Raw genomic sequence first — 102,663 nt, forward strand, 5'->3', positions numbered from 1 at the left:
TGATCGAGCACGTCGCCGACCGCAAGGCGCACGACCGGCGCTACGCCCTCGACCAGACCAGGATCGAGGAGGAGCTCGGCCACCGGCCGCTCACCTCCTTCGACGAGGGCCTGGCGGCGACCGTCGACTGGTACCGGAACAACCCGCAGTGGTGGAAGCCGGTCAAGGAGAGCGGTGGTCGGCCGTGACCGTCGAGACCCGTCTCGTGCCGCGCCACCGGGCCGGCACGACCGAGCGCCTGGCGCTCTCCGCGGCGACGCCCGAGGGCGCCCACATCGCGACCGCCGACGTCCCGGGCTGGCTGGACTTCCACCGGCTGACCTGCGGCACGGCGATCCGCCGCATCCCGTTCGCCGAGCTCGACCACTGGTCCTTCGCGCCCGACACCGGCGACCTGCGGCACAGCAGCGGCAAGTTCTTCACCGTCGAGGGCCTGCACGCCGTCCGGCCCGAGGGCGCGTGGCAGCAGCCGATCATCGTCCAGCCGGAGATCGGCATCCTGGGCATCCTGGCCAAGGAGTTCGACGGCGTACTCCACTTCCTCATGCAGGCCAAGATGGAGCCGGGCAACCCGAACCTGGTGCAGCTCTCCCCCACCGTGCAGGCCACCCGCAGCAACTACACGAAGGCCCACGGCGGGGCGGCGGTGAAGTACCTGGAGCACTTCCTCGACCCGGACCGCGAGCGGGTGCTCACGGACGTCCTGCAGTCCGAGCACGGCGCCTGGTTCTACCGGAAGCGCAACCGGAACATGATCGTCGAGGTGGACGGCGACGTCCCCGCCGACGAGGACTTCCGCTGGCTCACCCTCGGCCAGATCACCGCCATGCTCCGCATCGACAACGCGGTGAACATGGACGCGCGCACCGTCCTGGCGAGCGCCCCCATGGCCGCCGCCGAGGCCGGGGCGCTGGCCTCCGACGCCGACCTCCTCGCCTGGTTCACCGGCGAGCGGGCCCGCCAGGACATCCACGTCCGCCGCATGCCGCTGCGGGAGATCTCCGGCTGGCGCCGCGACGAGCACTCCGTCCGCCGCGAGGACGACCGCTTCTTCCGGGTGGTGGCCGTCTCCGTCGAGGGCGCGGGCCGCGAGGTCGCCGGCTGGACCCAGCCGATCATCGAGCCGGTGGGCCAGGGCGTCGTCGCCTTCGCCCGGCGCGTCTTCGACGGCGTCCCGCACGTCCTCGCGCACGCCCGCGTCGAGGGCGGCTTCCTCGACACGGCGGAGCTCGCCCCGACCGTGCAGTACGTCCCCGAGAACTACGCGCACCTGCCGGCGGACCGGCGGCCGCCGTTCCTGGACGCGATCCTCTCGGCGTCGCCCGACCGGGTGCGCTACTCGACGGTCCTGTCCGAGGAGGGCGGCCGGTTCCTCAACGCCGACAGCCGCTACCTGATCGTCGACACCGACGAGGACACCACGCCGGCCGAGGCGCCCCCGGGGTACCACTGGGTCACACCCGGCCAGCTGAACTGGCTCGCCGGACACAGCCGTTACGTCAACGTGCAGGCCCGCACCCTGCTGGCCGTGCTCACCACGCACGCGGCCGGCCGCGCCCCGCTCGCCCGCTGACCGCCCCACGCATCAGGCCCTGTTCGGTGGATTTCCCACCGGACAGGGCCTGATTGCGAATGCCTGGAAAACGAGTCGGATCAGCGGGAAGAGGAAGCGGCGGCCTGGGACTGCGCCTGCGCGAGCCGGGACGTCATCGGGGTCCACTTCTTGGGGTTGATGCGCCAGTCGACCGGCTCCTGCTTGGTGGCGACGTTGACGCGGTTCCACAGGTTGACCAGTCCGATGTGGAGGACGATCGCGCCGAGCTCGACCTCGTTCCAGTGCTTGGCGGCCTCCTCCCACACCTCGTCCGACACCGGGTCCTCCCGGTCGTTGATGCGGGTGGCGGCCTCGGCCAGGGCCAGGCAGGAACGCTCCGCGTCGGTGAAGCAGTCCTGCTCGCGCCAGGTCTCCACCACCGGCAGGCGGTGGTCCTCCTCCCCCGCGGCCTCGAACTCGGCCTGCTTCTTCGGGATCTGCACCGGCCGGCCGTTGATCTGGCTCACCCGGAGGTGGATGAGCACGAGCGTCTTCAACGGCACACCGACGCTGTTGACGGCCTTGACCAGTGCGCGCATGGGCGGCAGAACATCGGGAACGACCAGCGACGGGTTAGGCATCCGCGGCGACATCTGTAATTCTCCTTCGGATCGGGATCGGTAACAGCTTGCCCACCGGGCAGCCTTTTCTCAAGTATTCCGAATTTCGACGGATCAGTTGCTTTTCCGGCTTACAGCGGCTTGTACGAGTGCTTCGTGAAGTCGGGTGTCGGGGGTGTGCCCGGCCTCCCATTGCACGCCTATCGCAAAGGGGTGGCCTTCGATTTCGACGGCCTCGACGGTGCCGTCCTGGGCCCAGCCGGTGACGGTGAGGCCGGCGCCGAGCCGGTTCACCGCCTGGTGGTGGTGGCAGGCCGACCGCGGCTCGGCCTCGTCGAGGACGCCGGCGACCCTGCTGCCGGGCGCGAGCTTCAGCGGGTGGCGGCCCAGCGTGAACGAGGGCGTCCGGGGCTGGTGCTCGTCGTGGCCCGTGATCTCCGGCAGGTGCTGGTGCAGGCTGCCGCCGTGCAGCACGTTGAGCAGCTGCATCCCCCGGCAGATGGCGAGCACCGGGAGCTCGGCCTCGAGTGCCGCACGCACCAAGGCGAGTTCGACGCGGTCGGCGTCCGGGCTCATGGGCCGTGTGACCGGGTGCGCGGCCTCGCCGTACAGCCCCGGATCGAGGTCGGGGCCGCCCGGGACGAGCAGGCCGTCGAGCCGGTCGACGAGGCCCTCGACGCCGGGCAGCAGCGGAAGCAGCAGGGGCGTGGCGCCCGCCGCGGACAGGAAGGCCACGTGCGCCTGGAGGGCGAGGCTGACGAGCATGTCGCTGCCCTGGAGCGTGACCGGCGCGGTCCGTGCGCAGATCCCGATGACCGGCCGGCCGGTGCCCGCCGGGCCGTTCGCGTCTGAATTCATGACCACCCTCATGGGTTCCGTGGGGTTCGCGTTCAACTGAGGAAATCGAGCAGATGGAACAACCGCCGATACGGGCGGTCGGCACCGTAAAAATAGCCACGGACCTGAAACGGAGGCCATCGTTCAAGGGCGCCCCGTAGGGGACTACTGAACAGAATGCAAGCCTGGTACCAAGGTGGGTGGGGGGTTTTGCATCCCCGATTGATCTCTCGCACCCCATTCAACGAGGTAACCCATGATCGAAGCCAAGAACCTCACGAAACGCTACGGCGACAAGACCGCCGTGAACGGTCTCTCCTTCACGGTCGAGCCCGGTCGCGTCACCGGCTTCCTGGGCCCCAACGGCGCGGGCAAGTCCACGACCATGAGACTCCTGCTCGGCCTCGACCGGCCCGACGGCGGCGAGGCCACCGTCAACGGCGTGCGCTACAGCGACCTTCCGCAGCCCATGCGGGTGGTCGGAGCGCTCCTTGAGGCCCGCGCCGTCCACACCGGCCGCAGCGCCTTCGACCACCTGCTCTGCCTCGCCCAGACCCAGGGATTCGGCAGGCGCCGGGTCGAGGAGGTCATCGACCAGGTCGGCCTGACGTCGGTGGCCCGCAAGCGGGCCGGCGGTTTCTCGCTCGGCATGGGGCAGCGGCTCGGCATCGCGGCCGCGCTGCTCGGCGACCCCGCCGCCCTCGTCCTGGACGAGCCGGTCAACGGCCTGGACCCGGAGGGCATCCTCTGGATCCGGAACCTGATGAAGTCGCTCGCGGCCGAGGGCCGTGCCGTCTTCGTCTCCAGCCATCTGATGAACGAGATGGCCGTCACCGCCGACCACCTCATCGTCATCGGGCGCGGCCGGCTCGTCGCCGACTGCTCCACCCAGGAGTTCATCGAGCGCAGCACCGAACAGTCCGTCCTCATCAAGACCCCGGACCGGGAACGACTCGCCGCGCTCCTCAGGAACCACGGCGGCACCGTCACCGACACCGACGAGGGCGACCTGGACGTCGTCGGCATCGAGGCCCCGCGCATCGCCGAACTGGCCTCCGGCGGCGGCCTGGTGCTGCACGAGCTCTCCACCCGGCGCGGCTCGCTCGAGGAAGCCTTCATGGAACTGACCAAGGACGCCGTCGAGTACGACGCCGGCGTGCCCACCGCCGGAGGTGTGAAGTGACCGCCGCGACCGCATCCGCGACCGCGACCGTCCCCGTCGCGGACGCCCACAAGCCGACCTTCGGGCGGCTGATGCTGTCGGAGTGGACGAAGATCCGCTCCGTCCGCTCCACGGTCTGGTCGCTCGCGATCCTGGTCGTGGCGACCCTGATCTTCACCGCGCTCTTCATCCAGATGGGCGTGGCGAACTGGGACAAGACCGACCCGTCGCAGCAGGCCGCCATGCGGCTCGACCCGACCGGCACCATCCTCGGCAGCGGCATCCTGATCGGCCAGCTCGCGGTCCTGGTGCTGGGCGCGATGGTCATCGCGTCCGAGTACTCCACGGGCATGATCCGGGCCAGTCTGCTGGCGGTGCCCAAGCGGGTGCCGGTGCTCCTGGCGAAGGCCGCCGTCTTCGGACTGCTCGTCCTGGCGGTCGGCGAGATCACCGCGTTCGGCTCGTTCCTCATCGGCGCGCCGATGCTGAACGGCAAGGCTCCCGTCGCGCTCGGCGATCCGGGCGTCCTGCGGGCCGTCGTCGGATGCGGGTTCTACCTGTCGCTCCTCGGCCTGTTCGCGCTCGCCGTCGGCGCGATCATCCGCCACACGGCGGCGAGCATCACCGGCGTCATCGCCTTCGTCCTGGTGCTCGCCCCGATGGCCAGGCTGCTGCCCGGCACCGTCGGCGAGCACGTCCACGCCTACCTCCCCACCGAGGCGGGGTTCCTGATCACCCAGCAGCACTCCCGCGTGGACGACCTGCTGGGGCCGTGGCAGGGCCTGGGGGTGCTGGCGCTGTGGACCGCCGCCCTGCTGGCGGTCGCGGCGGTGCTGCTGAAGCGCAGGGACGCCTGATCCCACTCGAACACCGCGGGCGCCCGCCGATCCGGCGGGCGCCCGCGGTGTCGTGCTTCCAGGCGGCGTCCAGCTTTCCTCGACCGCTCCTGAAGACCCTGCTGCGACGCTCGACGGGAGCGGCAGCAGAAAGGGAGTGAAGGGAATGGCTCAGAGCAGTGGGCAAGCCGTCTTGATCACGAGTGCGTTCAGCCCCGTCAGAACGGAGAGCACCGAAGCAGCGACCCGCAGCGAATTCGATCTCAAGAACTTCGAGAAACTGCCGGCACGCGACGTACCCGTCAGCGCGCTGTCGCCCGGCGTCTCCCTGCGCCAGAGCGGTACGGACGCCGCTCACATCCAGCTTCTCGTCGACGCGGCGGGGTCGGCGGAACTGCCGCCCATTCTGGTCCAGATGGACGGCTACCGCATCATCGACGGTCTGCACCGCCTGGAGGCCGCGCGGCTCCGTGGTGATGTCAGCATCAAGGCGCGTTTCCTCGACTGTTCGAATTCCGAGGCGCTCGTCATCGCCATGAAGGCGAACGGCTCGCACGGTCTTCCGCTGTCGAAGGCCGACCGGGTGTCCGGCGCGCAGCGCGTGCTGAGTTCGCACCCGGACTGGTCCGACCGGGCCATCGCCGGCATCACCGGGCTGAGCGCCAAGACGATCGCGTCGCTGCGCGACCGGACGGGCGAGGGGGCGCCGCTCGACGGCAAGCGCATTGGGCGGGACGGCAGGCGCCGTCCGGTGGACGCGGGCGAGGGCAGGCGGCGCGCCGCCGAGTACATCACGGCCCATCCGAACGCCCCGCTGCGTCAGGTCGCCCGGGAGACGGACGTGTCGCTGGGCACGGTCCACGACGTGAGCGCCCGGCTGCGCCGCGGCGACAGCCCCGAGCGGGACGGGCGCCAGACGCAGGCCGCCCGGCCGGAGCCGGTACAGCCCGTGCGGTCGGTGCAGTCCGTACGGCCCGTGCAGGCCGTCCCCGCCGTGCAGTCGGCGCCGGCCGTACGGCAGCAGGTGCGGCTCCCCGGCGAGGCGGCGCGGCCCGCGGGCACGGCGGCGTGCGGCACCGCCCGCGGACCTCTGCGGGTGGCGTCGCACCCCGACGCGGCCCCGGCGCCGCGCAGGAACCACACGGAGGCGCCGCCCGCGTGGGCGACGGTGGCGGCCAAGATGGCCACCGACCCCGCCATCCGGTACAACGCGGGCGGCCGGGAGTTCCTGCGCTGGATGCAGCTGCACGCCACCGACCCCGACGAGGACTGGCGCGAGCTGGTCGACGCGGTCCCGCCGCACTGGCTCGGTGTCATCGCGCCGATCGCCGAGCGCATCAGCAGGGAGTGGAGCCTCCTCGCCGAGCAGCTCAAGACCAAGCAGGACATGGTGCCTTGAGTTCCCGTCCTCACGAGGCCGTCGGCGCCGGAGCCGCGGAAGCCACCCTGAGGTGGCCCGCGGCCTGGCGCCGTCCGCCGTTGTCCTGGGGAGGGTTGACGGAGGCGCACCCCGGGTGCGGGACGACGTCGGCCGGGGGCCGGAGTTCCGGCAGCGCGAGCAGGACCGGCGGGTCGGCCGGCCGGGCGGGGCGCAGTCGTACCGCCGCGCTCGTGACGGTGTCGGCGGTGACGGTCACGGCCTTCGGGCCGTCGCCGACGAGCGGGGTGCGCCCGGCGGCCGGGTCGGGCCCGAGGCCGTCGGCGACGGCCACCGCGAGCAGGTACCAGCTGCCCTCGGGCACGTTCTTGAGCGAGTAGCAGGAGGGCCGCCCGCTCGGCACGTCGATGACGCCGGAGGCGACCGACGGGTGCTGGACGATCGGCGTGCCGAAGGCACCCAGGAACACCCGCGCGTTGCCGTGCCCGGTGGGCAGGCTGATGGTGCCCGCGACCGTCCCGAAACCCGTCCACGCCGCCGGTTCGGGGCCCGGCAGCGCGTCACCGCCGTCCCGCGTCAGCCTGCGGAACCGGCTGGGCGAGACGCCGACACTGGCCGTGAAGGAATTGGTGAAGGAACCCAGGCTGTTGTACCCGACCGCGTAGGAGATGTCGGTGATGCTCATCGAGGTGGTCTCGATGAGTTTCTTCGCCTGGTGAATACGGATCGCGGCCAGGAATCGTCCCGGCGTGAGCCCGGTCTCCTCTTTGAACAGCCGCGTGAAATAGAAACGGCTGAGCAGAGCGCTTTCGGCGATCTCCGTGAGGGTCAGCGGTTCGCCGTAACGCTCCCGGATGCACTCGATCGCCCTTTCTACTGCTGTATCCATATGCACCTCACTACGTGTCGACCCACGCAGCAGTGTGACCCGCGGATATCGCGCTCGGCTCGCGTATCTCTGGAGGACCGGTCGAGATTTGTTCACCGGATTTGCGGCGGACCCTCCGCTTCCTGTTGGCTGGCGAGGGGGCGTCTTTCCCGTTCCGGAAAACACCCGTGCCCCGGCCTTCGCGGCCGGGGCACGGATGCTCGGGGAATGCCGGTGATCAGCGCACGGGACGGCCCAGCCGCACCCGTACGAGCGTGGTCTCCACGCCGCTGTCGACGAGACGCCCGGCCGCGTCGAACGCCTCCGGGCCGTCGGTCATGCCGAAGTCGTTGTCGTTGAGCAGGACCAGGGTCGACGAGCCTTCGAGGGCGATGCCCTCGATCTTGCCGGGCACGCCCGGGACCGTGTTCAGGTCCACCACCAGCCGCTTGCCGAGGACCACGCCGGCCGCGCCCCGGTCGTCGAGCTGCTCCAGGACCGGGGCGGTGGCGGTGTCCCAGTGCGAGCCGAGGATGTCGGAGCTCCGGCGCAGGCGCACCTCGTACACGCGGGCGGCCTTGTCGGTGCGCTCCTGGACGAGGAGGCGGTCGCCGCCGAGCGCGACGAGCGCGGAGATCTTCAGCTCGGAGGTCTTGGTCTGGCCGGGCTCGACGTCGCCGACGGCGTCGAAGCGGTAGGCGTACTCGGCCGTCACCCGGTTCTTCCGGGGCGAGAAGCGCAGCAGCCGCGTCGTGCGGGAGTTCTCGCCGGTCGCCTTGTCCGGGTTGAGCAGCGGGCTCTGCAGGGCCATCACCAGGTCGCCGTCGGGCAGCAGCGCCAGGCCCTCGAAGCCGCGGTTGGTCTTCCGCTGGAGGAAGACCGACGGCAGCGACTCGACGACCGGGTAGTCGGCGCCCTTCAGGCCCAGGCCCTCGGGCACGTGCCGGGCGAGCACCCGCCCCCGGGCGGAGACGTGCACCAGCGACGGCCCGTACTCGTCCACCAGCCAGAAGCTGCCGTCCCGGTCCCGCACGAGCCCCTCGGTGTCCAGGCCGTTCGGGTCGTACGCGAGCGGGGTCGAGGCGTCGTACGTGTACGGCGCCTCGTCGCGGCCGGCCTGGTTCGGCAGCCCGGTCACGGGCGCGCCCGAGGCCGTGGTGAGCGGGATCGCCCTCAGGACCTGGATCCGGTCGCCCACCGCCCGCACCTTCACGAGGGCCGGGTCGAAGCCGGGCACCGGGAACGTCCGCCGCTTGTCCTTCCCCACGGCCATCTGCCCGTTCGGGCCCCGGTCGGTCACCGTCCAGTACTCGCCGCGCCGCTCGGCCGGGTACAGGTCGCTGCCGATGCCCCCGAGGTCGACGCCCCGGTCGTCCGCGACGCTGCCGGGCACCAGCGCGTTGCCGAACGCGGCCAGCGGGATGTCGGGCAGCGTCGCCGTGGAGACCACCCGGGCGCCGGAGCCGTGGTGGTGCTCGGGCGTCGCGTCGGCCGTCCCCACGACGACCGAGAGCGCGAGCGCGGCGGACAGCGGCAGGACCACGGCGGCGGGCCGGCGCAGGAGGCGTGGATTCATCAGAACTCCCTGGAACACATGAGAAGTCGCCGGTGACGGCGACCCCATGGTCCGGTCCCGCGCACAACTCCCGGCCACGCGCCGCCGACACCGGGGCGATCCCTGGGTGAACGCGCGTGTCCGGCCCTAGTAGCGGTCGAGGATCAGCTGCGTCTTCAGGACGTCTCCGTGGTACAGCCAGCCGTGGGCCTCGGCCACGGCTATGGCGTCCGCGTGGAGGTCGGCGGCGTCGGCGTACGAGTCGGTCTTGAAGGACAGCTCGATGACGTACTCCGTCCCGGTCCCGCCGGCTCCGACGACCGGCAGCACCTCGATGCTCGCGTCGTCGGAGGGTCCCCAGGCGCCGCCGTACACCTTCGAGGTGACCGGCCCGTGGGCGCGGGACGCCTGGAGGGCGGTCCTGCCCCGGTCGGCGCCGCCCCAGTCCTCCAGCTTGCCGGGGATGTCGTCGACGAGCCAGGTGCGGCCGGTCGTGCTCGTCGGCATCGCGGTGCCGGAGTAGCCGCTCGCGCTGTGGCTCTCCTCGTGGGAGAAGCTGAGGGTCTGCTTGGCGTAGCCCCAGTCCACCTCGGCCTCGTAGTCGGTGTCGCCGCTGTCGAAGCCGGCCGCGTCGGCGGTGTTCAGGGCCCCGGTGATGTCGCCGTTCGTGACGGGGAACCGCTTCTTGTACGTCTCCTCGAACGACGACCCGCTCTTGTGCCGCAGCCGCACGCTCCACCCCTCGGCGTCCAGCGCCCCGCCGTCGGTGTCGTAGTAGCTGTACGAACGCGCCTTGGCCGACCCGGTGATCCCGAACGCCGACTTCGCCGCGGCGCTCGGCGCGTACGCCGAGTCCAGGGCCGCCGCCGTGAGGTTGATCTTCACCTCGTACGTCGGCACGGCGTCGGCGGCGGCGTACGCCGGCGAGGCGGGGGAGAGGAGCGCGACGGCGGCGGCGAGGGCGACCGCGGAAGCGGCGGCGGGGCGCGGGGCCCTGGAGGCGAAGGTCATGCGCCCGATCCTCGTCACCGGGGGTGAGGACCGCGTGTCCCCGGAACGTGCCGCCGGTGAACCGGCGATGACCGGCACCGGTCACGCCCGCCCGCCACCGGGCCCCTCCCCGGGCGGGCTGTCGGACCCGCCGGGCAGAATCGGCGCATGGTGATCACCTCGCGTGCCCTCAACCGTTCGACGCTGGCCCGGCAGTTGCTCCTGGACCGGGAGCCGGTGGGCGTCGGGGAGGCCGTGCGGCGGGTGGTGGCGATCCAGGCGCAGCAACCGGGTTCGCCGTACGTGGCGTTGTGGAACCGGGTGGCGGGCTTCGACCCGGCGGCGCTCGACGCCGCGGTGGGTGGCTTCGAGCTGGTGAGGTCGACGCTGATGCGGCTCACGCTGCACCTGGTGCACGCCGACGACTACCGGGCCTTCCGGGAGGGCATGGAGCCGACCGTACGGGGCTCACGGCTGCACGATCCGCGGTTCAGGGCGGCGGGGTTCACGGCCGCCGACGCCGACGCGCTCCTCCCCGACCTCCTCGCGTACGCCGCCGAGGCCCGGGCCGGGGCCGAGATGCGGGCGCGCCTGGAGGCGGGCCGCGGCGGGCCCGTGGAGGCGGTGGTCTGGCGGATGATCCGGCAGTACGCGCCGCTGTGGCACGCGCCGACCGGCCTCCCGTGGTCGTTCGGCGCCGCCCAGTCCTTCGTCACGGCGACCCACCGCCCGGCGCTCGCCGACCCGGAGGCCTCCGCCGCCGGCCTGGCCGTCCTGATCCGCCGCTACCTGGAGGGTTTCGGCCCGGCCTCGGTGGCCGACATGGCGCAGTTCTCGCTGGCGCCGAAGGGCCTGGTCCGGGAGGCCGTACGGTCCCTCGACGGCGCACTCGACCGCTTGGAGGGCGAGGACGGCACGGTCCTGTACGACGTGCCCGGGGCCCCGCTGCCCGGCGAGGACGTCCCCGCGCCGCCCCGCCTCATGGCGATGTGGGACAGCGTCCTCCTCGCCTACGCGGACCGCAGCCGCGTCATCCCGCCCGCCTACCGCAAGCACGTCATCCGCGTGAACGGCGACTGTCTCCCGACCCTCCTCGTCGACGGCCGTGTCGCGGGCGTCTGGCGCCCCGTCCCCGACGGCGTCGAGGCCTCCGCCTTCCATCCCCTCCCCGCCCCCGTCTGGGCCTCCCTCGCCACCGAGGCCGCCTCCCTCGGCACCCTCCTCGCCGCCCGCGACCCCCACGTCTACCGCCGCTACGACCACTGGTGGGCGAAGGGGCTGCCGACGGTCGAGACGCGGATCCTGCCGGGGGCGTGAGGGAGGGGGTCCGGCGGCGGAGCTCAGCCGTCGAGCAGGGCCGCCGCGACTCACAGCAGCCCGGCCGTCCGGACTCCCAGCCACACGGCTCCGAGCCCGGCGGCCAGGCTGCCGGCCACGTTCAGCAGCGCGTACCCCTTCGCCCCGTCCTCGTACAGCTTCAGCGTCTCGTACGAGAAGGTCGAGTACGTGGTGAGCGCCCCGCACAGGCCCGTGCCGAGCAGCAGGTGCAGCCGGGCGGACGCGACGCCGGTGAGCAGTCCGAGGACGAACGAACCGACGACGTTCACGACGAAGGTGCCCCACGGGAAGGCGGAGTCGTACCGGGCCCTGACCGCCCGGTCCGTCAGGTACCGCAGCGGCGCGCCGACCGCGGCGCCGGCGACGACGAGCAGCCAGTTCACCCCTGCCGCCCCCGGCCGGTGCGGCGGGTCGCCGTCATCCCCGCGCCCCCGCCCGGCCCCTCGTCCGCACCGCCCGGGCCGCGGTGACCCCGGCCCACACGGCGGCGAGCGCGGTGAGCGCGGTGGCGGCGAGGTAGAGCAGTCCGCGCGTCGGGTCGCCCGCGGCGAGCAGCCGCTGGGTGTCGAGCGTGTACGTCGAGAAGGTGGTGAAGCCGCCGCAGAAGCCGGTGCCGAGGAAGGGGCGCAGCAGGGGGTGCGGGGCGGTGGCGGTCTCGGTGGCGAGGACCATGAGGACGCCGAGCGCGGCGCAGCCGGCCGTGTTGACGGTGAACGTCGTCCACGGGAAGGCGTGGGCCGGGGTCGGCCAGAGGAGCGCCGCCCCGTAGCGGGCGGATGCCCCGAGGGCGCCGCCGGCGGCGACCGCCCCGACGACGGGCAGCTGACCGCGCGGTTCCATGCGCTCAGACTACGTGCCGAGGCGAGGCGCACAGGCGCGGATCCCGGCCTGGGGCATTAACCGGGTCCCGGCCCGTGCAGCCTCGCTCTGCGATGGTCCGGCCACGGACTGCTACGGGTCAAAGCCGCGCCGGTGAGTCTGTCAGATCCCCCGAGAGGTGCTCGCGCCACACCCGAGGGGCCCCGCGAACCGTTCCGGATCACCCCGGGGTGGCCTCCGAACGACGCTTCGGAGGCGGCTCCGACCTGCGACGACGCCGGGGGAGGTGGTCCGGCCACCATCCGGCGGCCGATTCGGGTGCCGGGTACACCTCGTGCCCGGGGGCGGTGACGCGCGACGGTGGTGGGGCAGCGGGAGGGAGCTGCGCAACCTTCGGGCAGGAGTGTCGTGAGTACATCCGTCGCAATCAAGCGCAGGGCCACCACCGGGGCCGCCGTTCCGCCGGCGTCCCTCGGCCTCGTCCGGCCCGTGGGGGCGGCCGGCTCGAACGGGGACGTCCACGCCGAGCTGTGCAGCGCGCTCTTCGCCGGCTTCGCCCGCCGCGACCAGCGCCTGAAGGCCGAGCAGTACCTGCACGGCCTGCTCACCGCGCAGGGCCGCAAGTCGATCCGCAACATCGCCGCGCAGATCGGCGGCCCGGCGGCCGAGCAGAGCCTGCACCACTTCGTCTCCAGCTCCACCTGGGACTGGCAGCCCATGCGGGCCGCGCTCGCCCGGTACCTGGAGCGGAACAGCTGCCCGCAGGCCTGGGTGGTGCGGCCGATGCCGATACCGAAGGCCGGGGAGCACTCGGTGGGCGTGGACCGGCGCTTCGACCCGGAGCGCGGGCAGGTCTTCCACGGCCAGCAGGCGTTCGGGGTGTGGTTCGCCAGCGACGAGCTGAGCGTCCCGGTCAACTGGCGGCTCTTCCTGCCGGACCCCTGGGTGAACGACCGCACGCGGCGCGACCGCGCGGAGGTCCCCCAGGAGGCCGGCGAGGAGACCCTGGAGGAGTGCGCGGTGGCCGCGGCGCTCGACACGGCCCGCTGGGCCGACGTCACCCGCAAGCCGGTGCTCCTCGACATCCGCGGCGGCGCGGGGCGGCCGGCCCTGACCCGGCTCGCGGCGGCCGGTGTGCCGGTCGTCGCCCGCATCGGCCCGGGGGCGCGGCTCGCGATCGCCGACCGGTCGCTGCCGGGCTTCGGGGCGGGTCCGCTGTCCGCCCTGCAGATCCTGGAGTCCCTCAAGGGGCTGCGCAGGCCGGTGAGCTGGGTGGACACCGTGGCCGGTGCGCGGACCTCGCGGACCTCGCTCGCCACGGCGGTCCGGGTGGCGCTGCCCGCGCCGGGCGGGGAGCGGATGCGTCCGCTGGTGCTGCTCGGCGAGTGGGACGACCCGAGGCGGCCCGCGACCCGGGTGTGGATCAGCGACCTGACCAACTCGCCGGTCGGCTCGCTGCTGCGGCTGACGAAGCTCGCGCGCCGGGTGGAGCGGGACTTCGTCGAGGTCGGGGAGGGGGCGGGGCTGCGGGACTTCGTGGGCCGTTCGTTCCGCGGCTGGCACCGGCACATCACGCTGGCCTCCGCGGCCCACGCGGCGACGGTCCTGTCCACCGGCTGGGAGGCGGCGTACGACGCCGGCTACGCCTCGGGACGCACGGCCAGCTGACCGACGGCGGCCGGTCCCGCTCCCCCGGTACCGGCCGCGCTCCTCCGCCCCGGCCGAGTCGCTCCGGCCCCACCGCTCCGCCCCGGCCGAGTCGCTCCGGCACCGGCCGGGCTCCCCGCACCGGCCGTCGCGCCCTGCCCGACCGCCCCGGCCCGCCCCAACGGGCCGGGCGGCGGTCACCCGGCACGTCGTCAGGCAGTGAGGTTCGCCAGGCCGTCAGGTTCGCCAGGCCGTCAGGCCGTCAGGTCGTCAGGGGGTGCGGTCCTGCGGGGGCTGCGGGCGGGACGGGTCGGCGGCGGCGCGGCCCTGGGCGAGGACCTCGCGGGTGCGCTGGAGGCGCAGCGCCAGCTGGACCTCCAGGACCTGGCCCGGCTTCTGCCATTCGGGGCCGAGGAGTTCGCCGATCCGCTCCAGCCGGCGGGAGACGGTGTTGGGGTGGACGTGGAGCGCCTCGGCCGCGTTCGTGGGGCTGCCGCCGGAGGCGAAGTACGCCTCCAGGGTGCGGGTGAGGTCGGTGAACCGCTCGGCGTCGTAGTCGAGCACGGGCCCGATCGCCGACTCGACGAAACCCTCCACGTCGTGGTCGTCGGAGAGCAGCAGCCCCAGGAAGCCCAGGTCCTGCACGGAGGCCGCCGAACCGGTCCCGCCGAGCGCGCTCATGGCGTCCAGGCAGCGCCCGGCCTCCTGGTACATGCGCCCGACGCCGTCCGGGCTCCAGCCGGGTCCGGCGGCGGCGACGGAGACGGGATGGCCGAGCAGCGGGGAGAGTTCGGCGGCGACGGCCTTGGCGGCGGCCGAGGCGTCGATGCCGGGGAGCAGCAGCACGATGCAGCCGCCCTGCACGGTCTTGAGGCCGGAGAGGCGGTACGCGTACGAGGACGCCCACACCACCGCCCGGCCCTGCTCGCCGCCCTCGGGCCTCGCGACCACGAGGACGTGCGGTTTGCGCAGGTCGACGCCGAGGCGGCGGGCCCGCTGGGCGATCTGCTGCGGCGCGTGCGGCGGGTCGGCGATGAGGTCGTCGAGGAGTTCGTCGCGGACGGGTCCTTCGGCGACGGCCGTGGAGCGCCGCATGAGGAGGAGGAAGGCGACGGCCTGGGCGGCGAGTTCGAGGAGCCGCTCGTCCTCGCCGGTCAGTCCGCTCGCGGCGCGGACGACGAGCCCGCCGAGGTCCTCCGATCCGGCGATGACCGGGGCGACCCAGGTGTCGTCGTCGGCGAGGACGGGGCGGCGGCGGGCGTGCGCGTCGAGGGAGGCCTTCGCGACGGCCTCCTCGTCGAGGTCGGGGATGTCGCCCGCGGTGGCGAGGCAGCGGCCGCCCGGGTCGCGGATCGTCACGGTCGCGTCGAGCGCGTCGGCGGCCGCCTTGGCCACGTTGCACAGGTCGCCACCGGACAGGACGAGGTTCATGATGCGGCCGTGGGTCTCGCTGACGTGCCGCATGCGGGTGAGGCTGGTGCGCACCCGGGAGCTGTCCCGTTCGAGTTCGGAGACCTCGGCGCGGGTCCGGTCGAGGAGCCCGGCCTTGTCGACGGCGAGCGCGGCGAGGTCGGCGAGCGCCGCGAGGAGCCCGACCTCCTCGGGGGTGTGGTCGCGGACGCGCCGGTCCGCGCCGTGCAGGGCGCCGATCACGGTGTCGCCGCTGCGCAGCGGCGCGGCCATCATCGCGTGCACCCCCTCGGCCCGCAGGGCCGCTTCGGCCGCCTCGTCGAAGGCGGGGGCGTGGACACCGGCGTCGAGGGAGCCGGAGGGCGCGAAGCGTTCGTCGGCGAGGTAGTCGGGGGTCCAGACGGGCTCGCCGTGGAGCTGGACGGCGCCGCCGAGCCCGTACCCCTCGACGATCCTGAGGCCGGGGGCGAGACGCGGTCCGCCTGCGCGGTCGGCACCGGCGCGGGAGCCCTCGGTGGTGTGGACGTAGCAGGCGCCGTGCGGGGCGCGCAGCGTCACGTACACGAGGTCGAGGCCGAGCAGCCGCCGGGCGCGGCGGGTGATGACGCGCAGCAGGCTGTCGAGGTCGTAGGAGAAGGTCAGGTCGCGGGCGGTGTCGGTGAGCGTGGCGAGGGCGGCCTCGCGGCGGGCGTCCTGTGCGCGTCCGGCGTGGACGCGGTCGGCGAGTTCGACGGCCCGCTCCAGGCGGGCGAGGCCGTCGCCGTCGAGACCGGCGAGGCGGGCGTCGTCGAGGAGGGCCTCGAAGTGTGCGGGCGGGGCCTGTCGGGCGATCAGTTCGAGGACCGTGAGCAGCGCGTCGGCACCACCGGCTCCGTCCGCGCCGTGCAAGGTCATGGCCCCTACCCCCGTAGTCGAGCGAAATCGGGCACCTCGGAGGAAACCCGCACTGCTCGCCGAAAATAATTCGGCTTCGGGAGTCGGTCAACGGTGACCTGCCGCACTTCATTCCCCCGGTGCGTCCCCCGGCGCCGATCGGCCGGACGCCCCCGGCTGCCAGGCCGCTCTGTCGTGTCGTCAGCCGACCGATCCGGCCGGGACGAGTCGGGCGCGTCCCGGGGTGTACTGGGCGGGGACGCGGGCGCCGTAGACGGGCCGGCCCGTGGTGTGCCGGACGGCGAGGACCGAGCGGTGGAGGCGGCGCAGCCGCGCCGAGGGTTCCATGCCGCTCTCCCCCATGAGTGCCCCGCGCAGCCGTTCGTAGGTGGCGAGGGCCTCGTCGTGGTGGCCGCAGCGCAGCAGGGCCACCATGAGGTGGGCGTGCAGCGGTTCGTTGGTGCGGTAGCGGGCGACGAGTCCGGAGAGCTCGGAGAGGAGTTCGGCGTGCCGGCCGAGGCCGAGCTGGGCTTCGATCCACTGGTCGAGGACGCTCAGCCGGGAGGTTTCGAGGCGCTCGATCTCCCGGCGGATGCGGGGTCCCGCGGCCACCCCCGCGTAGGGGTCGCCGCGCCAGAGGGCGAGCGCCTCGCCGAGGCGGAGGGCGGCGCGCGGGAGGTCGCCGGCCTCCATGGCGCGGTAGCCGGCGCCGGCCGCCCGCTCGAACTGCCAGACGTCGTGGACGCCGCCGCCGGTGTCGAGCCGGTAGCCGCCGGGCTGGGCGACGAGGATCGCGTCGGCGGTGCGCCGGTCCGACCAGCCGGGGCGCGGCTCGGCCGGCTCGGCGCCGCGCAGGGCGCTCGCGATGAGGGAGCGCAATTCCGCTATGTGTCCCTGGAGTTCGGCGCGTGCGGCGCGGGGCGCGCCGGACGGCCAGAGTTCCTCGGTGAGGACCGTGACGGGCACGACCTGGTCGGCGCTGGCCGTGAGCAGGGCGAGCAGCTGCCGGGGCGCGGCCGCCGTCGGGGTGATCGACACCCCGTTCTCACGTACCGACAGTCCCCCCAGGATCCGGACGTCCACCTTGCCCCCTCAGTGTCTGTGCGGTGTCTACGCGCGCCACGGCCTCTGGATGATTAGAAAAGACCCCCGTAGGCATGTCAATAAGAAACCGGATGGTACGGAATACTGAACTCGGATATCGGGGTGATTCACCCCTTTTACGGGGGTATAGAAGCGTCAAGTTTTCGTCATTGGCGCAGACCTGCACCCCCCGACAGACTGTTTCCGGACTCGGAGGTACGCTTTACCAGGGTCCGCACAGGGGGTGACGGCACCCTGAACCGCGAGTTCCGGCCAGAAACCGACACGGGGGTTCGGTTTCTGGGCGGAGCTCGTGTCCAGTGCCCGGCCGGCTCCGGACACGACGAAGCCCGGCCGGCGTCGCGGTCCGTTTCCCGGTCGGGGTCCCCTAGAGCACGGCGGCCGCGGTGAGCAGGCCGAACGACACGGTGATCAGCACCGTGCGGACGCGGTGGAAGCCGTTCCACCGCTTCTCGAAGGCGGTCCGCGCCGCCGCCGGGTCGTCGCCGGGGGTGCCCTCCGCCGCGGCCAGCGCCACGTTGAGCGGGACGTTGCCCGTCACGGTGACCGCGTGGTTGAGGACCGCGGCCACGAGTCCCGCCAGGACCAGCCACTTCTGGGTGTCCGTACGCCCGTCGACGGGCACGAGGAACGCGGCGAGGGGGAAGGCGACCACCCCGAGGAAGACCGCGAGGAACACCGGCTTCGGCACCCACTCGTTGATCCGGCGCATCGCCGGGACGAACTCCGCGTCCGTCAGGCGGGCGAGCGCGGGCATGATCCCGGTCAGGAAGATCAGCAGGAATCCCGCGTAGAGACCGGTGCATCCGACGGCGAGGGCGAGCAGCAGCGTGGCCATACGGCCATTCTCGCCCGCCGCCCGCCCCGGACGCGAGACCGGTACGCCCCGGCCGTACGGATCAGCTGTACGGGTCGCCCGACCGCAACTCGCCCTCCTTGGAAGGACCTTCGCCCCCGCCCTCGCCCGGAGGGAGCAACCCGCCGGCCTGCCGGAGGGCGTCCGTCAGCTCGCCGACCACCGCCGAACCCGACCGGTCGGCGATCGCCCCGGCACGGTTCGCGAGCGCGGTGAGACCCGGCGCGCCCGGCAGGTCGCCGCCGCGCAGCGCGTCCGCGAAGTAGGCGGCGATCGCCGTCAGTTGCAGGCTGTCGTGCCCCTCCCCCCAGATGTCGGCGGTCAGCGCGCCCGTGCCGACCGAACCGGACCGCTCGCGCGGCGCCCGGGTCTCCGGGTCGAGCCAGCGGACGGTGGCGGTGGCGACCTGCCCCGTCACGCCGGGCCGGGTCTTGACCGCGTACAGCGCGGTGACGGTGTGCCCGGCCCCGATCTCGCCGCCGTCCACCCGGTCGTCACGGAAGTCCTCGTCGGCGACCTCCCGGTTCTCGTACCCGACGAGCCGGAACTTCTCGACCGTCCGCCGGTCGAAGGCGACCTGCGCCTTGGCGTCGCGGGCGCGGAGCTCCACGTGCGCGGGCAGCTGGTCGACGAAGACCTTGCGGGCCTGCGCCGAGTCGGCGACGTACGTCGTCTGCCCGTCGCCCTTGTCGGCGAGCTTCTCCATGAACGCGTCGCCGTACTCGCTGCCGACTCCGACGCCGAACAGGGTGATCCCGTACTCCCTGCGCTCCTCCTCGATCCGGGCGAGGATCGTCTCCGCCTCGGTGGCGCCGGTGTTGGCCAGCGCGTCGGAGAGCAGCACGACCCGGTTCGTGGCGCCCTCGCGGTGGCCGGCGACGGCCACGTCGTACCCGGTCCGGACGCCCGCCTCCACGTTGGTGGACGAGCTCGTCCCCAGCGACTTCACCACTTCCTCGATCCGGGTCCGGTCCGCCCCCACCCTGGTCATCGGCAGCAGCGTCTCGGCCTCGGCGCTGAAGGTGACGAGCGCGATCGAGTCGTCGTCGCGGAGCCGGGAGGTGAGCAGCCCGAGGGACTCCTTGACGAGGTCGAGCCGCCCCGGCTCGTCCATCGACCCGGAGATGTCGACGACGAAGGTGAGGGCGGCGGGCGGACGTTCGGCGGACCGGTCCGCGCCCCGGGTGGCGAGCCCGACCCGGACCAGGGACCAGCCGTCCCGCCCGGCGCGGGCCCCGTCGAGGGTCACGCTGAAGCCGTTGTCCGCCGGACGCGGGTAGTCGGGCCGGAAGCTGTTGACGAACTCCTCGGGGCGCACGGTCGCCGGGTCGGGCAGCCGCCCCTCGGCGAGCGCGCGGCGCGCGTAGCCGTAGGACGCGGTGTCGACGTCCAGCGCGAAGGTGGACAGGTGGTCGGGGGCGGGCACCGGCGAGCGCCGCTCGCCCTCCCCGGGCGGCGTGGTGCCGGTGCGCCCGCCGTCGGGGACCGCCGGGGCGGTCCTGCCGCCCTCCCTCACCCCCCGGTCGGCGCTCGCGCCGTCGCCGCTCGCCCCACAGCCCGTGACGGCCAGTCCGGCCGCGAGCAGCGCCGCGATCGCGGCCGGGAACCGGGCCCCGCTCCGGCGGGCCTCCGTCGCGCTCGGTCGTTCCATGACATCTCCCCCTCGTCGTACGGCACTTGTGAATGTGACGAACGAGAGGTCCGGATGGAGCAGTCGAAGGAGTTGCGGATGGATCTCGATGCGGCAACGGCGACGGGGGCGCACCGGGGTGGCATGGATTCGCCATCCTTTTCAACAGGGGTTGTCACCGTGTGCAGTCACGTGCGTACATGGAGTGGACATCGATCGGGCGGGGGTGGTCAGCGGTGGCAGAGAGCGCGGGCTCCGTGATGCTCGCCCGTTCGGCGATGAACCGGGCCGCGACCGAGGGACAGCGGCCCGCGGGGCGCCCGGTCCGGGGCGCGCGGAGCATCAGCGCCGCGCTCGCCGGGCTGGCCGCTTCCACCCGGTACGAGCTGCTGACCTTCGACGACCCCGTCGCCTCCGCGGGCTGCGCCATCCCCGGGCCGTTCCTGGAGCTGGCGGGAGCGTGCATGCGGGCCGCGGCGGAACGGGCCGGCGAGGTCAGACGGATCGTCCCGAAGCACGCCCTGCCCCGGCTCGAAGGGGGGCTCCGGATCCCCGGCCGGGCCCGCCTGGCGGACGCGATCCCGTTCAAGATGATCCTCGTCGACCGTACGGTGGCCGCGGTCCCGCTCGACCTGGAGCTGCTCTACAACGGGCTGCTGCTGATCCGGGACCCGGTGGTGGTGCAGGCCCTCGCCCGTGCCCACCACACCTTCTGGGCGGCGGCCGAGGAGCTGACCTACAGACCCCCGCCCCCGTCCCCGCCGAGCGATCTGCCGCCCCAGCTGCGGCTGGTCCTCGACGCCCTCCTGTCCGGGCTCACCGACGAGACGGCCGCGGCCCGGCTCGGCATGTCGGCGCGGACGTACAGCCGCCGCGTCGGCGAGCTGATGTCCGTCCTCGGCACGACGAGCCGCTTCCGCGCGGGCGCGGAAGCGGCTCGAAGGGGGTGGGTGTGAGCGGGCCGTAGGAGCTCTACGACACGATGTCCTTGCGGGCGAAGCCACGGAAGGCGAGCGCGAACAGGACCAGGGCGTACGTGAGCGAGATCGCCGTGCCCTTCACCATGCCGCCCCATTCCAGCTGGGGCTGGAGCGCGTCGATCCAGGCGAACTGCCAGTGCGCGGGCAGGAAGTCGCGCCAGTCGCCGAGGGCCGTGACGGCGTCGAGGACGTTGCCGACGATGGTCAGGCCGACGGCGCCGCCCACGGCGCCGAGCGGGGCGTCGGTGCGGGTGGAGAGCCAGAAGGCGAGCCCCGCCGTGACGAGTTGGGAGGCGAAGACGAACGCGACGGCGACACCGAGCCGCAGCAGCGACTCCCCGGCCGGCACCGCGCCTCCGGTCGGCAGGCTCAGCGGCCCCCAGCCGTAGGCGACCGTGCCGACGGTCAGGGCCACGAGCGGCAGCAGGAGCATCGCGGCCGCGCTGTACCCGAGGGCGACCGCCAGCTTGGAGGCGAGCAGCCGGGACCGCGGGACGGGCGCGGCGAGCAGGTACCGCAGCGAGGACCAGCTCGCCTCCGAGGCGACGGTGTCCCCGCAGAACAGGGCCACCGGAATGACGAGGAGGAAGCCGGCCGAGACGAAGAGGCAGGTCGCGGCGAAGTTCGCGCCGGACGTCGTCGCCGTGTCCATCAGGGTGATCCGGCCGTTGCCGGCGCCGTCCGCCGGCCCGCCGATGGCGAACGCGGCGACCAGGATGAACGGCAGGGCGACGAGGATGCCGCCCATCACCAGGGTGCGCCGCCGCTTCCACTGGCGCAGCGCCTCGACGCGCAGGGGCAGGGTGCGTCCCGCCCGGTAGCCGGGGGCGGACTCCGCCGCGCCCGTGAGGGTGCCGGTGGTGCTCATGCGGATCCTCCTCCGATCAGGGTCAGGAACGCGTCCTCCAGACGCCGGTGCGGTCCGACCCCCGTCAGCGGCACGTCCAGGCGGACGAGTTCGCCGATGAGGGCCGTCGCGTCGGCGCCGTCGAGGCGGACCAGGAGTCCGCCGTCGACGCGCGTGGCCGCGCCGACCCCGGGCAGGGCGGCGGTCTTCTCGACGAGGGCGTCGTCGATCTCCCCGGCGAGGGTGACGAGCAGGGTGTCGCCCGAGCCGGTGATCTCGGCGACCGGCCCGGCCTGCACGAGCTGCCCCCGGTCCATGACGACGAGGTGCGTGCAGGACTGCTCGACCTCGGCGAGGAGGTGGCTGGAGACGATGACGGTGCGGCCGCCCGCCGCGTACCGGATCATCACCTCGCGCATCTCCCGGATCTGCGGCGGGTCGAGTCCGTTGGTGGGCTCGTCCAGGATCAGCAGGTCCGGCAGGCCGAGCATGGCCTGGGCGAGGGCGAGGCGCTGCCGCATGCCCTGCGAGTAGGTCCGCACGGCGCGTTCGAGTGCGCCGCCCAGGTTCGCGATCCGCAGCGCCTCGTCGGCGTGGGCGTCCTCGGCGGGACGGCCGGTGGCCTTCCAGTACAGGTCCAGGTTCTCCCGGCCCGACAGGTGCGGCAGGAAGCCGGCGCCCTCGACGAACGCGCCGACCCGGGAGAGGACCGGGGCGCCGGGCCGGATCGCCTGCCCGAAGACCCTGATCTCCCCCTCGTCGGGGGTGATGAGGCCCATCAGCATGCGCAGGGTGGTGGTCTTGCCCGCTCCGTTCGGCCCGAGCAGACCGAGGACCTGCCCCTGCTCGACCCGGAAGGACAGGTCACGGACGCTGTACCGGTCGCCGCCCTTGTACTTCTTGGACAGGCCGGTGATCTGGAGCGGTACGGAGGTGAGTTCCGGGTCGGGCGCGGGGGCGGCCGTCCTGCGGCGGGCGGTCAGCAGCAGGGCGGCCGCGGCGGCCAGTCCCAGCAGCGGCAGGCCCCACACCCACCAGGGCAGCGCGGCGGCCTGGGTGGACAGACCGGGCGCGGTGGGCACGGTGAGCGGGCCCTCGACGGCGACGGTGTACGTGGCCGGGACCGTCGGCGAGGCGTAGCCGAGGTCGGTGGCGGCGAGGACGAGCCGCAGCCGGTGCCCGGCCTCCACCTCGTGGTCGATCGCCGGCAGGGTCAGCGACAGGGCGCGGCCGGCCCGGGCGTCGTCGACGCGGAAGGGGGCCACGAGCTGGGAGGGCAGCACCTGCTGCCGCCCGTCGGGCCCGACGTCGTACACCTTGGCGAAGAGGACGGCCGAGCCGTCGCCGGCGGTGGAGCTCACCTTGACGCGGACGGTCGGCGTTCCGGTGATCCGTACGGCCGTGGTCTGCGGCTTCGCGTCGAAGCGGGCGTACTGGCCGGGGAAGTCGAGGGAGAGCCCGACGCCCAGCGAGGACAGGCCGGAGAGTCCGCCGCCGAGGCCGGGGACCGCCGAGACGGCGGGCGGTGCGGCGCCGGCCGGGTTGGCGAAGGTCTGCGGCGGGCCCGCGAGGGGGACGGTAGTGGCGCCGGAGGCGAGACCGGGGTAGCGGTCGGCGGTCGCGGCGCGCAGCGTGGCCCGCCCGTCGGTGGAGTCGACGCCGCCGGTGCGGCTGACCCGGAAGGCGGGTCCGGTGTCGACGGAGGTGTCGCGCTTCAGCCAGCGGTCGAACCAGGCGCCGATCCGCCGTTCGACGCGGTCGGTCTCCCGGTCGCCGCCGTCGTGGCCGCCGGCGATCCAGTCGACGGCGACGGGGGCGCCGTTGGCGGTGAGCGTACGGGCCATGGCGTCGGACTGCGCCAGGGTGAAGAGGGAGTCCGACTGGCCCTGGACGAGGAGCGCGGGCACCTTGATCGCGGAGCCGACGGCGGACGGGCTGCGGGCTTCGAGGAGGGCGCGGGCGGCGGCGTCGGGCTTCCCGGAGACGGCGACGCGCTGGTAGAGGGCGCAGACCTCGGGGGTGAACCGGCCGCATCCGTCGGCGTTCGGGGCGCCCGGCCGCTCACCGGTGGAGAAGAAGATCCCGGCCCACAGCTTCTTGAAGACGCCTTCGGGGAAGAGCGCGTCGGCGAGGTTCCAGTAGGTGATCTGTGGGGCGATCGCGTCGACGCGGGCGTCGTGACCGGCGGCGAGCAGGGAGATCGCGCCGCCGTAGGAGGCGCCGGTGACGCCGACGCGGGGGTCGCCGGGCTCGTCGAGGAGGACCTCGGGGCGGTCCGCGAGCCAGTCGATCAGCTTCCGGACGTCCTGGACCTCGTGGGCGGGGTCGTTGAGGCCGATCTCGCCGGTGGAGGCGCCGAAGCCGCGGGCGGACCAGGTCAGGACGGCGTAGCCGTCGCGGGCGAGCCCTTCGGCCTGGGCGCGGACGTCGTCCTTGGAGCCCCCGAAGCCGTGCCCCAGGAGGACCGCGGGCCGTCGTCCGGTGCCGTCGCCGGTGAAGTACGAGGTGTCGAGCCGTGCCCCGTCGACGGACAGGACCCGGTCCGCACGGTGCACGGGCGGTGGATCGTCCGAGGCGGCGGCGGTCCAGGTGCCGGTGCCCGCGAGGACGGCGAGCGCGGCGGTGACCGCGGCCCACCGGGGGATTCGGAGTCGCATGGTGTCGAGCCTAGGCGGGACGGCGGCCCGGTCGCGGCGCTCCCGAGGGGGAATTCGGCGGCCTCCTGGAGTCGTACGCGTTACGGTCCGCGTACAGCAGGCGCGGTACGCGCACCGGGGTGCGCGCGGCGGGAGGTGCGGGATGGAGATCCGGCGGGCGACGACGGCGGCCGAACTGGTCGCGGCGGAGCACCTGTACGACGGGCCGGCGCGGCGGGAGTGGGCCGAGCGGTTCCTGGCGGCGGGCGGTCATCTGATGCTGGTCGCGTACGCGGAGGACGGCTTCCCGGCGGGGTTCGTCTCCGGGATCGAGATGGTCCACCCGGACAAGGGCGTCGAGATGTGCCTGTACGAGCTGGCGGTGGACGAGGGGCACCGGCGGCGCGGGGTCGGCCGGGCGCTGACGGCGGCGCTGGTGGCGGAGGCGCGGGCGCGGGGCTGCCGGGGCGCGTGGGTGCCGGTGGACACGGACAACGACGCGGCGCTCGCCACGTACCGGTCGGCGGGGGCGGCGGACGAGGGGGTCTTCGCGATGCTCGGCTGGACCTTCGACGAGGGGTGACGCGGGGCGTCCGGCACGGGGACGGCCCCCGGGGTGTGCTGTCAGCACCCCGGGGGCCGTCGTCGGGTGCCGCCCGTCAGTGGTTGCGCGGGAAGCCCAGGTCGACGCCGGTGGGGCCGTCGGCCGGGTCCGGCCAGCGGGTGGTGACGACCTTGCCGCGCGTGTAGAAGTGCACGCCGTCGTTGCCGTAGATGTGGTGGTCGCCGAAGAGCGAGTCCTTCCAGCCGCCGAAGGAGTGGTAGCCCACCGGCACCGGGATCGGCACGTTGACGCCGACCATGCCGGCCTGGACCTCCATCTGGAAGCGGCGGGCGGCGCCGCCGTCGCGGGTGAAGATCGCGGTGCCGTTGCCGAACCGCGAGGCGTTGATGAGGGCGAGGCCCTCCTCGTACGTCTCGGCGCGCAGCACGCACAGGACCGGGCCGAAGATCTCGTCCTGGTAGGCCTTGGCCGTGGTCGGCACGTGGTCCAGGAGGGAGAGGCCGATCCAGTGGCCGTTCTCGTGGCCCTCGACGGTGTAGCCGGTGCCGTCGAGGACGACCTCGCAGCCCTCGGCGGCGGCGCCGGTGACGTAGGAGGCGACCTTGTCGCGGTGGACGGCCGTGATGAGCGGGCCCATCTCGGAGGTGGGGTCGGTGCCGGGGCCGATCTTGATCTTCTCGGCGCGCTCGCGGATCTTCTGGACCAGCTCGTCGCCGACGGCGCCGACGGCCACGACGGCGGAGATCGCCATGCAGCGCTCGCCGGCGGAGCCGTAGGCCGCCGAGACGGCCGCGTCGGCGGCGGCGTCGAGGTCGGCGTCCGGGAGGACCAGCATGTGGTTCTTCGCTCCGCCGAGCGCCTGGACGCGCTTGCCGTTGGCGGAGGCGGTGGTGTGGATGTGGCGGGCGATCGGGGTCGAGCCCACGAAGGAGACCGCCGAGACGTCCGGGTGCTCCAGGAGCCGGTCCACGGAGACCTTGTCGCCGTTGAGGACGTTGAAGACGCCGTCCGGGAGGCCCGCCTCGGCGAGCAGCTCGGCGATCTTCATGGCCGGCGACGGGTCCTTCTCGCTCGGCTTGAGGACGAAGGTGTTGCCGGTCGCGATGGCGATCGGGAACATCCACATCGGCACCATGGCCGGGAAGTTGAAGGGCGTGATGCCGGCGACGACGCCGACGGGCTGGCGGATCGAGGCCACGTCCACCCGGTTGGAGACCTGGGTGGAGAGCTCGCCCTTGAGCTGGACGGTGATGCCGCAGGCCAGGTCGACGATCTCCAGGCCGCGGGCGACCTCGCCGAGCGCGTCCGAGTGGACCTTGCCGTGCTCGGCGACGATCAGCTCGGCGATCGCGTCGCGGTTGGCGTCCAGGAGCGCGCGGAACTTGAAGAGGATGGTGGTGCGCTGGGCGAGCGAGGAGGTGCCCCAGGTCGCGAAGGCGTCCTTCGCGGCGGCGACGGCGGCGTCGACCTCCTCGACGGAGGCGAGCGCGACCTGCGTGGTGACGGCGCCGGTGGCCGGGTCGGTGACCGGGCCCCAGTTCCCCGACGTGCCCTCGACGGTCTTGCCACCGATCCAGTGGTGGACGGTCTTCGTCATGACGAGTTACTCCTTCAGAGATGGCGGCGTCGGGCGGTGACGTGCCGGTCGTACTCCTCGCGGGCCTTGACCGCCGACGGGCGGGTCGACGTCTCGGCCACGGGCACATCCCACCACGCCTGGGCCGGGGGTGGGCCCGACACTGTGTCTGCCGTTTCGGTCTCGACGTAGACACATGTGGGAACGGCCGCCCGTCGTGCGTCCGCGAGGGCTTCTCGCAGGTCACGTACGGTGCGGGGGCGGAGCACCCGCATCCCGAGGGAGGCGGCGTTGGCGCCGAGGTCGACGGGGAGCGGCGCGCCGGTGAAGCCGCCGTCCGGGTCACGGTGGCGGTAGTCGGTGCCGTACCGCTCGGCGCCGACGGCCTCGGAGAGGCCGCCGATGGAGGCGTAGCCGTGGTTCTGCAGGATGACGAGCCGCAGGGGCAGCCGCTCCTGCACGGCGGTGACGATTTCGGTGGGGTTCATCAGGTACGTACCGTCGCCGACGAGGGCCCAGACGGGTCTGCCGGGTGCGGCGAGCAGCACGCCGAGGGCGGCGGGGATCTCGTAGCCCATGCAGGAGTAGCCGTACTCGACGTGGTACTGGTCCGGGGAGCGGGGCCGCCACAGCTTGTGGAGGTCGCCGGGGAGCGATCCGGCGGCGTTGATCAGGATGTCGCGGGCGTCGACCAGAGTGTCGAGTACGCCGAGGACCTGGGCCTGGGTGGGGCGGGCGTCCTCGTCGGGGGCGGCGTAGGCGGCGTCGACGCGGGTCTGCCAGCGGAGCTTCCCCTCGGCGTACTCGTGGACGTAGTGCGCGGTGACGTGGTGCGGGTCGAGGAGCGCGTGGAGCTGTTCCAGGCCTTCGCGGGCGTCCGCCACGAGCGGGAGCGCGGCCATCTTGTGGGAGTCGAAGGCGGCGATGTTGAGGTTGACGAACCGCGTGCCGGGGTGGCCGAAGAGGGTCCCGGACGCGGTGGTGAAGTCGGTCCAGCGGGTGCCGACGCCGAGGACGACGTCGGCGGTGCGGGCCAGGTGGTCGGCGACGGCGGTGCCGGTGTGGCCGATGCCGCCGACGTCCTGGGGGTGGTGGTGCGGGAGGGCTCCCTTGCCGGCCTGGGTGGAGGCGACGGGGATGCCGGTCAGCGCGGCGAAGTCGTGGAGCGCCTCCTCGGCCCCGCTGTAGCGGACGCCGCCGCCGGCCACGATCAGCGGACGGGTGGCCCGGCCGATCGCCGCGACGGCCGCGGCCAGTTCGTGCTCGTCCGGGGAGGGGCGGCGGACCCGCCAGATCCGCTCGGCGAAGAACTCGTCCGGCCAGTCGTACGCCTCCGCCTGGACGTCCTGGGGCAGCGCGAGGGTGACCGCGCCGGTGTCCACGGGGTCGGTGAGGACCCGCATCGCGGCGAGCGCGGCCGGGATGAGGGCCTCGGGCCGTCCGATCCGGTCGAAGTAGCGGGAGACGGGCCGCAGGCAGTCGTTGACCGACACGTCTCCGGCGTGGGGGAGTTGGAGCTGTTGCAGGACGGGGTCGGCGGGGCGGCCGGCGAAGGTGTCGCCGGGCAGCAGCAGGACCGGGAGGTGGTTGATCGTGGCGAGGGCGGCACCGGTGACGAGGTTGGTGGCGCCGGGGCCGATGGAGGTGGTGACGGCGTGCGCGGAGAGCCGGTTCGTCTGGCGGGCGTAGCCGACGGCGGCGTGCACCATGGCCTGTTCGTTGCGGCCCTGGTGGAAGGGCATGCGGTCGGCCTCCTCGACCAGTGCCTGGCCGATCCCGGCGACGTTGCCGTGTCCGAAGACGCCCCAGGTGGCGGCGATCAGACGGCGTCGTTCACCGTCGCGCTCGGTGTGCTGGGCGGCGAGGAAGCGGACGAGCGCCTGGGCGACGGTCAGCCGGATGCTCATGCGTATCCCTCCGTGTGGTCCGGATGGAAGCAGATCTTCCACTCCCGTTCGGGTCCGGGACCCGCCATGACGTTGAGGTAGTAGAGATCGTGACCCGGCTGGGCGATCGACGGGCCGTGCCAGCCGTCCGGGACGAGGACGGCGTCGCCGTCGCGGACCTCGGCGAGGAGGTCCGCGCCGCCGGGCCGGGAGGGCGAGATCCGCTGGTAGGCGAGGGCGCCAGGGCCGGCGATCTCGTAGTAGTAGATCTCCTCCAGGACGGACTCGGCGCCGGGCCGGTGCTCGTCGTGCTTGTGCGGCGGGTAGGAGGACCAGTGGCCGCCGGGGGTGACGACCTCGACGGCGATGAGCCGGTCGCAGGCGAAGGCGTCCGCCGAGGCGAAGTTCCGCACCCGGCGGGCGCGGGATCCGGTGCCCCGGGTCTCCACGGGAACCTCCGGCGCGGGGCCGTAGCGGGCGGGGAGTCGTCGCTCGCACTTCGCTCCTGCCAAAGCGAAGCGGCCTCCCGCGCCGGAGGCGATCTGGGCGTGGGCGTCGCGCGGTACGTAGGCGAAGTCGGTCACTCCGTCGAACACGCTCGCGCGGCCTTGGAGTTCGAGGATCTCGCCGTCGACGCGCACGCTACAGGCACCGGCGAGGGGAAGCACGACCCATTCGCCTTCTCCGCTGTCGAACGCGTGCGTCTCCCCCGGTCCGAGGGTGAGCACCCGGAGGGCGGAGTAGGTCCATCCGGCCCGCCCGGGGTCGATGTCGACCGTGTACGGGCCGTGCGCGGCGGTCCCCGCGGGCAGGTGGAGGGAGCGGGGCGGGGCGGCGCTCGGGGCGGGTCCGGGGGCGGGGCGGTCGGGGCTCATGCCGGATCCCTACCCCTTCTCGGGGATCGTTCCCGTGCCCGTCGCGAGGGCTTCGGCGATCTCGGAGGCGTACGGCATGGCGGAGGAGCAGGGGAGGCGGCCGGCGACGATCGCGCCGGCGGCGCCGGCGTGGCGCAGGACCCGTTCGAGGTCCCAGCCGGCGAGCAGGCCGTGGACGAGCGCCCCGCCGAACGCGTCGCCCGCGCCGAGGCCGTTGACCACCTCCACGGGCAGGGGCGGCACCTCGGCGCGGGCCCCGTCGGCGGAGAGCGCGAGGACGCCTTCGGGGCCCTGCTTGACGACGGCGAGCCGGACCGCGCCGGTGGCGAGGAGCGCGCGGGCGGCGGCGTCCGGGTCGCGTTCCCCGGTCGCCACCTCGCACTCGTCGAGGTTGCCGACGGCGACGGTCGCGTGGCGGAGGGCCTCGGCGTAGTACGGGCGGGCCGACGCCGGGTCCTCCCAGAACACCGGTCGCCAGTCGAGGTCGAGGACGGTCGTCCCGCGGCCCGCGCGGGCCCGCAGCGCCTCCAGGGTCGCGGTGCGGCTCGGCTCGGCGCACAGGCCGGTGCCGGTCGCCCAGAAGACCCGGGCGGCGCGGATGGCGTCGAGGTCCAGTTCGTGCGGGTGGATCTCCAGGTCGGGGGCCTGGGGCCGCCGGTAGAAGTAGAGGGGGAAGTCGTCGGGCGGGAAGAGCGCGCAGAAGGTGACGGGGGTGGGGTACGCGTCGACCTCGGTGACCCAGCGCTCGTCCACGCCGAAGTCCTGGAGCGCGCGGCGCAGGAAGGTGCCGAAGGGGTCGGCCCCGGTGCGGGAGACGAGCGCGGTGCGGCGGCCGAGCCGGGCCGCGGCGACGGCCACGTTGGCCGCGGAGCCGCCGAGGAACCGGCCGAAGCTGTCGACCCGGTCGAGGGCGACGCCGCTGGTCAGCGGGTACAGGTCCACGCCGAGGCGCCCCATGGTGATCAGCTCGTACGGCTCCGTCTCCACCCGCCACCTCTCGGCTCCGGCCCCGCCACCAGGTCTAGTCGTCGGCCGGGAGGGCTGTCAACGACATGTCCGGACATCCGGACGACCGTCTTGACGCTCTCCCCGGCCCCGGTCAGGGTGGCATTCATGACGAAACCGTCCGCACCGTCCCGTATCCGTGTCGGCTCCGCCCCGGACTCGTGGGGGGTGTGGTTCGCCGACGATTCCCGCCAGGTGCCCTGGCAGCGTTTCCTCGACGAGGTGTCGGGCGCCGGTTACACGTGGATCGAACTCGGCCCGTACGGCTATCTGCCCACCGATCCGGCCGTCCTCGCGGAGGAGACCTCGCGGCGCGGCCTGCGGGTCTCGGCGGCGACGGTCTTCACCGGGCTGCACCACGGCCCGGACGTCTGGGACCGCACCTGGGCGCACGTGGCCGAGAACGCGGCCCTGGCCCAGGCCGTGGGCGCCGCCCATCTGGTCGTCATCCCGTCGTTCTGGCGGGACGACCGGACGGGCGAGGTCCTGGAGGACCCGACGCTCACCGCCGGGCAGTGGCGGGACCTGACGCGGCTGACGGAGCGTCTGGGCCGGGAGGTGCGCGAGCGCTACGGACTGCGGATCGTGGTCCATCCGCACGCCGACACCCATCTGGACGGCGAGGAGAGCGTGACGCGCTTCCTCGACGCGACCGACCCGGAGGCCGTCGCGCTCTGCCTGGACACCGGACACTACGCGTACGCCGGCGGGGACAGCGTCAAGCTCATCGAGACCTACGGGGAGCGGATCGGCTACCTCCATCTGAAGCAGGTCGACCCGGAGGTGCTGGCGGGGGTGGTGGCCGAGGGGGTGCCGTTCGGGCCGGCGGTGGCACGGGGCGTGATGTGCGAGCCGCCGTCCGGGGTGCCCGCCCTCGAACCGGTGCTGGCCGCCGCGCGGGCCCTGGACGTGGACCTGTTCGCCATCGTCGAGCAGGACATGTACCCCTGCGAGCCCGACGCCCCCTACCCGATCGCCCTGCGCACCCGGCGCTTCCTCCGCTCCTGCGGCGTGTGAGAGGCGCGGGGCGGGCGCGCGGGGCGCAGGGCCGGGGGGCGGGTGCGGGGCGGCGGCGGGTGAAGGGGCGGCGCACGAGAAGGACGCGTGACCGGCGTACGGCTGGGTGCGACGCCCGGCGCATACTCGCCTGACCAGGGGTGACGCACGCGGACACACCGGTGGATGCGTGTGCCACTTCCGTCACACAGGTCCCTTCACCGTCACACATATCTCCGTTACGCGGGTTTTGCGTCACAGGCGGTCGACAGCCGCTCTCCTCCCGTCGGCAAGGCCGTTGCACCGGGCAACACGCTCATTGATCGCTTGATCGCAACCGCCCGCCCGCAGCGCCCCCGAACGGCACCCCATGCCACCGCTGCGCGGCGCGCAGGGAGGTACCGGGCATGACGGACAGAAGGCTCTGGTCGTACAAGGACATCGCCGCGCACATCCGGGTGCAGCCGGACACGGTCCGCTCCTACCGGAAGCACGGACTGCTGCCCCCGCCCGACCAGGTGGAGTCGGGCAAGCCCTACTGGTACGCGGACACGATCCACGCCTGGGTCGCCAACCGCCCCGGCAACCGGGCCCGCCGCGACTGAGATCCCGCCCCGCGCGGGGGCACGGCGCCGGGTCCGGAACGCTCCGGGCCCGGCGCCGTGCCGTCTCACCGCCGCGCGGTCGCGGTCTCCCGCCGCTCCCCCGTCGCCGCGGGGCCCTCCGGGGCCGGCGCGGGACCGGACGCGTCCGACTCGCTGATGCCGAAGCGGTCGTGGAAGCGGCGCAGAGGCGCAGGGGCCCACCAGGTGAGGCGGCCGGTCAGCTTCATGACGGCGGGGACGAGCAGACTGCGGACCACCATCGCGTCCATGAGGACGGCCAGGGCGACGCCCAGGCCGAGCATCTTGGTGTTGGTGACGCGGGAGGTGCCTATGGCCACCATGACGACGGCGAGGATCACGGCGGCGGCGGTGATCAGGCCGCCGGTGTGGCGCAGGCCGAAGCGGACGGAGTGCTCGTGGTCGCCGGTGACGTCGTACTCCTCCTTGATGCGGGAGAGCAGGAACACTCCGTAGTCCATGGAGAGTCCGAAGGCCACGCAGAACATGAGGACGGGCAGGGTCGTCTCGATGTCACCGGTGGAGGTGAAGCCGAGGAGTCCGGCAAGGTGGCCCTCCTGGAAGACCCAGACGACGGCGCCGAACATCGCGGTGAGGCTCAGGGCGTTGAGGACGACGGCCTGGACGGGGATGACGACGCTGCCGGTGAGCAGGAAGACGAGGAGCAGGGTGGCGAGGACGACGACCGCCGCCGCCCAGGGCAGCCGCTCGGCGAGGGCGTCCTTGGAGTCGACGAGGACGGCGGACTGGCCGGTGACGGAGGTGTCGAAGGGGGCGGCGACGGAGCGGAGCTCGCCGACGACCCGCTGGGCCTCCGCGCCGACGGTCTCGCCCTCGGGCACGACGGTGAAGTAGGCGTGTCCGCCGCCGCTGCCCGCGGTCACGGGTCCGTCGGCCCGGGCGACGCCGTCGAGGACGGATATCCGCTCGCGGAAGTCCGCGTACTGCGCGGGGGTGGCGGGCCCTTCGGCGAGGACGGTGATCCCGCCGCCGGGATTGCCGGGGAAGCCGTCCCGCAGCTGGTCCTGGACGATCCGGGAGGAGGCGGTGACGGGGAGCTGACGGTCGTCGGCGGTGCCGAACTTCACGCCGAGGAAGGGCAGTCCGAGGAGGACGAGCCCGGCGGTGGTGAGGACGGCGAAGACCGGCGCCCGGCGCATGACGAGGGCGGCGGCCCGTGCCCAGCCGGCGCCGTCCCCGGTGCTCTCCGGCCGGCCGCGGCGCAGGAGGCGCCGCAGGTCCAGGGCGTTGACCCGGTCGCCGAGCAGCACGAGGGCCGCGGGGAGCAGGGTGAGCGCGGCGGTCGCGGCGAGCAGGACGACGGCTATGCCGGCGTACGCGAAGGAGCGCAGGAAGTACTGCGGGAAGACCAGCATCGCGGAGAGCGAGACGGCGACGGTGAGGGCGGAGAAGAGCACCGTCCGGCCCGCGGTGCGCAGGGTGGTGCGGACGGCGGTGTGCGTGTCGGCGCCGGCCGCGAGCTCCTCGCGGTAGCGGCGGACGACGAACAGCGCGTAGTCGATGGCGAGTCCGAGTCCGAGCGCGGTCGTCAGGTTCTGCGCGAAGACGGAGACGTCGGTGAACTCGGTGATGCCGCGCAGCACCGCGTTGGTTCCGAGGATGGCGACGATGCCGACGCCGAGCGGCAGCAGTGCGGCGACGGCGCTGCCGAAGACCATGACGAGCAGGACGAGGGTGAGGGGCAGGGCGATGAGCTCGGCCCGGAGCAGGTCCTCCTGGATGACGGTCTGCATCTCGTGGCGGACGGCGAGGTCGCCGCCGAGGGAGACCCGGACGGGCCCGTGGGTGCCGCGGTACTCGGGGGCGATCCGGTCGAGGACGGCGGCTGCCGCCTTCTCCTCGCCGGCGATCCGGGCGGCGATGACCGCCTGGCGGCCGTCCTCGGAGCGGAGGGCGGGCGAGCCGGTGGACCAGTAGGAGCCGACGCCCTCGACGCCCGGCTCGGCGGCGAGCCGCTCGGCGAGCCTCCTGGCCTCGGCGGCGACGGCGGGCGCGTCCACGGCGGCCGCGCCGGCGGCCGGACCGGCTCCGGTCGCTTCCGCCGCGCCCGCCGCCCCGGCGTCCGCCGTGTCGACGAGGAGGAGCAGGTTCGGCTGGGAGCCGGGGAACTCCCGCTCCAGCGCCTGGGTCGCGTACGTGGACTCGGCGGTCGGGTCCTCCCAGCCGCCGCTGCCCATGCGGTCGGCGACCCCGCCGCCGGCGAGGACGGCGAGGGCGGTGAGCACGAGCGCCACGAGGAGGGTGAGGCGCGGCCTGGCGGTCACGAACCGCGTCCATCCACCGCCCGCAGATCGCCCCTGACCTGGAACTCCGGCCCCGCCGGACGCTGATTTCTTGACTTCGGCCATGCCGCGGTGTCCCCTTCACCTGACCCCTGCGCTCGCTTCCCGGCAGGTCGCATGGGTCGCCCATTGCCATAGACTGGCAAACACGAGTGATCACTCGCATTTTCCAAGAATGCGAGCGACCTCTCGTGTTTGTCAAACGTGTCGAGGAGATCTGGGGACAGTCATGTCCGAAGACATGCCCGAGGAACCGAAGCCGCGCCGCCGCCAGGCGCGTGGCGAGCGCCGCATCGCGCAGCTGCTCTCCGCCGCCGCGAGCGTCTTCTGCGCGAACGGCTACACGGCGACCAGCACCAACGCGATCGCCCGCGAGGCGCACGTGTCGCCCGGCACGCTCTACCAGTACTTCCCGAACAAGGAGGCCATCGCCATCGAGCTCGGCGGGCGCCTCCTGCACGAGATGCGGGCGGCCCACGGCCAGGCGTTCACCCCCGAGAACCTGGCCCTGCCGCTGCCCGAGCTGCTCGACGTCGTGGTCGACCCGATGATCGAGTTCAACTGCGCGAACCCCGTCTTCCTCGCCCTGATGCACGGATCCGAGGTGCCCGGCCGGATCGCCGAGGAGCACGACGCCCTCCACGCCTCGCTGCTCACCAGCGTGCAGGAGGTGCTCGCGCACTACGCCCCCGCGCTGACCGCCGCGGAGCGCTCCCGCATCGCCGACATGACGTTCGCGATCTTCAAGGGCGGCCTGGGGCTGGTGCTCGCGGCGCCCGCGGGGGCCGAACGGCAGGCGACGATCGCCGAGCTGAAGACGGTCCTGCTGCGCTACCTCGGCCCGCTGGCCGACGGGACGGCCCCCGCCGCCCTCACCGCGCCCCCGACCCACTGACGACCCCCCCGTCACCCTCACCGCGCCCCCGATCCGCTGGCAGCCCTCACCGCACCCCCGACCCACCGACGGCCCCGTGACCCTCACCACGCCTCCGACCCCCTGGCGGCGTCGGAGGGCGGCGTCTTCTCGCCCGCCCGCGCGCGCAGCCGCAGCGCGAGCAGCGGGAAGACGAGGACGGAGATCATGGCCGCCCCGACGAGCGCGGCCGCCTCGCCCGCCGTCATCGCCTTGTCGTCCACGCCGATCGTGGTGATCGCGACGACGAGCGGCAGCGCGGTGGAGCCGTAGAGCACGAGCCCCGTCCGGTCCTTGCGGTCGAGGTCGCGCGGCGCGAGGAACCGGATGGGGCCGCCGCGCACGGCGAGGAAGAGCAGCAGGAAGACCGGCAGCAGGAGCAGGGTCCTGCCCCCGGCGAGGAGCGAGTCGAGGTCGAACTCGATCCCGGTGACGACGAAGAAGACCGGGACGAGGAAGCCGAAGCCGACGCCCTCGATCTTCTCCAGGATCTCCGGCCCGGAGTCCGGCGCGGCCCCGGTCAGCACGAGCCGGGTGATGAGCCCGGCGGCGAAGGCGCCGAGGAGCATGTCGAGCCCGAGCGCCGTCGACGCCCCGAGCATCAGCGCGAGCAGCAGGAAGACGAACCGGACCGCGAACTGGCCGCTGCTGTGCAGGGTCTTGGCGATGACCTTGGAGAACCAGGGCGGGCGGGGCCGCAGCGCCCAGTAGACGGCGCCGGCCGTGAGCGCGGCGAAGACGGCGAGGAGCGCCGTCGACTCGGCGGCGCCCCGTCCGCTGAGCAGCAGCGCCATCGCGATGATGGGCCCGAACTCGCCGACGGCCCCGAAGGCCATGACGACCGAGCCGAACCGCCCGTGGAGCTCGCCGGCGTCCCGCAGCACGGGCAGGACGGTGCCGAGCGCGGTGCTGGTCAGGGCGACGCCGACGAAGACGCCCTTGGTGTAGCCGCCGCCGAGCAGGACGCCGGTGGAGAGGCCGAGGGCGAGGGCGGCCACCCAGGCCCACACCGAGCGCCTGAGGGTGTCGCCGCGGACCTTGCCGAACTCGATCTCGTACCCCGCGAGGAAGATCAGCATGGCGAGGCCGAGCTGCGAGAGGCCGTCGATCAGCGCGTCGGGGCGGGCCCAGTCGAGGACGTCGGGGCCGATGAGGATGCCGAGCAGGATCTCGAAGATGACGAGGGGCACGGGGAGCCTGCGGCCCACCCCGTAGGCGAGCAGCGGCGCCAGGACGGCGATCGTCATGATCAGGATGAGCGTGGTCCCCGAATGCGACATATCGGGTGTTTATCATGAGCCCCGGCCGGACACCCGGCCGACGGAGGGACTCGGAGGTCCAGTCGTGCACGAGCACCCGCCCACCACCCGGACGCCCCGCCGTCCGCCGCTCGCCCCGAGTGGAATTCATACCCCCTAGGGGTATAATCTCGGTATCGTAAGAGCCTGAATCCCCCAGGAGGAGCGCGCCATGTCCGCAGAGACGAAGACCGAACTCACCACCGTCTACCAGGTCAAGGGCATGACCTGCGGCCACTGCGAGGGCGCGGTCTCCGGCGAGATCTCCGCGCTCCCGGGCGTCTCCTCCGTCACCGCCGTCGCCAAGACCGGCGAGGTCACCGTCGTCTCCGACACCGCCCTCGACCGCGAGGCCGTGGCCGCCGCCGTCGACGAGGCCGGCTACGAGCTGGTCTGACACCGTCGGACAGGGCTTCGCAGGGTCGTACCGTTACCTGGTACGGCCCTGCTCCCGTTTGGAACCGCACATGCCCAGCACCACCGCCACCGAGCTGACGATCGGCGGGATGACCTGCGCCTCCTGCGCCGCCCGCATCGAGAAGAAGCTCAACCGGATGGACGGCGTCACCGCCACCGTCAACTACGCCACCGAGAAGGCGCATGTCGAACACGCGCCGGACGTCGGCGTCGACGAGCTGATCGCGACGGTCGTGAAGACCGGCTACACGGCCGAGGAGCCCGCCCCTCCGGAGCCGGACCAGGACGAGCCTGCGGAGTCGGCGGACCCCGAGCTCGCCTCCCTCCGGCAGCGGCTCACGGTCTCGGCACTGCTCTCCGCGCCCGTGGTCCTGCTCGCCATGGTCCCCTCGCTGCAGTTCGACAACTGGCAGTGGCTGTCGCTCACCCTCGCCTCCCCCGTCGTGGTCTGGGGCGGACTGCCCTTCCACCGGGCCGCCTGGACCAACCTGCGGCACGGCGCCGCCACCATGGACACGCTCGTCTCGGTCGGCACCCTCGCCGCCTACGGCTGGTCGCTCTGGGCGCTCTTCCTCGGCGACGCCGGCATGCCCGGCATGCGGCACGGCTTCGACCTCACCGCCGACCGCGCCCACGCCTCCTCCTCGATCTACCTGGAGGTCGCCGCCGGCGTCGTCACCTTCATCCTGCTCGGCCGCTACCTGGAGGCCCGCGCCAAACGCAAGGCGGGCGCGGCGCTGCGGGCCCTCATGGAACTCGGCGCCAAGGACGTGACCGTGCTGCGCGCGGGGACCGAGGCGCGGATCCCGGTCGCCGACCTGCGGACCGGCGACCTCTTCGTCGTACGTCCCGGCGAGAAGATCGCCACCGACGGCACCGTCACCGAGGGCGCGTCCGCCGTCGACGCCTCCCTGCTCACCGGCGAGTCGCTGCCGCTCGACGTCACCGAGGGCTCCCCGGTGACCGGCGGCTGCGTCAACGTCTCGGGCCGGCTCGTCGTCCTGGCCACCGAGGTCGGCGCCGGCACCCGGCTCGCCCGGATGGCACGGCTCGTCGAGGACGCCCAGAACGGCAAGGCCGAGGTGCAGCGGCTCGCCGACCGGATCTCCGCCGTGTTCGTCCCGGTGGTGCTGCTCATCGCGCTCGGCACCCTCGTCGCCTGGCTCCTCCTGACGGACGACCCGACCGCGGCCTTCACCGCCGCCGTCGCCGTCCTGATCATCGCCTGCCCCTGCGCCCTCGGCCTCGCGACCCCGACCGCCCTCATGGTCGGCACCGGCCGCGGCGCCCAGCTCGGCATCCTGATCAAGGGCCCCGAGGTCCTGGAGTCCACCCGCCGCGTCGACACGGTCGTCCTCGACAAGACCGGGACGGTCACCACCGGCCGGATGCGGCTGACCGGCGTGCACGTGCACGGCGGGCGGTACGGCACGGACTCCGCCGACGAGACCGAGCTGCTGCGGCTCGCGGGCGCCCTCGAGCACTCCTCCGAGCATCCGGTCGCCCGCGCGATCGCGGCCGGCGCCGCCGAGCGGTGCGGAGAGCTCCCCGCACCGAAGACCTTCGAGAACGTGCCCGGCCTCGGTGTCCGCGGCTCCGTCGACGGCCGGCTCGTCCTCGTCGGGCGCGCCGCCCTGCTCGCGGCCGAGGGCGTCGAGGCGCCCGCGACGACGGAGCCGGGCGCCGTGCACGTCGCCTGGGACGGGGTCGCCCGGGGCACCCTGACCGTCGCCGACACCGTCAAGGACACCAGCGCCGAGGCCGTCGCCCGGCTGCGCGGCCTGGGCCTGCGCCCGGTGCTCCTCACCGGCGACCACCAGGCGGTCGCCGACGCCGTGGCGGCCGAGGTGGGCATCGACGAGGTCGTCGCCGGAGTGCTTCCCGAGGAGAAGGCCGAGGTCGTACGGCGGCTCCAGGCGGAGGGCCGGACGGTCGCCATGGTGGGCGATGGGGTCAACGACGCCGCCGCGCTCGCCACCGCCGACCTCGGCCTGGCGATGGGGACGGGCACGGACGCGGCCATCGAGGCGAGCGACCTGACCCTGGTCCGGGGCGACCTGCGGGTCGCGGCGGACGCCATCCGGCTCGCCCGCCGGACCCTGGCGACGATCAAGGGGAACCTCGGCTGGGCCTTCGGCTACAACCTCGCGGCACTCCCCCTCGCGGCCGCCGGTCTGCTGAACCCGATGATCGCCGGCCTCGCCATGGCCTTTTCGTCCGTGTTCGTCGTATCCAACAGCCTTCGTCTCCGTCGCTTCACGTGATTTCACCTACACGTGACGCACAGGACCTTCACAAGGAGATCTAGATCACAGATATTGGGGGGTAACCATCTGGGCTGTTCGCGAGTCTAAGTGGGCGATGCCGAGAACGTCTTGGGGGACGTTCATGGAATGTCTTGGGGGACGTTCCAGGCAAGCGTTGGCCGGGGCACGTGCACCGGGGAGCTTTGAGCGGCCCTCCCGTACGTACCCCGGCAGACCGCATCGCGCCCCACCCGCGTAGCTTCTGCAGACACCCGCAGACGCCCGGCCCGGATCCCGTGGGGGGAATCCGCACCGGGAAAAGGGAAGCGCCCCGCCCGTCGACCCGTGGGGGGATCGACGGCGGGGCGCCTCTCGCTACTTCCGAGGCTCGCTCCCCCTCCGGGGCGCTGGAGCCGGTGTCGAGACGACGATCGTGCTCGACCCTCCTTCGTCGGGCCCGCGCGCGTTCGTCGTCTCGACGCCGACGCGCCCCTTCGGCTCACTCGCCGGGCGCGTCGGGTGGGGTCCGCGTCAGCGGGACTCGACCGGGACGAAGTCGCGGAGGACCTCGCCGGTGTAGATCTGGCGCGGACGGCCGATGCGGGAGCCGGGCTCCTTGATCATCTCGTGCCACTGGGCGATCCAGCCCGGAAGGCGGCCGAGGGCGAAGAGGACCGTGAACATCTCGGTCGGGAAGCCCATGGCGCGGTAGATCAGACCCGTGTAGAAGTCCACGTTCGGGTAGAGGTTGCGCGAGACGAAGTACTCGTCGGAGAGCGCGTGCTCCTCCAGCTTGAGCGCGATGTCGAGCAGCTCGTCGGACTTGCCGAGGGCCGAGAGGACATCGTGCGCCGCCGCCTTGATGATCTTGGCGCGCGGGTCGAAGGACTTGTACACCCGGTGGCCGAAGCCCATCAGGCGGACGCCGTCCTCCTTGTTCTTCACCTTGCGGATGAAGGAGTCGACGTCGCCGCCGTTGGCCTTGATGCCCTCGAGCATCTCCAGGACCGACTGGTTGGCACCACCGTGCAGCGGGCCCCACAGGGCCGAGATGCCGGCGGAGATCGAGGCGAACATGTTCGCCTGCGAGGAGCCGACCAGACGCACGGTGGAGGTCGAGCAGTTCTGCTCGTGGTCCGCGTGCAGGATCAGCAGCTTGTCGAGCGCGTTCACGACGACCGGGTCCAGGTCGTACTCCTGCGCCGGGACCGAGAAGGTCATGCGCAGGAAGTTCTCGACGTACCCGAGGTCGTTGCGCGGGTAGACGAAGGGGTGGCCGATCGACTTCTTGTACGCGTACGCCGCGATCGTCGGCAGCTTGGCGAGCAGCCGGATCGTGGAGAGGTGGCGCTGCTCCTCGTCGAACGGGTTGTGGCTGTCCTGGTAGAAGGTGGACAGCGCGGAGACCACCGAGGACAGCATCGCCATCGGGTGGGCGTCCCGCGGGAAGCCGCGGAAGAAGTTCTTGACGTCCTCGTGGACCAGCGTGTGCTGCGTGATCTCGTTCTTGAAGGTCGCCAGCTCGTCGACCTTGGGCAGCTCACCGTTGATCAGCAGGTACGCCACCTCAAGGAAGGTGGAGCGCTCCGCAAGCTGCTCGATGGGGTAGCCGCGGTACCGCAGAATGCCCTGCTCACCGTCGAGGTAGGTGATCGCGGATTTATAGGCGGCGGTGTTGCCGTATCCGCTGTCCAGGGTGACCAGTCCGGTCTGGGCTCGGAGTTTCCCGATGTCGAAGCCCTTGTCGCCGACGGTGCTCTCGACCACCGGGTAGGTGTATTCACCGTCCGCGTACCGCAGTACTACAGAGTTGTCGCTCACGTCATCCCTCACCGACGTAGTGCCTCTTCTTCGAGGTGCCCTGACTGTCTCTACCATCCCCCATTTGGCTCAGGAGAGTGCACTCGGGGTCGCTCATTGGGCCATTCGGCGGCACTCAGTGCCGCCAACCTTCATATCCTGCCCCCTTCGCCCCGGTTCCGGTAGCCCCCGTGATCTTTCACACGAGGGAGTCCCCTGTGAGCCGGTGGGCCAGTGCGGTAAAGCGTCTGCCTGCGGAGACCGTACGCACCGCCTGGGCGATCGCCCGTCGGGAGCCGACCAGCACGACCAGCTTCCTGGCGCGGGTCACGGCCGTGTAGAGCAGGTTGCGCTGGAGCATCATCCAGGCGCTCATGGTGACCGGAATCACCACCGCCGGATACTCGCTGCCTTGCGAGCGGTGGATGGTGACCGCGTACGCGTGGGCGAGTTCGTCCAACTCGTCGAAGTCGTACGGCACCTCCTCGTCCTCGTCCGTCCGCACGGTCAGCCGCTGCTCGACGGTGTCCAGCTCCGTGACGACGCCGACCGTCCCGTTGAAGACCCCGTTGGCCCCCTTCTCGTAGTTGTTGCGGATCTGGGTGACCTTGTCGCCGACCCGGAAGACCCGGCCGCCGAACCGCTTCTCCGCGAGGTCCGGGCGGGCCGGCGTGATCGCCTGCTGGAGCAGGCCGTTGAGCGAGCCCGCACCCGCCGGGCCGCGGTGCATGGGGGCGAGGACCTGGACGTCCCGGCGTGGGTCGAGGCCGAACTTCGCCGGGATCCGGCGGGCGGCGACGTCCACGGCGACCCGGGCGGCGTCCTCGGTCTCCTCCTCGACGAAGAGGAAGAAGTCCGGCAGGCCCTGGGTGAGGGGCGGGGTGCCGGCGTTGATCCGGTGCGCGTTGGTGACCACCCCGGACTGCTGGGCCTGCCGGAAGATCCGGGTCAGCCGGACGGCCGGTACGGGGCTGCCGGAGGCGAGCAGGTCGCCGAGGACCTCGCCCGCGCCGACCGAGGGGAGCTGGTCCACGTCCCCGACGAGCAGCAGGTGCGCACCCGGCGCCACCGCCTTGACCAGCTTGTTCGCCAGCAGGAGGTCGAGCATGGACGCCTCGTCGACGACGACCAGGTCGGCGTCGAGGGGCCGGTCCCGGTCGTAGGCCGCGTCGCCGCCCGGCTTCAGCTCCAGGAGCCGGTGGACGGTGGAGGCCTCGGCGCCGGTCAGCTCGGCGAGCCGCTTGGCGGCCCGGCCGGTGGGCGCCGCGAGCACCACCTTGGCCTTCTTCGCCCGCGCGAGCTCCACGATCGAGCGGACCGTGAAGGACTTGCCGCAGCCGGGGCCCCCGGTCAGCACCGCGACCTTCCGGGTCAGCGCGAGCCGCACCGCCTCCTCCTGCTCGGGCGCCAGCGAGGCCCCGGTCCGGTCGGCGAGCCACGCCAGCGCCTTGTCCCAGGCCACGTCCCGGAAGGCCGGCATCCGGTCCTCGTCCGTCCGCAGCAGCCGCCGCAGCTGCCCCGCGAGCGACAGCTCGGCCCGGTGGAACGGCACCAGGAACACGGCCGTGACCGGCGTGCCCTCGGGGCCGGGCACCACCTCGCGCACGACCCCCTCGGGGTCCTCCGCGAGCTCGGCGAGGCACTCGATGACCAGGCCCGTGTCGACCTGGAGGAGCTTCACCGCGTCGGCGATCAGCCGCTCCTCGGGCAGGAAGCAGTGCCCCTGGTCGGTCGACTGCGACAGGGCGTACTGCAGGCCGGCCTTCACCCGGTCCGGGCTGTCGTGCGGGATGCCGACGGCCTGGGCGATCCTGTCGGCGGTGAGGAAACCGATGCCCCAGACGTCGGCGGCGAGCCGGTACGGCTGGTTGCGCACCACGGAGATCGAGGCGTCCCCGTACTTCTTGTAGATGCGCACCGCGATCGAGGTGGAGACGCCCACCCCCTGGAGGAAAACCATCACCTCCTTGATCGCCTTCTGCTCCTCCCAGGCGTCCGTGATCTTCTTCGTCCGCTTCGGGCCGAGACCCGGGACCTCGATCAGCCGCGCGGGCGCCTCCTCCAGGATGTCCAGGGTGTCGAGCCCGAAGTGCTGCGTGATGCGGTCGGCGAAGACCGGGCCGATGCCCTTGACGAGTCCCGACCCCAGATACCGGCGGATGCCCTGGATCGTGGCGGGCAGCAGCGTCGTGTAGTTGTCGACGATGAACTGCTTCCCGTACTGCGGGTGGGAGCCCCAGCGCCCCTCCATCCGCAGCGACTCCCCCGGCTGGGCGCCCAGCAGCGCCCCGACCACCGTCAGCAGGTCTCCGGTCCCCCGGCCCGTGTCGACCCGGGCGACCGTGTACCCGCTCTCCTCGTTGGCGTAGGTGATCCGCTCCAGGACCCCCTCGACCACGGCCGGCCCCCGGCCTTCGTTGGACATGTAACGACCGTAGCGAACGCCTCGGACACCGCGGGGCGCCGCCGGGGACAAGGCCGGGTCCGAGGCACCGGGAAACCGGAGGAAACGTAGCGTTTCCGGCATGACCGGCTCTTCATTCCGGGACGAGGTGCCGGCCGAGCTCGGCGACGACCGGCTCCTCAAGGAGGTCGAGCAGCAGGACGTACGGCACGTGGCCGGGTGAACGCCGCTCGCCTTCGCCGCCCGGCCCCGCACGGCCGGGCGGCCCTCGCCCCGGACCCTCCGCACGGGGGCCGGGAGGTTCGGGGGGGGGCGATCAGACCGCGAGGAAGCGGTCCAGGGTCTCCTCCAGGACCTCCACGCCGTCCCTGGCCCAGAGGTTGTCGTTGAAGAGCTCCACCTCGACCGGGCCGGTGTAGCCGGCCTTCTCGACCAGGTCCGCCCAGGCGCGGAGGTCGATCGCGCCGGTGCCGAGCTGACCGCGGCCGTTGAGGACGCCGGCCGGCAGGGGGGTGGTCCAGTCGGCGAGCTGGAAGGAGTGGATGCGGCCGGCGGCGCCCGCGCGTTCCACCGCGGCCGGGGCCCGGTCGTCCCACCAGAGGTGGTAGGTGTCGACCGTGACGCCGACCTGCGAGGCCGGGAAGCGCTCGGCGATCTCGAGGGCCTGGTCCAGGGTGGAGACCGCGCACCGGTCGGAGGCGTACATCGGGTGCAGGGGCTCGATGGCGAGCCGGACGCCCCGCTCCCCGGCGTAGGGGGCGAGCGCGCCGACGGCCTCGGTGATGCGGGCCCGGGCCGAGGGCAGGTCGGGGCAGGCGGGGGTGAGGCCGCCGGAGACCAGGACGAGGGTGTCGGTGCCGAGCGTCACCGCCTCGTCGATCGCCGCGCGGTTCTCCGCCTCCCAGCCGTCCGAGGTGAAGAAGCCGCCCCGGCAGAGGGTGGTGACGGCGAGCCCCGCGTCCCGTACGAGTCCGGCCGCGGCCTCGACGCCGTACGCCTGGACGGGTTCGCGCCACAGGCCCACGCCCGGGACGCCGAGCCGGACGCACTCCGCGACCAGCTGGGGCAGGCCCAGCTGCTTGACGGTCATCTGGTTGACGCTGAGGCGGTCGAGGTTCACGCGGGGACTCCGTACACCGTGAGGAGGGCGCGCATACGGGACTCCGCGAGCGACGGGTCCGGGAACAGGCCCAGGCCGTCGGCGAGTTCGTAGGCGCGGGCGAGGTGCGGGAGCGAGCGGGCGGACTGCAGGCCGCCGACCATCGCGAAGTGGTCCTGGTGGCCGGCCAGCCAGGCGAGGAACACCACTCCCGTCTTGTAGAAGCGGGTGGGGGTCTCGAACAGGTGCCGGGAGAGGGCGACGGTGGGGTCGAGGACCTTGCGGAAGCCGTCGACGTCGCCGGTGTCCAGCGTCCTGACCGCCTCGGCCGCCAGCGGGCCCAGCGGGTCGAAGACGCCCAGCAGGGCGTGGCTGAAGCCCTGTTCGTCGCCCGCGATCAGCTCCGGGTAGTGGAAGTCGTCGCCCGTGTAGCAGCGGACGCCCTCGGGGAGGCGACGGCGCAGGGCGACCTCGCGGCCGGCGTCGAGGAGGGAGACCTTGATGCCGTCGACCTTGTCGGGGTGGGCCGCGATCACGTCGAGGAAGGTCTCGGTGGCGGCGTCGAGGTCGGCCGAGCCCCAGTAGCCCTCCAGGGCCGGGTCGAACATGGGGCCCAGCCAGTGCAGGACGACCGGTTCGCCCGCCTGGCGGAGCAGGTGGCCGTAGAGGTCGAGGTAGTCCTCGGGGCCCGTCGCGGCGGCGGCGAGGGCGCGGGAGGCCATGAGGACGGCCTGCGCGCCCGACTCCTCGACGACCGCGAGCTGTTCCTCGTAGGCGGCGCGGATCTCCGCGAGGGTGCCGCCCGTGATCTGGTCGGTGCCGACGCCACAGGCTATGCGTCCGCCCACGGCGCGGGCCTCGGCGGCCGAGCGGCGGATCAGCTCGGCCGCCCCGGCCCAGTCGAGGCCCATCCCGCGCTGCGCGGTGTCCATGGCCTCGGCGACCCCGAGGCCGTGGGACCAGAGGTGGCGGCGGAAGGCGAGGGTGGCGTCCCAGTCGACGGCGGCGGGGCCGTCGGGGGTGGCGTCGGCGTACGGGTCGGCGACGACGTGCGCGGCGGAGAAGACCGTGCGGGAGGTCAGCGGTCCGGCCGCGGCGAGCGAGAGGGGCTCCGTGCGGGGGGTGTACGCGCGCGTGGAGCCGTCGGGAAGCGGCAGGCGGATCGTCACAGGGAGACCTCCGGTACGTCGAGGCGGCGGCCCTCGGCCGCGGACCTCAGGCCCAGCTCGGCGAGCTGGACGCCGCGGGCGCCCGCGAGCAGGTCCCAGTGGTACGGCTCGTCGAGGACGAGGTGCCGCAGGAACAGCTCCCACTGGGCCTTGAAGCCGTTGTCGAACCCGGCGTTGTCGGGGACCTCCTGCCACTGGTCACGGAAGGACTCGGTGGCGGGGACGTCGGGGTTCCAGACCGGCTTGGGGGTGGCCGAGCGGTGCTGGACGCGGCAGCCGCGCAGGCCGGCGACGGCGGAGCCGTGGGTGCCGTCGACCTGGAACTCGACGAGCTCGTCGCGGTTGACGCGGACCGCCCAGGAGGAGTTGATCTGGGCGATCACCCCGCCCTCGAGACCGAAGATGCCGTACGCGGCGTCGTCGGCGGTGGCCTCGTAGGGCTTGCCGTGCTCGTCCCAGCGGCGCGGGACGTGGGTGGCCACCTGGGCGGTGACGGAGGTGACCCGGCCGAAGAGCTCGTGGAGCACGTACTCCCAGTGCGGGAACATGTCGACGACGATGCCGCCGCCGTCCTCGGCGCGGTAGTTCCAGCTGGGGCGCTGGGCGTCCTGCCAGTCGCCCTCGAAGACCCAGTAGCCGAACTCGCCGCGCACCGACAGGATCTCGCCGAAGAAGCCGCCGTCGACGAGCCGCTTGAGCTTGAGCAGGCCCGGCAGGAACAGCTTGTCCTGGACGACGCCGTGCTTGATGCCCTTCGCCTCGGCGAGCCGGGCGAGTTCGAGGGCGCCGGCGAGGTCGGCGGCGGTGGGCTTCTCGGTGTAGACGTGCTTTCCGGCGGCGATGGCCTTGGTGAGCGCGTCGACGCGGGCGGAGGTGACCTGGGCGTCGAAGTAGACGTCGACGCTGTCGTCGGCGAGGACGGCGTCGAGGTCGGTCGACCACTCGGTGAGGCCGTGGCGCTCGGCGAGGGCGCGGAGGGCGGGTTCGCGGCGGCCGACGAGGACCGGCTCGGGCCAGAGCGTCTCGCCGTTGCCGAGGTCGAGGCCGCCCTGTTCGCGCAGCGCGAGGATCGAGCGGACGAGGTGCTGGCGGTGGCCCATGCGCCCGGTGACGCCGTTCATGGCGATGCGGACTGTCCTGCGTGTCACGAGAGGTTCCTCTCCCCGATGCTCCGCACTTCCGGAAGAAAGCGCTTTCTATCGGGGATGACGCTAGCCTGCCGACATCACCGTCGACAAGGGCCCCGGAGGTACGCACACGATGACCGTCACCCTGGCGGACGTGGCCGCTCGCGCCCGGGTCTCCCCCGCGACCGTCTCCCGCGTCCTGAACGGCAACTACCCGGTCGCCGCCTCGACCCGGGAGCGGGTGCTGCGGGCGGTCGACGAGCTGGACTACGTCCTCAACGGCCCCGCCAGCTCCCTCGCGGCCGCCACGTCCGACCTGGTCGGCGTACTGGTCAACGACATCGCCGACCCCTTCTTCGGGATCATGGCGAGCGCGGCGCAGAGCGCGATCGGGGAGAGCGCGTCGGGGCGGGCCGGCGGACAGAAGCTCGCCGTCGTCTGCAACACGGGCGGCTCCCCCGAGCGCGAGCTCACCTATCTCACCCTGCTCCAGCGGCAGCGCGCCGCCGCCGTGATCCTCATGGGCGGCTCCCTGGAGGACCCGGAGCACCTCGCCGCGACCGCGGGCAAACTGGCCAAGCTGGCGGAGGCCGGGACCCGGGTCGTGCTGTGCGGACGCCCGCCGGTGCCCGGCGACGCCCACGCGGCGGCCCTCGTCTTCGACAACCGCACCGGCGCGCGGCGCCTCACCGAGCACCTGCTCGGCCTCGGACACCGGCGCATCGGCTACGTGGCCGGGCCCGCCGACCGCACGACGACCCGGCACCGCCTCGAAGGCCACCGGGAGGCGCTCGCCGCGGCGGGCGTCGCCGAGGGCCCCACCGTGCACGGTCCCTACGACCGCCGCTCCGGCCACGACGCGACGGCCGAACTCCTCGCCCGCGACCCGTCCCTCACCGCCGTCGTCGCCGCCAACGACACCGTCGCCCTCGGCGTCTGCGCCGCCCTCCGCGAGCGCGGCCTCTCCATCCCCGGTGACGTCTCCGTCGCCGGCTTCGACGACCTCCCCTTCTGCGTCGACGCCGTCCCCGCCCTCACCACCGTCCGCCTCCCCCTCCACGAGGCCGGCGCCCGCGCCGGGCGCCTCGCCGTGGGCACCGAGGAGCCCCCGGCCCGCGGCCGCGAAACGGTCCCTGCCGAACTGCTGGTACGGGGCTCGACGGCGGCGCCACGGGCGTGACCGACGCGCCCTCGGGCGCGGGCGACCGGGCGTGAACCGACGCGCTCTCGGGCGCGGGCTGGCGTGAACCGACGCGCTCTCGGGCGCGGGCTGGCGTGAACCGACGCACCCTCGGGCGCGGGCGGCCGGGAGACGTGGGGCCGAACGGACGGACGGCCTCACCGAGCGTGCGTATGTGCCGCTTGACGGCTTTTCATGTGGTTAGCCTGGCGGCATGTGTACGCGTGCCACCGTCCGGGCCACCGGGGAGCCGGTGGCCCGGACGACAGGACCTAGACGTCGGTGACGAGCGCGGTCAGGCCGGTCGCGGCGAGGACCGCGTCGACGGTCTCCTCGACGGTCCGGTCGGCGTTGTCGATCCAGACGCCCTCGCCGGAGAGTTCGGCGCGCATGACCTCGTCCAGGAAGGCCCAGTTCGTCGTCAGCTTCTTGTGGCGGGCGTTGTTGCGCTCCCAGGCCTTGTCGGGGCCGGGGGCGAGGATCACCACGTGGAGCGGGACGGCCTTGACGTGGGCGCGGTAGAAGTCCAGGTGGGAGCGGCGCACGACCACGTCGTCGAGGACGGGCAGGAAGCCCGCCGAGGCGAGACTGTCCGCGAGCAGGCAGCCGTTGCGGGCGCGCAGCAGGATCTGGCGGTCCGCCTCGGGATCGCCGTCCGGGGTCGGCCAACGGCAGCCCCGGACGATCAGCTCCTGGAGGTGGTCGACCTCGATGTGCGCGGAGCGGGCGAAGCGGGCCGCGAGGGCCGCCGCGACGGTCGACTTGCCACTGCCGGGGATGCCGGCCAGCAGGACGGCGCCGGGGGCGGGCCCGGGGGTGTCGACGGTGATGTGCTCGAAGGTCATGCGCGCCTTTCCTCGCTGGTGGGCCGCGCCGACGGTACGGCCACCGGGCCCTGGAGGCCAGCGAATTACGGGGCGTCCGGGGGGCCTTCGGCGCGGCGGACGGGCGCGGCACACCCGGTGGTGATTCCTGCGCGGGTCCTTGACCTGGCAGTTACTTTCGGGCTATCCGTGACTCCTTGGAAGTTTCCTTCATCCACGCACGGCCGGAAGGAGCAGCAGTGCACCACCGCGCCCCCGCCCCCTCCCGACGCACCCTTCTCACGGTGACCGCCGCGGCAGCGGCCGCGGCCGTCACGGGGGTCACCGCCCCCGTGGCCCACGCGGACACCGACGACCGGAGGCTCCGGCGGATCATCGACCGGATGTCCCTGGAGGAGAAGGTCGGCCAGCTCTTCGTGATGCGGGTGTACGGCCACTCGGCGACCGCGCCGGACCGGGCCGACATCGATTCCAACCTCGCGGAGATCGGCGTCCGCACGGCCGCCGAACTCGTCGAGCGCTACCACGTCGGCGGTGTCATCTACTTCGCCTGGGCCCACAACACCCGTGACCCGCACCAGATCGCCGAGCTCTCCAACGGCATCCAGCAGGCCGCGCTCGCCCAGCCCACCCCGATCCCGGTGCTCATCTCCACCGACCAGGAGCACGGCATCGTCTGCCGGGTCGGCGAGCCCGCCACCCTGGTGCCCGGGGCGATGGCCCTCGGCGCCGGCGGCTCGCACGCGGACGCCCGCAAGGCGGCGCAGATCGCGGGCGCCGAACTCGCGGCCGTCGGCATCCGGCAGAACTACGCACCGGTCGCCGACGTGAACGTGAACCCGGCCAACCCGGTCATCGGGGTCCGCTCCTTCGGCTCCGACCCGCAGGCGGTCGCCGGCCTGGTCGCCGCGCAGGTGAAGGGATACCAGCGGGCCGGGGTCGCGGCCACCTCCAAGCACTTCCCGGGGCACGGCGACACCGCCGTGGACAGCCACTACGGCCTGCCGACGATCACCCACACCCGGGAGCAGTGGGCCGAGCTCGACGCCCCGCCGTTCCGGTCCGCGATCGCCGCGGGCATCGACTCGATCATGACCGCGCACATCGTGGTGCCCGCCCTGGACCCCAGCGAGGACCCGGCCACCCTGTCCCGGCCCATCCTCACCGGCATCCTGCGCGAACGGCTCGGCTACGACGGCGTGGTGGTGACCGACTCGCTCGCCATGGAGGGGGTGCGCACCAAGTACGGCGACGAGCGCGTCCCGGTCCTCGCGCTCAAGGCGGGGGTCGACCAGCTCCTCAACCCGCCCCGGCTCGACGTGGCCTGGAACGCGGTCCTGAAGGCCGTCCGGGACGGCGAGCTGACGGAGGCCCGGCTCGACGAATCGATCCTGCGCATCCTGCGGCTCAAGTCCGGTCTCGGCCTGCTCCGGCGGCCCTACGTCACCCGGGCCGGCGTCGACCGGGTCGTCGGCACCGCCGCGCACCTCGCCGCGGCGGACCGGATCGCCGAGGCGACCACGACCCTGCTCCTCAACGAGGACGGCTTCCTGCCGCTGAGCCCGGCCGACCGTCCCTCGGTCCTCGTCGTCGGCGCCGACCCGGCCTCGCCCTCCGGCACGACCGGCCCGCCGACCACCACGCTCGCGACCGCCCTCACCGAGCTCGGCTTCACCGCGACCGCGCTGTCCACCGGGATCACCCCCACCGCCGCGAGGATCGACGAGGCGGTGGCCGCGGCGGCCGGCAAGGACGTGGTCCTCGTCGGCACCTACAACGTGTCGGCGACCAGCCCCCAGCGGACGCTCGTCGACCGGCTCGTCGCCACCGGGGTGCCCGTCGTCACCATCGCGATCCGCAACCCGTACGACATCGCGCGGATCGCCGGGCAGCGGGCGAGCCTCGCGTCCTACTCCTGGACCGATGTCGAACTCCGCGCCGCCGTCCGGGTCCTGGCCGGGCGGGCCCGGCCCCTGGGCCGCCTCCCGGTGCCGGTCCAGCGCGCGGACGATCCGGCGAAGGTCCTGTATCCGGTGGGTCACGGCCTGTCGTACCGCTGACACGACGGTGGGGTGCGTCCGACGGACGCACCCCACCCCCGGCGACGGACCGACGGACGTCGGTTACGGCCGCAGGCCGTGCTCGCGGGTCGTGTCCTCGTCGACGGCGGCGTCGAGGCGGGCGTCGAAGCGGGCGAGCGGCTGGGCCGCCTGCACCGCGGGGGCGGAGACCCCGGCCCAGGCGAGGATGCGCGCGGTGGCGTTCTCCCGCTCGGCGTCGACGAGCCCGGCGACGTTGGCCCCGTGGTTGGCACCGGGCGCGACGTAGACGTAGCTGTCGCGCGCCCCCTTGCCGAGGCGGAACTTCTCGGCGCCCCACGGGTCGTTCTCGCCGTAGACGAAGAGCATCCGGTTCGCGTTCTTGCGGACCCAGTCGTCGACGTCGCGCATGACCTGCGGCTTGAACCTCATGGGGATCTCGCGCGGCACGAAGCTGCTGGCCGGCTGGTAGCCGTAGCGGCTGAGGCCGTCGAGGTGCGGCTGCTCGATGGTGGGCGAGCCGAGCTCGGTGGCCGCCTGGTAGTAGTACGGCGTGTAGTACTCGAGGCCCTGGTCGCTGTAGGTGGACCAGCCGGAGTAGGCGTCGATCGTCTCGTAGACGGCGTCGTCGCTCGCGGTCGCCGCGACCGGGATCTGGTCGCAGACGTCCTGGCCGTAGTACTGCCAGAAGCCCCACACGAAGTCGAGGACGACGGCCTCGTACGCCTTGTCGAGCGAGCCGAGGGTGTTGAAGGTGGCGCCTTCGGACTCGGCCCAGGCCTGGTACTTCTTCTCCAGCGGCTCGCGGCGGACGAGGGCCTCGCGCTGGAGGGCGTTCAGGCGGTCGCGGCAGTCCTTCGTGCCGACGTTCTCGAAGAACCGGTCGTAGGCCGAGTCCTCCTTGTTCACCACGTCGTTCGGGGCGACGTAGGCGACGACGCCGTCCATGTCGCGCGGGTAGAAGCGCTCGTAGTACGTGGCGGTCATGCCGCCCTTGGAGCCGCCGGTGGACAGCCAGTTCTTGCCGTAGATCTTCTTCAGCGCCGTGTAGATGCGGTGCTGGTCGGTGGCCGCCTGCCAGATGTCCAGCTTGGACCAGTCGGCGGGCTGCGGACGGGACGGCGTGAAGAAGCGGTACTCCATGGAGACCTGGTTGCCGTCGACGATCCGGGTCGGCTCGGTCCGGCTCGGCGTGGTGCTGAGGCCGTACCCGCTGGTGCGGAAGACGGTGGGGCGGCTCGTGTCCTTGTGGAGGAGCGACAGCCGCTGCTTGAACGTGCCCGCCCACGGGCGGTGGTGGTCGATCGGCTGGACGTACTCCAGGACGAAGTAGCGGTAGCCGGCGTACGGCTTCTCCTCGATCAGGCTCATCCCGGGGATCGCCAGGATGCGGTCCTTGATGTCCGTGCTCTGCGAGTCGGCGACGGACGTGCTGTCGGTCTCCGTGTCCGCGGCGGTAGCCACGCCGGTAGAGCCGACGGTGCCTATGAGCACCGAAAGCGACAGCAGCCATCTGAGCGACTTGCGCATTCGTCCTCCCCTTGGTTCACAACGGTGTCGCGAACCTAGCGGGGGCAACGTGTGGACCGCCAGACCCAGTTGGTCCTTACCCTTGGACTTTCCTTCGTGTCAGCACAGGATCCAGCCCGTGGCCGTGCTCTTTCCGGCCACCGCGCCGTAGACCCGGACGCAGCGGTTGAGGGCGTGGACGGTGACGGGCCCGGCCTGCCGGTCGAACCGCCCGGACCTGACGGCGGGCCGGCCGCCGCGCGGCTGGACGGAGACCGTCATCGGGCGGCGGGCGCCGGGCCGCTTGGCCACGGTGACGGCGCAGACGTAGTGCCGGGTCCGGTACACCCGCACCTCGCCGGTGGCGAACGCGTAGGTCCTGGTGGGCCGGCCGTGGCAGACGGAGGCGGCGTCCGCCGTCCCGGCGCCGGGGCCCGGTCCCGGCAGCGCGATCAGCGCGAGGGCGGCGAGGAGCGGGGCCGACACGCGCGCGAGCACCCGGCCGCGCCCCCGTCGGCGGTCGCGCCGGCCCGTGGCCGTCGGGTCCGTGGTCATGCGTTCCCCTCCCGGGTGAATCACCGTACGGACGTACGGCCGTACGACGCACCACACACCGGAATGGTTGCCTCCGGTGATACGGGAGGGGCCGAGGAGGCCGGAAAACGCCGCCGGCCGGCCCCGAGGGGACCGGCCGGCGGCGCTCGCCTCCCCTCGGGGGTCAGACCCGCTCGGGCTCGGCCTCGCCGATGAACGTGCTCCAGAGGGCCGCGTACCGCCCGCCGAGGGCGAGCAGCTCGTCGTGGGTGCCGTCCTCGGCGACCCGGCCGCGGTCCATGACGATCACCCGGTCGGCACGGGCCGCCGTGGTGAGGCGATGGGCGACCACGAGGGTCGTGCGACGGCCGGCGAGCCGGTCGGTGGCCTGGTTGACCTGGGCCTCGGTGGCGAGGTCGAGGGCGGCCGTCGCCTCGTCCAGGAGCAGGACGTCCGGGTCGACGAGCTCCGCGCGGGCCAGGGCGACGAGCTGGCGCTGACCGGCCGACAGGTTGCGTCCGCGCTCGGCGACCTCGTGGAGGTAGCCGCCGTCGAGCGTGGCGATCATGTCGTGGGCGCCGACCGCGCGGGCCGCCGCCTCGACCTCGGCATCGGTCGCCCCCGGACGGCCGTACGCGATGGCGTCGCGGATCGTCCCGGCGAAGAGGTACGACTCCTGCGGGACGACGCCGAGCCGGTGGCGGTACGCGGTGAGGTCCAGGTCCCGCAGGTCGGTGCCGTCGACGGTGACCCGGCCGCCCGTCGGGTCGTAGAACCGGGCGACCAGCTTGACGAGGGTGGACTTGCCCGCGCCGGTCTCGCCGACGAAGGCGACGGTCTGCCCGGCGGGGATGCGCAGGTCGATGCCGGAGAGCGCCTCCTCGCCCGCGCCGGCGGGGCCGTAACCGAAGGACACGTCCTCGAAGACGATCTCGCCGCGCAGCGCGGGCACGTCCAGCGGCGCGGCCGCGACCGCCGTCGACGTCGGCTCCCGGAGCAGGTCCTGCATCCGCCTCAGCGACACGGAGGCCTGCTGGTAGCCGTCGAAGACCTGCGAGAGCTGCTGCACGGGGGCGAAGAAGAGGTCGATGTAGAGGAGGTAGGCGACGAGGGCGCCGGTGGTGAGGGTGCCGGCCTCGATGCGGTTCGCGCCGACGATCATGACGGCGGCGGCCGCCGCCGAGGACAGCAGGGTGACGAACGGGAAGTAGACCGAGATCAGCCACTGGCCCCGGACGCGCGCCGCGCGGTACTCCTCGCTGCGGGCGCCGAACCGGTCGGCGACGGACTGCTCGCGGCGGAAGGCCTGCACGATCCGGAGGCCGGAGACGGACTCCTGGAGGTCGGCGTTGACGATGCTGATCCGGTCGCGCGCCAGCTCGTACGCCCGCACGCTCGACCGGCGGAAGAAGTACGTGGCGACGGCCAGGGCCGGCAGGGTCGCGAAGACCACCAGGGCGAGCTGGAGGTCGAGCACCAGCAGCGCGACCATGATCCCGAAGAAGGTCACGACCGAGACGAAGGCGGTGACCAGACCCGTCTGGAGGAACGTGGACAGGGCGTCCACGTCCGTGGTCATCCGGGTCATGATCCGGCCGGTGAGCTCGCGCTCGTAGTAGTCCAGGCCGAGCCGCTGGAGCTGGGCGAAGATCTTGAGGCGCAGCGCGTAGAGCACCCGCTCGCCGGTGCGGCCGGTCATGCGGGTCTCGGCGGTCTGCGCGACCCACTGCACCAGCACCGTGACCAGGGCGAGCGCGGAGGCCGCCCAGACGGCGCCGATCGCGAGCCGGTTCACGCCCTCGTCGATGCCGTGCCGGATCAGGACCGGCAGCAGCAGGCCCGCCCCGGCGTCGAGGGCGACGAGGCCGAGGCTGATGATCAGCGGCAGACCGAAGCCGCGGAGCAGCCGGCGCAGCCCGTAGGCGTCCTCGGGCGACACGGCCCGGGCCTCGTCGATGCCGGGGGTGTCGGTGGCGGGCGGCAGGGCGGCGACGGCGGCGAGCAGCTCGGGGGTGGCGCCGGGCACGGCGCGCTCCCGGACGGCGGCCCCGTCCCGTACCCACAGGGTGGGGGTGATGCCCCGCTCGGCGTCGAACTCGGCGTCCAGTTCGGCGCGCAGCGTCCGGTCCTCGGGCGGTTCGGCCGGCGTCGCCGGGTGGCCGGGCGAGACGGCGCCGAGCTCGTCGGGGTCGGTGAGGAGCCGGCGGTAGAGCTCCGAGCGCTCCTGCAGCTCCTCGTGGGTGCCGATGTCGGAGAGCCGGCCGCCGTCGAGGACGGCGATCCGGTCGGCGAGGCCGAGGGTGGAGCGGCGGTGGGCGATGAGCAGGGTCGTACGGCCCGCCATCACCGACTTCAGCGCCTCGTGGATCTCGTGCTCGACCTTGGCGTCGACGGCGGAGGTGGCGTCGTCGAGGAGCAGCAGCCGGGGGTCGGTGAGGATCGCGCGGGCCAGCGCGAGGCGCTGGCGCTGGCCGCCGGAGAGGGTGAGGCCGTGCTCGCCGACCTTGGTGTCGTACCCGTCGGGCAGCCCCGCGATGAAGCGGTCCGCCTGGGCGGCGCGGGCGGCGTTCTCGATCTGTTCCCGGGTGGCGTCCGGGGCGCCGTACGCGATGTTGGCGCGGACGGTGTCGGAGAAGAGGAACGAGTCCTCGGGCACGAGTCCGATGGCGGCGCGCAGCGAGTCGAGGGTGAGCTCGCGGACGTCGTGGCCGCCGACGAGGACGGCGCCGTGGGCCACGTCGTAGAAGCGGGGCAGGAGGAGCGAGACGGTCGACTTGCCGGAGCCGGAGGCGCCGACGACGGCGACGGTCTCGCCGGGCCTGATGTCCAGGGAGAAGCCGTCGAGGACGGGGGTGCCGTCCTGGTAGGCGAAGGACACGTCGTCGAACTCGACGGTGGCGGGGGCGTCGGCCGGGAGCTCCTTGGTGCCGTCCGCGATGACGGGCTCGGTGTCGATGAGGTCGAGGACCCGTTCGGCGCCGGCGCGGGCCTGCTGGGCGACGGTGAGCACGATGGCGAGCATCCGGACCGGGCCGACGAGCGAGGCGAGGTAGGAGGAGAAGGCGACGAAGGTGCCGAGGGTGATCTGCCCGCGGTAGGCGAGCCAGCCGCCGAGGGCGAGGACGGCGACCTGGCCGAGGGCGGGGACGGCCTGGAGGGCCGGGGTGTACCTGGCGTTCAGCCGGATCGTCCGCAGGCGCCCGGCGAACAGCTTCCGTCCGGCCTCCCGGATCTTCCCGGTCTCCTGCTCCTCCTGCCCGAAGCCCTTCACGACCCGGACGCCGGTCACGGCCCCGTCGACGACTCCGGCGACGGCCGCGGCCTGCTGCTGGGCGTGCCAGGTGGACGGGTGGAGGCGGGTGCGGCTGCGCTTGGCGATGAACCACAGGGCGGGGGCGACGGCGAGCGCGACCAGGGTGAGGGGGAACGACAGCCAGGCCATCACGGCCAGCGAGATGAAGAACAGCAGGAAGTTCCCGATGGTCATCGGGAGCATGAACAGCAGGCCCTGGATGAGCTGGAGGTCGCTGGTGGCCCGCCCCACGACCTGCCCGGTGGACAGTTCGTCCTGCCGTCGCCCGTCGAGCCGGGTGATCGTGCGGTACATGTCGGTGCGCAGGTCGTGCTGGATGTCGAGGGCGAGCCGGCCCCCGTAGTAGCGCCGGACGTACGTCAGGACGTAGACGACGACCGCGGCGGCTGCCAGGAGTCCGGTCCACACCGCGAGGTCCCGGGTCTTCGTCCCGATCACGTCGTCGATGATCACCTTGGTCACGAGCGGCACCAGGGCCAGCACGGCCATGCCCGCCAGCGACGACCCGAGCGCCAGGAGCGTGTTCGTCCTGTACCGCCACGCGTACCCGGCGAGCCTCCGGGCCCACCCCCGCTGTTCCCGCCCGACCTCCGCCACCAGTGGCCTCCCGCTCGTCCTGCTCTACCGGAACACCCAACACGCCCGACGTGCGATTTCATCCCGCCGCAACAATCGGCACGCCGGAACGGGCCGCCGGTCCCGGGAGCGGGGGGCCTCGGGGATCGCCCGGGAGATCGCTCAGGGGAGGAGGGCGTCGGTTCCGTAGAACGCGAGGACGGCGACGATGGTGAAGGTGGCGACGGCGATGGTCGCCAGGCGGCTCGGGCGCCCCCGCTCCGGCCCGCGGAACGCCTCCCAGCCGCCGTAGCCGGTGAGGAGGACGAAGAGCCCGGCTCCCGTGACGGTCAGGGCGGGGCTGACGCCCCAGCCCCACCTGACGGCGAACGCCAGGCCCATCAGGGCCAGGAGGGCCACCATCGTCAGGACCGCCTCCCCCACGATCTCGACGACCCCCTCCTTCACGAACTCCCACACGCCCCGCACGGTGGACTCCCCTCGCGTCGCACGACCGGCCCCGCGCCGGCCCCCGGTCAGGAGGACCCGTGCGGGGCCGGGAGGGTTGCGAGGGGCCGGGCCGTCAGAGGTGCGTCGGTTCGAACATGCGGAGGAGGGCGGGGAGGACGACGACGGAGGGGCCGGGGGTGGTGAGGGCCCCGGCGAGGTCGGCGGCCAGGGTGTCGGGGGTGGTGAGGGTGGCGGGGACGCCGAAGGACCCGGCGAGGGCGACGAAGTCGGGGCGGGTGAGTTCGGTGCCGGTGGCCGCGCCGTAGGCGTCGGTCATGTACTCGCGGAGGATGCCGTAGCCGCCGTCGTCGACGATCAGCCAGGTGACGTCGAGGTCGTACTGCCTCGCGGTGGCCAGCTCGGCGATCGAGTACATGGCGCCGCCGTCGCCGGAGACGGCGAGGACCGGCTGCGAGGGGTCGGCGACGGCCGCGCCGAGGGCGGCGGGGAAGGCGTAGCCGAGGCCGCCGGCGCCCTGGGCGGAGTGCATGGTGTTCGGGTGCCGGGCGTCGAAGGCCGACCAGGCCCAGTACGCCAGGATCGTCATGTCCCAGAAGCTGGGGGCCCGGGCCGGGAGCGCCTTGCGGACGGCCGCGACGACCTGCTGCTCCAGGTCGAGGCCCTGGGCGGCGATCCGCTCGCGGACCTTGCCGAGGACGGTGGAGACCCGCTCGGGAGCGGTCGGGTCGACGCGCTTCCCGGCCGTCTCCAGGAGGGCCTGGAGGGCGATCCGGGCGTCCGCGTGGATGCCCAGCGCCGGGTGGTTGGACTCCAGCTTCCCGGCGTCGGCCTCGATCTGGATCACCCGGCCGCGCGGGGCGAACGTGTGGTAGTTCGAGGACAGTTCGCCGAGCCCGGAGCCGACGACGAGGAGGACGTCGGCGTCCTCGAGGAAGTCGGTGGTGTGCCGGTCCTCCAGCCAGGACTGGAGCGACAGGGGGTGGTTCCAGGGGAAGGCGCCCTTGCCGCCGAAGGTCGTGACGACGGGCGCGTCGATCAGCTCCGCGAGGGCGCGGAGCTTGCCGGAGGCGTCGGAGCGCACGACCCCGCCGCCCGCGATGATCGCCGGCCGTTCCGCCTTCGAGAGCAGGTCGGCCGCGACCGCCGTGAGTTCGGGGCGCGGCACGACGTCCTCGGGCGTGGCGTCCATCGCCGTCACCACGGGCAGCCGGGTCCCGGCGGTGAGCACGTCCTGCGGGATCTCCACCCACACCGGCCCGTGCGGGGCCGTCAGCGCCGACTCCCAGGCCGCCGCGATCGCGGACGGGATCTGGGACTGCGTACGGGCGGTGTGCACGGACTTCACGACGTCCCGGAACGACGCCTGCTGGTCGCGCAGCTCGTGCAGGTAGCCGTGGCGTCCGCCGCCGAGTCCGGCGACCGGGATCTGGCTGCCGATGGCGAGCACGGGCGCCGAGGCCGCCGCCGCCTCCTGGAGCGCGGCGAGCGACATCAGCGCGCCGGGGCCGGTGGAGAGGAGCAGCGGGGCGGCCTCGCCGGTGATCCGGCCGTACGCGTCGGCGGCGAAGCCCGCGTTGTTCTCCGTCCGGAGGCCCACGTACCGCAGCGACGAGCGGCGCAGCGCGTCGAACACTCCGAGCGCGTGCTGACCCGGCAGGCCGAAGACGGTGGTCGCGCCCAGCCCGGCGAGGGTCTCGACGACGAGGTCACCGCCCGTGCGGCCCTTCGGCGGGTTCAGCGCGGCGGCGGTCTGCGCCTCCGTGGGTCGCAGCACGAGGTCGTGGTCGTGGGTCATGGGGTCCCTCTGGGCGTGGCTCGACGATCGGGTGCGGCCCGGTGGCCGGGTCGTGCCCACCCGTTCCGCAGGGCGGAACGTATGCCCACGACCCGGCCGGCGTCACATCGAGGTGCGGCTCGCCGCGATCTGGCGGGACATGATCGTCGTCAGCTCGTACGCGGTGTGGGACGCGGCGACGGCGGTGATCTCGGCGTGGTCGTAGGCCGGGGCGACCTCGACGACGTCGGCGGAGACCAGGTTGCAGGAGGAGAGGCCGCGGAGGATCTCCAGGAGCTCGCGGGAGGTCATGCCGCCGGCCTCGGGGGTGCCGGTGCCGGGGGCGTGGGCCGGGTCGAGGCAGTCGATGTCGATGGAGATGTACAGCGGGCGGTCGCCGATGCGCTGACGCAGCTGGTCGGCGACCTCGTCGGCGCCGCGGCGGTAGATGTCCGCCGAGGTGACGATGCCGAAGCCCATCTTCTCGTCGTCGGTGAGGTCCTGCTTGCCGTAGAGCGGGCCGCGGGTGCCGACGTGGGAGAGGGCGGAGGTGTCGAGGATGCCCTCCTCGACGGCGCGGCGGAACGGGGTGCCGTGGGTGTACTCGGCGCCGAAGTAGGTGTCCCAGGTGTCGAGGTGCGCGTCGAAGTGGAGCAGGGCGACGGGGCCGTGCTTCTTGGCGACGGAGCGGAGCAGCGGCAGGGCTACGGTGTGGTCGCCGCCGAGGGTCATCATGCGGGCGCCGGTGGCGAGCAGGTCGTCGGCGGCGGCCTCGATGGTCTCCACGGCCTCGTTGATGTTGAACGGGTTGGCCGCGATGTCGCCGGCGTCGGCGACCTGGGCGAGGGCGAACGGGGAGGCGTCCTGCGCCGGGTTGTAGGGGCGCAGGAGGCGGGAGGCCTCGCGGATGGCGTTGCCGCCGAAGCGGGCGCCGGGGCGGTAGGAGACGCCGCTGTCGAAGGGGATGCCGACCACGGCGACGTCGGCGGTGCCGACCTCGTCGAGCCGCGGCAGCCGGGCGAACGTCGCGGGACCGGCGTACCGCGGGATGCGGGACGAGTCGATCGGGCCGCGCGGGGTGTTCTGGTCGCTGCTGCTCATGGTCGGGGTCCTCCTGGGGGTGTCGGTGGGTCGGCTCGACAGTAAGTGGCCCGAAAGCGACATTGAAGTGTACGTTCCCTCCACTGTACGGACCGCGGATGTACGAAGGGGCCACTCCGATGACCGCACCGACCGCCCCGGAGCCCGGGCCCGGCGCCACTCCCCCCGCGCCGCCGGTGCCGCTCGCCGCGCTCCTCTCGCACCCGGCCCTGGGCCTCCGGCTGCTCGCCGGGCCCGGCGACGTACCGCTGCACTGGGTGCACACCTCGGAGATGGCCGACCCGTACCCGTACCTCCTGGGCGGCGAGCTGCTGATGACGGCGGGCGTCCAGCTCACCGACCCGGCGCACTACGTCCGACGGGTCGTGGAGGCGGGGGCGGCGGCGCTCGCCTTCGGGGTGACGCCGGTGTACGACACGGTGCCGGCCGGGCTCGTCGAGGCCTGCGCGCGGCACGGCCTCCCGCTGGTCGAGGTGCCGCCGAGGACGCCGTTCACCGCCGTCGCGCGGGCGCTGTGGCGCCTGATGGCAGAGGCCAGGCTGTACGAGCTGCGCCGGGTGACCGAGGCCCAGCAGTCCCTCGCGACGGCCGCCGCCCGGCCGGCGCCCGTCCCGGCGGTGCTCGGCGCCCTCGCCTCCCGGCTCACGGGGCGGGCGGTCCTCTTCGCCCCGGACGGCACGGAATCCGCGGCGGCCGGCCGGGAGGTCCCGGCCGAGGCGGCCCGCGCACTGCGGGAACTGGCGGGCGTCCTCGGCCCGCGCCCGGGCGGCCCGGCCTCGGCGAGCGGGGACGGCGGCGGGCTGAGGCTCGCCGCGTACGCCCTCGGCGGCGGGGACGGCCTGACCCTCGGCGTGGCGACGGGCCACCGCGGCCCGGGCGACCACACGATCGTCGGCGTCGCCGTGGTGCTGCTGTCCCTCCTGACGGCCCCGCACCGGGGCGCCGACGCGGCGGTACGGGACGGCGCCCTGGTCCGGCTGCTGCTCGGCGAGGCCCCGTCCGAGGTCGCCGCCGCCCTCGGCCCCGGGCCCTGGACAGTGGTCCACGCCCGCGGCGGCGACGGCACCCCGTTCGCGGCGGCGGCCCTGGCGGCAGCCCTGGGAACACCCCTGGTGGACACGGGAACGGGGCGGGTGCCGGGCCCGGGTGCGGCCACGACGGGCGCGGGACAGGGCACGGCCACGGCCGGGCCGGGCTCGCGTACGGCCGCGACGGCCGGGGGTCGGGGTACGGCCACGACCGGGGCCGGGTCCGAGCCGGGCCCGGGTGCGGCCGCGACGGGACCCGGGCCGTCCGGTGCGGGTGCCGTCCCTCCCCTCGTGCGGCTGCTCCTCCCCGCCTCGGCGCCCCTCGTCGCGCAGCCCGGGTGGACGCTCGGGGCCGCCGCCCCCGCGCTCGCCCGGGACCTCGCCGCGGCCGACGCGGAGGCGGGGCGGGCCCTGCGGCGCGCGGAGGCCTCCCGCACCCCCCTGGCCCGGCACCGCCCCGCCGGTTTCACGGGGCTCGTGGACCCCGCGGAGGCCGCCGCGTACGCCCGCTCCCTGCTGGCCCCGCTCGGCGAGCCGCTGACCGAGACCCTGCGGGTCTGGCTGTCGCTGCACGGCAGCTGGGACCGGACGGCGACGGCGCTGGACGTCCACCGCAACACCGTCCGGCAGCGGATCACCCGCTGCACCGCGCTCCTGGACCGGGACCTGGACGACCCGGACGTGCGGATGGAGCTGTGGTTCGCGCTCAAGTCCCGGTGAGGGGTCAGCGGACGCCCGCCGCCTGGGCGGCGGCCAACTCCTCGACCCGGCTGCGGTAAACCCTGGCCAGGTCGCCGCCGTTCGCTTCGGGAATCCCTTCCGGGCCGGCCCCGAGCGCCTCCAGGACCGCTTCGGCACGGGCCTGACGGTCCGCCAGCGCGTCCGCGGTGTGCGGGTACAGGAGCCCGAGCCCGCGCTTGTCGCCGTCCGACAGGTTCTGCCCGTTGCCGGCCGGCGCGCAGCTGCTGGGGGTGGACTTGTAGAAGAAGGCCGGGAACCGGTACAGCATCACGGACTTCGTGTCGAACGGCCCGGCGACGAGGTCCGGGGCGTCCACCGTGCGCAGGTTGTGGTCCACCTTCGCGCGCGGCCACCGGTTCGGCGCGCCCGCGAGGTACGTGTAGATGCCGGGGCGCCGGCCCTGGGCGTCCGCCACGAAGGTGCCGGCCGGATCCTGGGTGGGGGCGTACCCGACCTCGTCCTCCCAGCGGAACTCGCCCTCGCAGGTACCGCGCATGTTCTGGTGGGAGTGGTGGAAGCCCAGCGCGTGCAGGAACTCGTGCCGCACGGTGCCCTCCCACAGGGCGGGCCTGTTCGTCGCGTACCCCCCGAGGTTGAGGCTGCGCTGGCGGGGGTTGCCACCGACCGGGCCCCCTCCGGCACCGATGGCGCCGTCGGTGCTGTCGGTGCCCACCAGGGAGAAGTAGCCCGGCAGGTCGAAGCTGACCCGGATCTCGGCGGCGAGGACCGTGTCGGCCGTGGTCCATCTCCGGTAGGTCCCGCCGTTCCGCCCGAAGTCGAGCGTCAGGTTGCAGGCGTCGGTGATCTGCTCCGCCGCGCCCGCGATGTCCGCGTGCAGCTGGTCGCTCCCGTCGAGGAACGCCACCCGCACCGTCTTGCCCAGGGGCCACTTCCCGATGTCGGTGACGAGGAACTCCAGGCCGTCGGCGGCCGCGGCGCGCCTCCAGCGGTCCCGTACCTCGATCTCGGCGGTGACCTCGTCAGGGAGGGATTCGAGTTCCATGACGCATCCTTTCGCCTCACGTGCGAGAGATCCCCCCGACCGGTACCGGTCTGATGACGGAGGGGCCGCCCGGCTGGACGCACGAGCGGGCCGACGTCGGAAACCCACCTCCCAGTGTCCCCCGAGCGGAGGTGCCGCGCGACCTGACGGTCACTCTGAGTAGTTCCCTCTCCGCCGGGGTGACGCTGTGTCAGGACCAGAGCTTGTTCACGGCGGTCTTCGTCGTCGTGCGGAAGCCGTCCAGCGGGGCGTCCTTCAGGTCGCCCATCCGGCCCCAGCGGACGAAGGTGACGGTGCGGCCGTCGCGGCCGACGGAGAAGAGGTGGATGTCGGTGATCCCGATCTGCGGGTCGGCGGTGTCCAGGCTGTAGACCCAGGCGCCCTCCTCCACGGCGAGCTTGCCGTGGTAGGCGCTGACGGCCCGCAGGCCCGGGTTCTGCTGCTCCAGAAGGGTGCCGCAGCCGGCGAGGGCCTTGCGGAGGGTGTCGACCAGCTTCACGGCGTCGGCCTCGGTGCGGGCGACGGTGGTGATCTGGACGCCGTTGGTGTCGAGCTCGGTGCTGAACTCGCGGTAGCGGGTGTTCTGCGCCGGGATCTTGTACGGGGCGCAGAGGGCGCCGCCGTTCTCCGGGACGCCGGTGAAGACCTGGGTGGCGGACCACGGCGTCGACGACGGCGGCATCTGGGAGGCGGCGAGGAAGGCGGGCTGGGCGGCGGCCTGCGCCGGGGCCGTGGCGAGGGCCGCGAGGCCCAGGGCGGCAGCGGCGGCGGTGGCGAGTGCGGTACGGAGCTTGTTCATGGTGGTGGATCCCCCGTCGGGTCGTTCGGTCGGTGCTCGACCAGCGTCGGGCCGCCGCCCTCCGCCTGCAACGGTGACGCGCCCTCCCTCCGTCCCGGAACCATCCCACCCCCGCTGACGTGCAAGGACATGAAGCATGGGACGCAGGGCCGAGGGGGATGGAATGCCGAAGGACGCCGCCGTCGGGGAGTTCGCGCGGCTCGTGCGCGCGCTGAAGGCGCGGGACGGGCGCAGTTACGAGGCGCTGGGCCGGCGCCTGAGCGTCAGCGCGTCCACCCTCCACCGCTACTGCTCGGGCGCGACCGTCCCGGAGGAGTTCGCCGTGGTCGACCGCCTCGCCCTGCTGTGCGGGGCGGACGAGGAGGAGCGGCGGGCCCTGGAGGCGGCCTGGAGCCGCGCGGACGGCGCCCGTCGCCCTCCGGTGCCGGAGCCCGACGCGGAGCCCGGGCCCGGCCCGGAACCGAAGCCGGCGCCGGAACCGAAGCCGGAGCTGGTGCCGGCGCCGGAGCCTGCGCCCGAGCCCGAGCTGGAACCCGTGCACGCGCGCGTGCCGGGCCTCCCGCCCGGGCGGCGGAGGCGCCGGTGGGGGTGGGCGGGCGTGGTCGCCGGGGCGCTGGCGGTCGTGGGGACGGTGGCGCTCGGAGCCGTACTCCTGCCCGGGAAGACCCCGGAGCGGGCCGCCGAACCGCCGGCGCCGCTGACGTGGACGGTCGCCTCGCACCTCTGGGAGAACGGGTGCGGGCAGGCCTACCTCGCGGAGCGGACGCCCCCTCCCCCGCCGGAGGCGGCCGACGCGCGGAGCTGGGCGACGGCGCAGGGGGCCGTGCACGGCGGGGAGACGCTGGTGCGGGTGTCGGTGCAGGGGAAGAGCGCGGCGGCCGTGGTGCTCCAAGCGCTGCACGTGCGGGTGGTGGAGCGGGGCGCGCCGCTGCCCTGGGCCGCGTACCGGATGGGCGGCGGGTGCGGCGGGGCGGTGACGCCGCGCCGTTTCGAGGTGGACCTGGACCGGCCGCGGCCCGTGGCGCGGGCGGTGGACGGGTACGACGCCTCCGGGCAGGAGGGCCGGACGCTCCCGGCGGTCTCCTTCCCGTACGCGGTCAGCGCCGCCGAGCCGGAGGAGCTGCTGGTCTCGGCGGCAGCGGCGGGCTGCGACTGCCGCTGGTACCTGGAGCTGGAGTGGAGCAGCGAGGGCCGTTCCGGGACGGTCCGCATCACCGACGGAGGGCGGCCTTTCCGCACCTCCTCCCTCACGGGCAGGCCCGCGTTCGCGTACGACGACACGAGCCGCCGCTGGATCCCCGCGGAGACCGACGGCTCCTGACCGCGCAGAGGAGGGACGTGAGATGGACAACCTTGGGCGCACAGATCTGGACAGCGCTATGAACCGATGGGTAACTTGACTGAGCAAGCGCTTAGGCATAGTGGGCCAAGGTGCCCAGGACTCCGAGGAGGCGGCTCGTGCGCCGTACCGTATTCAACGAGGACCACGAGGCGTTCCGGGAGACCATCCGCGCCTTCATCGAGGCCGAGGTCGCCCCTGTCTACGACGAGTGGTTCGCGGCGGGACAGGCGCCCCGCGACTTCTACTACAAGCTCGGCGAGCTGGGCATCTTCGGCATCAACGTGCCCGAGGAGTTCGGCGGCGCGGGCCTGGACACCCACAAGTTCGAGGCCGTCCTGTACGAGGAGACCTCGCGCGCGGGCGTGAACTTCGGCGGCTCCGGCGTGCATGTGCTGCTCGCCCTCCCCTACATCAAGATGCTCGCCACCGACGAGCAGAAGAAGCGCTACCTGCCGAAGTTCGTCTCCGGCGAGGAGATGTGGGCGCTGGCGATGACCGAGCCGGGCACCGGCTCCGACGTCGCGGGCATGAAGACCACCGCCAAGCTCTCCGAGGACGGCACGCACTACGTCCTCAACGGCTCCAAGACCTTCATCACCGGTGGCGTCCACGCCGACCGCGTGATCGTCTGCGCCCGCACGTCCGCCCCGACGGCCGAGGACCGCCGCCACGGCATCTCCCTCTTCGCCGTGGACACCAAGTCCGAGGGCTACTCCATCGGCCGCAAGCTGGACAAGCTCGGCCTGCGCACCTCCGACACCGCCGAGCTGGCGTTCGTCGACGTGAAGGTGCCGGTCGAGGACCTGCTCGGCGAGGAGAACAAGGGCTTCTACTACCTCGGGCACAACCTGGCCTCCGAGCGCTGGGGCATCGCCTTCGGCGCCTACGCCCAGGCCAAGGCCGCCGTCCGCTTCGCCCAGCAGTACGTCACGGACCGCACGGTCTTCGGCAAGCCGGTCGCGCACTTCCAGAACACCAAGTTCGAGCTGGCCGCCTGCCAGGCCGAGGTGGACGCGGCCGAGGCCGTCGCCGACCGCGCCCTGGAGGCCCTGGACGCGGGCGAGCTGACCCCGGCCGAGGCCGCGAGCGCCAAGCTCTTCTGCACCGAGGTCGCGCACCGCGTCATCGACCGCTGCCTCCAGCTGCACGGCGGCTACGGCTACATGAACGAGTACCCGATCGCCCGCCTGTACGCCGACAACCGCGTCAACCGCATCTACGGCGGCACCAGCGAGATCATGAAGTCGATCATCGCCAAGTCGATGGGCCTGTAAGTGCCCGACGGTCACACGGCTCTGGATGACCTGCTCGATCTGCTCGACCTCGAACAGATCGAGCGGGACATCTTCCGTGGCGAGTCCCGCTCCGCGATCGTCCCCCGCGTCTTCGGCGGCCAGGTGGCCGCCCAGGCGATGGTGGCGGCGGGGCGGACCGTCCCGGCGGACCGGCTCGCCCACTCGCTCCACGCGTACTTCCTGCGCGCCGGCGACCCGGGCGCGCCGATCGTCTACACGGTCGACCGCATCCGCGACGGCCGTTCCTTCACCACCCGGCGGGTCGTCGCCGTCCAGCACGGGCAGCCGATCTTCCACCTCTCGGCGTCCTTCCAGACGTACGAGGAGGGGCTCGACCACCAGGTCGACATGGCACCCGCCCCGGACCCGGAGTCGCTCCCCACGCCGGCCGAGATGCTCCCCCGCCACCTCCCCCGTGAGGTCGCGGACCGGCTGATCGAGGCCCGCGCCGCGGTCGACCTGCGCTATGCCGAGACGCCCCCGTGGGGGACGGTCGGCACCCCGCGCGAGCCCCGCTCCCAGGTCTGGTTCCGCACCAACGGCAAGCTGGCCGACGACCCCCTGCTGCACGTCGTCCTCGCCACGTACGTCTCCGACATGACCCTGCTCGACTCCGTCCTGCTCGCGCACGGACGCGGTGGCTGGGCCGTCGGCGACGTGGTCGGGGCCTCCCTCGACCACGCCATGTGGTTCCACCGGCCCTTCCGGGCCGACGAATGGCTCCTCTACGACCAGGAGTCGCCGACCGCGTCCGGCGGGCGCGGCCTCGGCCAGGCGCGGATATACACGCAGGACGGGCGGCTCGCGATCTCCGTCATCCAGGAGGGTGTCGTTCGCGTGCCGCGCTGATGATCGGACATACCGTCCGATCATGGCGGATGCGGACAACGGCGAAAGCACCTTCACGGTGATCGTGGCGGCGGCGGCGAACCTCGGGATCGCCGCCGCCAAAGCCGTCGCGGGGGTCGTCAGCGGGTCGAGCGCGATGCTCTCGGAGGCGGCCCACTCGCTCGCCGACACCGTCACCGAGGCCATGCTGCTCACCGCGCTCAAGCGCAGCGAGAAGCCCGCCGACGAGGACCATCCCGTCGGGTACGCGGGCGAGCGGTACGTGTGGGCGATGCTCGCGGCCGTCGCGACCTTCGTCGGCGGCGCGGTCTTCTCCGTCTACGACGGCATCCACACCCTCACCCACGGCGAGGAGCTCGGCGACCCGACGATCTCGTACGTCGTCCTCGGCGTCGCCTTCGTCCTGGAGGGGTTCTCCCTGCGGACCGGGATCAAGCAGGTCAAGGCCGAGGCGGAGCGGGTGAAGGCCCCCTTCGGCCGCTACCTCCGGCTGACCGCCGACACCACCGTCAAGGCGGTGGTCATGGAGGACTCCGCCGCCCTCGCCGGACTGATGCTGGCGGCGGGCGGTCTGCTCGGCGGCCAGATCACCGGCTCCGGCGTCTGGGACGGCGTCGCCTCGATCCTCATCGGCGTCCTGCTCGTGTACGTGGCCTGGGTCCTCGGCCGCTCCAACGCCGAACTCCTCATCGGCCGGCCGCTGCCCCGGCCCATGCGGGCGGCGGTCCGCGAGGAGCTGCTCGCCGTCCCGCACGTCGTGGACGTCCTCGACCTGACGACCCTGATCCAGGGGCCGTCCGAGGTCCTGGTCGCCGCGAAGGTCGACTTCCGGGACGTCGCCTCGGCGGAGCAGATCGAGTGGGCCTGCGAGGACGCCGAGGACCAGCTCCGCGAGCGCTTCCCGGCGATCCGCCGCGTGTACCTGGACCCGACACCGGGCCTGGGGCAGCGCCGGGCCCGGCCATGATCGGCCCGGCAGGCCCTAGGCGAGACCGGCCGCGTCCAGCGTGTACGCCGTCATCGGCTCGTAGTAGCGGGGGTCGAGCACGTGGTCGTCGAGCGGAATGGTGACCTGCATCGTGCCCTCGGCCTCACCGATGAACAGCGCGGGGTCGTTGCAGTCCGCGTAACCGACGGAGTCGATCCCGCGCTGGCCCGCCCGCCCGGCCCACCCGTGGTCCGCGATGACCAGGTCGGGCCGTCCGTCGTCGCCGAGGGCGTCCAGGACGGCGTTCATGGGCTCCGGCGAGTGCGTGTGCCAGAGGCTCGCGCCGCGTTCGAAGACGGCGACGTCGGCGAACTGGACGACGTACCCCTCGTCGGCGATCAGCCCGCCGGGGATGCGGACGATGTCGCAGCCCTGGGCGCGCAGTGCGGCGGCGACCCGGCTGTGGACGTCGATGAGCGCGCCGGGGTGGCCGGTCGCGAAGAGGACGCGTTCGCGGCCGGCGGCGGCCTTGCGGAGGCGGGCGGCCATCCGGTCGAGACCGTCGACGGTGAGTTCGGGGTCGATGGTGTCCTGGCCGACGCGGTGGGCCGGGTCGTCGATGACGCCGCAGCGCTCGGCCATCACGGCGAGCACGTCCTGCTCGTCGGTCCAGCGGTCGCCGAGCTCCAGGCCGAACCAGTAGTGCCGGTCGCCGTTGGCGAGCTTGCGGTAGTGGGAGAGGTTGTTGTCGCGCGGGGTGGCGACGTCTCCCGCGATCCGGGTGCGGACGAGGTGCTCGACGAGGGCGGGGCGACTGAGTATCGGCATGGGGCTCATTCTGTCCGAGTACGGGCCGTACGGGGCAACCGGTTCCGTCCCGTGGACCGGTGTGTCCTCCGGCCCGGAGGGAACTCCCGGCCGCCCGTCCCTGCCCCCCGTACTGCCCTTCGGTTCCTGGTTCCGCCGCCGCCTTCCGCGTTATCCAGGGGGAGCCCCTGCTTCCGCGCCGAAAGAGGCTCCCTTGCGCAGCGACGAGAACCCCGCGCCGACCAGGACCGGCCGCGGTCGCACGCCGGAGGACGCGCCCGCGGCCGGTGCGGACGCACGGCCGCCCCACGCCCTGCTCGCGCTTCAGCGCGCCGCCGGGAACGCCGCCGTCGTCGGGCTGCTCCGCGGGAGGGGGCACACATGGGCGCGCGAGCCCTCGCGGGAGGGCACCGGACACGCGCCGGCCACCGGTGACGTCCCGGTCCAGCGCCTGTGGAACGGGAGCCCGGGAAGCCTCGACACGGACGGCGACCTCTCCATGGGGACCCAGCAGTACGACTACGGCAGCCAGTCGAGCCAGGCCACCGTGAGCAGCCAGGCCTCGCAGCAGAGCGCCTCGTTCCCGTCCCTCGACCTGTACAACCTGAACTGGACCCCGCTTCAGCTGGGCAGGCCGAGTGCCGGGAGGGAGCTGCGCGAAGCCCAGGCGCGGGACATGGAGGCCCTCGACACCTTGGTGATCCCCGCCGCGTGCGAGGGCGCCCGTCCGTTCGTGCCCGAGGGCGCGGCCCATCCGGACGTCGTCCCCGCCGGCATCGAGACGATCACCGTGTACCGCGACGCGGGGTGGGCCCCGCCGCGGACGTCCTCGCGCGGCGGCGGTCTGCAGACCAACTACAACGCCGCCTACCACTCCGCGTACTTCAACTACCGGATCTCGCTCACCAACGACGCGACGTCCCCGACTCACGTCAACACGGGAGCGCTCTTCCCGGTCCTCACCCAGACCCCCCGGTCGAACGGACGCGGATCCCAGGGCAGGACGTACCTGTTCGAGCACCGGTGGACCCCCAATCCGCTGTACCCGTGGACACCCGGCACGAACGTGCCGGAGATCGCCGGGCGCCACGGACTCGACCCCGACGAGCAGCTCCGCCCGCAGGAGCAGGACGACTTCGACGCTCTTCCCACGGACCCCTCGCAGCCCTTCGTCTTCTACGTCGAGGCGGAGCGGGGCGACGACCGGTTCCTGAACGACGACCGGCGGTTCAGCACCGAGGACGCGTTCGACCGCGCGTACCTCATGGCCGGTCTGACCGGGTCGGCGCGCGAGCAGGTGCGCGTTTCGGAGCCGCCTCTCCACGATCGGCGCACGGCGGGGCGGAGCACCTCCCAGGCCATGGCGAACACCCAGGCACACCAGTGGATGGACGCGCAGGGGTCCATGGGGGGCGCTCCGGGCGTCCTCGCCAAGTACGAGTGGTGCCATCTGATCGGCGACGGCGACGGCGGGCCGAACATTCCGGAGAACCTCGTGATCGGCACCAACGCCGTGAACACCGAGCAGCTGGCCATGGAGATAGGCCTGCGCCGCTATGTGCGCCAGTTGCGCACGGAGGGCCACGCCATCGAGCTGCGGGTGCGGGCGACCATGCAGAACGCACCGGAGCAGTCGAATCCCGTCGCGCCGTCCATCCTGGGCGGCGCACCGCTGATGGCGGACTGGCTCAGTTACGAGATCAGCATCGTCAGCCCCCTGGAGCGCCACCTCGTGCACCGGCAGATCATGGACGCGCAGCGCGGAACGATCACGGAGTCCGAGTTCGCCTTCCTCCAGAACACCGTCGAGCTCGGGATCCGGGAGTTCATCGAGGAGGTGCTCGGGGCGGATGCCGAGAGCGAGCCCGAAACCGCCGTGGGCGCCGACGTCGAGCTGTGACCGGCCGCCGCGCCGGGCGGCCCGCCCGCGCCGCTACTCCCCCAGCGCCCCGAACGCCCCGTGGGCCAGTCGCCGCAGGAGGTCCTCCATGGGGCCGCGGCCGAGGGCGGCGAGGTGGGGGGTGGAGTTGAGGAGGCCGAAGACGGCGTGGACGGCGGTGCGGGCCTCGGATTCGGAGGCGTCGGGGTAGAGCTCGCGGACGGCGGCGACCCAGAGCTCCGCGTACTGGCGCTGGAGCTGGCGGACCCGCTTGCGGTCCTCGTCCCTGAGGCGGTCGAGCTCGCGGTCGTGGAGGGTGATGAGGGGGCGGTCGTCGAGGGCGAAGTCGATGTGGCCGTCGATGAGGGAGCGGAGGAGGGACCGGGGGTCTCCGCCGGCCTCGCCGACCCGGAGCCGGCCGCCGTCGAGGAGCCGCTCGCTGATGCCGACGAGGAGCTCGGCGAGCATCGCGTCCTTGCCGGGGAAGTGGCGGTAGAGGCCGGGGCCGCTGATGCCGACGGCGGCTCCTATCTCGTCCACGCCCACGCCGTGGAAGCCACGGGCCGCGAAGAGGCGGGCGGCCTCCTTGAGGATCTGCTCGCGCCGCGTCGGGGCATCGGTCCTGCCGGTGGCGATCGAGGTCGAGGCGGGGGTCGTGGTCATGGATTCGATTCTAGACAACCCCGTTAGCGGTCGTTAACCTGAGCGGCATACGTTAACGCTCATTAACCGAGCAAGGGAGCTCGAGGGATGCAGCAGGCACCTGTGCTGACGAGCGCGGCGGACCCCGCGTCCGCGGCCTGGCAGGCCAACGAGGCGGCCCATCACGAGCTGGCGGCGACCCTGCGCGCCAAGCTCGCGGCGGCCGCCCTGGGCGGCGGTGAGAAGTCCCGGGCGCGGCACACCGCGCGCGGGAAGCTGCTGCCGCGGGACCGGGTGGACACGCTCCTCGATCCGGGCTCGCCCTTCCTGGAGCTGGCCCCGCTCGCGGCCGACGGCATGTACGGCGACCAGGCCCCGGCGGCCGGCGTCATCGCGGGCATCGGGCGGGTCTCGGGCCGCGAGTGCGTGATCGTCGCCAACGACGCGACCGTCAAGGGCGGCACGTACTACCCCATGACGGTGAAGAAGCACCTCAGGGCGCAGGAGGTGGCGCTGGAGAATCGTCTCCCCTGCCTCTACCTGGTCGACTCGGGCGGCGCGTTCCTGCCGATGCAGGACGAGGTCTTCCCCGACCGGGAGCACTTCGGCCGGATCTTCTACAACCAGGCCCGGATGTCCGGTGCGGGCATCCCGCAGATCGCGGCCGTCCTCGGCTCCTGCACCGCGGGCGGCGCGTACGTCCCGGCGATGAGCGACGAGGCCGTGATCGTGCGGAACCAGGGCACGATCTTCCTCGGCGGTCCGCCGCTGGTGAAGGCGGCCACCGGCGAGGTCGTCACGGCGGAGGAGCTGGGCGGCGGCGAGGTCCACTCGCGGATCTCCGGCGTCACCGACCACCTGGCCGAGGACGACGCCCACGCGCTGCGGATCGTGCGGAACATCGTCGCCACCCTCCCCGAGCGCGGCGCGCTCCCCTGGTCGGTCGAGCCGGCCGAGGAGCCGAAGGTCGACCCGTACGGCCTGTACGGCGCGGTGCCGGTGGACTCCCGCACCCCGTACGACGTGCGCGAGGTGATCGCCCGGGTGGTCGACGGCTCCCGTTTCCAGGAGTTCAAGTCCGAGTACGGGCAGACGCTGATCACCGGCTTCGCCCGGATCCACGGTCACCCGGTCGGCATCGTCGCCAACAACGGCATCCTGTTCGCGGAGTCGGCGCAGAAGGGCGCGCACTTCATCGAGTTGTGCGACCAGCGCGGGATCCCGCTGGTGTTCCTGCAGAACATCACCGGGTTCATGGTCGGCAAGGCGTACGAGCACGGCGGCATCGCCAAGCACGGCGCCAAGATGGTCACGGCCGTCGCCACCACCCGGGTCCCGAAGCTGACGGTCGTCGTCGGCGGTTCGTACGGCGCGGGCAACTACTCGATGTGCGGCCGGGCCTACTCCCCCCGCTTCCTGTGGATGTGGCCCAACGCGAAGATCTCGGTCATGGGCGGCGAGCAGGCCGCGTCCGTCCTCGCGACCGTCAAGCGCGACCAGCTCGGCGACGAGTGGAGCGCGGAGGACGAGGAGGCCTTCAAGGCCCCGATCCGCGAGCAGTACGAGACGCAGGGCAACGCCTACTACGCGACCGCCCGGCTGTGGGACGACGGGGTGATCGACCCGCTGGAGACCCGGCAGGTCCTCGGCCTCGCCCTGACCGCCTGTGCCAACGCGCCGCTGGGTGACCCCCAGTTCGGCGTCTTCCGGATGTGAAGGGCCCCCAGAAGATGCAGAGCATGTTCGACACCGTCCTCGTGGCCAACCGGGGCGAGATCGCCGTCCGTGTCATCCGCACCCTGCGGGAGATGGGCGTGCGCTCGGTGGCCGTCTACAGCGACGCGGACGCCGACGCCCGGCACGTACGGGAGGCGGACACGGCGGTGCGGATCGGTCCGCCGCCGGCCGCCGAGTCCTACCTGTCCGTGCCGGCGCTGCTCGACGCGGCCGCCCGCACCGGCGCGCAGGCCGTCCACCCCGGCTACGGCTTCCTCGCCGAGAACGCCGCGTTCGCGCAGGCCTGCGCCGACGCCGGTCTCGTCTTCATCGGCCCCACGTCGGCCGCGATCTCCCTGATGGGCGACAAGATCCGCGCGAAGGAGACCGTGAAGGCGGCGGGCGTCCCCGTCGTCCCGGGCGCCGCCGACCCCGACCTCGAGGAGGCGGCCCGCGAGCTGGGCGCCCCCGTGCTCCTCAAGCCGAGCGCGGGCGGCGGCGGCAAGGGCATGCGGCTGGTCCGCGACCTGTCGACGCTGACGGACGAGATCGCGGCGGCCCGTCGCGAGGCCCGTTCGTCCTTCGGAGACGACACGCTCCTCGTGGAGCGCTGGATCGACCGTCCGCGCCACATCGAGATCCAGGTCCTCGCCGACACCCACGGCAACGTCGTGCACCTCGGCGAGCGCGAGTGCTCCCTCCAGCGCCGCCACCAGAAGATCATCGAGGAGGCGCCGAGCGTCCTCCTCACCCCGGAGATCCGGGCCTCGATGGGCGCGGCGGCGGTCGAGGCGGCCCGCTCCTGCGGCTATGTCGGCGCGGGCACGGTGGAGTTCATCGTGCCCGGCGGCGACCCGGCCTCGTACTACTTCATGGAGATGAACACCCGTCTCCAGGTCGAGCACCCGGTCACCGAACTGGTCACGGGCGTCGACCTGGTGGAGTGGCAGCTGCGGGTGGCGGCCGGCGAGGCGCTCCCCTTCGCCCAGGACGACATCCGCCTGGACGGCTGGGCGATCGAGGCCCGCATCTGCGCGGAGGACCCCTCCAGGGGCTTCCTCCCGTCGGGCGGCACGGTCCTGTCGCTGCACGAGCCGCAGGGCGACGGGGTCCGCACCGACTCGGGCCTGTCGGAGGGCACGGAGGTCTCGTCCCTCTACGACCCGATGCTCTCCAAGGTCATCGTCCACGCGCCGACCCGCGAGGCCGCCCTGCGCAGGCTGCGCGCGGCCCTCGCGGACACGGTCACCCTCGGCGTCCCGACGAACGCCGGCTTCTTGCGCCGTCTCCTCGCCCACCCCGACGTCGTCGCCGGCCGGCTGGACACCGGTCTGGTCGAGCGCGACGCGGACGGCCTGGTCCCGGCCGGCGTCCCGGACGAGGTGTACGCGGCGGCGGCCGCCGTGCGGGCCGCGGCGCTGGCCCCGGAGCCCCGGGAGGGCTGGACGGACCCGTTCTCGGTGCCGAACGGCTTCCGCCTCGGCGGCACGCCGAAGCCCCTCGCCTTCCCGTTCCGGGTGTCGGGACTCGAACCCGTGACGGTCGACGCCCCCGCCGCGGCCCGGGTCACGGACACCGCCGTGACCGTGACCGTGGAGGGGATCACCCACCGCTTCCGGCGCGCCGGGTCCTGGCTCGGCCGGGACGGCGACGCGTGGCACGTCCTCGACCACGACCCCGTCGAGGCCGCGCTCAGCGGGGCGCGGCACGGGGGCGCGGACACGCTCGCGGCGCCGATGCCGGGAACCGTGACCGTCGTGAAGGTGGCCGTCGGGGACGAGGTGGAGGCCGGGCAGAGCCTGCTGGTGGTCGAGGCGATGAAGATGGAGCACGTCATCTCCGCCCCGCACGCCGGAACCGTCACCGAGCTGGACGTCACGCCCGGCACCACCGTCGCCATGGACCAGATCCTGGCCGTGGTGGCACCCCGTGAGGAGGAGGACGCGTGAGCCTGCCGATGACCGTGAGGGACCCCGCGCTTCCCGCGCGGGTCCGGATCCACGAGGTCGGGGCCCGGGACGGGCTGCAGAACGAGAAGACGGCGGTCCCGACCGCCGTGAAGGCGGAGTTCGTGCGGCGGCTCGCCGCCGCGGGGCTCGGCACGATCGAGGCGACCAGCTTCGTGCACCCGAAGTGGGTGCCGCAGCTGGCCGACGCCGAGGAGTTGTTCCCGCAGATCCGCGACCTGCCCGTGCGCCTGCCCGTCCTCGTGCCGAACGAGCGCGGCCTCGACCGGGCCCTCTCGCTCGGCGCCCGCGAGGTCGCCGTGTTCGCCTCCGCGACCGAGTCCTTCGCGAAGGCCAACCTGAACCGGACCGTCGACGAGGCGCTCGCGATGTTCGCGCCGACCGTCACGCGGGCCATAGAGGCCGGGCTGAAGGTCCGCGGCTACCTCTCGATGTGCTTCGGCGACCCCTGGGAGGGGGCCGTCCCGGTCGAGCAGGTCGTCCGCGTCACCAAGGCGCTGGCCGACATGGGCTGCGACGAGCTGAGCCTCGGGGACACCATCGGCGTCGCCACCCCCGGTCACGTCCAGGCCCTGCTGACGGGGCTGAACGAGGCCGGCGTCCCCACCTCCCGTATCGCCGTGCACTTCCACGACACCTACGGGCAGGCCCTGTCCAACACCCTGGCCGCGCTGCGGCACGGGGTGACCACGGTCGACGCCTCCGCCGGCGGCCTCGGCGGCTGCCCGTACGCGAAGAGCGCGACCGGAAATCTCGCCACCGAGGACCTCGTGTGGATGCTCGACGGTCTCGGCATCGAGACCGGGGTCGATCTGGCCGCCCTCACCGCCACGAGCGGGTGGATGGCCGAACAACTGGGCCGCCCCAGCCCGTCCCGTACCGTCCGCGCCCTCTCCCACAAGGAGTGACGAAACCCATGTCCCTCGACCACCGGCTCACCGAAGAGCACGAGGAACTCCGCCGCACCGTCGAGGAGTTCGCGCACGACGTCGTCGCCCCGAAGATCGGCGACTACTACGAGCGGCACGAGTTCCCGTACGAGATCGTCCGCGAGATGGGCCGCATGGGCCTGTTCGGCCTCCCCTTCCCGGAGGAGTACGGCGGCATGGGCGGCGACTACCTCGCGCTCGGCATCGCCCTGGAGGAGCTGGCCCGGGTCGACTCCTCGGTGGCCATCACCCTGGAGGCCGGCGTCTCGCTGGGCGCGATGCCGGTGTTCCGCTTCGGCACGGAGGAGCAGAAGCGGGAGTGGCTGCCGAAGCTGTGCTCCGGCGAGGTCCTGGGCGCCTTCGGTCTCACCGAGCCCGGCGCGGGCTCGGACGCGGGCGGCACCCGCACGACCGCCGTGCGGGACGGCGACCAGTGGGTGATCAACGGCTCGAAGTGCTTCATCACCAACTCCGGTACGGACATCACGGGTCTGGTGACGGTCACCGCGGTCACCGGCCGCAAGCCCGACGGGCGCCCGCTGATCTCCTCGATCATCGTCCCCTCCGGCACCCCCGGCTTCACGGTCGCCGCCCCGTACTCCAAGGTCGGCTGGAACGCCTCGGACACCCGCGAGCTGTCCTTCGACGACGTCCGCGTCCCGGTGGAGAACCTCCTCGGCGAGGAGGGCCGCGGCTACGCGCAGTTCCTGCGGATCCTGGACGAGGGCCGGGTCGCGATCGCCGCGCTCGCGACGGGCCTCGCGCAGGGCTGCGTGGACGAGTCGGTGAAGTACGCGCACGAGCGCCACGCCTTCGGCCGGCCGATCGCCGACAACCAGGCCATCCAGTTCAAGATCGCCGACATGGAGACCAAGGCCCACATGGCCCGCATCGGCTGGCGGGACGCGGCCTCGCGCCTGGTCCTCGGCGAGTCCTTCAAGAAGGAGGCGGCCATCGCCAAGCTGTACTCCTCCACCGTCGCCGTCGACAACGCCCGTGACGCCACCCAGATCCACGGCGGCTACGGCTTCATGAACGAGTACCCGGTGGCCCGCATGTGGCGCGACTCCAAGATCCTGGAGATCGGCGAGGGCACCAGCGAGGTCCAGCGCATGCTGATCGCCCGCGAGTTGGGCCTGCCCGCCTGACCGGCGAGGAACCCCCTGGCGACCCCCGCGCCCGCCGCACCGGTTCCGGTGCGGCGGGCGCGGCGCGTTCCGGGGGCGGCGGACGCGGCGCGTTCCGGGCGTCGCTCGTCCGGCGCCTCCCGCGGGCCTCGGGCCTCGGGCGTGGGACGTGGGGCGTCACGCGTCGCGCGTCCGGAGCATCACGTCCGACGGCGAGGCCACGTCGGCCTTCCACCCGGACTTCGACGGCGACGGCAAGGCCGACGTGGGCGTCCTCTGCGACCACGGCTGGCACGAGCCGCACCGGCCTGGGGAAGTCCACGGGCACCGGCTTCACCGGCCCGGCGAAGCCGTGGGACGGCATGGGCTTCGGCAGCCGGAACCGGTTCTCCGGCGATCTCGTCCGCGCGCCGACAGCGCTCGTGGGGCCCGCCACCTCGGGGTGGCGGGCCTCACAGCCGTGTACGGCTCCCACCCTGTTGATCAGAATGAGGTTAGGCTAACCTACCTTTGATCTGCCCGGGCCGCCTCAGGCCCGCACGGAGGCGACTTCACCGTGCCCCGCAACGCCCGAGCCACCCAGAAGGTGTCCTGACCCATGACGAACGCCGAGAAGGCCCCCTTCCAGTTCTTCGCCCTCCAGGTCGACCGGACACGACGGCTCGGCCCGTCCCTGGTTCGCGTCACCTTCACCGGGGAGGACCTGAAGGACTTCGCCGCCGGTGGCCGCGACCAGTCGCTGTCGCTCTTCCTGCCGCACCCGGGGCAGGAGGCACCCGCGCTGCCGCCGCTGGACGACCCGGACATGTACGCGATCCTGGGTGCCTGGCGGGCGATGCCGGACGACGAGCGGGCGGTGATGCGCTCGTACACGGTGCGGGAGCAGCGCACCGAACCCCACGAGGTCGACATCGACTTCGCCGTCCACGAGGACGGCGGCCCGGCCTGCCGCTGGGCCGGCCGCGCGAAGGCCGGCGACCGGGTGGTCGTGCTGGGCCCGGCGGTCGCGGACAACACGGGCGTCCGGTTCCGGCTGCCCGAGGACGCCGACTCCGTACTGATCTGGGCGGACGAGACGGCCCTTCCGGCGGCCTCGGCGATCCTGGAGTGGCTGCCGGCGGAGACCCGCGCGCAGGTGTTCCTGGAGGTGCCGTACTCCGGCGACCGCATGGAGCTCGCGACGGAGGCGGACGCCACGGTCACCTGGCTCGTGCGCGAGGAGGGGGCGCCCTCCGCCGTGGACGCGGTGCGCGGGGCGGAACTGCCCGGCGAGTCCCCGTACGTCTGGCTCGCGGGCGAGTCCGGGTCGGTCAAGGCGCTGCGCCGGCACTTCGTGCGGGAGCGCGAACTGGACCGCCGGCGCGTGACGTTCGTCGGCTACTGGCGCAAGGGGCTGTCCGAGGACGCGCTGCGCGAGGTCCCGGACGAGACGCAGGAAGAGGCCTGACGCCCCTTCGGGGACCCCTCCGAGCCCTCATCGGCGATGGCCCTCCGGCCCTTCGGGACCGGGGGGCATTGCGCTGTAAAATTAGGTTAGGCTAACCTAATTACTGTTGATCGCTCAGTGATCCAGGCATTCCCGGCGTTCCCTCCCGAAAGGGCCCCCACATGCGCTCCCATCTGCTCAACGACACCACGGCGGAGAGCTACCGGCGCTCCGTCACCGAAGGAGTCGAGCGGGTGGCGAACAAACTCGCCGCGACGCGGGGCCCCTTCACCGGTGTGACGCCCGCCGAGCTCGCGCCCGTCATCGACGCCGTCGACCTCGACCGGCCCCTCGGCGACGCCTCGGCCGCCCTCGACGAGCTGGAGGACGTCTACCTCCGCGACGCCGTCTACTTCCACCACCCCCGCTACCTGGGCCACCTCAACTGCCCGGTGGTCATCCCCGCCGTCCTCGGCGAGGCCGTCCTCTCGGCCGTCAACTCCTCGCTCGACACCTGGGACCAGAGCGCCGGCGGCACCCTCATCGAGCGCAAGCTGATCGACTGGACCACCGGCCGGATCGGCCTCGGCCCGGCCGCCGACGGCGTCTTCACCAGCGGCGGCACCCAGTCCAACCTCCAGGCGCTGCTGCTGGCCCGCGAGGAGGCCAAGACGGACGACCTGTCGAAGCTCCGGATCTTCTCGTCCGAGTGCAGCCACTTCAGCGTCCAGAAGTCCGCGACCCTCCTCGGCCTGGGCCGTGACGCCGTCGTCTCCGTCCCGGTCGACGGGAACAAGCGGATGCAGTCCGTCGTCCTCGCCGCCGAGCTGGAGGCCTGCCGCGCCGAGGGCCTCGTCCCGATGGCGATCGTCGCCACCGCCGGCACCACCGACTTCGGCTCCATCGACCCGCTGCCCGAGATCGCCGCCCTCGCCGAGGAGTACGGCGCCTGGATGCACGTGGACGCGGCCTACGGCTGCGGCCTGCTCGCCTCCCGGACCCGCCGCCACCTCCTCGACGGCATCGAGCGGGCCGACTCGGTCACCGTCGACTACCACAAGTCCTTCTTCCAGCCGGTGAGTTCATCCGCCGTACTGGTCCGCGACGGCGCCACCCTGCGTCACGCGACCTACCACGCGGACTACCTCAACCCGCGGCGCACGGTCGCCGAGCAGATCCCGAACCAGGTCGACAAGTCCCTCCAGACGACCCGCCGGTTCGACGCGCTCAAGCTCTGGATGACGCTGCGCGTGATGGGCGCCGACGGCGTCGGCGAGCTCTTCGACGAGGTGTGCGACCTGGCCCGGGAGGGCCACGCGCTGCTCGCCGCCGACCCGCGCTACGACGTCGTGGTCGAGCCGCAGCTGTCCACCCTCGTCTACCGCTACGTCCCCGGGGGCGACGCCTCCCCCGAGGACGTCGACCGCGCCAACCTCCACGCCCGCAAGGCCCTCTTCGCCTCGGGCGAGGCCGTCGTCGCCGGTACGAAGGTCGACGGCCGCCAGTACCTCAAGTTCACCCTGCTCAACCCCGAGACCACCGCGGCCGACATCGCCGCCGTCCTCGATCTGATCGCCGGCCACGCCGAGCAGTACCTGGGAGAGAACCTTGTCCACGCCTGAGACGGCTGAGATCCACGACTTCATCGGCATCGGGCTCGGTCCGTTCAACCTCGGACTCGCCTGCCTGGCCGAGCCGATCGACGAGCTGAACGGCCTCTTCCTGGAGTCCAAGCCGGACTTCGAGTGGCACTCGGGGATGTTCCTCGAAGGCGCCCACCTGCAGACCCCGTTCATGTCGGACCTGGTCACGATGGCCGACCCGACCTCGCCGTACTCCTTCCTCAACTACCTGAAGGAGAAGGGCCGGCTGTACTCGTTCTACATCCGCGAGAACTTCTACCCGCTGCGGACCGAGTACAACGACTACTGCCGCTGGGCCGCCGGGAAGCTCTCCTCGGTCCGCTTCTCGACGACCGTCGAGACCGTGGCCTTCGACGAGGCCGACCAGGTGTACGTGGTCTCCACCGAGGCCGGCGAAACGTTCCGCTCGCGGCGGCTGGTCCTCGGCACCGGCACCCCCGCGTACGTCCCCGAGACCTGCGCGGACCTCGGCGGCGACCTGATCCACAACTCGCGGTACCTCCCGAACAAGGAGGCGCTGCAGAAGAAGAAGTCCATCACCCTGGTCGGCAGCGGCCAGAGCGCCGCCGAGATCTACTACGACCTCCTGAGCGAGATCGACGTCCACGGCTACCGGCTGAACTGGGTGACCCGCTCCCCGCGCTTCTTCCCGCTGGAGTACACCAAGCTCACCCTGGAGATGACCTCCCCGGAGTACGTGGACTACTTCCACGCGCTGCCCGAGCAGACCCGCTACCGCCTGGAGACCCAGCAGAAGGGCCTCTTCAAGGGCATCGACGGCGAGCTGATCGACGCCATCTTCGACCTGCTCTACCAGAAGAACCTGAACGGCCCCGTCCCCACCCGGCTCCTCACCAACTCCGCGCTGCACAGCGCCGCGTACGACTCCTCGGCGGGCACGTACACGCTCGGCTTCCGCCAGGAGGAGCAGGAGAAGGACTTCACGGTCGAGACCGAGGGCCTGATCCTCGCCACCGGGTACAAGTACGCCGTCCCGGCCTTCCTGGAGCCGGTCCGCGACCGCCTCAACTGGGACGGTCGGGGCCGCTTCGACGTGGCCCGCAACTACGCGATCGACACCACGGGCCGCGGGGTCTTCCTGCAGAACGCCGGCGTGCACACCCACTCGATCACCTCGCCCGACCTCGGCATGGGGGCGTACCGCAACGCGTACATCATCGGCGCGATGCTGGGATACGAGCACTACCCCGTCGAGAAGACCATCGCTTTCCAGGAGTTCGCCGCATGACCGTCGAGATACGCCCCTTCGACCCGTCGAAGGACGCCCGGCTGATCCACCCCTGGGTCACCCACCCCAAAGCCTCGTTCTGGATGATGCAGGGCGCGTCGCCGGAGGACGTCGAGCGCGAGTACGCGGCGATCACCGCCCACCCGCACCACGACGCCTTCATCGGCCTGGTCGACGGCGAGCCGGCGTTCCTGATGGAGCGGTACGACCCCGCTCACCTCGAACTGGTCGGCCTCTACGACCCGCTGCCCGGCGACGTCGGCATGCACTTCCTCGTCGCGCCCACCGACGCGCCCGTGCACGGCTTCACCCGCCGGGTGATCACCGCCGTGATGACCGAGCTGTTCGCCGACCCGGCGACGAAGCGGGTCGTCGTCGAGCCCGACGTCTCCAACAAGGCCGTCCACGCGCTCAACGAGGCCGTCGGCTTCGTGCCCGAGCGCGAGATCCGGAAGCCCGAGAAGAAGGCCCTGCTGAGCTTCTGCACCCGCGCGCAGTTCGAGGCGGCCGTGGCGGTGGCGGCATGACCCCCACCGACCCCGTCGCCCACCTCACCCCCGAGCGCTGGGCCGCCGCCAACCGCGCGCTGATCCGCAAGGGCCTCTCCGAGTTCACCCACGAGCGACTGCTCCACCCGCAGGAGCTGGGCGAGAGCCGCTACCGGGTCCTCAGCGACGACGGCACGACCGAGTACCGCTTCACCGCCGACCGGTTCGCCCTCGACCACTGGCAGGTCTACCCCGAGTCGATCAGCCGCCACCGCGGCGACGAGCAGCTCCCGCTCGACGCGCTCGTGTTCATCACCGAGCTCCGCGGCTCCCTCGGCCTCAGCGACGAGATCCTCCCGGTCTACCTGGAGGAGATCTCCTCCACCCTGGCCGGCACGGCCTACAAGGCGACCAAGCCGCCGGTCACCGCCGCCGAGCTCGCCCACGCCGGCTTCCAGGCCATCGAGACCGGCATGACCGAGGGCCATCCCTGTTTCGTCGCCAACAACGGCCGGCTCGGCTTCGGCGTCGACGAGTTCCGCGCGTACGCCCCCGAGGCCGCGAGCCCCCTGCACCTGATCTGGCTCGCCGCCCGCCGCGACCGTGCCACCTTCACCGCCGGCGCGGACATCGAGTACGACTCCTTCGTCCGCGCCGAGCTCGGCGACGCGGCGGTGGACGGTTTCGCCGCGGTCCTGGCCGGCCGCGGCCTCGACCCGGCCGACTACCTGCTCATGCCCTGCCACCCGTGGCAGTGGTGGAACAAACTGTCCGTCACCTTCGCCGCGGAGGTCGCCCAGCAGCGCCTGGTGTACCTGGGCGAGGGCGACGACAGCTACCTGGCCCAGCAGTCCATCCGTACCTTCTTCAACACCTCGGACCCGGCCAAGCACTACGTCAAGACGGCCCTGTCCGTCCTCAACATGGGCTTCATGCGCGGCCTCTCGGCCGCCTACATGGAGGCCACCCCGGCCATCAACGACTGGCTGCACCAGCTGATCGAGTCCGACTCCGTCTTCGCCGCGGCCCGCTTCACGATCATCCGCGAGCGCGCCGCCGTCGGCTACCGGCACCTGGAGTACGAGGCCGCCACCGACCGCTACTCCCCCTACCGCAAGATGCTCGCCGCCCTCTGGCGCGAGTCCCCGGTGCCGTCCCTCGCCGAGGGCGAGCGCCTCGCCACGATGGCCTCGCTCCTGCACGTGGACCACGCGGGAGCGTCCTTCGCGGGCGCGCTGATCAAGGAGTCGGGCCAGGAGGCGACCGTCTGGCTGCGCCGGTACCTGGACGCCTACCTCCTGCCGGTCCTGCACAGCTTCTACGCCTACGACCTGGCCTTCATGCCGCACGGCGAGAACGTCATCCTCGTCCTCGACGAGCAGGGCTCGGTCTCCCGCGCGATCTTCAAGGACATCGCCGAGGAGATCGTCGTCATGGACCCGGCGGCGGTGCTGCCGCCGGCCGTCGAGCGCGTCCGTGCCGAGATCCCGGAGGACATGAAGCTCCTCTCGGTCTTCACCGACGTCTTCGACTGCTTCTTCCGCTTCCTGGGCGCGACCCTGGCCGCGGAGGGCGTCCTCGACGAGGACGCGTTCTGGCGCACGGTCGCGGAGTGCGTGCACGGCTACCAGGCCTCCAGGCCGGAGCTGTCGGACCGCTTCGCGCAGTACGACATGTTCGCCGACACCTTCGCCCTCTCCGCGCTCAACCGCCTCCAGCTGCGCAACAACAAGCAGATGGTCGACCTCGCGGACCCGTCGGCGGCCCTCCAGCTCGTCGGCGACCTGGTGAACCCCATCGCCCGGTTCGCCTGATCCTTTCCCGGACCGACACGGGCCCCGGCGGAGTACGGTCCTCCGCCGGGGCCCGTCGTCATGCCCGGCTACTCCGCCGGCCAGGGCACCTGCGGGGACCTGTAGTAGGTGATGCCGAGGGCGTCGAAGCGGGGGGCCTGTTCGGCCAGGCGCACCTTGTAGGTCTCCCAGTCGTGGGTGGACGCCGGGGACCAGCCGAGTTCGGCGATGCCGGGGAGCCGGGGGAAGGCCATGACGTCGAGGTCGGCGGGGGTGGCGAGGGTCTCGGTCCAGAGGGGGGCCTCGACGCCGCGGACGGCGGTCTCCGGGACGCCCGGGAGGTAGGTCGCCGGGTCCCAGTCGTACGACCGCCGGACCTCGACGGTCCCGGCCCAGGTGAGGCCGAGGGGGGTGTCCTTGGTGTACTTGATGTCGAGGTAGGCGCGGTCGGCGGGCGAGAGGATCAGTCCGGTGCCGCCGCGCGCGGCCTCGGCGACGCGGTCCTTCTCGGCGGCGGGGGTGCGGTCGAGGCCCCAGTACTGGACGAGGGCGCCGGGGGCGGGGGTGGCGCCGGTGAGCTGGTGCCAGCCGATGACGGTCTTGCCGTGCCGGGCGACGACGGGCTGGACCCGGTCCATGAAGGCGACGTAGTCGTCGTGGCTGGTGGAGCGGGCCTCGTCGCCGCCGATGTGGACGTAGCGGCCGGGGGTGAGGGCGGCGATCTCGCGGATCACGTCGTCGACGAAGTCGTACGTGACGGGCTTGGTCGTGCAGAGGCTGCTGAAGCCGACCTTGATGCCGGTGTAGAGGGGCGGGGCGACGCCGTCGCAGTTGAGCTCGGCGTAGGAGGCGAGGGCGGCGTTGGTGTGGCCCGGCATGTCGATCTCGGGGACGACCTCCTGGTAGCGGGAGGCGGCGTACCGGACGATCTCCTCGTACTGGTCCTTGGTGTAGAAGCCGCCGGGGCCGCCGCCGACCTCGGTGGAGCCGCCGTGGGCGGTGAGGCGCGGCCAGGAGTCGACGGCGATGCGCCAGCCCTGGTCGTCGGAGAGGTGCAGGTGGAGGGTGTTGATCTTGTAGAGGGCGAGTTGGTCGATGTACCGCTTCACCTCGGCGACGGTGAAGAAGTGGCGCGAGACGTCGAGCATCGCGCCCCGGTAGGCGTAGCGCGGGGTGTCGGTGACGGTGCCGCCCGCGATCTTCCAGGGGCCGGCCTGGAGGGTCCCGCGTTCGACGGCCGAGGGCAGCTGCTGGCGCAGGGTCTGGACGCCGCGGAAGAGGCCGGCGGGCTCGTGGGCGGTGAGGGTGACGCCGTCGGGGCCCGAGGCGAGCCGGTAGCCCTCGTCGCCGAGCGCGGTGTCCTCGGCGCTGAGCCGGAGGCGGATGCCGCCCCGGGCGGCGGCCTCGTCGACGACGGGGAGCGGGAAGCCGGTGGCGGGGCGGAGCAGCCCGGCGAGGTAGCGGCCGACGGCCCTGGACTCGTGGGAGGTGCCGTCGACGCCGATGCGGGTGGCGGGTGTGAGGGTGTACGGCTCGCCGCCGGGGGCGACGGAGGCGGGGACGGGGACGATCCGGCCGAGCGGGCGGACCTCGGGCTCGGCGGCGGCGGTCCTGGTGTCCGCGGCGGCCTCGCCGCAGGCGACGCCCGCGGACGCGAAGAGGAGGAGGGAACCGATCAGGCGTGGAATCCTTCGGCGCTGTGTCACGGGCAAGCTCCCCTTCGGGCGATCGGCGCGTCCGTATGTATCTGTCTGTATATCCGCTCGGTCACCTTGCGTACCGCCCCCTCACCTTCGGTCAAGGTCTGGACCAACAACCCGCTTCCCGTCGATGATCATGGCACGCCTGCCCGATTTCGGGCAGGATTCTTGCGTTGGGCCGGGGTCAGCCCTCAATATCGACGGGTGCTCGAACGCCGCCCGTCGCATGACGACCTCATCGACCACCTGGTCCGCAGCACCGCGCTCCAGCGCGGTGAGGCCGCCCGGGTGGTGCTCGACGTGCTGGCGTACTTCGACGAGACGACCGAGGAGTTCGTCCGCCGCCGCCACCGCGAACTGCAGTCCGGCGGGGCGGTGAACGCCGAGATCTTCGAACGGATCTCGGGGGAGCTGCCGCACCGGGCCGTGGCGCCGCAGGAGCTGTCGCTCCGGCAGCTGCGCCGCATCGTCTACGGCTGAGCCACGGCCGGGCACACTCACCGATCTGGAGGGGTTTCACCTTTATGTGCGGAATTGTCGGTTACATCGGTAAGCGCGACGTCGCCCCGCTGCTGCTGGAAGGCCTGCAGCGCCTCGAGTACCGGGGTTACGACTCCGCCGGCATGGTCATCACCAGCCCGAAGGCCACCGGCCTGAAGATGGTGAAGGCCAAGGGCCGGGTCCGCGACCTCGAAGCCCGCGTCCCCAAGCGCTTCACCGGCACCACCGGCATCGCCCACACCCGCTGGGCCACCCACGGCGCGCCGAGCGACGTCAACTCGCACCCGCACCTGGACCCCGAGAACAAGGTCGCCGTCGTCCACAACGGCATCGTCGACAACGCCCAGGAGCTCCGCGCCAAGCTGGAGGCCGACGGCGTCGTCTTCGCCTCCGAGACGGACACCGAGGTCATCACCCACCTCATCGCCCGCTCCCAGGCCGAGACCCTCGAGGACAAGGTCCGCGAGGCGCTCAAGGTCATCGAGGGCACCTACGGCATCGCCGTGATGCACGCCGACTTCAACGACCGCATCGTGGTGGCCCGCAACGGCTCCCCGGTCATCCTCGGCATCGGCGAGAAGGAGATGCTCGTCGCCTCCGACGTCGCCGCCCTGATCGCCCACACCCGCCAGGTCGTCACCCTCGACGACGGCGAGATGGCCACCCTCAAGGCCGACGACTTCCGCACCTACACCGTCGCGGGCGCCTCCACCACCGCGACCCCCGAGACCGTCGAGTGGGAGGCCGCCTCCTACGACATGGGCGGCCACGACACGTACATGCACAAGGAGATCTCCGAGCAGCCCGACGCGGTCGACCGCGTGCTGCGCGGCCGGATCGACGACCGCTTCTCCACCGTGCACCTCGGCGGCCTGAACCTGGACGCCCGCGAGGCCCGCTCCATCCGCCGCATCAAGATCCTCGGCTGCGGCACCTCGTACCACGCCGGTCTCATCGGCGCCGGCCTCATCGAGTCGCTGGCCCGCATCCCCGCCGACGCCGAGCCGGCCTCGGAGTTCCGCTACCGCAACCCGGTCGTGGACCCCGACACCCTGTACATCGCCGTCTCCCAGTCCGGTGAGACCTACGACGTGCTCGCCGCCGTCCAGGAGCTCAAGCGGAAGGGCGCCCGCGTCCTCGGCGTCGTCAACGTCGTCGGCTCCGCCATCGCCCGCGAGGCCGACGGCGGCGTGTACGTCCACGCCGGTCCCGAGGTCTGCGTCGTCTCCACCAAGTGCTTCACGAACACGGTCACCGCGTTCGCGCTGCTCGCCCTGCACCTGGGCCGCATCCGCGACCTGTCCGTCACCGACGGCAAGCGGATCATCGAGGGCCTGCGCAAGCTGCCCGCGCAGATCAGCGAGATCCTCGAGACCGAGGACGAGATCAAGAAGATCGCCGCGGAGTACGCGGGCGCCCAGTCGATGATGTTCATCGGCCGGGTGCGCGGCTACCCCGTCGCCCTGGAGGCCTCCCTCAAGCTGAAGGAGATCTCCTACATCCACGCCGAGGCCTACCCCGCCTCCGAGCTGAAGCACGGCCCGCTCGCCCTCATCGAGCCGGCCCTGCCGACGGTCGCGATCGTCCCCGACGACGACCTGCTGGAGAAGAACCGCGCCGCGCTGGAGGAGATCAAGGCCCGCAGCGGCCGCATCCTCGCGGTCGCGCACCAGCCGCAGGCGAAGGCCGACCACACCATCGTCGTGCCGAAGAACGAGGACGAGCTGGACCCGATCCTGATGGGCATCCCGCTCCAGCTCCTCGCCTACCACACGGCGCTCGCCATGGGCCGCGACATCGACAAGCCGCGCAACCTGGCCAAGTCCGTCACGGTCGAGTAGGAGCGGTCTCGGGGCCTGTCCCCCCGAGCCGCACCGCCGGGCCTGTCCCCCGGCGGGTCGACCGGACACCGAAGCGGGCCCCTCGCACACCCAGGTGCGAGGGGCCCGCTTTTCCGTACGGCTCAGCTCGCCGCGGCCGCGCTCCGGTCGGCCCGGCGGAGCGACGTCGGCCAGCCCGCCACCGCCGCCGTGGCGCCGTACCAGGCGAGGAGGCCGGCCAGGGCGGCGACCCAGCCGCCCGCCTTCCCCAGGGCGCCGTTGTCGACGACGGCGCCGACGCCGAGCAGCAGCAGCGAGACGAACAGCAGCCCGTACGTGCCCTGTCCGAAGAGTCCGCTGCCCGATGAGGCCACGGTCAGCGTGAGCGCGAGGAGCGCCCACAGGAGGAGGAACAGGCCCGCCGCGTCGGCCGAGTCGGCGCCGCCGACCCCGGTGCCCCAGGTGAACCAGAAGGCGCCGAGCCCCGCGTACGCGGTGCCCTCGCCCTTGTCGCCCGCCCTGAGGGCGAGGAGACCGACGAGGAAGAGCGTGACCCCGCCGACCCAGGTGGCGAGGCCCGCGGCATCGGCTGCCGCGACGTTGTCGACGACCCCCGTGCCGCCCAGGCCGAAGGCCAGCAGGGTCAGTCCGAGAGCGAGGTGTCCGAGAGTGGAGGCGGTGTTTCCCGCGGCGACTTCGTTGTCCACGGCGGGCTCCCTTCAGTGTGCAGTCGTGCTGCGTGAGCTGCTGCGTTCCAGTGGTCTTTATGTACCCTTCACAAGCACACAATTCACCTGAGGAAGGCCGAATTTATGGCCGGATGACGACAGTTGGGAGGAAGGCCTGACAGACCGTCCGGAGCGAGGGGGTCGCGGACACGGGACGGCCGGCCCGCGCGAGGCCGGCACGGGGTCCGCCCGGCGGTCACGGAGGGTTCGCGCGGCGCGCGTCACCACGGGTCCCCGCACACCGCGGTGGGGTCGCGCAGGGCCGCGGAGTTCCCCCGGAAGGGTTACGGGATGACGATGACGGGACGCTGGGCACGGCGCGCGAGACGGCCGGCCACCGAGCCGAAGATCCGCCCGACGATGCCGTGCGTGGAGCCGACCACGATGGCGTCGGCCGAGTACTCGCGGCCGACCTCCTCCAGCTCGTGGCAGATGTCCCCGCCGCGCTCGACGAGGATCCACGGCACCTCGGAGAGGTGCTCGGCGCAGGCCAGCTCCAGGCCCAGGACCTCGGTGCGGTGATCGGGCACGTCGACGAAGACGGGCGGCTCGCAGCCGGCCCACACCGTGGTGGGCAACCGGTTGGCCACGTGCACGATGATCAGGCCCGATCCGGAACGCCTGGCCATGCCGATGGCGTACGCGAGGGCCCGCTCACTGGACGTGGAGCCGTCGAAGCCGACGACGACGCCGTGCCGGAAAGCCGGGTCGCAGGCGTGACGTGGCTGTTCTACCGCCAGGGGGTCGACCGTGGAATCGGCGACGCGCTTGCGGTCCGCGGGTTCGGGGAATTCGTGACCGGCCATCGGTGTCTCGGCGAAGAGGGTCCTCGTGGGAAGGGACGGGGAAAAGAGGGGACGAACGACGGGTGACGGCGGAGCTGTGTCCGGGAATCATCTTCCCAACCCCATACCCCCAAGGGTACGGCGCCACTCCTCTCCTGCCCAGAGCCCGCCGTTCCCCTCCCGGCGGGCGCTCGCCGCTCGCGCGCGGCGTCCCAGGGAGCATGCACGAGCGGCTCGGGATCTGGCAATGCCGGTTGTGCCCTACAGGCGTCCGTACGGGGGCCAAACGGACGTCGCCCAGAGTGACCGGAACGTTCCGCTCCTCGTTGCCACAGGTCCAGCCCACCGTCGCAGGGAGACCGCCCGTGCCCGCACCACCGACCGCCGCCGGCCAGACCTCCGCCGCCCCCTCCCCCACCCTCGGCGCGCCCCGCGGCCGCCGCCGGGCGCCCGCCCCCGCGCCGACCTCCGCCGCCGTCGCGGCGCCGGACCGGGGTCCGGCGGGGGGAAAGAGAGCGGGAACCGGGGGCCCGGCCGACGACGTCGTCCGCTGGGCGGTCTTCTGCTGCGTCCTGGTCCCGGTCGTGCTCCTCGTCTACGGCACCTCGCTCGGCGGGGCGGCCGTGACCGCCTTCGGGCTCGTCTCGGTGACCGCGGCCTGCCGGGTGCTGCTGCGCCGCTCGGAGCGCGCACTGCGCGCCGAGGGCCTCGGCGGCGGGCGGCGCGAGCGGGCCTGAGCGGGCCGCCGGACGCCCCCGCACCCCTTCGAGTTGACAGGTTCGCACACCCGACCCCATATGTTTTCAGCCAAGTTCCACGTGTCGGCGAGTCCTTGGCGGAACGATTGCCCAACCCCGGTACAGGGACCGCCCAGCGCCCTGGCCCCAGGCCCCGCACCCCCCATGTACGGGGTCGTTCGCCGCCGTGTCCGCCGTCGCGCGCCCACGGGAGGGGAGACATCGCGATCGATCGCTTCACGCCAAGTTGCCTTGTCGACATTCCACCGGATGGAGAACTTGTCACGCCGGTGCCACGGGACACAGTAGATTCGATCATGGGTACCGAAGACTGGGGTCTCGTGCAAAACCGAGGGGAAACGTGCAGCAGCGACACGACCAGGGAGACGCGAACACCGAGGGGGGCTTAGCGTCATGAGCCAGGACTCCGCCGCACCGGAGGCCGCACGGAAGCTGTCCGGGCGCCGCCGTCGCGAAGTCGTCGCGGTGCTGCTGTTCAGCGGCGGCCCCATCTTCGAGAGCTCCATCCCGCTCTCCGTGTTCGGCATCGACCGGCAGGACGCCGGAGTGCCCCGTTACCGGCTGCTCGTCTGCGCCGGCGAGGACGGTCCGCTCCGCACCACGGGCGGGCTCGAACTCACCGCGCCGTACGGCCTGGAGGCGATCAGCCGCGCGGGGACCGTCGTCGTCCCGGCCTGGCGGTCGATCACCTCGCCGCCGCCGCCGGAGGCACTCGAGGCGCTGCGCCGCGCGCACGAGGAGGGGGCCAGGATCGTCGGCCTGTGCACCGGTGCGTTCGTCCTCGCCGCGGCCGGCCTGCTCGACGGCCGGCCGGCGACCACGCACTGGATGTACGCGCCGACGCTCGCCAAGCGCTATCCGTCGGTCCACGTGGACCCGCGGGAGCTCTTCGTCGACGACGGGGACGTGCTGACCTCCGCCGGCACCGCGGCCGGAATCGACCTGTGTCTGCACATCGTGCGGACCGACCACGGCACCGAGGCCGCGGGCGCGCTGGCGCGCCGGCTGGTCGTCCCGCCACGGCGCAGCGGCGGTCAGGAGCGCTACCTCGACAGGTCTTTACCAGAGGAGATCGGCGCCGACCCGCTGGCCGAGGTCGTCGCCTGGGCGCTGGAGCACCTCCACGAGCAGTTCGACGTGGAGACCCTGGCGGCCCGCGCGTACATGTCGCGGCGGACCTTCGACCGCCGGTTCCGCTCGCTGACGGGCTCGGCGCCCCTCCAGTGGCTGATCACCCAGCGGGTGCTCCAGGCGCAGCGGCTGCTCGAGACCTCCGACTACTCGGTCGACGAGGTCGCGGGCAGGTGCGGCTTCCGCTCCCCGGTGGCGCTGCGCGGCCATTTCCGGCGCCAGCTCGGCTCCTCGCCGGCCGCCTACCGGGCGGCGTACCGCGCGCGGCGGCCGCAGGGCGAGGCCGGCACGGCCGTGCTCGACCCGGTCGTGCCCGTCCAGGTCCCGGTGGGCGTCCGGCGCCCGCTGGACCCGGGCAAGCCGCAGTCCGACGCCTACGCGCCGGGCCGCGCCTCCCTGCCGGGCCAGCGCAGCGCGCAGTAATCGAAGACCCGCACGGCCACAAGCCGCGCACCGCAGGACCGACGGGCGCCCGGGGACACCTCCCCCGGGCGCCCGTCGGCCTGCTCGGCGGAGGTCGGCACACCCTAAGGTGGACACATGAACGATCGCATGGTGTGGATCGACTGCGAGATGACCGGGCTCTCGCTGACGGACGACGCACTCATCGAGGTGGCCGCGCTGGTCACCGACTCGGAACTGAACGTGCTCGGCGAAGGCGTGGACATCGTGATCCGTCCGCCGGACGCCGCCCTGGAGACCATGCCCGAGATCGTGCGGCAGATGCACACGTCCTCGGGGCTGCTCGACGCGCTCGCCGGCGGGACGACGCTCGCCGACGCCGAGGCCCAGGTCCTGGCGTACATCCGCGAGCACGTGAAGGAGCCCGGCAAGGCTCCGCTGTGCGGGAACTCGGTCTCCACGGACCGAGGCTTCCTCGCGCGGGACATGCCGGCCCTGGAGAACCACCTGCACTACCGGATCGTCGATGTGTCCTCGGTCAAGGAGCTGGCACGCCGCTGGTACCCGAGGGCGTACTTCAACAGTCCGGAGAAGAACGGCAACCACCGGGCGCTCGCCGACATCCGCGAGTCCATCGCCGAGCTGCGCTACTACCGCGAGGCGGTCTTCGTCCCGCAGCCCGGCCCCGACTCGGAGACCGCGAAGCAGATCGCGGCCCGCCACGTCCTGCCCGCCGAATAGCCGCCCGCTCGCGCCCTCGGAACCCGCTCGGGAAACGCGGGCGCGAGCACCCTCCAGGACCCTGTAGACTTCTTCTCGGCCGGTCAGGGAAACCTTCGGGAAAACCGCCGGTCATGGTGGGTATAGCTCAGTTGGTAGAGCACCTGGTTGTGGTCCAGGATGTCGCGGGTTCGAGTCCCGTTACTCACCCTGAAGGCCGAGGCCCCGGTTCGCAAGAACCGGGGCCTCGGTCGTTTTCGTGTGCCTCACGCGCAGGTGAAGGCGGTCGGGGGCGGGTTGGTGCCCGTCCAGGCGCCGTTGAAGCCGAAGGCGGTCGAGGCGCCCGGGGCGAGCGTCGCGTTGTAGGAGAGGTGGATGGCCGTCACCTCCGCGCCGGTCTGGGTGACCGTGGCGTTCCAGGCCTGGGTGACCCGCTGACCGGCGGGCTGGGTCCAGCGGGCGGTCCAGCCGTTCAGCGGGGTGGTGCCCGTGTTGCGGACGGTGACCTGGGCCGTGAAGCCACCCGTCCACTGGCTGGTGACGGCGTATGTGACGGAGCACACACCGGGGGCGGGCGGGGTGACCGGGGCGAGGGCCCCGGCGATTCCGGCGTACGCGGGCTTCGGGGCGAGGTCCTCGTCGTACGGGGTCGCCGCGCCCTGGCCGGGGAAGAAGTCCGGGATCCAGGAGTCGGAGTCCGTGAAGCCCCAGACGGTGACGCCGGCGCAGCGGGTGACGGCGAGGCAGGAGCGGACGACGGTGGCGTAGTCGCTCCTCTGCTGGGCGAGCTTCGCCTCGGTCGCGGGCAGGGTCATGCGGATGTCCAGCTCCGTGACGGCCACGTCGACGCCCAGGTCGGAGAAGCGGCGCAGGTTGGTCTCCAGGGAGGCCGGGACCTGGCCGAGGACGAGGTGCGCCTGGAAGCCGACGCCGTCGACCGGGACGCCCTGGGCGAGGAGCCGCTTGACCAGCGCGTACATGCCGTCGCTCTTGGGGCCGACGGCGTCGGTGGAGTAGTCGTTGAGGTACAGCTTCGCGGCGGGGTCGGCGGCGCGGGCGGCGCGGAAGGCGTCGGCGATGTACGACTCGCCGAGGGTGGCGCCGAAGACGGACCGGCGCAGGGTGCCGTCGTCGTTCAGGGGTTCGTTGACGACGTCCCAGTGGTCGACGCGGCCCTTGTAGCGGCCCGCCTCGGCGGCGATGTGGTCGGTCATGAGGGTGCGGAGCGCGTCGGCGGTCCAGGTGCCGGACGTGACCCAGGACGGCAGCTGGCTGTGCCAGACGAGGGTGTGGCCGCGCACCCGCTGGCCGTGGGCCTCGGCGAAGGCGACGACGCGGTCGGCGCCGGCCCAGTCGTAGGTGCCGCGGGTGGGTTCGACGGAGCCCCACTTCATCTCGTTGCCGGGGGTGACCGAGCCGAACTGGGCCCCGGCGACGTCCGCGTACCCGCCGGTGAGCCTTCCGGAGGTGACGGCGGTGCCGAGGTAGACGCCGCGGGCGGCGGCGAGGTCCCGCAGCGGGGTGTCGGCGGCCGAGGCGGCGCCGGCGGGCAGGGTGGTGAGGGCGGCGGCCAGGAGCGCCGCCGCGGCGATCAGGCGACGGAGCACGTCGCACCTCCGAGGGTGAAGGCCGCGGGTGCGGGGTTGGTGCCGGTCCAGCTGCCGGTGAAGCCGAAGGAGGCGGAGGCGCCGGCGGCGACGGAGCCGTTCCAGCCGGCGTTCCGGGCGGTGACGGCGGTGCCGGTCCGGTCCGGGACGGCGTTCCACATCTGGCCGATCCGCTGGCCGGCGGGGTAGTCCCAGCCGAGCTGCCAGCCGGTCCAGGGGGTGGTGGAGGTGTTGGTGAGGGTGACGTCGGCCTGGAAGCCGCCCTGCCACTGGTGGGTGACCTTGTAGGCGACCTTGCAGCCGCCGGTGGGCGGGGTGCCGGGGTCGGTGCCGCCGCCGTCCCCGCCGCCGGTCTCGGTGGTGTCGCCGTAGACGATGCCGCGTCCGTTGGTGGAGACGTACACGCGGCCGTAGACGCGGGGGTCGCCGGTGATCGCGGCGCCGGTCCAGCCCCACTGGTGGGCGTCGTCGTTGACGCGGACCCAGCTCGCGCCCGCGTCGGTGGAGCGGAAGACGCCGCGGACGCCGCCGATCCTCGCACTGCTGTAGAGGGCGGGGTACGAGGCTCCCGGGGCGGCCTTGCCGAAGCCGACGGTGTCGGCCTGGTCGACACCGGTGACGCGGGTGAAGGCGGCGCCGCCGTCGGTGGAGTGCCAGAGGCCGTAGGTGGAGTCGGTGGAGCCGCCGGCGAGCCAGATGTCGCCCTTCCGGCCCGGGACGGCCTTGAAGCGGGCCGGGCCGGTGGCGGGGAGGCCGGCGGCCTTCGCGGTGAAGCTCGCGCCGCCGTCCGTGCTGACGTAGAAGGTGCCGGCCTTGAAGCCGTAGAAGGTCAGCGGGTCGACGCGGTCGGACTCGACGGTCGCTCCGGCCGGGATGCCGGTGGAGGGCGTCCAGGCGCCTCCGGTGCCGGTGTGGACGCCGGCGCCGTCCGGGCTCCAGACGAAGCGGGTGCCGTCGGCGGACGCGGCGACGGTGCCGCCGCCGGTGACGCCCGAAGGCTCCTGTCCGGCACGCCAGTTGGCGCCGTTGTCGGTGGAGAAGGCGACGCGGGGACCGCCGTCGAGGTGGCCGGCCCGTACGACGGTGTCGGGCTTGGTCTCGGCGAAGTCGACACTGGTCGTGGAGGTGAAGTCGGGTCCGGTGAACATCATCGGCGGGACCTTGGTGAGGTCCGTGTGGCGGAAGCCGCCGATGTCGCCGAGGGCGCTGATCAGCGGGGCCCCGGTGGGCGGGGAGGCCAGGTCGAGGACGGCGGTCTCCTCCAGGCCCTGGACCATCGGCCTGATCGTGAACTTTCCGCCCGTGTCCCACGCGGCGAGTTCGGTGGTGCCGTAGAGCGTGGCCCCGGTGCCGTACATCATGCGGTTCGAGTCGAAGGGGTCGATCTCCAGGGCCTCGGTCATCCAGCCGAGCTTCGGCGACTTCTCGGGCGGGGCGGGGCTGGCGCCCCAGGTCAGCCAGGGAGAAGAGGAGACGTCCATCGTGTAGCGCTCGGTCCGGTCGGGGTACGAGGTGTAGTCCCAGGCCCTGGTCCAGGTGGCGCCGCTGTCGGTGGAGCGGAAGATCTGGGTGTCGGGGTACCAGGAGCTGTAGCCGGAGACCATGACGGTGCCGGGGCGCTGCCGGTCGACGGTGAGGCCGCTGAAGCCGTAGTAGGTGTCGGCCTCGGCGACGGGGCTGACGTCCTGCCACGCGCCGGTGGCGGTGGCGTACCGCCAGACCTGGCCCTTGCCGCCGTCGTAGGGGCCGGCCTTGTCGCTGTAGGCGAGGTAGAGGTAGCCGTTCGCCGCTTCGAGGACGCCCTTGTGGGCGAGGTACCCGGTGGGCTGGCCGGGGAGGCGGGACCAGGTGGCGCCGGCGTCGGTGGAGCGGTAGACGGCGTTGTCCTTGTCTCCGACGCCGGCGTAGATCGTGCGGGTGGCGGTGCCGGGGGTGCCGGTGGACTCGTCGAAGGTGACCCAGACGACGCCCTGTTCGTCGGAGTTGTAGCCGCTGGTGTCGGTGGGGTCCTGCTGGTGGTTCCCGGGGTTGGTGAAGGAGGTGACCTTCGCCCAGGTGGCGCCGGAGTCGGTGGAGCGCCAGAGGCCGTTGCCGCTGGGCGCGCCGAGGTAGAGGACGCTGTTCCTGTGCGGGTCGATCGCGAGGCGTTCGCCCATGCCGCGGCCCGGCATGTTGCCGCCTAGCTTGAAGGGGAGGTCGGCGCGCTGCCAGGTGGCGCCCCGGTCGGCGGAGCGCAGGACGGCGCCGTTGCCGGGGTCCCAGTCGTTGGTGTACGTGCCGACGGCCGCGTACACCCGGTTCGGGTCGACGCTGTCGGAGGCGAGGGCGACGACCCCGGTGTGGCCCCAGTGGTCCCAGTCGACGGAGTCGAGGAGCGGGGTCCAGGTGGCGGTGGGCTGGTTCCAGCGGTAGGCGCCGCCGATGTCGGTGCGGGCGTAGACGAGGTTCTTCTCGGCCCGGTTGAAGACGATGCCGGGGACGAAGCCGCCGCCGTCGATCCGGACGTTCTTCCAGCTGTACGAGGCGCTGGTGGTGGCCGTGTCGAGGGGTGCCGGTGCCGCCAGGACGTCGGGTGCGGCTCCGGCGAGGAGGCCGGCGGTGAGGGCCAGCCCCGCCAGGAGGTGACGTGTTCTGCGCATGGGTGTCCTGTCGAAGATTGAATGGGAGCGCTCCCACTATTGAGTCGTCGTCAGAACACGGTCAAGGTCCCTACGTCGTCGAAGACGTTCGACGATCCTCGGCCGAACGGGTGAGCGCGCGCGGCGAGTCGCGTCCTCCCGGCGAGCTGCCCCCGGCCCCGCGGAAGGCGCCGCACTACGGTCGGGCGCCATGGGGTGGAGACGGAACCGGAGACGGACGGGCAGTGGGGCGCACGCGCTCGCCCTCGCGCTCGCGCTCCTGCTCGGCCTGGGGCCCTCCGCCGGCTGCGCGACCGACCCGGCCGAACCGCGCCCGGCCGCCGCGGGGGACCCGGTCGACGGCCGCGGGCGGCCCGTCACCCTCACCGTCGGCGTGTTCGGCACCTTCGGCTACCAGGAGGCCGGCCTCTACGACGCGTACATGCGGCTCCACCCGGACGTCGCCGTCCGGCAGACCTCCCTCACCCGCAACGACGTCTACTACCCGCAGCTGCTCACCCACCTCACCGCCGGCTCCGGCCTCGCCGACGTCCAGGCCGTCGAGGTCGGCAACATCGCCGAGGTGCTCGACACCCAGGCGGGCCGGCTCGACGAGCTCGGCACGACCCCCGGCGTCGACCGGCGGGCGTTCCTGCCGTGGAAGTGGGCGCAGGGCACCACCCGCGACGGCCGCACCCTCGCGCTCGGCACCGACATCGGGCCGCAGGCCGTCTGCTACCGCAAGGACCTCTTCGCCCGGGCCGGACTGCCCACCGAGCGGGACGCCGTCGGGCGACTGTGGGCCGGGGACTGGCGCAAGTACCTGGCGGCGGGGCTCCGTTACCGCGAGCGGGCGCCGGAGGGCACGGCCTTCACCGACTCCGCGTCCGGGGTCCTCGCGGCGGTCACCGGCGGGGTGTCCCCCCGCTTCTACGACGAGCGGGGCGAACTGATCGTGGCGGAGAACCCCGCCGTACGCGCGGCCTGGGACCTCGCCGCCGCGTTCGCCCGGCAGGGACTGACCGCCCGGCTCCAGCAGTTCACCCCCGGCTGGGACCAGGCCTTCGCGAACGGCGCGTTCGCCACCATCGCCTGCCCCGCCTGGATGCTCGGCTACATCGAGGACAAGGCGGGCCCGGCCGGGCGCGGCCGGTGGGACGTCGCCCCGGCGCCCCGGCCGGGCAGCTGGGGCGGCTCCTTCCTCGTCGTGCCGTCCGCCGGGCGGCAGCGCGCCGAGGCTGCCCGGCTCGCCGCCTGGCTGACCGCGCCCGCCCAGCAGGCGACGCTCTTCGCACGGCGCGGCAGCTTCCCGAGCGCCTCGGCCGCGTACGCCCTCCCGGCCGTCGCCGACGCCCGCCACCCCTACTTCGGCGACGCCCCGGTCGGCGCGATCTTCGCCAGGGCGGCGCTCGGCGTCCCCCGGGCCCCCATCGGCCCGAAGGACGCCCTGGTCTGGCAGGCCCTGGCCGACGTCGGGATGCTCCAGGTCGACCAGACGGGCCGGTCGCCCGATTCCGCGTGGCGGGCGGCGATGAAGGCGATCGACAACGCGCTGGACCGGTGACCGCGATGACGGACGACACGCCGGCCGGAGCGGCCGGGACCACACGGACGACGACCACACCGGGACCGGCGGGCGGGCCGGACCCGCGCGGCCGGGCCCGCGGCGCCCGGCGTCCGGGCCGTCGCGCCGCGCCCCGGCGCGTCCGTACGGGCTCGCGCTGGACCCCGTACGTGCTCGTCGCGCCGTTCTTCGTGTTCTTCGGCGCCTTCGGGGTGTTCCCGCTGGCCGCCACCGCCTGGGCGTCGCTGTACCGGATGGAGCTGACCGCCCCGGACGAGCGGCAGTGGGTGGGGGCGCACAACTACGCGCGCCTCGTCGACGACGAGTTCTTCTGGAACGCCCTGGGGAACACGGTCGCCATCGGGGTCCTCGCCACCGTCCCGCAGCTGCTGCTGGCGCTCGGCGTGGCGCACCTGCTCGACGTGCGGCTGCGGGCCCGGGGGGTGTTCCGGGTCGTGGCGCTCGCTCCGTACGCCACGTCGGTGGCGGCGGCGACCCTGGTGTTCGCGCTGTTCTTCGGCCGGGACCACGGGATGGCCAACTGGGCGCTCGGTCTGGCCGGCCTCGATCCGGTGGACTGGCAGAACGGCCCGTGGGCGTCGAAGCTGGCGGTGGCGTCGATCGTGATCTGGCGCTGGACCGGCTACAACGCGCTGATCTACCTGGCGGCGATGCAGACCGTCCCGCCCGAGCTGTACGAGGCGGCCTCGCTGGACGGGGCCTCGCGGTGGCGCCAGTTCCTGCACGTGACGCTGCCGGGGCTGCGGCCGGCGATCGCCTTCACGGTGCTCGTCTCGACGATCGGCGCGATGCAGCTCTTCGGCGAGCCGCTGCTGTTCGGCAGCGGGGCGGGGGCGACGGGCGGCGCGGACCACCAGTTCCAGACGCTGGGCCTCTACCTGTACGAGCAGGGCTGGGTGAACCTCCATCTGGGGCGGGCCGCGGCGATCGCCTGGACCATGCTCCTGATCCTGGTCGTCGTGTTCGGCGCGGCCCGGTCGGCACGGGCGGGGCTCGGACGCCGGGAGTCCGTACGCGCGGGGCGCGGGCGGTCCGGGCGGCGCGGGCGGCTCGGGCGGTCCGGGCGGCTCGGGCGGTCCGGGCGGCTCGGGCGGTCCGGGCGGCCGGGGCGCGGGCCGGACGGACTTCCCGCACGCGACGGGGGGCGGCCATGAGGACGGTGCGGGCCGGCTGGGGTACGTACACCCTGCTCGTCCTGTTCACGGCCGTCTCCCTGTTCCCGTTGGTGTGGACGGCGATCGCGGCCTCGCGGACCAACACCCGGCTCGCGGCCACCCCGCCGCCCTTCCGGTTCGGGCGGAACCTGCCCCGGAACGTGGAGATCGCGTGGACCGACGCCCGGCTCGGCGAGGCGCTGGCGAACACCGCCGTGGTGGCCGGGGCGGTCGCGGCCGGCACGGTGCTGTTCTCCACGCTCGCCGGCTTCGCCTTCGCCAAGCTGCGGTTCCGGCTCCGGGGCACCCTGCTCCTGCTGGTGGGCGCCACGATGCTGATCCCGCCCCAGCTGGGGGTGGTCCCGCTCTACCTGCTGATCGCGCGGCTCCGCTGGACGGACGAGCTCCAGGCGGTGATCCTGCCGTCGCTCGTGTCGGCCTTCGGCGTCTTCTTCATGCGCCAGCACCTGGGGCGGGCACTGCCGTCCGAGCTCCTGGAGGCGGCGCGGATGGACGGGGCGGGGACGGCGCGGACGGTGTGGCACGTGGTGCTGCCGGCGGCGCGGCCCGCGATGGCCGTGCTCGGGATGCTGTCGTTCGTGGCGGCCTGGAACGACTTCTTCTGGCCGGTGCTCGCGCTGACGCAGACCGGGAACCCGACGGTGCAGGTGGCGCTCACCGGTCTGGGGCGGGGTGCGGTGCCCGACCAGTCGGTGGTGATGGCGGGGGCGCTGCTCGGCACGCTGCCGCTGCTCGTGGTGCTCGCCCTGTTCGGACGGCACATCGTGGGCGGGGTGATGCGGGGCGCGGTGAAGGGCTGAGCGATGCCCGCGCCCCCCTTCGTCCCCGTGCGGTGCGCGTAGGGGCCGCGGCAACCCGCCTTCGGCCGTGAGGCGTTGCGGGAGATCGACACCGGCTCACCGCTTGCGGTGCGCTCGATCGCGTCCCCGTCGGCGTCGGTGCGTCAGGAAGTCAGGGGGTCACTGCTTCAGTGCTTCAGTGCTTCAGTGCTTCAGCAGCAGTTTGAAGGCGACGATGAACAGGCCGAGCAGCAGGTTGACCGTGGCGGTGACGGCCACCTGGCGCCATGAGGCTCCGACCCGGTGGGCGGCTGCCGCGGACCACCCGATCTGACCGGCGATCGCGACTCCGAGCGCCAGCCAGAGGGTGCCGGCCATCTCCAGCCCCAGGAGCGGACTGACCGCGACCGCCACGGCGGGCGGAATCGCCGCCTTGAGGATCGGCCACTCGTCACGGCAGGCGCGCAGCACGATCCGGCGGCTCGGGGACCGGTGCGCCAGCCGCTCACCGAACAGCGTCGCGTGCACGTGCGCGATCCAGAACACCGCGCCGGTGAGCAGAAGGAGCACGACGAGCTCAAAGCGCGGAAACCGGCCCAGGCTACCGGCACCGACGACGACGGAGGCCGCGAGCATGGACCCGTAGACGGCGCCGGTGTAGTCGGCGTGCTCGCGACGCTCCGCCTTCCGGGCCGCGACGTCCTCGGTTCGGCGCATTCCGCCTCCAGCAGGTTTCCGACCGCCGACTCCGCGGTGCCATCGACACGACCTCCCTCCAGCATGGAGGCCCGCCGGAAAACCCGCCCGCCGCACGACCCGATCGTTCGGCCCCCCGCCGGGGCTGCCCGCCCGGCGGGCACGGGCTCGCTCGGCGGGGTCCGCCGCGTCGCCGGGCCCGGGCGGTCCTCGACGACCACGACGGCGAGGGGAGACCTCGCGCGCCGGTCGGTGAAGGAGGGAAGGGGTGCGCGCCCCGGTCGGCGGTGGGGTGAGTCCGGCCGGGGCGCGCGGTGTGGGGGGCGTGGGGGCCTGGGGGGTGTGGGGGCTCGGGACGTGTGTGGGAGGGACGCCTACTTGTAGGCGGCGAAGGCCTTCGTGAAGGCCAGCGGCTGCTGGAGGATCGAGGAGCAGGTGGCGTCGGCGTAGTTCACGGCGCCGGCGGCGCACTGCTTGTCCCGGGTCGAGGACCACATCGAGAGCCAGCCGATGCCCTTGGACTTCGCGAAGTCGACCAGCTGGGTGGCGTCGTCGACCTTGAAGACCTCGCTCGCCACGTCGTTGACGCCGATCATCGGGGTGACGGCGACGGCCTTCCAGGCGGCCGCGTCGGAGAGCCCGAGGACGCCCTTGATCTGGGCCTGGGTCGCGGTCGCGGCCTGGATCGCGTACGTCCCCATGTCGGCGCTGTACGCCGGTCCGTAGTCCATCGCCATGATGTTGACCGCGTCGACGCGGACGCCGTTGCGCCTGGCGTCGGCGAGCAGGTCCACGCCCGGCTGGGTCAGGCCCTCGGGCATGACCGGCAGCGTGAAGGAGACGTTCAGGCCCGGGTGGGACTTCTGGAGCTGGGCGATCGCCTGGGCGCGGCGGGTGTTGGCGGCGGTGTCCGGGAGGGCCGCGCCCTCGATGTCGAAGTCGACCTTGGTCAGCTTGTACTGGTCGACGACCTTGCCGTACGCGGCGGCCAGCGCCGAGGAGGTCGAGCAGTTCAGGGCCAGCTCGTGGCCGGCGGCGCCGCCGAAGGAGACGCGCACGTCGCCGCCCTTGCCGCGCAGGGCGCCGATCTGGGCGGCGACCCTGTCGTTCGCCAGGTCGGTGACCCCGCCCCACAGCGGGGCGCAGGAGCCGCCGGAGGTGATGAAGGCGAGGTTGAACTCCTTGACGCCGGTGGCGTCGGCGGTCGCGAGCAGGTCGTACGCGGGGTAGAGCGAGGTGTCGACGTACGGGGCGTACTTCGCGGCCGAGGCGGGGGACCCCGTGGAGGTCGCGGTGGGCGTGGGCGTGGGCGTCACGGTGGCGGTGACGGTCGGCTTCGGGCTCGCGGTGGCCGTGGCGGTCGGCGTGGGCTTCGCGGTGGCGGTCGGCGACGGGGAGGCGGTCGCGGTGGGCTGCTCGGTGGGGCGGCCGCTGGGGGTGGGGACCGGACCGCCGGCCGAGCAGGCGGCCTTGTTGATGAGGCAGTTCGCCGGGTCGCCGGCCTCGCCCGCGGCCGCCGTGACGAAGCCGACGGTGACGGACTGGCCGGGCGCCAGCTGCCGGTTCCAGCTCGCGGGCTTCACGGTGACGTGCCGGCCGGAGACGGTGTGCTCGCCGTTCCAGAGGGAGCCGATGGTCGTGCCGGCCGGGAGGTCGAACTCCAGGGTCCAGTCCGACTGGGCGGCTTTCGTCTCGTTGGTGACGACGTACTGGCCGGTGTAGCCGCCGCTCCAGGAGCTGGTCCTGCTGTACGCGGCGCCGACGGCCGCGGCCTGCGCGGTGCCGGTCAGGGCGACGGCCACGCCGCCGACGACGGCTGCCGCGACGACCGCTCCGACGACCTTGGTCCTCGTGGTCGTCCTGCGCCGGTGCGAACTCGTACCCATCGGGTGCCTGCCTCTGCGTGCCGGGGGTGGTGGGGGGTGCGGCAGCACGCTAGCGACCGGGAACCGGACAAATGGGCTTCAGAGGACACCGGTCGGGATTCTTACGGTCCGCTTAAGGAAGCCATCGGGACCAGCAAAGGTTCCACCACCCCACCCCGGTCCGGGCGGCGCCCACCCCGTCGTGGGCCCTCGTTCCGCCGGCGCGGCGCCCACCCCCGCGCCCGCGCGTTGTGAGCCCTCGTTCCGCCGGTGCGGGCCCACCCCGCGCCTCCGCCCACCCCGTCGTGGACCCTCGTTCCGCCGGCGCGGTGCCCACCCCCGCGCCCACCGCTGTTGGCCATCGCCCCGCTGGGGCGGGGCCACCACCCACCCACGTTGTGGGCTGCGCCCCGTCCGCTGTGGGCCACCGTTCCGCTGGTGCGGCGCCCACCCCCGCGCCTCCGCCCACCCCGTTGTGGGCCCTCGTTCCGCTGATGCGGCGCCCACCCCGGCGCCTTCGCCCACCCCCGTTGTGGGCAATCGTTCCGCTGGGGCGGAACGGGTGGGCACAACGGACGGCGCCCTTTGCCGGGCCCAGGCTTCCGGGCCCGAACCCGCAC

The 102,663-nt window shown here is 73.0% G+C and carries 81 protein-coding genes and 1 tRNA gene (1 of these 82 only partly in view); 40 read left to right on the forward strand and 42 right to left on the reverse strand.

From position 1 onward, the window contains the following. A protein-coding gene (rfbB, locus tag AC067A_RS17640; protein WP_479243360.1) for a dTDP-glucose 4,6-dehydratase crosses the window boundary here: on the forward strand, window positions 1–188 show its 3' portion. Its footprint begins 793 nt before the window's first position; only the last 188 of its 981 coding nucleotides appear in the window; its start codon lies beyond the left edge, outside the window; the stop codon is at window positions 186–188. Further along, window positions 185–1,573, forward strand: coding sequence for an NDP-hexose 2,3-dehydratase family protein (locus AC067A_RS17645; RefSeq protein WP_479243361.1), 1,389 nt, complete (start codon window positions 185–187; stop codon window positions 1,571–1,573). The genes rfbB and AC067A_RS17645 overlap by 4 nt, the downstream gene beginning before the upstream one ends. Window positions 1,574–1,653: 80 nt before the next feature. Here the strand turns inward: AC067A_RS17645 and AC067A_RS17650 are convergent, their stop codons facing one another. Continuing rightward, window positions 1,654–2,133 carry a carboxymuconolactone decarboxylase family protein gene (locus AC067A_RS17650; RefSeq protein WP_479243362.1) on the reverse strand — a complete coding sequence of 160 codons (480 nt, stop codon included), beginning with the start codon at window positions 2,131–2,133 and terminating at the stop codon, window positions 1,654–1,656. Between the two features lie 135 nt (window positions 2,134–2,268). Next, a complete protein-coding gene (locus tag AC067A_RS17655) occupies window positions 2,269–3,012 on the reverse strand; it encodes a gamma-glutamyl-gamma-aminobutyrate hydrolase family protein (protein ID WP_479243363.1) in 744 nt (247 codons plus the stop codon). A gap of 235 nt (window positions 3,013–3,247) precedes the next feature. Here AC067A_RS17655 and AC067A_RS17660 point away from each other — a divergent pair, with 235 nt between their 5' ends. From AC067A_RS17660 to AC067A_RS17670, 3 genes are all read left to right on the forward strand, one after another. Then, entirely contained in the window at window positions 3,248–4,174 is a 927-nt protein-coding gene (locus AC067A_RS17660) for an ABC transporter ATP-binding protein (protein ID WP_479243364.1), read from the forward strand. Then, a complete protein-coding gene (locus AC067A_RS17665) occupies window positions 4,171–5,010 on the forward strand; it encodes an ABC transporter permease (protein ID WP_479243365.1) in 840 nt (279 codons plus the stop codon). The genes AC067A_RS17660 and AC067A_RS17665 overlap by 4 nt, the downstream gene beginning before the upstream one ends. Before the next feature lie 145 nt (window positions 5,011–5,155). After that, a complete protein-coding gene (locus tag AC067A_RS17670; protein ID WP_479243366.1) occupies window positions 5,156–6,388 on the forward strand; it encodes a ParB/RepB/Spo0J family partition protein in 1,233 nt (410 codons plus the stop codon). Window positions 6,389–6,398: 10 nt separating this feature from the next. Here the strand turns inward: AC067A_RS17670 and AC067A_RS17675 are convergent, their stop codons facing one another. The 3 genes from AC067A_RS17675 to AC067A_RS17685 all read right to left on the reverse strand — a co-directional run bounded on the left by AC067A_RS17675 (window position 6,399) and on the right by AC067A_RS17685 (window position 9,801). Next, the gene (locus AC067A_RS17675; RefSeq protein ID WP_479243367.1) at window positions 6,399–7,256 is read right to left on the reverse strand and encodes a helix-turn-helix domain-containing protein; all 858 of its coding nucleotides are present in this window, start codon (window positions 7,254–7,256) and stop codon (window positions 6,399–6,401) included. A gap of 217 nt (window positions 7,257–7,473) precedes the next feature. Continuing rightward, complete coding sequence (locus AC067A_RS17680) at window positions 7,474–8,811, reverse strand: esterase-like activity of phytase family protein (RefSeq protein WP_479243368.1); 1,338 nt, start codon at window positions 8,809–8,811, stop codon at window positions 7,474–7,476. Window positions 8,812–8,937: 126 nt separating this feature from the next. Further along, complete coding sequence (locus AC067A_RS17685; protein WP_479243369.1) at window positions 8,938–9,801, reverse strand: hypothetical protein; 864 nt, start codon at window positions 9,799–9,801, stop codon at window positions 8,938–8,940. A gap of 147 nt (window positions 9,802–9,948) precedes the next feature. Here AC067A_RS17685 and AC067A_RS17690 point away from each other — a divergent pair, with 147 nt between their 5' ends. Beyond that, window positions 9,949–11,097, forward strand: coding sequence for a winged helix DNA-binding domain-containing protein (locus tag AC067A_RS17690; protein WP_479243370.1), 1,149 nt, complete (start codon window positions 9,949–9,951; stop codon window positions 11,095–11,097). Window positions 11,098–11,147: 50 nt separating this feature from the next. On the opposite strand, the gene crcB (AC067A_RS17695) is transcribed toward AC067A_RS17690, so the two are convergent. Further along, window positions 11,148–11,501 carry a fluoride efflux transporter CrcB gene (crcB, locus tag AC067A_RS17695; RefSeq protein WP_479243371.1) on the reverse strand — a complete coding sequence of 118 codons (354 nt, stop codon included), beginning with the start codon at window positions 11,499–11,501 and terminating at the stop codon, window positions 11,148–11,150. Window positions 11,502–11,535: 34 nt separating this feature from the next. Continuing rightward, window positions 11,536–11,958 (reverse strand): fluoride efflux transporter CrcB, encoded by a 423-nt coding sequence (gene crcB, locus AC067A_RS17700; protein ID WP_479243372.1) that lies wholly within the window; start codon window positions 11,956–11,958, stop codon window positions 11,536–11,538. A 387-nt stretch (window positions 11,959–12,345) separates the two neighbouring features. Here crcB (AC067A_RS17700) and AC067A_RS17705 point away from each other — a divergent pair, with 387 nt between their 5' ends. After that, the gene (locus AC067A_RS17705) at window positions 12,346–13,605 is read left to right on the forward strand and encodes an IS701 family transposase (protein WP_479243373.1); all 1,260 of its coding nucleotides are present in this window, start codon (window positions 12,346–12,348) and stop codon (window positions 13,603–13,605) included. A 249-nt stretch (window positions 13,606–13,854) separates the two neighbouring features. Here the strand turns inward: AC067A_RS17705 and AC067A_RS17710 are convergent, their stop codons facing one another. The 4 genes from AC067A_RS17710 to AC067A_RS17725 all read right to left on the reverse strand — a co-directional run bounded on the left by AC067A_RS17710 (window position 13,855) and on the right by AC067A_RS17725 (window position 19,478). Next, window positions 13,855–15,888, reverse strand: coding sequence for a helix-turn-helix domain-containing protein (locus tag AC067A_RS17710; protein WP_479243374.1), 2,034 nt, complete (start codon window positions 15,886–15,888; stop codon window positions 13,855–13,857). Window positions 15,889–16,068: 180 nt separating this feature from the next. Next, window positions 16,069–16,950, reverse strand: coding sequence for an AfsR/SARP family transcriptional regulator (locus AC067A_RS17715; RefSeq protein WP_479243375.1), 882 nt, complete (start codon window positions 16,948–16,950; stop codon window positions 16,069–16,071). A 388-nt stretch (window positions 16,951–17,338) separates the two neighbouring features. After that, window positions 17,339–17,809 (reverse strand): anthrone oxygenase family protein, encoded by a 471-nt coding sequence (locus AC067A_RS17720; protein ID WP_479243376.1) that lies wholly within the window; start codon window positions 17,807–17,809, stop codon window positions 17,339–17,341. Between the two features lie 61 nt (window positions 17,810–17,870). Continuing rightward, window positions 17,871–19,478: a vWA domain-containing protein gene (locus AC067A_RS17725; RefSeq protein WP_479243377.1), complete on the reverse strand. Its 1,608-nt coding sequence runs from the start codon at window positions 19,476–19,478 to the stop codon at window positions 17,871–17,873. Window positions 19,479–19,693: 215 nt separating this feature from the next. On the opposite strand from AC067A_RS17725, the gene AC067A_RS17730 reads away from it, so the two are divergent. After that, window positions 19,694–20,413, forward strand: a complete 720-nt coding sequence (locus AC067A_RS17730; RefSeq protein ID WP_479243378.1) for a helix-turn-helix domain-containing protein — start codon at window positions 19,694–19,696, stop codon at window positions 20,411–20,413. 16 nt (window positions 20,414–20,429) lie between these two features. On the opposite strand, the gene AC067A_RS17735 is transcribed toward AC067A_RS17730, so the two are convergent. Next, window positions 20,430–21,305 (reverse strand): ABC transporter permease, encoded by an 876-nt coding sequence (locus AC067A_RS17735; RefSeq protein WP_479243379.1) that lies wholly within the window; start codon window positions 21,303–21,305, stop codon window positions 20,430–20,432. Then, window positions 21,302–23,941 (reverse strand): alpha/beta fold hydrolase, encoded by a 2,640-nt coding sequence (locus AC067A_RS17740; RefSeq protein WP_479243380.1) that lies wholly within the window; start codon window positions 23,939–23,941, stop codon window positions 21,302–21,304. Before AC067A_RS17740 ends, AC067A_RS17735 begins: the two co-directional genes overlap by 4 nt. Window positions 23,942–24,083: 142 nt before the next feature. On the opposite strand from AC067A_RS17740, the gene AC067A_RS17745 reads away from it, so the two are divergent. Further along, a complete protein-coding gene (locus AC067A_RS17745; RefSeq protein ID WP_479243381.1) occupies window positions 24,084–24,503 on the forward strand; it encodes an N-acetyltransferase family protein in 420 nt (139 codons plus the stop codon). A 76-nt stretch (window positions 24,504–24,579) separates the two neighbouring features. On the opposite strand, the gene mmsA is transcribed toward AC067A_RS17745, so the two are convergent. From mmsA to iolC, 4 genes are read right to left on the reverse strand one after another with little or no spacing between them, the layout of a single operon-like run. Continuing rightward, a complete protein-coding gene (gene mmsA, locus AC067A_RS17750; protein WP_479243382.1) occupies window positions 24,580–26,082 on the reverse strand; it encodes a CoA-acylating methylmalonate-semialdehyde dehydrogenase in 1,503 nt (500 codons plus the stop codon). Window positions 26,083–26,096: 14 nt separating this feature from the next. Beyond that, a complete protein-coding gene (gene iolD / locus AC067A_RS17755; protein WP_479243383.1) occupies window positions 26,097–27,968 on the reverse strand; it encodes a 3D-(3,5/4)-trihydroxycyclohexane-1,2-dione acylhydrolase (decyclizing) in 1,872 nt (623 codons plus the stop codon). After that, window positions 27,965–28,822, reverse strand: a complete 858-nt coding sequence (gene iolB, locus AC067A_RS17760; RefSeq protein WP_479243384.1) for a 5-deoxy-glucuronate isomerase — start codon at window positions 28,820–28,822, stop codon at window positions 27,965–27,967. The genes iolD and iolB overlap by 4 nt, the downstream gene beginning before the upstream one ends. Before the next feature lie 9 nt (window positions 28,823–28,831). Then, window positions 28,832–29,779, reverse strand: coding sequence for a 5-dehydro-2-deoxygluconokinase (gene iolC / locus AC067A_RS17765; RefSeq protein ID WP_479243436.1), 948 nt, complete (start codon window positions 29,777–29,779; stop codon window positions 28,832–28,834). Between the two features lie 156 nt (window positions 29,780–29,935). Here iolC and AC067A_RS17770 point away from each other — a divergent pair, with 156 nt between their 5' ends. Next, the gene (locus AC067A_RS17770) at window positions 29,936–30,844 is read left to right on the forward strand and encodes a sugar phosphate isomerase/epimerase family protein (RefSeq protein WP_479243385.1); all 909 of its coding nucleotides are present in this window, start codon (window positions 29,936–29,938) and stop codon (window positions 30,842–30,844) included. A gap of 386 nt (window positions 30,845–31,230) precedes the next feature. Beyond that, complete coding sequence (locus AC067A_RS17775; RefSeq protein ID WP_479243386.1) at window positions 31,231–31,428, forward strand: helix-turn-helix transcriptional regulator; 198 nt, start codon at window positions 31,231–31,233, stop codon at window positions 31,426–31,428. Window positions 31,429–31,493: 65 nt separating this feature from the next. Here AC067A_RS17775 and AC067A_RS17780 read toward each other — a convergent pair whose 3' ends face one another. Next, window positions 31,494–33,815 (reverse strand): MMPL family transporter, encoded by a 2,322-nt coding sequence (locus AC067A_RS17780; protein WP_479243387.1) that lies wholly within the window; start codon window positions 33,813–33,815, stop codon window positions 31,494–31,496. A 163-nt stretch (window positions 33,816–33,978) separates the two neighbouring features. Here AC067A_RS17780 and AC067A_RS17785 point away from each other — a divergent pair, with 163 nt between their 5' ends. Beyond that, entirely contained in the window at window positions 33,979–34,644 is a 666-nt protein-coding gene (locus AC067A_RS17785) for a TetR/AcrR family transcriptional regulator (RefSeq protein WP_479243388.1), read from the forward strand. An 83-nt stretch (window positions 34,645–34,727) separates the two neighbouring features. Here the strand turns inward: AC067A_RS17785 and AC067A_RS17790 are convergent, their stop codons facing one another. Continuing rightward, on the reverse strand, window positions 34,728–35,942 hold the full coding sequence (locus tag AC067A_RS17790) for a cation:proton antiporter (protein WP_479243389.1): 1,215 nt from the start codon (window positions 35,940–35,942) through the stop codon (window positions 34,728–34,730). Window positions 35,943–36,132: 190 nt separating this feature from the next. Between AC067A_RS17790 and AC067A_RS17795 the strand changes: the two genes are divergently transcribed. Next, a complete protein-coding gene (locus AC067A_RS17795; protein WP_017237200.1) occupies window positions 36,133–36,357 on the forward strand; it encodes a heavy-metal-associated domain-containing protein in 225 nt (74 codons plus the stop codon). 70 nt (window positions 36,358–36,427) lie between these two features. After that, window positions 36,428–38,641: a heavy metal translocating P-type ATPase gene (locus AC067A_RS17800; RefSeq protein WP_479243390.1), complete on the forward strand. Its 2,214-nt coding sequence runs from the start codon at window positions 36,428–36,430 to the stop codon at window positions 38,639–38,641. A gap of 513 nt (window positions 38,642–39,154) precedes the next feature. Here the strand turns inward: AC067A_RS17800 and AC067A_RS17805 are convergent. The 5 genes from AC067A_RS17805 to AC067A_RS17825 form a co-directional block, all read right to left on the reverse strand. Next, a complete protein-coding gene (locus tag AC067A_RS17805) occupies window positions 39,155–40,444 on the reverse strand; it encodes a citrate synthase (protein WP_250765284.1) in 1,290 nt (429 codons plus the stop codon). Window positions 40,445–40,622: 178 nt separating this feature from the next. Next, complete coding sequence (gene recD2 / locus AC067A_RS17810; protein ID WP_479243391.1) at window positions 40,623–42,848, reverse strand: SF1B family DNA helicase RecD2; 2,226 nt, start codon at window positions 42,846–42,848, stop codon at window positions 40,623–40,625. A 295-nt stretch (window positions 42,849–43,143) separates the two neighbouring features. Continuing rightward, complete coding sequence (locus AC067A_RS17815; protein ID WP_479243437.1) at window positions 43,144–43,917, reverse strand: sugar phosphate isomerase/epimerase family protein; 774 nt, start codon at window positions 43,915–43,917, stop codon at window positions 43,144–43,146. Between the two features lie 26 nt (window positions 43,918–43,943). Then, window positions 43,944–45,095 (reverse strand): dihydrodipicolinate synthase family protein, encoded by a 1,152-nt coding sequence (locus AC067A_RS17820; RefSeq protein WP_479243392.1) that lies wholly within the window; start codon window positions 45,093–45,095, stop codon window positions 43,944–43,946. Further along, window positions 45,092–46,243 (reverse strand): Gfo/Idh/MocA family protein, encoded by a 1,152-nt coding sequence (locus AC067A_RS17825; protein ID WP_479243393.1) that lies wholly within the window; start codon window positions 46,241–46,243, stop codon window positions 45,092–45,094. Before AC067A_RS17825 ends, AC067A_RS17820 begins: the two co-directional genes overlap by 4 nt. Before the next feature lie 112 nt (window positions 46,244–46,355). On the opposite strand from AC067A_RS17825, the gene AC067A_RS17830 reads away from it, so the two are divergent. After that, on the forward strand, window positions 46,356–47,402 hold the full coding sequence (locus tag AC067A_RS17830; RefSeq protein ID WP_479243394.1) for a LacI family DNA-binding transcriptional regulator: 1,047 nt from the start codon (window positions 46,356–46,358) through the stop codon (window positions 47,400–47,402). Window positions 47,403–47,674: 272 nt separating this feature from the next. Here AC067A_RS17830 and AC067A_RS17835 read toward each other — a convergent pair whose 3' ends face one another. Then, window positions 47,675–48,247, reverse strand: a complete 573-nt coding sequence (locus AC067A_RS17835) for an AAA family ATPase (RefSeq protein ID WP_479243395.1) — start codon at window positions 48,245–48,247, stop codon at window positions 47,675–47,677. Window positions 48,248–48,465: 218 nt separating this feature from the next. Between AC067A_RS17835 and AC067A_RS17840 the strand changes: the two genes are divergently transcribed. Next, on the forward strand, window positions 48,466–50,286 hold the full coding sequence (locus AC067A_RS17840) for a glycoside hydrolase family 3 protein (RefSeq protein ID WP_479243396.1): 1,821 nt from the start codon (window positions 48,466–48,468) through the stop codon (window positions 50,284–50,286). A gap of 63 nt (window positions 50,287–50,349) precedes the next feature. Here the strand turns inward: AC067A_RS17840 and AC067A_RS17845 are convergent, their stop codons facing one another. The 6 genes from AC067A_RS17845 to speB all read right to left on the reverse strand — a co-directional run bounded on the left by AC067A_RS17845 (window position 50,350) and on the right by speB (window position 59,522). Continuing rightward, window positions 50,350–51,795, reverse strand: coding sequence for an aminopeptidase (locus tag AC067A_RS17845; protein WP_479243397.1), 1,446 nt, complete (start codon window positions 51,793–51,795; stop codon window positions 50,350–50,352). A 99-nt stretch (window positions 51,796–51,894) separates the two neighbouring features. Next, window positions 51,895–52,329, reverse strand: a complete 435-nt coding sequence (locus tag AC067A_RS17850) for a hypothetical protein (RefSeq protein WP_479243398.1) — start codon at window positions 52,327–52,329, stop codon at window positions 51,895–51,897. A 163-nt stretch (window positions 52,330–52,492) separates the two neighbouring features. Beyond that, on the reverse strand, window positions 52,493–56,218 hold the full coding sequence (locus AC067A_RS17855) for an ABC transporter ATP-binding protein (RefSeq protein ID WP_479243399.1): 3,726 nt from the start codon (window positions 56,216–56,218) through the stop codon (window positions 52,493–52,495). A 141-nt stretch (window positions 56,219–56,359) separates the two neighbouring features. Further along, window positions 56,360–56,656, reverse strand: coding sequence for a lysine transporter LysE (locus AC067A_RS17860; protein WP_479243400.1), 297 nt, complete (start codon window positions 56,654–56,656; stop codon window positions 56,360–56,362). A gap of 103 nt (window positions 56,657–56,759) precedes the next feature. Further along, window positions 56,760–58,442: a thiamine pyrophosphate-binding protein gene (locus tag AC067A_RS17865; RefSeq protein ID WP_479243401.1), complete on the reverse strand. Its 1,683-nt coding sequence runs from the start codon at window positions 58,440–58,442 to the stop codon at window positions 56,760–56,762. Window positions 58,443–58,544: 102 nt separating this feature from the next. Beyond that, the gene (gene speB / locus AC067A_RS17870) at window positions 58,545–59,522 is read right to left on the reverse strand and encodes an agmatinase (RefSeq protein WP_017237185.1); all 978 of its coding nucleotides are present in this window, start codon (window positions 59,520–59,522) and stop codon (window positions 58,545–58,547) included. A 98-nt stretch (window positions 59,523–59,620) separates the two neighbouring features. Between speB and AC067A_RS17875 the strand changes: the two genes are divergently transcribed. Then, on the forward strand, window positions 59,621–61,270 hold the full coding sequence (locus AC067A_RS17875) for a PucR family transcriptional regulator ligand-binding domain-containing protein (protein WP_479243402.1): 1,650 nt from the start codon (window positions 59,621–59,623) through the stop codon (window positions 61,268–61,270). Between the two features lie 4 nt (window positions 61,271–61,274). On the opposite strand, the gene AC067A_RS17880 is transcribed toward AC067A_RS17875, so the two are convergent. Both AC067A_RS17880 and AC067A_RS17885 read right to left on the reverse strand, forming a co-directional pair. Beyond that, a complete protein-coding gene (locus AC067A_RS17880) occupies window positions 61,275–62,294 on the reverse strand; it encodes a zinc metalloprotease (RefSeq protein WP_479243403.1) in 1,020 nt (339 codons plus the stop codon). A gap of 190 nt (window positions 62,295–62,484) precedes the next feature. After that, entirely contained in the window at window positions 62,485–63,093 is a 609-nt protein-coding gene (locus tag AC067A_RS17885; RefSeq protein ID WP_479243404.1) for a hypothetical protein, read from the reverse strand. A 136-nt stretch (window positions 63,094–63,229) separates the two neighbouring features. Here AC067A_RS17885 and AC067A_RS17890 point away from each other — a divergent pair, with 136 nt between their 5' ends. The 4 genes from AC067A_RS17890 to AC067A_RS17905 all read left to right on the forward strand — a co-directional run bounded on the left by AC067A_RS17890 (window position 63,230) and on the right by AC067A_RS17905 (window position 67,546). After that, window positions 63,230–64,414 (forward strand): helix-turn-helix domain-containing protein, encoded by a 1,185-nt coding sequence (locus AC067A_RS17890; RefSeq protein WP_479243405.1) that lies wholly within the window; start codon window positions 63,230–63,232, stop codon window positions 64,412–64,414. Window positions 64,415–64,551: 137 nt separating this feature from the next. After that, entirely contained in the window at window positions 64,552–65,709 is a 1,158-nt protein-coding gene (locus AC067A_RS17895) for an acyl-CoA dehydrogenase family protein (protein ID WP_189503789.1), read from the forward strand. After that, complete coding sequence (locus AC067A_RS17900; protein ID WP_189503787.1) at window positions 65,710–66,579, forward strand: acyl-CoA thioesterase; 870 nt, start codon at window positions 65,710–65,712, stop codon at window positions 66,577–66,579. It begins immediately after the preceding gene. Between the two features lie 22 nt (window positions 66,580–66,601). Then, a complete protein-coding gene (locus tag AC067A_RS17905; protein ID WP_479243406.1) occupies window positions 66,602–67,546 on the forward strand; it encodes a cation diffusion facilitator family transporter in 945 nt (314 codons plus the stop codon). A 15-nt stretch (window positions 67,547–67,561) separates the two neighbouring features. On the opposite strand, the gene AC067A_RS17910 is transcribed toward AC067A_RS17905, so the two are convergent. Next, window positions 67,562–68,335: a phosphatase gene (locus AC067A_RS17910; protein ID WP_479243407.1), complete on the reverse strand. Its 774-nt coding sequence runs from the start codon at window positions 68,333–68,335 to the stop codon at window positions 67,562–67,564. 193 nt (window positions 68,336–68,528) lie between these two features. On the opposite strand from AC067A_RS17910, the gene AC067A_RS17915 reads away from it, so the two are divergent. Beyond that, window positions 68,529–70,214, forward strand: coding sequence for a hypothetical protein (locus AC067A_RS17915; RefSeq protein ID WP_479243408.1), 1,686 nt, complete (start codon window positions 68,529–68,531; stop codon window positions 70,212–70,214). 33 nt (window positions 70,215–70,247) lie between these two features. On the opposite strand, the gene AC067A_RS17920 is transcribed toward AC067A_RS17915, so the two are convergent. After that, window positions 70,248–70,856 (reverse strand): SACE_7040 family transcriptional regulator, encoded by a 609-nt coding sequence (locus AC067A_RS17920; protein WP_479243409.1) that lies wholly within the window; start codon window positions 70,854–70,856, stop codon window positions 70,248–70,250. 87 nt (window positions 70,857–70,943) lie between these two features. Here AC067A_RS17920 and AC067A_RS17925 point away from each other — a divergent pair, with 87 nt between their 5' ends. From AC067A_RS17925 to AC067A_RS17965, 9 genes are all read left to right on the forward strand, one after another. Then, window positions 70,944–72,551, forward strand: a complete 1,608-nt coding sequence (locus tag AC067A_RS17925) for a carboxyl transferase domain-containing protein (RefSeq protein ID WP_479243410.1) — start codon at window positions 70,944–70,946, stop codon at window positions 72,549–72,551. 14 nt (window positions 72,552–72,565) lie between these two features. Continuing rightward, the gene (locus AC067A_RS17930) at window positions 72,566–74,500 is read left to right on the forward strand and encodes an acetyl/propionyl/methylcrotonyl-CoA carboxylase subunit alpha (RefSeq protein ID WP_479243411.1); all 1,935 of its coding nucleotides are present in this window, start codon (window positions 72,566–72,568) and stop codon (window positions 74,498–74,500) included. Next, window positions 74,497–75,426, forward strand: a complete 930-nt coding sequence (locus AC067A_RS17935) for a hydroxymethylglutaryl-CoA lyase (RefSeq protein WP_479243412.1) — start codon at window positions 74,497–74,499, stop codon at window positions 75,424–75,426. Before AC067A_RS17930 ends, AC067A_RS17935 begins: the two co-directional genes overlap by 4 nt. 8 nt (window positions 75,427–75,434) lie before the next feature. After that, the gene (locus AC067A_RS17940) at window positions 75,435–76,595 is read left to right on the forward strand and encodes an acyl-CoA dehydrogenase family protein (protein WP_402461535.1); all 1,161 of its coding nucleotides are present in this window, start codon (window positions 75,435–75,437) and stop codon (window positions 76,593–76,595) included. Between the two features lie 577 nt (window positions 76,596–77,172). Further along, window positions 77,173–78,021, forward strand: a complete 849-nt coding sequence (locus AC067A_RS17945) for a siderophore-interacting protein (RefSeq protein WP_479243413.1) — start codon at window positions 77,173–77,175, stop codon at window positions 78,019–78,021. A 161-nt stretch (window positions 78,022–78,182) separates the two neighbouring features. Continuing rightward, a complete protein-coding gene (locus AC067A_RS17950) occupies window positions 78,183–79,622 on the forward strand; it encodes a pyridoxal phosphate-dependent decarboxylase family protein (RefSeq protein ID WP_479243414.1) in 1,440 nt (479 codons plus the stop codon). Then, window positions 79,609–80,892 (forward strand): lysine N(6)-hydroxylase/L-ornithine N(5)-oxygenase family protein, encoded by a 1,284-nt coding sequence (locus AC067A_RS17955; protein ID WP_479243415.1) that lies wholly within the window; start codon window positions 79,609–79,611, stop codon window positions 80,890–80,892. The genes AC067A_RS17950 and AC067A_RS17955 overlap by 14 nt, the downstream gene beginning before the upstream one ends. Next, window positions 80,889–81,419, forward strand: a complete 531-nt coding sequence (locus AC067A_RS17960) for a GNAT family N-acetyltransferase (RefSeq protein WP_479243416.1) — start codon at window positions 80,889–80,891, stop codon at window positions 81,417–81,419. Before AC067A_RS17955 ends, AC067A_RS17960 begins: the two co-directional genes overlap by 4 nt. Further along, the gene (locus AC067A_RS17965) at window positions 81,416–83,194 is read left to right on the forward strand and encodes an IucA/IucC family protein (RefSeq protein ID WP_479243417.1); all 1,779 of its coding nucleotides are present in this window, start codon (window positions 81,416–81,418) and stop codon (window positions 83,192–83,194) included. Before AC067A_RS17960 ends, AC067A_RS17965 begins: the two co-directional genes overlap by 4 nt. 68 nt (window positions 83,195–83,262) lie before the next feature. Here the strand turns inward: AC067A_RS17965 and AC067A_RS17970 are convergent, their stop codons facing one another. Next, a complete protein-coding gene (locus AC067A_RS17970; RefSeq protein WP_479243418.1) occupies window positions 83,263–84,879 on the reverse strand; it encodes a beta-N-acetylhexosaminidase in 1,617 nt (538 codons plus the stop codon). Between the two features lie 198 nt (window positions 84,880–85,077). On the opposite strand from AC067A_RS17970, the gene AC067A_RS17975 reads away from it, so the two are divergent. Beyond that, window positions 85,078–85,353, forward strand: coding sequence for a hypothetical protein (locus AC067A_RS17975; protein ID WP_026057838.1), 276 nt, complete (start codon window positions 85,078–85,080; stop codon window positions 85,351–85,353). A 44-nt stretch (window positions 85,354–85,397) separates the two neighbouring features. Continuing rightward, window positions 85,398–87,215 carry a glutamine--fructose-6-phosphate transaminase (isomerizing) gene (gene glmS, locus AC067A_RS17980; protein WP_479243419.1) on the forward strand — a complete coding sequence of 606 codons (1,818 nt, stop codon included), beginning with the start codon at window positions 85,398–85,400 and terminating at the stop codon, window positions 87,213–87,215. 122 nt (window positions 87,216–87,337) lie between these two features. Here the strand turns inward: glmS and AC067A_RS17985 are convergent, their stop codons facing one another. Both AC067A_RS17985 and AC067A_RS17990 read right to left on the reverse strand, forming a co-directional pair. After that, window positions 87,338–87,901 (reverse strand): GPR1/FUN34/YaaH family transporter, encoded by a 564-nt coding sequence (locus AC067A_RS17985; RefSeq protein WP_479243420.1) that lies wholly within the window; start codon window positions 87,899–87,901, stop codon window positions 87,338–87,340. A 305-nt stretch (window positions 87,902–88,206) separates the two neighbouring features. Then, the gene (locus AC067A_RS17990) at window positions 88,207–88,728 is read right to left on the reverse strand and encodes a universal stress protein (RefSeq protein WP_015033782.1); all 522 of its coding nucleotides are present in this window, start codon (window positions 88,726–88,728) and stop codon (window positions 88,207–88,209) included. Window positions 88,729–89,072: 344 nt separating this feature from the next. On the opposite strand from AC067A_RS17990, the gene AC067A_RS17995 reads away from it, so the two are divergent. The 4 genes from AC067A_RS17995 (at window position 89,073) to AC067A_RS18010 (ending at window position 91,928) form a co-directional block, all read left to right on the forward strand. Next, on the forward strand, window positions 89,073–89,444 hold the full coding sequence (locus AC067A_RS17995) for a hypothetical protein (protein WP_479243421.1): 372 nt from the start codon (window positions 89,073–89,075) through the stop codon (window positions 89,442–89,444). A 414-nt stretch (window positions 89,445–89,858) separates the two neighbouring features. After that, window positions 89,859–91,019 (forward strand): helix-turn-helix domain-containing protein, encoded by a 1,161-nt coding sequence (locus AC067A_RS18000; RefSeq protein WP_479243422.1) that lies wholly within the window; start codon window positions 89,859–89,861, stop codon window positions 91,017–91,019. 117 nt (window positions 91,020–91,136) lie between these two features. Beyond that, on the forward strand, window positions 91,137–91,739 hold the full coding sequence (gene orn, locus AC067A_RS18005; protein ID WP_479243423.1) for an oligoribonuclease: 603 nt from the start codon (window positions 91,137–91,139) through the stop codon (window positions 91,737–91,739). Between the two features lie 116 nt (window positions 91,740–91,855). Next, a tRNA-His gene (locus AC067A_RS18010) sits at window positions 91,856–91,928 on the forward strand. 56 nt (window positions 91,929–91,984) lie between these two features. Here AC067A_RS18010 and AC067A_RS18015 read toward each other — a convergent pair. Continuing rightward, entirely contained in the window at window positions 91,985–93,325 is a 1,341-nt protein-coding gene (locus AC067A_RS18015) for a glycoside hydrolase family 10 protein (protein ID WP_479243424.1), read from the reverse strand. Further along, entirely contained in the window at window positions 93,310–95,964 is a 2,655-nt protein-coding gene (locus AC067A_RS18020; protein ID WP_479243425.1) for a cellulose binding domain-containing protein, read from the reverse strand. The genes AC067A_RS18015 and AC067A_RS18020 overlap by 16 nt, the downstream gene beginning before the upstream one ends. A 190-nt stretch (window positions 95,965–96,154) precedes the next feature. Between AC067A_RS18020 and AC067A_RS18025 the strand changes: the two genes are divergently transcribed. From AC067A_RS18025 to AC067A_RS18035, 3 genes are read left to right on the forward strand one after another with little or no spacing between them, the layout of a single operon-like run. Then, window positions 96,155–97,507, forward strand: a complete 1,353-nt coding sequence (locus tag AC067A_RS18025; protein WP_479243426.1) for an ABC transporter substrate-binding protein — start codon at window positions 96,155–96,157, stop codon at window positions 97,505–97,507. Window positions 97,508–97,512: 5 nt separating this feature from the next. Then, window positions 97,513–98,682, forward strand: a complete 1,170-nt coding sequence (locus AC067A_RS18030; RefSeq protein WP_479243427.1) for a carbohydrate ABC transporter permease — start codon at window positions 97,513–97,515, stop codon at window positions 98,680–98,682. Beyond that, window positions 98,679–99,503 (forward strand): carbohydrate ABC transporter permease, encoded by an 825-nt coding sequence (locus AC067A_RS18035; protein WP_479243428.1) that lies wholly within the window; start codon window positions 98,679–98,681, stop codon window positions 99,501–99,503. The genes AC067A_RS18030 and AC067A_RS18035 overlap by 4 nt, the downstream gene beginning before the upstream one ends. Window positions 99,504–99,686: 183 nt before the next feature. Here the strand turns inward: AC067A_RS18035 and AC067A_RS18040 are convergent, their stop codons facing one another. Both AC067A_RS18040 and AC067A_RS18045 read right to left on the reverse strand, forming a co-directional pair. Next, a complete protein-coding gene (locus tag AC067A_RS18040) occupies window positions 99,687–100,199 on the reverse strand; it encodes a hypothetical protein (RefSeq protein ID WP_479243429.1) in 513 nt (170 codons plus the stop codon). 353 nt (window positions 100,200–100,552) lie between these two features. Beyond that, the gene (locus AC067A_RS18045; RefSeq protein ID WP_479243430.1) at window positions 100,553–102,064 is read right to left on the reverse strand and encodes a glycoside hydrolase family 18 protein; all 1,512 of its coding nucleotides are present in this window, start codon (window positions 102,062–102,064) and stop codon (window positions 100,553–100,555) included. Window positions 102,065–102,663 lie beyond the last annotated feature (599 nt).

It is taken from the genome of Streptomyces sp. NPDC043176, from assembly GCF_056436715.1.

Bases quoted from the DNA above. Each gene is read 5' to 3' on its own strand.
- AC067A_RS17650 (WP_479243362.1), bottom strand. From the start codon at position 2,133: ATGCGCGCACTGGTCAAGGCCGTCAACAGCGTCGGTGTGCCGTTGAAG.
- AC067A_RS17655 (WP_479243363.1), bottom strand. From the start codon at position 3,012: ATGAATTCAGACGCGAACGGCCCGGCGGGCACCGGCCGGCCGGTCATC.
- AC067A_RS17660 (WP_479243364.1), top strand. From the start codon at position 3,248: ATGATCGAAGCCAAGAACCTCACGAAACGCTACGGCGACAAGACCGCC.
- AC067A_RS17670 (WP_479243366.1), top strand. From the start codon at position 5,156: ATGGCTCAGAGCAGTGGGCAAGCCGTCTTGATCACGAGTGCGTTCAGC.
- AC067A_RS17675 (WP_479243367.1), bottom strand. From the start codon at position 7,256: ATGGATACAGCAGTAGAAAGGGCGATCGAGTGCATCCGGGAGCGTTAC.
- AC067A_RS17680 (WP_479243368.1), bottom strand. From the start codon at position 8,811: ATGAATCCACGCCTCCTGCGCCGGCCCGCCGCCGTGGTCCTGCCGCTG.
- AC067A_RS17685 (WP_479243369.1), bottom strand. From the start codon at position 9,801: ATGACCTTCGCCTCCAGGGCCCCGCGCCCCGCCGCCGCTTCCGCGGTC.
- AC067A_RS17690 (WP_479243370.1), top strand. From the start codon at position 9,949: ATGGTGATCACCTCGCGTGCCCTCAACCGTTCGACGCTGGCCCGGCAG.
- crcB (WP_479243372.1), bottom strand. From the start codon at position 11,958: ATGGAACCGCGCGGTCAGCTGCCCGTCGTCGGGGCGGTCGCCGCCGGC.
- AC067A_RS17710 (WP_479243374.1), bottom strand. From the start codon at position 15,888: ATGACCTTGCACGGCGCGGACGGAGCCGGTGGTGCCGACGCGCTGCTC.
- AC067A_RS17720 (WP_479243376.1), bottom strand. From the start codon at position 17,809: ATGGCCACGCTGCTGCTCGCCCTCGCCGTCGGATGCACCGGTCTCTAC.
- AC067A_RS17725 (WP_479243377.1), bottom strand. From the start codon at position 19,478: ATGGAACGACCGAGCGCGACGGAGGCCCGCCGGAGCGGGGCCCGGTTC.
- AC067A_RS17735 (WP_479243379.1), bottom strand. From the start codon at position 21,305: ATGAGCACCACCGGCACCCTCACGGGCGCGGCGGAGTCCGCCCCCGGC.
- AC067A_RS17740 (WP_479243380.1), bottom strand. From the start codon at position 23,941: ATGCGACTCCGAATCCCCCGGTGGGCCGCGGTCACCGCCGCGCTCGCC.
- AC067A_RS17745 (WP_479243381.1), top strand. From the start codon at position 24,084: ATGGAGATCCGGCGGGCGACGACGGCGGCCGAACTGGTCGCGGCGGAG.
- mmsA (WP_479243382.1), bottom strand. From the start codon at position 26,082: ATGACGAAGACCGTCCACCACTGGATCGGTGGCAAGACCGTCGAGGGC.
- iolD (WP_479243383.1), bottom strand. From the start codon at position 27,968: ATGAGCATCCGGCTGACCGTCGCCCAGGCGCTCGTCCGCTTCCTCGCC.
- iolB (WP_479243384.1), bottom strand. From the start codon at position 28,822: ATGAGCCCCGACCGCCCCGCCCCCGGACCCGCCCCGAGCGCCGCCCCG.
- iolC (WP_479243436.1), bottom strand. From the start codon at position 29,779: ATGGGGCGCCTCGGCGTGGACCTGTACCCGCTGACCAGCGGCGTCGCC.
- AC067A_RS17770 (WP_479243385.1), top strand. From the start codon at position 29,936: ATGACGAAACCGTCCGCACCGTCCCGTATCCGTGTCGGCTCCGCCCCG.
- AC067A_RS17775 (WP_479243386.1), top strand. From the start codon at position 31,231: ATGACGGACAGAAGGCTCTGGTCGTACAAGGACATCGCCGCGCACATC.
- AC067A_RS17780 (WP_479243387.1), bottom strand. From the start codon at position 33,815: ATGGCCGAAGTCAAGAAATCAGCGTCCGGCGGGGCCGGAGTTCCAGGT.
- AC067A_RS17785 (WP_479243388.1), top strand. From the start codon at position 33,979: ATGTCCGAAGACATGCCCGAGGAACCGAAGCCGCGCCGCCGCCAGGCG.
- AC067A_RS17790 (WP_479243389.1), bottom strand. From the start codon at position 35,942: ATGTCGCATTCGGGGACCACGCTCATCCTGATCATGACGATCGCCGTC.
- AC067A_RS17795 (WP_017237200.1), top strand. From the start codon at position 36,133: ATGTCCGCAGAGACGAAGACCGAACTCACCACCGTCTACCAGGTCAAG.
- AC067A_RS17800 (WP_479243390.1), top strand. From the start codon at position 36,428: ATGCCCAGCACCACCGCCACCGAGCTGACGATCGGCGGGATGACCTGC.
- recD2 (WP_479243391.1), bottom strand. From the start codon at position 42,848: ATGTCCAACGAAGGCCGGGGGCCGGCCGTGGTCGAGGGGGTCCTGGAG.
- AC067A_RS17815 (WP_479243437.1), bottom strand. From the start codon at position 43,917: ATGACCGTCAAGCAGCTGGGCCTGCCCCAGCTGGTCGCGGAGTGCGTC.
- AC067A_RS17830 (WP_479243394.1), top strand. From the start codon at position 46,356: ATGACCGTCACCCTGGCGGACGTGGCCGCTCGCGCCCGGGTCTCCCCC.
- AC067A_RS17835 (WP_479243395.1), bottom strand. From the start codon at position 48,247: ATGACCTTCGAGCACATCACCGTCGACACCCCCGGGCCCGCCCCCGGC.
- AC067A_RS17845 (WP_479243397.1), bottom strand. From the start codon at position 51,795: ATGCGCAAGTCGCTCAGATGGCTGCTGTCGCTTTCGGTGCTCATAGGC.
- AC067A_RS17850 (WP_479243398.1), bottom strand. From the start codon at position 52,329: ATGACCACGGACCCGACGGCCACGGGCCGGCGCGACCGCCGACGGGGG.
- AC067A_RS17865 (WP_479243401.1), bottom strand. From the start codon at position 58,442: ATGACCCACGACCACGACCTCGTGCTGCGACCCACGGAGGCGCAGACC.
- speB (WP_017237185.1), bottom strand. From the start codon at position 59,522: ATGAGCAGCAGCGACCAGAACACCCCGCGCGGCCCGATCGACTCGTCC.
- AC067A_RS17875 (WP_479243402.1), top strand. From the start codon at position 59,621: ATGTACGAAGGGGCCACTCCGATGACCGCACCGACCGCCCCGGAGCCC.
- AC067A_RS17880 (WP_479243403.1), bottom strand. From the start codon at position 62,294: ATGGAACTCGAATCCCTCCCTGACGAGGTCACCGCCGAGATCGAGGTA.
- AC067A_RS17885 (WP_479243404.1), bottom strand. From the start codon at position 63,093: ATGAACAAGCTCCGTACCGCACTCGCCACCGCCGCCGCTGCCGCCCTG.
- AC067A_RS17890 (WP_479243405.1), top strand. From the start codon at position 63,230: ATGGGACGCAGGGCCGAGGGGGATGGAATGCCGAAGGACGCCGCCGTC.
- AC067A_RS17905 (WP_479243406.1), top strand. From the start codon at position 66,602: ATGGCGGATGCGGACAACGGCGAAAGCACCTTCACGGTGATCGTGGCG.
- AC067A_RS17910 (WP_479243407.1), bottom strand. From the start codon at position 68,335: ATGCCGATACTCAGTCGCCCCGCCCTCGTCGAGCACCTCGTCCGCACC.
- AC067A_RS17920 (WP_479243409.1), bottom strand. From the start codon at position 70,856: ATGACCACGACCCCCGCCTCGACCTCGATCGCCACCGGCAGGACCGAT.
- AC067A_RS17925 (WP_479243410.1), top strand. From the start codon at position 70,944: ATGCAGCAGGCACCTGTGCTGACGAGCGCGGCGGACCCCGCGTCCGCG.
- AC067A_RS17930 (WP_479243411.1), top strand. From the start codon at position 72,566: ATGCAGAGCATGTTCGACACCGTCCTCGTGGCCAACCGGGGCGAGATC.
- AC067A_RS17940 (WP_402461535.1), top strand. From the start codon at position 75,435: ATGTCCCTCGACCACCGGCTCACCGAAGAGCACGAGGAACTCCGCCGC.
- AC067A_RS17945 (WP_479243413.1), top strand. From the start codon at position 77,173: ATGACGAACGCCGAGAAGGCCCCCTTCCAGTTCTTCGCCCTCCAGGTC.
- AC067A_RS17950 (WP_479243414.1), top strand. From the start codon at position 78,183: ATGCGCTCCCATCTGCTCAACGACACCACGGCGGAGAGCTACCGGCGC.
- AC067A_RS17960 (WP_479243416.1), top strand. From the start codon at position 80,889: ATGACCGTCGAGATACGCCCCTTCGACCCGTCGAAGGACGCCCGGCTG.
- AC067A_RS17965 (WP_479243417.1), top strand. From the start codon at position 81,416: ATGACCCCCACCGACCCCGTCGCCCACCTCACCCCCGAGCGCTGGGCC.
- glmS (WP_479243419.1), top strand. From the start codon at position 85,398: ATGTGCGGAATTGTCGGTTACATCGGTAAGCGCGACGTCGCCCCGCTG.
- AC067A_RS17990 (WP_015033782.1), bottom strand. From the start codon at position 88,728: ATGGCCGGTCACGAATTCCCCGAACCCGCGGACCGCAAGCGCGTCGCC.
- AC067A_RS18000 (WP_479243422.1), top strand. From the start codon at position 89,859: ATGAGCCAGGACTCCGCCGCACCGGAGGCCGCACGGAAGCTGTCCGGG.
- orn (WP_479243423.1), top strand. From the start codon at position 91,137: ATGAACGATCGCATGGTGTGGATCGACTGCGAGATGACCGGGCTCTCG.
- AC067A_RS18020 (WP_479243425.1), bottom strand. From the start codon at position 95,964: ATGCGCAGAACACGTCACCTCCTGGCGGGGCTGGCCCTCACCGCCGGC.
- AC067A_RS18025 (WP_479243426.1), top strand. From the start codon at position 96,155: ATGGGGTGGAGACGGAACCGGAGACGGACGGGCAGTGGGGCGCACGCG.
- AC067A_RS18030 (WP_479243427.1), top strand. From the start codon at position 97,513: ATGACGGACGACACGCCGGCCGGAGCGGCCGGGACCACACGGACGACG.
- AC067A_RS18035 (WP_479243428.1), top strand. From the start codon at position 98,679: ATGAGGACGGTGCGGGCCGGCTGGGGTACGTACACCCTGCTCGTCCTG.
- AC067A_RS18040 (WP_479243429.1), bottom strand. From the start codon at position 100,199: ATGCGCCGAACCGAGGACGTCGCGGCCCGGAAGGCGGAGCGTCGCGAG.
- AC067A_RS18045 (WP_479243430.1), bottom strand. From the start codon at position 102,064: ATGGGTACGAGTTCGCACCGGCGCAGGACGACCACGAGGACCAAGGTC.